This is a genomic window from Pantoea sp. EKM103V, assembly GCF_011800365.1.
Lineage (GTDB): Bacteria > Pseudomonadota > Gammaproteobacteria > Enterobacterales > Enterobacteriaceae > Pantoea > Pantoea anthophila.
This window is the reverse complement of sequence record NZ_JAALFQ010000009.1, coordinates 113,723-199,022: the sequence shown is the minus strand read 5'-3', so window position 1 is coordinate 199,022 and position 85,300 is coordinate 113,723. Positions and strand designations below refer to the sequence as shown.

The window sequence follows — 85,300 nt, the reverse complement described above, 5'->3', positions numbered from 1 at the left end:
GTCGTTAGCTCAGTTGGTAGAGCAGTTGACTTTTAATCAATTGGTCGCAGGTTCGAATCCTGCACGACCCACCAATTCAGAGAAAAGCGCCTTTCAGGCGCTTTTTTCGTTTCAGCCCCCCTTCACTTATTCTGGCTGCCTGAGTACCACGTTTATTTTACTGCGCCAGGCTAAGCCTGAATGACGACTCCCCTCAGAAAGGGGCTTTCAGAAGAAGAATCTGCTTTTTTACTCCCCTGCTCTTTTTGACACTTCAGTTATTCCTGCCTGCGCCGATAACCTTATAGACGAACTACAGGGAGAAAATGATGTCCTCGATAGCCGGAGTTTTAAAAGTTATGCCAGGTGGAGGTGACAGCGGCGGCGGCAGTATCGCCTCGCAGATCGCCGCACTGAATAAACAGATTCAGAGCGTGATGAAAAAAATCAAAGAGCTGGCCGACAACCACGATCTTGACGAAGACCAGAAATCTAAAATAGCGCAGATGTACCAGTCGCAGATCACCATGCTGGAAGCGCAGATTGCTCAGCTGCAAAAGAAGCAGGCTGAGCAGGCCGAAAAGGCGCAGCAGAAAAGCGACAGTGTTAACCCGGTCAGTGAAAGCAAGGCGAACGGGATTAACCGCCCGACTGACAAAAATAATGTCGATGTCTATATCTAAAACGCGGGCGTAATGGCACGCTGTTGCGCCAGCAGCGCCGCCTGCTGGCGCACCTCCTGCCAGATGGCTTCGGCGGCGGGCGTCAGTGAGCGGTTTTTGCGTTTAATGAGGGTCAGACTTCGATTGATCTCGGGATAAAGCCGCCGCACGGTGAGCGCGCGATCCGCCGGCAGGGGTAATGCCAGCGCGGGCAGAATACTGATACCAATCCCTACCTGCACCATCGGAAACAGCGTGGCAGGATGACCAATCTCCTGCACCACCTCTGCCTGAATATTCTGCTGCTGCATGGCTGCATCAATCAGTACCCGGCTGCCGGATGCATAATCCTGCAACACCAGCGTGCGCCCATCCAGCATCGACCATTCCGCCCTGTCCACCCGCGCCAGCGGATCATCATCCCGGCACAACAGTAAGAAAGGCTCATCCAGAATGGCAATCGTGTCAAAATCGCTGTCGCGCAGCGGCCCGATCACGATGCCAAAATCGACTTCGGCGTTTCGCACACTTTGCAGCACCCACTGCTGCGCGCGGTCGTGCAGTATCACTTTAATGTCGGGGAAGTGCTGCTGGCTGGCCGCCAGACACTGAGGCATCAGATGCGCGGAAATCGTCTGGCTGGCTGCCACCCGCACGGTGCCGCTGCGCTGTTCGCCAAAACTGCGGATATCCAGCAGCGTGGTATTAATCTCCTCCAGCAGACGTTCCATGCGGGATGCCAGCTGTTTTCCTGCCTCGGTCAGCATCACCTCGCGCGTGGTGCGATCCAGCAGCCGCACGCCGGTTTCCGCCTCCAGCTCTTTGATGCTGTGACTCACCGCCGACTGGCTCAGGCCTATCGCCTGCCCCGCCTGACTGAATCCACCATAATGTGCCACCGCAATGAAAGTCCGCAATTGCCGCAGGGTATAATTCATCGATTACGCTCATAGATTAATGCAATAAATCAATTTTATTTCTAAAAATGATTCCCGCACAATCGGCCTATTGAAAAATTTACCGGATTTTAACAATGGGATTTTTAAAACTTGATCCGATGATGGTTAAGCTCATCATCACCGTGCTGCTGGCCACCTTCCTGCCTGCCAGAGGAATCTACGTCGATATCTTCAGCTACCTCGCCACCGCGGCTATCGCACTGCTGTTCTTTATGCACGGTGCCAAGCTGTCGCGGGAGAAGATCATTGCGGGAAGCAGTCACTGGCAGCTGCATCTCTGGATCATGTTCAGCACCTTTGTGCTCTTTCCGGCGCTGGGCATGCTGCTGGTCTGGTGGCATCCGGTTGATGTCGGTCCGGAAATTTATACCGGCTTTATCTATCTCTGTATCCTGCCTGCCACCGTGCAGTCCGCCATCGCATTTACCTCGATGGCTGGCGGTAACGTCGCGGCCGCCGTGTGCAGCGCCTCGGCATCCAGCCTGCTGGGAGTCTTCATCTCCCCGTTGCTGGTAAATGTGGTGATGGATATCCACAGCAGCGCGCCGACTGACGGTCTGGAGCAGATCGGTAAGATTATGCTGCAACTGATGGTGCCGTTCATACTGGGCCATCTTTCACGCCGCTGGATCGGCGGCTGGGTTGAAAAGCACCGCAGCCTGATTGGCAAAACTGACCAGACCTCGATTCTGCTGGTGGTCTACAGTGCCTTCAGTGAGGCGGTGGTGAACGGCATCTGGCATCGCGTGGGCGTGATTACCCTGCTCTGGATTGTGGCAGGCTCCATTCTGCTGCTGGCCACCGTGCTGATTATCAACCTGCTGGCTTCGCGCCTGTTCCGCTTCAAACGCGCCGATGAGATTGTGGTGCTGTTTTGTGGATCGAAGAAGAGTCTGGCAAATGGGGTACCGATGGCAAATATCCTGTTCCCGGCCAGTACCGTGGGGATTATCGTGCTGCCGCTGATGATCTTCCATCAGGTTCAGCTGATGGTCTGTTCGTTCATCGCCGGACGCTACAAGAAGAGCGGTGAGAAAAAGCAGGCTTTAGAGGTGAAAACCTCCGTGATGGAGTCGCAGAAATAGTCTGCATGGCCCGCCTGTGCGGGCCACGTTATTTCCGGGTCTGAAGCGGCTTCACCAGCCCCTCCAGACCTTCGATTTTTATTGTCAGCGTGAGCTGCATCAGGTCACCCAGTTGGCCGGAAGGGAAGTCGCCACTGCGGGCAAACCACAGCAGGTAGGGTTCAGGCAGATCGATCAGCATCCGCCCTTTATATTTCCCAAACGGCATCGCCGTGTTCGCTATCGCCACCAGCTGATGCTTATCCATCTCAGGCACCCAGCAGACGGATCATTTCAGCTTCATCGATCACCTCGATGCCCAGCTCCTGCGCTTTCGCCAGCTTGGAACCCGCCGCTTCACCGGCAATCAGCAGATCCGTTTTCTTCGACACGCTGCCGCTGACTTTAGCTCCCAGCGCGATCAGCTGCGCTTTAGCATCGTCGCGGTTCATCTGCGACAGCGAACCGGTCAGCACCACGGTTTTCCCGGCAAACGGACTGTCAATCTCTTCGGCTTTCACCACCACAACAGCTGGCCAGTGAACACCAATATCGTCCGTCAGCTGGCGGATGACCTCGCGGTTGCTCTCCTCTTCCATAAAGTTGCGAACGTGCGCGGCGACGACCTTACCCACATCCGGCACGGCAATCAGCGCCTCCAGATCGGCATCCATCACCTTCTGCAGCTCACCAAAGTGGTTTGCCAGATTGGCGGCGGTGGCTTCGCCCACTTCACGGATCCCCAGCGCATAGAGGAAACGCGCCAGCGTCGTCGACTTCGCTTTTTCCAGCGCATCCACCACGTTCTGCGCCGATTTTGGCCCCATGCGATCCAGCCCGGTCAGCTTACCCGCCGTGAGACGGAAGAGATCGGCGGGGGTCGAGACATACTCTTTCTCCACCAGCTGGTCGATAATCTTATCGCCCATGCCGTCAACATCGAGCGCACGGCGCGAGACAAAATGCTTCAGCGCCTCTTTTCGCTGCGCGCCGCAAATCAGACCGCCGGTGCAGCGCGTGACCGATTCACCTTCGACCCGTTCCACCTCAGAACCACAGACCGGGCAGTGAGCGGGAAACACCACTTCACGCGTCTCTTCAGGACGTTCAGCGGTGACCACATTCACGACCTGCGGGATCACATCGCCTGCACGGCGAATCACGACCCGGTCCCCGATGCGCAGTCCCAGCCGCGCGATTTCATCGGCGTTGTGCAGCGTGGCGTTGCTGACAATCACACCCGCTACCTGCACCGGCTCCAGGCGGGCGACAGGAGTGATTGCCCCGGTCCGGCCAACCTGGAACTCGACATCCCGCACCCAGGTCAGCTGCTCCTGCGCCGGGAATTTAAAGGCTATCGCCCAGCGCGGCGCACGCGCCACAAAGCCCAGCTGTTCCTGCTGCGCCTGTGAATCGACTTTGATGACCACGCCATCGATATCAAATCCGAGATTGGGGCGCTGTTGCTCAACGTCGTGATAAAAAGCCAGTGCCTCTTCCGCATTATGCACCAGCTTAATGCGGTCGCTGACCGGCAGCCCCCAGGCTTTGAACTGCTGCAGGCGTGCCATGTGACTGTGCGGCATCTCGCCGCCTTCCAGCAGGCCGAAACCGTAGCAGAAGAAGGTCAGCGGACGTTTTGCGGTGATGCGCGGATCAAGCTGACGCAGCGAACCTGCCGCTGCGTTGCGCGGGTTAGCAAAGACTTTGCCGTCCGTGCGGCGCGCTTCCTCATTCAGCTTTTCGAAGCCGCGCTGCGTCATAAAGACTTCGCCACGCACTTCCAGCCGCGCCGGAATGTTGTCACCTTTAAGACGCAGCGGAATAGCGCGAATGGTGCGCACGTTGGCGGTAATATTCTCGCCGGTGGTGCCGTCTCCCCGCGTTGCGGCCTGAACCAGCAGCCCGTTTTCATACATCAGGCTGACCGCTAAGCCATCGAGTTTAAGTTCACAGCAGTAGGTAATCTCTTCACTGCTTTTCAGCCGATCGCGCACCCGCTTGTTGAAGGCCATAAAGGTCGCTTCATCGAAGGCGTTATCCAGCGACAGCATCGGGACTTCATGGCGAACCTGTTCAAACACCGTTAGCGGCGCAGCGCCGACGCGCTGGGTTGGTGAGTCCGGCGTAATCAGATCGGGATGATCAGCTTCCAGCTGGCGCAGCTCACGCATCAGGCGATCATATTCGGCATCCGGCACTTCCGGTGCATCCATGACGTGATAGAGGTATTCGTGATGACGCAACGTAGTGCGCAGTTCGGTGATGTGATCCTGGACGGATTTCATAAAGCCCCATCAGATAAAAAACCCCCGACATGCGGGGGTTTGTTTTAACAGTTCAGATAGCGGTTTGCGCCGTGGTCAGACACCGACCACATCGCGAATACGCGCCTTGTAAGTTTCCAGCTTCTGCGGCGTCATCATGCGACGTTCATCATCCAGCACTACGCCGCCAACATCATCAGCGATGCGCTGTGCCGACTGCAGCATCAGCTTGAAGTTCTGATTCGCATCGCCATAGGAAGGCACCATCATAAAGATAGAGATACCCGGCGTGCTGAAATCTGTCATCAGGTCAGGGTTAAACGAGCCAGGCTTGACCATATTGGCCAGACTGAACAGGACCGGACCACTGCCTGCCGGACTGAGATGGCGATGAAAGATGTTCATCTCACCAAACTGGAAGCCCGCCTGCAGAATCCCCTGGAGGAGAGCCTCACCATTGAGTTCGCCACCCGAGTGTGCGGCAACATGCAGAACCAACACGGCTTCTTTCGGCTTCTCTGCCGGTGCGGCAGGTGCAGACGGCGGAACGGGAGTCGGTTCCGGCGCCTGAGTGACTTCAGGCTGCCGCTCGGGTTCAGCCTGGTACTGCGGTGCGGGCTGCACCGATTCCAGCGGATCCAGGTCCAGCAGCGGATCGGCCTGCACAGGCGGCGCGACAAAGGCAGGCGCAGGCTGTTGCTGCTGACGAGCCGGTTCCGGACGCGGCTGAGGAGCAGGCTGCGGTGCGGGGCTGAAAAGCGGATCGCTTTCCGCTTCGGCTTGCGGAGCAGGTCGTGGCGCAGGCTGACGTACAGGCTCAGCTGGCGCGGGCTTACGCGGCGCAACCGGCTGGGATTCGCGAATATCATCGAAACGCGGTTCCTGATGGTTACTGCTGCTGCGCTCAGCGCGAACACGAACCTCGCCGACGCCATCATCTTCGTCGTCGATCAGGTCCGGCTCATCATGTTCATCACGTTGTTTCAGACGTTTGTGCGGGCGATCGCGGAACACTGACGAACGCTCTTTACGGCTGGTCCACAGTCCGTGAAGAAGGAGCGCTATTATGGCGATCGCGCCAACAACGATTAATATCAGACGCAAATCCTGCATCATTGTATTCTCTGTTGTTCCAATACCTTGCCACCGCGGCAAACTTTATCCTCTAACTGTATTTGCCCTGCTACACAAGTGCAAGTCTGTGCACTATTTTCTAACAAATAAGATAGGCAACCCACGCTTTTTCGCTGTTTTTTTACCCAAACGGCACCTGGCCTGGGGAAAAAGCCAGGTTATAGTGGGCCCGCCCTATTACCTTCAGGAGAATTGCCTATATGGCCCTTGAGAAGTCCGTCTCAGATTTTAACGGCATACACTACTTCAGCCAGGGCTGGAAACTGATGCGTTTGCCTGGCATTCGTCGCTTTGTGGTCATGCCGCTGCTGATCAACATTCTGATGCTGGGTGGCGCATTCATCTGGCTTTTCTACCGTCTGGGTGACTGGATCCCGCGGCTGATGGCCACGATTCCGGACTGGCTGCAGTGGCTCAGCTATCTGTTATGGCCACTGTCGGTGATTGCGATTGTGCTGGTCTTCAGCTACTTCTTTTCCACCCTCGCTAACCTTATCGCCGCACCGTTTTGCGGTTTGCTGGCCGAGCAGCTTGAGGGACGCCTGACCGATAAACCGCTGCCTGACAGCGGCTGGGCGGGTCTGATCAAAGATGTGCCGCGCATCATGAAGCGCGAGCTGCAAAAGCTGGGCTACTACCTGCCACGTGCGGTAGGACTGCTGCTGCTCTACTTTATCCCGGGTTTCGGCCAGACGGTTGCGCCCGTACTGTGGTTCCTGTTCAGCGCCTGGATGCTCGCGATCCAGTATTGCGACTACCCCTTCGATAATCACAAAGTGCCTTTTCAGCAGATGCGTAACGCCCTGCGTCGGCATAAAACCGCCAATATGCAGTTTGGTGCGCTTACCAGTCTGTTTACCATGATCCCGGTGCTAAACTTGGTCATCATGCCGGTAGCCGTCTGTGGGGCCACAGCGATGTGGGTCGATCGCTACCGGCAGCAACTGGCTAGGCAGGAAGTGCGCTGAACATATCAGCGCGCCTTATGCTCTTTTTAACAAGGCTTATTGCCGGGTGACATATAGATATGCGATTTCTTTCCTTCCGCCCCCAGGCAGAACAGGTATGCTCATAGGGTTCCCAATAATTCATACAGTTAAGGACAGGCTATGAGTAAGATCTACGAAGACAACTCTTTGACAATTGGTCATACGCCATTGGTTCGACTGAACCGCATCGGTAACGGCCGCATCCTTGCGAAAGTTGAATCCCGTAACCCGAGCTTCAGCGTAAAATGCCGTATCGGTGCCAATATGATTTGGGACGCAGAGAAACGCGGTATTCTGAAACCGGGTATTGAACTGGTTGAACCAACCAGCGGCAATACCGGGATTGCCCTCGCCTATGTGGCCGCCGCGCGCGGTTATAAACTGACCCTGACCATGCCTGAGACGATGTCTGTTGAGCGTCGTAAACTGCTGAAAGCGCTGGGCGCGAATCTGGTCCTGACTGAAGGTGCCAAAGGCATGAAAGGGGCTATCGGCAAGGCTGAAGAGATTGTTGCAAGCGACCCGGATAAATATGTCCTGCTGCAGCAGTTCAGCAACCCGGCTAACCCGGAGATCCATGAAAAGACCACCGGCCCGGAAATCTGGGAAGATACCGACGGCGAAGTGGATGTCTTTATTGCTGGTGTCGGCACCGGCGGTACGCTGACCGGCGTGAGCCGCTACATCAAGAATACCAAAGGTAAAAAAGATCTGATCACCGTCGCGGTGGAGCCAACCGATTCGCCGGTCATTGCTCAGGCCCTGGCAGGAGCGGAGATCAAGCCTGGCCCTCACAAAATCCAGGGTATCGGCGCAGGCTTTATTCCGGGCAACCTTGAGCTGAATCTGGTTGATCGGGTTGTGGCCATCACGAATGAGGAAGCGATCAGCACTGCGCGTCTGCTGATGGAGCAGGAAGGCATTCTGGCCGGTATCTCCTCCGGTGCTGCGGTCGCCGCCGCACTGAAGTTGCAGGAAGAGGAAACCTTCGCCAACAAGAATATCGTGGTGATTCTCCCCTCCTCAGGTGAACGCTATCTGAGTACCGCTTTGTTCGCCGATCTCTTTACAGAAAAAGAGCTGCAGTAGTCGGGGCAGAAAGTCTGAAAATGCCACAAAAAGCACCCGACCGGGTGCTTTTTTGTGGCGCAGATCTCACTTTCACCACCCGGCAGATTGATTTCAGTGACGCCGCTCTGGTATTTAGACTGCCAATTATTTCGATGCCTGAAATTAATCCGCGTTTGAAGTGGATCAAGCTGAATCGATTTACGGATTCAGTGAAACGGCGAATCACGGCATAATTAACCGGTGACGTGTAGAATCGGTTTTACGACGCAACGGAATGTCGATTTGACGCATGCGCGTCCTGGGTCAGCATGAAGCTATACCCGCGCACCGACACAGGCTAAAGTGAAGGCTCCAGGCTAGACTTTAGATCCATAACACTCATTCTGATAACGTTGGGGAAATAGAATGTTCCAGCAAGAAGTTACCATTACTGCACCAAACGGTCTGCATACTCGCCCAGCAGCGCAATTCGTTAAAGAAGCCAAAGCTTTCCAGTCAGAAATCACTGTGACCTCTAACGGTAAATCTGCCAGCGCCAAGAGCCTGTTCAAGCTGCAGACACTGGGTTTAACGCAGGGAACCGTTGTGACCCTGTCAGCAGAAGGCGAAGACGAACAGAAAGCAGTTGAGCATCTGGTCAAACTGATGGCTGAACTGGAGTAATCTCCGCTCAGCTCTCCAGCCAATCGACTCCTCTGCGCCATTGAGTGCAAACATCTTGATCGCGGACAATCTGTCCGCGTTATTGCTTTCGTAGAGTACGTGTCCCGCGACAATGGCACCGCAAAGAGTCCCATCAGCCATCGTGATTAAAAGGTAGCGTTATGATTTCAGGCATTTTAGCATCACCAGGTATCGCTTTCGGCAAAGCACTGCTGCTGAAAGAAGACGAGATCGTCATCAACCGTAAGAAAATTTCTGATGACCAGGTTGAGCAGGAAGTTCAGCGCTTCCTCGATGGTCGCGGTAAAGCGGCACAGCAACTGGAAGCGATTCGCGTCAAAGCGGGTGAAACCCTCGGTGAAGAGAAAGCTGCGATCTTCGAAGGCCACATTATGTTGCTGGAAGATGAAGAGCTGGAGCAGGAAATCATCGACCTGATCAAAAAAGATCACGCCTCTGCCGATGCTGCTGTCGACTCGGTTATCGATGGTCAGGCGAAAGCGCTGGAAGAGTTAGATGATGAGTATCTGAAAGAGCGTGCGGCTGACGTGCGCGACATCGGTAAACGTCTGCTGCAAAACATCCTCGGTCTGCATATCGTTGACCTGAGCGCCATTCCGGATGAATCCATTCTGGTAGCAAAAGATTTAACGCCGTCAGAAACCGCACAGCTGAACCTGAAAAAGGTGCTGGGCTTTATTACCGATCTGGGTGGCCGTACCTCCCATACCTCAATCATGGCGCGCTCGCTGGAGATCCCAGCCATTGTCGGCACCGGCAATGTCACCGTCACGGTTAAAAACGGCGACTTCCTGATCCTGGATGGTGTGAACAATGCGATTCACGTCAATCCTTCTGACGCCGTTCAGGAAGAGCTGAAAGCCGTACAGAACCAGTATCTGTCGGAAAAACACGAATTAGCCAAGCTGAAAGACCTGCCTGCGGTCACGCTGGATGGTCATCAGGTTGAAGTCTGCGCCAACATCGGCACCGTGCGCGACGTCGCCGGCGCAGAGCGCAACGGCGCAGAAGGCGTGGGACTTTACCGCACCGAGTTCCTGTTCATGGACCGTGATGCGCTGCCGACCGAAGAAGAGCAGTTCCAGGCGTATAAAGCCGTCGCTGAAGCCATGGGTTCACAGGCCGTTATCGTCCGTACCATGGATATCGGCGGTGACAAAGATCTGCCTTACATGAACCTGCCGAAAGAGGAAAACCCTTTCCTCGGCTGGCGCGCTATCCGTATCGCCATGGACCGCAAAGAGATTCTGCATGCGCAGCTGCGTGCTATCCTGCGCGCCTCCTCCTTCGGCAAACTGCGCATTATGTTCCCGATGATCATTTCCGTTGAAGAAGTGCGTTCGCTGAAAGCGGAACTGGAACTGCTGAAAGCGCAGCTGCGTGAAGAAGGCAAAGCGTTCGACGAGTCCATCGAAGTCGGTATTATGGTGGAAACCCCGGCGTCAGCGGTGATTGCACGTCATCTGGCGAAAGAAGTCGACTTCTTCAGTATTGGGACAAACGACCTGACGCAGTATACTCTGGCGGTCGATCGTGGTAACGATTTGATTTCGCACCTGTACAATCCAATGACGCCGTCTGTGCTTAACTTAATTAAGCAAGTCATTGATGCATCTCACGCTGAAGGTAAATGGACCGGCATGTGTGGTGAGCTGGCAGGTGATGAACGTGCTACACTACTGTTACTGGGAATGGGGCTGGACGAGTTCAGCATGAGTGCCATTTCTATCCCTGGCATCAAGAAAATCATTCGTAATACTAATTTTGAAGATGCGAAGGCATTGGCAGAGCAGGCACTGGCTCAACCGACAGCGGAAGATTTAATGAACCTGGTGAACAAGTTCATTAAAGAAAAAACGCTCTGCTAATCTGCATGATGCTGGCCCCAAATTACTGCTTAGGAGAAGATCATGGGTTTGTTTTCTAAACTTTTTGGCGAAAAAACGGATAGCGCTGGGACAATCGATATCGTAGCGCCTCTGTCAGGCGAAATTGTGAATATTGAAGACGTACCAGATGTGGTGTTTGCAGAAAAAATCGTGGGCGACGGTATCGCGATCAAACCGACTGGCAACAAAATGGTTGCGCCGGTGGATGGCACTATCGGTAAGATTTTTGAAACCAACCATGCTTTTTCAATCGAATCGGACAACGGCATTGAGCTGTTCGTGCATTTCGGTATCGATACGGTTGAACTGAAAGGTGAAGGTTTCAAACGCATCGCTGAAGAAGGCCAGAAGGTCAAAAAAGGCGACGTCGTTATCGAGTTCGATCTGCCATTGCTGGAAGAGAAAGCGAAATCAACCCTGACTCCGGTTGTTATCTCCAACATGGATGAAATCAAGGAACTGATTAAGCTCTCTGGCCAGGTCACCGTCGGCGAAACGCCGGTGATTCGCATCAGAAAATAAGGCTTTGTTCCTGCTATGACGGCACCTTCGGGTGCCGTTTTCGTTTCTGCTCTCTGCGCTTTTCAGGAGGGCCAGTGCGGCAGCCGCAGCGTCAGTTCCAGCCCTCCTTCCGGCCGGTTCCGTGCCTCGACTTCACCCTGATGCGCCAGCACCACTTTGCGGACGATCGCCAGCCCGAGGCCATAGCCCTTTCCCATCAGCGGTGAGTTGACCCGCACAAACGGGTCAAAGATGCTGGAGAGTTTCTCTTCATCGACACCCGGCCCCTGATCGCGCACCTGAATTTCCAGCCACTGCTGCGCGGTGCGCAGTTCAACCTCGATCCGCTGGCCTGGCAGGGAAAAGCGCAGCGCGTTGCGTAACACATTCTCGGTGGCGCGCCGTATCAGTTCGGCATTGCCACGCACGGTGTAATCGGCCCGATCGTCCACCTGAAACGCCACCTGCACGCCGGGGAGCTGCGCTTCATAGCGGACATCGGTGATCACCGCCTCCAGCAGGCCGGTGAGGTCAAAGTACTGCTCATCCGGAATACTTTCATGCTCAGCCCGCGACAGCGTCAGCAGTTCACCGATCATCTTATCCAGCCGGCGCGCCTCTTCGTCGATACGATCGAGCGAACTGTGCACATTTTCTGGCGTCTGCCTGGCCAGCCCGGTCGCCAGCTGCAGGCGCGCAAGCGGTGAACGCAGCTCGTGTGAGATATCGTGCAGCAGCTCTTCGCGCGCGTGGACCAGGGTCTCCAGCCGCTCAGCCATGGTATCGAAGGCCCGGGCGACATCAGAAATCTCATCATGCCGTTTACGCATCACCGGAAAAAGCCGCACGCTTAAATCGCCCTCTGCGACCCGGGAGAACCCTTCGCGCAGCTGACGCATGGGTCGCGTCAGATTCCAGGCAAGCAGCAGGCTGAAGAGTAATCCTACCGAACCGGCGAAGACAAACATCGGCTCAGGGATATTGAGGAATCTGCGCGGCATACTGTTCATCATGCTCTCTTTTCGCATGCCATCAATGTCATAGCGCAGCTGATACCCTTTTCCATCGGCGCCGCGCACCCAGCGCTCACTTTCGGCGGGCCGATGCGCCTCCCCATCCGGGTTAGCCTGCGCAGGCGACGGTTGCGCCTGTGGCAGGATGTGGAAAAACTGCCGGTCACGTTCGTCCCAGCCCGACAGCATCGCGTTCAGCGCCTCAGGCCCGTTCTGCGCCAGCACCGTCGCCGCCGAGGTGAGTTGCAGATCGGCCACGCGACGGACCGCCACCAGTTCAGGCGGCTCGTGTCGTCTACCGGAGAGCGAAAAGCCGAGCCAGATAAGCTGACTGATGATGACAAAGACGATCCAGAAGCCGATAAAGATCTTCCAGAAGAGGCGTCCACGGTAGTGCCTCATCGAATGCGATAACCGATACTGCGAACGGTTTCGATCGTGATGCTGTCAGCGGTTAAGGCACTGAGCTTCTGACGGATGTTGCTGATATGCACATCGACGCTGCGATCATACGCCTCGCGCGGGCGACCAAGTCCCTTCTCCGACAGCTCATCTTTTGATACCACCCTGTCCGGGGCGCGCATCAGCAGTTCCAGCAGATTAAATTCCGAGGCGGTGAGATCGAAGGCTTTCTCCTGCCATTCACTGATACGGGTGGCGGGATTGAGGGTCAGCCCCCCCCAGCGCAGCGGCTCCTGGCTATCCGGCTGCGGAGCCTGCTCTTCGAAACGCCGCAGCACCGCCCGCAGACGCGCCACCAGCTCGCGCGGATAGCAGGGCTTGGGCATATAGTCATCGGCCCCCATCTCCAGACCGATTACGCGGTCAATGTTATCGCCTTTGGCGGTCAGCATAATCACCGGTATGCGGCTGTTCTGACGCACCTGGCGCAGAACGTCAATTCCACTCATGTCGGGCAGCATGATGTCCAGGATCATCGCGGTGAACTGGCCGGAGAGCGCGCCCTGAATCCCGGCGCTGCCGGTCAGCACCAGCTGAGCATCGAAGCCTTCCGCAATCAGGTACTGGCTTAACATCGTGCCCAGCTCTACATCATCATCTACAAGCAGAATTTTCATGGTCATTTCTCCGGAGAACGGGCGCTATTTTCACCTGTGCGGCCGATCGGCGCAGCCTGATTTACGTGATCCTTACAGATTCACACTCGCTGGCACAGTAAACCGGGCAAAAAAAAGGCCTGTGGGCAGCAGACGCTTCACAGGCCAGGTTTCGCATCCACAGCGGTTACGCGTGATAGAGACCGGTCGAGAGATAACGATCGCCGCGATCGCAGGCGATCGCCACCACCACGCTTCCCGGATTTGCCTCGGCGATGCGCAGTGCACCCGCCACCGCGCCGCCTGAACTGACGCCACAGAAGATGCCCTCACGGCGTGCCAGCGCCCGCATGGTCTCCTCCGCTTCCTTCTGCGTCATATCGATGACGTCATCCACCAGATTGGGACGGTAGATCCCCGGCAGATAGGCCAGTGGCCAGCGACGGATGCCCGGAATGCTGCTGCCCTCGCTGGGCTGTAAGCCAATGACCTGCACGCCGGTGTTGTGCTCTTTCAGGTAGCGTCCCACGCCGGTGATCGTGCCGGTGGTGCCCATACTGGAGACAAAATGGGTCATACGCTGATTCGACTGCTGCCACAGCTCCGGGCCGGTGGTCTGATAGTGGCCCAGCGGATTATCGGGATTGTTGAACTGATCCAGCACCCGGCCCTCGCCGCGTGCCGCCATCGCCTGCGCCAGATCGCGCGCCCCTTCCATTCCCTGCTCGCGCGGCACCAGTATCAGCTCTGCCCCATAGGCACGCATCGCATCCTGCCGCTCCTGACTCATGTTGTCCGGCATCAGCAGGCGCATACGGTAGCCTTTCATCGCGGCGATCATCGCCAGCGCAATGCCGGTGTTGCCACTGGTGGCTTCGATCAGCTGATCGCCGGGGGTGATATCCCCGCGCAGCTCCGCCTGATTGATCATCGACCAGGCCGCACGATCCTTGACCGAACCCGCCGGATTGTTGCCTTCCAGCTTAAGCCAGACCTCACTGCCGTTAGCGGGTGTCAGGCGCTGTAACCTGACCAGCGGGGTATTGCCGATGGTATTTTCGAGAGTCGTCACGGTGCGGTTCCTGGCTTAATGCAAACAGAAGGCAAAAAAAAGGCGGGAGTCACACTCCCGCCCGGTGTTGATCAGAAAATATCAGGCGCTCTGGGCAAAGGCAACAGCGCGCAGCGGGGTATCACCCTTATAGAGACGCGCCTGCTGCAGGCCAACAAACAGGCGTTCGCCACGAATTGGGGCGGTCTGTTCACCTTCAAATACCAGCGAAAACGGCTCGCTCTGCCAGCCAGCGGGCTGCACCACCAGCTGCCAGAAGTGTCCACGCGGACTCACTTCCAGCACCTGCACCGGCAGCGGGGTTTCCAGGCTGCTGTGGCGGGACACATCGATTTCCCACGGACGCAGGAACAACTCAACCGGGCCCTGATGTGCTGAGGTATACCCCAGCGGCCAGTGATGCGCGCCGACATGGAACTGCGACCCGTGGATCTCACCATCAAAGCGATTCACTTCACCCAGGAACTCCAGCACAAAGCGGGTTGCCGGATCGCGCCACACGTCATCTGGCGTGCCGACCTGCTCGATATTACCCTGGCTCATCACCACCACGCGGTCTGCCACTTCCATCGCCTCTTCCTGGTCGTGGGTCACAAACACGCTGGTAAATTTCAGCTCTTCATGCAGCTGACGCAGCCAGCGACGCAGCTCTTTACGCACCTGCGCATCGAGCGCGCCAAAAGGTTCATCCAGCAGCAGGATTTGCGGTTCTACCGCTAACGCACGCGCCAGCGCCACACGCTGTTTCTGCCCGCCCGACAGCTGAGCCGGGAAGCGGTTCGCCAGATGGGCCAGCTGCACCATCTCCAGCAGACGGGTAACACGCTGTTTGATCTCGGTCGCAGAAGGACGTTCCCGACGCGGCAGCACCGTCAGGCCAAAGGCGATGTTGTCGAACACCGTCATATGGCGGAACAGCGCATAGTGCTGGAAAACAAATCCAACCTGACGATCGCGCGCATGCAGACGGCTCACATCGTTGCCATGAAAACGGATCTGGCCGCTGTTCTGATGCTCCAGCCCGGCAATAATGCGCAGCAGCGTGGTTTTACCGGAGCCGGATGGGCCAAGCAGCGCCACCATTTCACCCGAGGCAATATCCAGAGAGATATCGTTCAGCACCGAGGTGCGACCAAAGGATTTGTTGATCTTGTTAATCTCAATGCTCATGATTTCCCTCCTGTTGCAGGTGCTTGTGCTGTTGCTCCAGACGCCACTGCACAATACTTTTCAGAAACAACGTTACAATGGCCATCAGGGTCAGCAGCGCGGCAGCGGTGAAGGCGCCGACCGTATTGTAATCCTGATGCAATAATTCAACCTGAAGCGGCAGCGTATAGGTCTCACCGCGAATCGATCCCGACACCACCGAGACTGCACCAAACTCACCAATCGCACGGGCGTTGGTCAGCACGATGCCATACAGCAGCGCCCAGCGAATGTTCGGCAATGTCACACGACGGAACATCTGCCAGCCTGAAGCGCCCAGCAGCACCGCCGCTTCATCTTCGTGACTGCCCTGGCTCAGCATCACCGGCACCAGTTCGCGCACCACAAACGGACAGGTCACAAACACGGTCGCCAGCACCATGCCCGGCCAGGCGAACATAACCTGGATGTTATGCGCATCCAGCCAGCCGCCCGCCGGACCGTTGACGCCCCAGAACAGCAGATACATCAGACCGGCCACCACCGGCGACACGGCAAACGGAATATCAAACAGGGTCAGCAGCAGCTGACGCCCCGGAAAGGTAAAGCGGGTCACCAGCCAGGCGAGCAGCGTGCCGAACACCAGGTTAACCGGAACGGTGATCAGCGCCACCATCACCGTCAGCCAGATGGCGTGCAGCATATCGGGGTCAGCCAGGTTGCTCAGGGAGACCAGCAGCCCCTGATTCAGCGCCTCCCAGAAGATGGAGACCATCGGCACCAGCAGCAGCAGAATCGAGAGCAGCGCGCCGATACCAATCAGCAGCCATTTGCCCCAGTTCACCGGCTGGCGATCCGCATGATTCAGTTGTGAGACCTCAGCCATTAGTGACCTCCCAGTCGACGGCCAAAGCGGCTCTGTAAGGTGTTAATCGCAAATAACAGGATAAGCGAGGCGGCCAGGATCACCGAGGCGATGGCGCTGGCGGCCGGATAGTCAAACTCCTGCAACCGGACAAAAATCATCAGCGAGGTCACTTCCGTTTTCCAGGCGATGTTACCGGCAATAAAGATCACCGCACCAAACTCACCCAGGCTGCGGGTAAAGGAGAGCGCCGTGCCCGCCAGCAGCGCCGGGGCGACTTCCGGTAACACAACCCGACGGAAGCTCTGCCACGGTGTGGCACCCAGCGTTTCAGCGGCTTCTTCATACTCCGGGCCTAACTCCTCCAGCACCGGCTGTACCGTGCGCACCACAAACGGGATGCTGGTGAAGGCCATGGCGATGGCGATGCCGATCCAGGTGTAGGAGATTTTGATATCGAAATGGGCAAACCACTGTCCATACCAGCCGTTGACCGAAAAGAGTCCGGCCAGTGTCAGGCCCGCGACGGCGGTCGGCAGCGCAAACGGCAGATCCATCAGGCCATCCAGCAGCGTGCGGCCCGGGAAGCGGTAGCGGGTCAGGATCCACGCCATCAGCATGCCGAACACCGCATTAAACAGCGAGGCGACACCGGCGGAGAGCAGCGTAACCTTGTAGGCCGCAACCAGCTGCGGGTTGGTCACCACATCCCAGTACTGCTGAAGGGTCATCTGTGACAGCTGCATGATCACGGCGCTGATGGGCAGCAGCAGAATCAGGCAGGTAAAAAGCAGGCTGGTACCCAGGCTCAGTCCAAAGCCGGGCAACACGCGTTTATGACTTGCTGCAAACATTATCCACGCCCCGCCGCTAACAATTTATCCAGCTCACCGCCGCTGGCGAAATGCGTTTTCATCACGTTGTCCCAGCCGCCAAAGGCCTCTTCAACCCGGAACAGGCTGGTCTGCGGGAAGCGATCCTTCTGCTCTGCCATCAGCTGCGGATTGTTCACGCGATAGTAGTAGTGCGTAATAATCGTCTGCGCTTCCGGTGTGTAGAGGTAGCGGAGATAGGCACTGGCCGCATCCGCGGTATGGTTAGCGGCAACGTTTTTATCTACCCACGCCACCGGGAACTCCGCCAGAATGTTGGTTTTCGGCACGATCACCTCATACTCATCTTTGCCGTACTGGTTGCGGATATTGTTTACTTCCGACTCAAAGCTAATCAGCACGTCGCCCAGACCACGCTCAGCGAAGGTCGTGGTCGCACCACGGCCCCCGGTATCGAAGACTTCAACGTTTTTCAGAAACTGCGTCATAAAGGTACGGGTTTTAGCCTGATCGTTACCGTCCGCTTTATCAGCAGCCCCCCAGGCGGCCAGATAGGTATAGCGACCATTGCCGGACGTTTTCGGGTTGGGGAAAATCAGCTTCACATCGTTACGGGTCAAATCTGACCAGTCATGAATCTGCTTTGGGTTTCCTTTGCGCACCAGAAACGCCATGGTGGAATAGAACGGTGAACTGTTATTCGGCAGACGGCTTTTCCAGTCTGCGGCAATCAGGTTGCCTTTATCATGCAGGACCTGCACATCCGTCACCTGGTTGTAAGTGACAACATCGGCGCGCAGTCCCTGCAGGATAGCCAGCGCCTGTTTAGATGAACCGGCATGGGACATTTTGATGGTCAGCGGGTCGGCAGGATGGCTGGCATCCCACTGTTTAACGAAAGGGGCATTCAGGGCAACAAACAGCTCCCGGGACACATCGTAAGAGCTGTTAAGAAGTTCAGTGGCATTGGCTGCGCCAGCAAGGCTCAGCGACAACGCGATACCGCTCACGACTTTTTTCATCGCTTGTAATGTCATTTGGCACCCTGAAAAAATTTGATGCGGATCTCACCCGCCGAAACATCAGTTTATTTATAACTCAGGGAAAACCAGTAACGGTTTTATATATCGTTTGATGATTTCAAAGTCGAAAAAAGCATAAGACAGCGGCAGAGTTTATGCAGAAATCAGCAAAAGCCGCAGAGAGGATAACCCCCGCTGAGCACCAGCCTGCGGGGGTAACCAGGCGCGTCAGCGCATGGCGTTTAGCAGGCAGTGTTAACGCTGCCAGACGATTTTGCTGAGTTTCCAGGTTTTCAGCGTGTCATCGGAAGGCATCAGCCCTTCCGGTCCATGCCAGTCGCCATGGTAGAGATAGGTGAGATGCTGACTGCCGGGGGCCCGGCATGCTACGTCTCGCGCATCCGTTCCGCTGGCCAGGGTGCAGTTGCTGAAGGCTTTGGTGAACTTATTGCTGAAGGCATCGCCGACTTTACTGCCGTCGCTGCTGGCAATCTGGCTGTCCATCACCTCAATGCGTTCAACCTGCGACTGCCCGTAAATCACCAGCTTCACCTTGTCGTCATCCAGCGCCTGCCAGAACGCAACCACCTGACCGTTTTCGCCACGCATGCCCTGACGCAGGGTGTAATCCCCATTCAGGCCGGCTTTGATCGCCTCCTCTTTCATGGCCGTCGAGGCGGTCAGTCCGCCTACGCCCTGCTCCGTCGCGGTGAGCGATGAACCGAACCAGTTCCACGGCAGCGCCGAGGACCAGTGATACGTCAGCGGATTCCACCAGCTGGCCTGCTGGCTGCTGTCAGTGCCGGAACCCGAACTGGCACAGCCGCTCAGTGCAACGGCGGCGATCAGTAGCGTGGAACGAACAGCTTTCATGAGAACTCCTGTAAATACGATGCCGGAAGGCGGAACTGATTGGAGTCGCAAAGCGCCAAAAAGTTTATTTAAGATGATGTTCAGGCAGAAAGCAGTCGCGGCAGCGACGGTCAGTCTGCAGCCAGATGAGTGCCAGCAGGTCAAACAGCGTCAGCAACAAGGGCAGCGGCGAACTGAGCAGATCACCCTGCACAAACTGCAGCCCCTGCCAGATAAGATTCACTAAAAATGACAGCGACAGCACGCTGCGCCAGTGCTGCCAGAGTCGCGGCAGCCGTAGCCGGTAACCGGTCAGCAGCAGACCTGCCAGCGCCGGTAATCCCAGGGCAAGACCGATCCAGAACGCCTGGCGATCCGGATAGAAGAGCGCCAGCAGATCGTTACCCTGCTGCCGTGACGCCCCGGCCATAACCAGCAGTAGCCAGGTGCGCGCCTGCAGTAACAGGATCAGCCAAAAAAGAAACGGCAGCCGCAGCTGCCCTCTGGCGTCATAGTGGTCCGGCTGATAGTCAGGGGACGGTTTAGTATTCACGATCTTCGATCAGACGTTTGCCAAACAGCAGTGCATCGACCGGCTCATAATCGAGCTTCTCGTAAAAGGCCACCACCTGATCGTTCTCTTCGCGGATCATCAGATGCAGCTTCGGACAGCCGCGAGCGATGAGCTTCTTCTCCAGACGATTCATCAGCGCATTCGCAAAACCGCGTCCCTGATAGTCAGGATGCACCGCCAGATAATAGGCCGCACCGCGATGACCATCGTAGCCCCCCATCAGGGTGCCGACGACCACGCCGCCGACTTCAGCGACCAGAAAGAGATCGGGGTCGTGATGCATTTTGCGTTCGATATCCAGCTCCGGATCGTTCCATGGCCGTAACAAATCGCAACGTTCCCATAAGGTGATCACTTCTTCAAAATCTTCCTGGCGGAAGGCGCGGATTTCCATCTTCTTCACCTGCAATTAAGCACAATTTGCTGATTATCACGCATTCTCTGCCGCACGCAACCCTCGGCTGAACGGCGGCAAATAAAAAAGCGCAAATTTTCTGTTCGCGGCCTGCAATACAAAGTAATGCCCTGAAATGGTTATGTGATCGCAGACAACAGAGCCTTAGGCTATAACACCGGCAGGATTTCTGTTACCGGACCCGCACATGCACCTGCTTAAACGTTTGATTCATCGCCGTCAGTTACTCCTTTCCGGTCTGGCTCTGGCCGTTTTATCGCCGCGCGCGGTTCAGGCCAGAGAGCCTTCCGCGCTTACAGGAACAGGCCGCCATGCACGCCCTGCTCCGCCAGCCAGTAACGGAAAGCGCATTGTGATGATTGATCCCGGCCACGGGGGCATCGACTCCGGCGCGGTCGGCGAGGAGGGTTCAGAAGAGAAACACATCGTGCTGGAGATTGCCGGTAACGTGAAACGGCAACTGCAGAGCCATCCGCGCATCGAAGTGCGTCTGACCCGCGACAGCGACCATTTTATTCCGCTCTACCAGCGGGTGGAGATTGCTCATCAGCATGGCGCGCATCTGTTTATGTCGATCCATGCCGACGGCTTTACCAGCCCCGATGCCAGCGGCGCCTCGGTATTTGCGCTCTCCAATCGCGGTGCCAGTAGTTCAATGGCGCGTTATCTTTCTCAGCGTGAGAACGATGCGGACAAACTGGGCGGCGTGAAGGCGCAGCAGCAGGATCACTATCTGCAGCAGATCCTGTTCGATCTGGTTCAGACCGACACCATCAAAAACAGCCTGACGCTGGGCAAACATGTGCTGGATCAGATTCGACCGGTTCATCATCTGCATAGCCAGCACACGGAACAGGCTGCTTTCGCGGTCCTGAAGTCGCCCTCCATCCCTTCGGTGCTGGTTGAAACCTCCTTTATTACCAATCCGCACGAAGAGCAGTTGCTCGGCACCACGGCGTTTCGTCAGAAAATTGCCGCCGCCATTGCCAGCGGTATCGTCAACTACTTTGATGAGTTCGATCGCCGTAATGCCTGATGCGTAAAGTTCCTGTATCGCGCCGCACTCATGCAAGCAGCCCGATTTTGCGTATAATCGCCCCAGACTTAAACCGACGATAAGCGAAAAGATGGCTGATATTTCCCGCGTAAAAGCATTCCTGCTCGCTCTGCAGGATGAGATTTGTAACCAGCTGGCGGCTGAAGATGGCGGCGCAGCGTTCGCAGAAGATAGCTGGCAGCGTCCTGGCGGCGGCGGCGGTCAAAGCCGCGTACTGCGAAACGGTGCGGTGTTTGAACAGGCAGGCGTAAACTTTTCGCACGTGCATGGCGATAAGATGCCGGCCTCGGCTACGGCGCACCGTCCGGAACTGGCGGGCCGCAGCTTTGAAGCGATGGGCGTGTCGCTGGTGATCCACCCGAACAATCCCTATGTGCCCACCAGCCACGCCAACGTGCGCTTTTTTATCGCGGAGAAACCCGGTGCCGATCCGGTGTGGTGGTTTGGCGGCGGGTTTGATCTCACGCCGTTCTACGGCTTCGAAGAAGATGCACTGCACTGGCATCAGACTGCCGCCGACCTCTGTCAGCCTTTTGGCGACGACGTTTATCCGCGATATAAAAAGTGGTGTGACGACTATTTCTATCTCAAACACCGCGATGAGCAGCGCGGCATTGGCGGCCTGTTTTTTGACGATCTCAACACGCCCGATTTTGAGCAGAGCTTCAGCTTTATGCAGGCGGTGGGACGCGGCTTTATTGATGCCTACCGGCCGATTGTGGCACGCCGCAAAGATCATCCGTGGGGCGATCGCGAGCGCCAGTTCCAGCTCTACCGCCGCGGGCGTTATGTGGAGTTCAATCTGGTGTGGGACCGTGGCACCCTGTTTGGCCTGCAGACCGGCGGCCGCACGGAATCGATCCTGATGTCGATGCCGCCGCTGGTGCGCTGGGAATATGATTATCAGCCTGAACCAGACTCGCCTGAAGCGGCCCTCTATCGCGATTTCCTGCCGGTGAAGAACTGGCTCAATCTGCCGTCATAATCCCCCGGACCGCAACGTAGCTGCCTGCCTGCGTTGCGGTTCATTACGCTGTCTCAACCGCCTGAAACCGTTCATTTTCCTGCCGCTCCCACCCGACCTGATAACCGATAAAAAGGGTTCAGTTCCGTTTGTTTCTCATTCATTAGTGCCCTGAATTTCATTGATACACTAGGCCATATTCAGGATAAGGACACCAATGATGGCTTCATTCACAGACCCCGATAAAAACCTTGAAAAACTGAGTTTTGCGGAGATAGCGGAACGGCTCAACATCGAAATATACAGTGGTTTCAAACCCGACCTTTCTCCCTGGCTGGGCAGAAATATTATCTTCGACGACATCATCGCAAAGAGAGCGGCGACTGAAGGTCACTACGAAGATCAATGCTCCGGGAAATATTACTTTGATATTTTCAATACCATTAAGTCGGCACTGGGTGAAGTCAGCAGAATCGTTGAAGTGGGCGTCTTTATGGGAGGCAGCACCTCTGTTCTGGCTGGCTGTGCACACTATCTGGGTATTGAACTCGATTTGATCGACATCAGCCCGGACCATTTACAGTTCGCCAGAGAGCGCGCAAGAAGAGCCTATCCGGAGACCGTCGAAAGCCGGGTCAGGATGTACCATGGCACCCTTCCGGAGTATGTCAGGGATGTGCTGATGAAAGAAGAAGGCGGAAACGTCATCATTCATCATGATGGCGCGCACGATTTCGAACAGGTGATCTGTGACCTCGGCAGCCTCTTTTATATCAAAGATAAACTGCACAGCTTACTCATTCAGGATACCCATCTGCGTGGCGTTCCGGAATCTTTCAATTTTGTCGATGCCGCCGTCTATTCTATTTTCGGTCGGGATGTCACTTATGCGCCGCTGGGCACCGTCTATAACGACGGGCCGGTTTGTGAACCGAACCGCTGGCAGGGCAACTATTTTATGCCGGGTGAACCCGAAGGGATGTATATCCCGCTGACGCATAATAAATTTTACTACCCGCACCCCAAAATAACGCTGGCGCAATTTTTTGAGAGGCAATAGCGCAGCGCGGAATTCGGGCCGCCTGTACTCTCATCGTGGCCTGTTTTAAAACGCCTCTCCCGGGGAGGCTCAGACATCCCCCCTGTTTAGCATTCAGCCTGTCCCGCCACATTTCACTGTGGCAGCGCTTTTACCGTCCCCGCGTTTTTACTTTCCGATTCACCGCACCGTTATCTGCTCCCGGCGTATGACGAGAGTGAGTGTCGTCACGCCGCTTTGATGCGGAGAGGGCACGGATTGCTACAGTGTTGCCTGCGTCATTTTCCCCGACTGCTATGCTTAAGGGTGGAATATGGCGCACCCCTCGGGTTACACCGCATGACGGCTCCTTCGCACCGCCTCGCAGCGCAACAATCAGAGAAACCGCATTTTCATCAGAAAGTGTCTGTTGCAATGTTATGGGTTCGCGTTCCCGCTAGCAGCACATGCCACAGACCGGCTGCGAGGCCTGAGGTGATCCCTGTTCGCTTTCATTTTTCTTTTCAAGGAGTTTAGAGATGAACCAGCTAGAAGCCCTAAAACAGTTCACCACCGTGGTGGCGGACAGTGGCGATATCGAATCGATTCGTCATTACCACCCGGAAGACGCCACCACCAACCCTTCACTCATTCTGAAAGCATCCGGTCTCGAAGGGTACAAGCACCTGATGGATGACGCGATTGAGTACGCTAAAAAACAGGGCGGTAGCAAAGAGACCCAGATCATCAACGCCAGCGACAAAGTGGCAATCAATCTCGGTATGGAAATCCTGAAAAGCATACCGGGCCGTGTTTCGACCGAAGTGGATGCGCGCCTCTCCTTCGATCGTGGCATGTGTGTAACCAAAGCAGAAAAACTGATTCGGATGTACGAAGAGCAGGGTATCGACCGCTCGCGCGTGCTGATAAAGCTGGCTTCAACCTGGGAAGGTATCCGCGCTGCGGAAGAGCTGGAGAAGAATGGTATCCACTGCAACCTGACCCTGCTCTTCTCCTTCGCGCAGGCACGTGCCTGCGCGGAAGCGGGCGTGTTCCTGATCTCCCCGTTCGTGGGTCGCATCTACGACTGGTATAACTCACGCAAGCCGATGGAACCCTACGTGGCAGATGAAGATCCGGGCGTGAAATCCGTGCGTCGCATCTACGACTACTACAAAAAGCACCGCTACAGCACCATCATCATGGGTGCCAGCTTCCGTAAAGTGGAGCAGATTGTGGCGCTGGCGGGCTGCGATCGCCTGACGCTCTCCCCTAACCTGCTGGAAGAGCTGCAGAACAGCGACGCGCCGCTGGAGCGCAAGCTGGAGCCGTCTACCGAAGGCTTCCATCAGCCATCACCGCTCTCTGAGGCGGAGTTCCGCTGGGAGCATAATCAGGATCCGATGGCGGTTGAGAAACTGTCTGATGGTATCCGCCAGTTCGCTGTTGACCAGCAGAAGCTGGAAGATGTACTGGCCGCACGTCTGTAGTCCTCATTTTAGTCGGGCGGGACTTTCCCGCCCTGATGCATAACAAGGGAGAACTTTATGTCCTCACGCAGAGAGTTGGCAAACGCGATTCGTGCACTGAGCATGGATGCGGTTCAGAAGGCAAATTCCGGCCACCCCGGTGCGCCCATGGGAATGGCCGATATCGCCGAAGTGTTGTGGCGCGACTTCCTTCAGCACAATCCGACCAATCCCGCCTGGCTTGATCGCGACCGCTTTATCCTCTCCAACGGCCACGGCTCAATGCTGCTCTACAGCCTGCTGCACCTGAGTGGTTACGACCTGCCGATTGAAGAGCTGAAAAACTTCCGTCAGCTGCACTCCAAAACGCCGGGCCACCCGGAAATCGGCTACACGCCGGGCGTGGAAACGACGACCGGCCCGCTGGGTCAGGGTCTGGCGAACGCCGTTGGTCTGGCGATTGCAGAGCGCACGCTGGCCGCGCAGTTTAACCGTCCGGATCATGAGATTGTTGACCACCATACCTATGTCTTCATGGGCGATGGCTGTCTGATGGAAGGGATTTCGCACGAAGTCTGCTCCCTGGCGGGCACCCTGGGTCTCGGCAAACTGATCGGCTTCTATGACCATAACGGTATCTCGATCGATGGTGAAACCGAAGGCTGGTTTACCGACGACACCCATAAGCGCTTCGAGTCTTACAACTGGCACGTCATCGGCGACATCGACGGCCATGACGCGGACGCCATTCGCGAGGCGATCAAAGAGGCGCAGAGCGTTACCGATAAGCCTTCGCTGATTATCTGCCGCACCATAATCGGTTTCGGTTCCCCGAACAAAGCCGGTAAAGAGGAGTCGCACGGCGCAGCGCTGGGTGAGGAAGAAGTCGCCCTGACCCGCAAGCAACTCGGCTGGAACTATCCGGCGTTTGAGATCCCGTCTGAAATCTATCAGCAGTGGGATGCCAAAGCCGCCGGTGCGGAACGGGAAAAAGCCTGGGATGCAAAATTTGCGGCCTATAAAGAGGCACATCCTGAGCTGGCGAAAGAGTACGAACGCCGTATGAATGGCGAGATGCCGTCAACGTGGGAAAGCGAAGCCACCCGTTTCATTCAGGAGCTGCAGGCTAACCCGCAGAAAATTGCCAGCCGTAAAGCCTCACAAAACTCGCTGGAAGCCTACGGCAAATTACTGCCGGAGTTCCTCGGCGGTTCTGCAGACCTCGCGCCCAGTAACCTGACCATCTGGTCTGGCTCCAAATCGATCAAAGAAGATCCGGCCGGTAACTACATTCACTACGGCGTGCGTGAGTTCGGGATGACGGCGATTGGTAACGGTATTGCGCACCATGGCGGTTTCGTCCCCTACACGGCCACCTTCCTGATGTTTGTCGAATATGCGCGTAACGCAGCACGCATGGCGGCGCTAATGAAGGCGCGACAGATTCTGGTCTACACCCATGACTCCATCGGTCTGGGCGAAGATGGCCCGACTCACCAGCCGGTTGAGCAGATCGCCAGCCTGCGTCTGACGCCCAACATGAGCGTATGGCGTCCGTGCGATCAGGTGGAAACGGCTGTGGCGTGGAAAGCGGCTATCGAACGCCATCATGGCCCGACTGCGCTGATCCTCTCCCGTCAGAATCTGCTGCAGCCGGAACGTACCCCGGAGCAGATCGAGAACATCAAACGCGGCGGCTATGTGCTGAAAGATTGCGACGGCACCCCCGAAGTGATCCTGATTGCCACCGGTTCAGAAATTGAGATCACCCTGGGTGCAGCCGATAAGCTCACTTCAGGCGGTCACAAAGTGCGGGTGGTTTCACTGCCTTCAACTGACCTGTTTGATGCGCAGGATGCCGCCTACCGCGAATCCGTTCTGCCTGTCGGCGTGAAGGCGCGCGTGGCGGTGGAAGCCGGAATCGCCGACTACTGGTTCAAGTATGTGGGTCTGGAAGGCGCGATTGTCGGTATGACCACCTTTGGTGAATCAGCGCCAGCCGGCAAGCTGTTCCCGGAGTTTGGCTTCACGGTAGAGAATATCGTCAGTCACGCTGAAGCATTACTCAAGCCGGTGTAATGCTTTTGCCCTTCTCGGCACACCGGGAAGGGCCATTTCATCACATAGCCCGAAACAGAAAAAAATCTCCTCTCCCCTCTTCACGCCCCGCACAAACTGATTACTATAGAGCCGTCATAGTTAATGCTGCCTGCGCCCTGGCTGCCCGCCTGTTCCTGCTGCTCTTCTGCCGGAATAACGCGATGTGCTGCCCGCGTCTGTCCGATGCGTGAAGGCAGATCTCCTCCGATCTCTATAGCGAAGCCATTTCCGTTGAACATGCGCACACCCTATTTACTGGCCCTGATGGTTTCACTGCTTCCATTAAAAAGCATGGCGCAGGTCGCGCCCGATCCGCTGCTCGCCTCTCAGATTGTTGACCGCTATGCGGAGCATATCTTTTATGGCAGCGGTGCAACCGGTATGGCACTGGTCGCGATTGATGGCAATCAGCGGGTCTTCGCCAGCTTTGGTGAAACCCGGCCAGGCAACAATGTGCGCCCGCAAAAAGATTCGCTGATTCGTATCGCCTCGCTGAGTAAGCTGATGACCAGTGAAGTGATGGTCAAGCTGGCGGAGCGCGGACAGATTCGCCTCGACGATCCGCTGAGTAAATATGCGCCGCCGGGCACCCGCGTGCCTGCTTATAACGGACAGCCCATTCGTCTGATCAACCTCTCCACCCACACCAGCGGACTGCCGCGTGAACAGCCTGGCGGCAAGGCGCAGCGGCCGGTGTTTGTCTGGCCGACGCGCAGTGAACGCTGGACGTGGCTGTCACGGGCGAACCTTAAAGCCGCACCGGGCAGCAGTGCCGCCTACTCCAACCTGGGTTACGATCTGCTGGGCGATGCGCTGTCGCGCGCGGCGGGCACGCCCTACCCGGCCCTGTTTCAGCAGTTGATCACCCGTCCGCTGGGTATGAAAGACACCACCTTTACGCCTTCGCCTGAGCAGTGTGGTCGCCTGATGGTGGCTGAGAAAGGGGCCAGCCCCTGTAACAACACCCTGGCGGCGATTGGCAGCGGCGGCGTTTACTCCACGCCGGATGATATGGGCCGCTGGATGCAGCAGTTCCTTAACTCGTCGGTTAACCATCGCACCCCGCAGATCGATCGGCTGCAAACGCTGATCTATCGCCGCGATCAGCTGACCCGCGTGGAAGGCATGGATGTGCCAGGGAAAGCGGATGCGCTGGGGATGGGCTGGGTCTACATGGGACCAAAGAATGGTCGTCCCGGGATTATTCAGAAAACCGGCGGTGGCGGGGGTTTCATTACCTATATGGCGATGGTGCCGCAGCATAACGTGGGCGTGTTTGTCGTGGTGACGCGCTCGCCGCTGACCCGCTTTACGCCAATGAGCGACGGCGTAAACAACATGCTGGCTGAGCTGGTCGGCAACCAGACCGGCTCTCCGATGATGGTGCAGGTCATCCGCTAACGCTGCTGGACGCCACCGTCTGACTGGCTGACCCACAGGGTTGGCCAGTCATCACTGCTGTGCCAGGCATCGCAGGTCGACTCCTCCGCATATTCCGCCAGCACAAAGCGGGTGCCATCAAACTGCCAGCGTGTGGCATTGCCGCAGTCACCGAGTCCCCGCCCCTTGCCAAACGTATAAAGCTGGCCGCTGGCCGCATCATACTCAGCGTTAATCAGCTCAAGCTGGCGGTCACTCGCTCTCGGCGGAGTAAAGGGCAGCGTCAGCGTCATACCCCGGGCCACGTAGGGCGGGCTGCGCGTCACTTCAAACGCCAGATCGATGACGTTATATGCCCCCATTTCACAACTGACCAGCAACAGCGCATGCTGATCGGTGAGAGGCGCAACGCTGACCTCACGCCGCAGCGGGTCGAGTGAGCAGGAGTCGGTATTGATGCGCCAGGTGCCGTAATCGATTAATCCGCTGGTCTCTTCGCGCGTCAGGGGCGCAGGCGGCCTCACGGGGGGAGGCAGCTGTGGCAATGCTGGCGGCGGCGGAACCTCCCAGCTGGCGCGCTCGCCACGTTTAATCCACGCGCTCATGCTGTTCACCCGCCCCTGCCTGTCATCCATCAGCAGCAGTGCAGCTTTCATACCGCGCAGGGAGATCGTGGCACTGGCATCGTAGGTGAGTTGCAGAGTTTTGGCTTCCATCACCAGATCAAGAAATTCATCAATGGCGATAGCATTGCTGGTGGCGAGATGGTGCGGTTCAGCCGTCCAGTGTTTGAGGTCCGGTTTCAGACGCCGCTGGTCGAGCAGCAGATTATCCTGCAGCGGGCCGCCAGGCAGCGCGCCGGTATAGGCACTGCCGTAGTCGATGCGGAGTAAGGGGCGATCGTTAACGCCCGCATGGCGCGAAATCGTCATCACCAGCCCTTTATCGCCGGGGATATTGCGGGCCACGCAGAAGGCTTCGTTGTTGCAGGTGATTTGCCAGTCGTTGAATGACTTTTGCAACGGTTCCGCCTGAACACAGGTCACCCACAGAGACGTCGACAGCCACAGCGATTTCATCCAGTACGACATTAAGAAAATCGATCCCCAAAAACCCAGAGTGGAGAGGATAGCGCATCAATGGGCCAGACAGGGTTCGCATTCTGTGAACCCGTGCAAAAAGCGCAGTTAACTGTTTAAAAAGCGTGCATAACCTGGAGACAGTGTCCGCATTACATGCCGGGCTGTCGCGCGGCGGGCCGTTCAGGGCACGTTTATGGCGTCAGCCAGCCTGCGATGCGGGCATGCTGCAGCAGCATAATGGTTTTACCGTCGCGAATGCGGCCATCGGCGACCATCGCCAGCGCATCCGGGAAGCGCAGCTCCAGTACATCAATCGACTCATCATCAACGCCCCCGCCCGCATTGTCACGCAGCGCGTCGTGATATTCCGCCGCGAAAAAGTGAATCAGCTCGGTCACGCCGCCTGGTGACATGTAGCAGCTATAGAGTTTTTCCACCTCACCCACGGCGTAGCCGGTCTCTTCGATGGCCTCTTTGCGGATGCAATCTTCCGGCGTGTCATCATCCAGCAAACCCGCGCAGGCTTCGATCAGCATGCCGCTGTCGTTACCGTTGACGTAGGTGGCGATGCGAAACTGGCGCGTCAGCACCACACTGTTTTTTTCACGGTTATAGAGCAGGATGGTCGCCCCGTTGCCGCGGTCGTAGACTTCACGCTTGTGGCGGATCACCTCACCCTGACGGTCGGTTATCTCATAGGTGTAGTTACGCAGCACAAACCAGTTTTCAGACAGGAGTTTATCTTTGATGATGTTGATCTTAAACGACATGCAGACTCCGCTACCGCATAAAGGGAGCCTTTCATCATAGGGGCAAGGAGGCGGGAAAACTATCCTAATTCGTGGCGCCGGTTTGCGCCCAAAAAAAAGCCAGCCCGGAGGCTGGCCTGATGATGGCAATGGCGATCAGCGGGAGGATTCATCCGCCAGCTGGGTCGGCTTTGCCTCCTCTTCATGATGATCATGCTCGGTTTCGGCGATAGCGTTAACGCGCTTACGCACGCCAAACCATCCCAGCACCAGCACCACGGCAATCAGTGGAATAGAGGCGATGGTATAGGTGCCGTTCGGGTAGTCGAACGCCATCAGCACCAGCACGCTGAACAGGAACAGCAGGGTCAGCCAGGACGTAAACGGCGCGCCCGGCAGCTTGAAGCTCACATCGTCCGCCTTGCCCTCTTTGATCGCCTTACGCAGACGCAGCTGGCAGACTACGATAAAGGCCCAGGAGGAGATAATACCCAGTGAGGCGACGTTCAGGACGATCTCAAACACCTGCGACGGCACGTAGTAGTTAAGCACTACGCCAATGACATAAACGCCGATGGTGACCAGAATCCCGGCATAAGGCACCTGCTGACCGTTCATCTTAGACATGAACTTCGGTGCAGAACCGCCCATCGACATGGAACGCAGAATACGTCCGGTCGAATAGAGGCCGGAGTTCAGGCTGGAGAGCGCCGCGCTCAGCACCACGATGTTCATGATGCTGCCGATGTAAGGTACGCCCAGCTTTGAGAAGAAGGTCACGAACGGACTCTGACCGGCCTGATAGGCGTTCCACGGCAGCAGCAGCACCAGCAGGACCACCGAACCGACGTAGAACAGACCGATACGCCAGATCACGCTGTTAATGGCTTTCGGCAGCATGGTCTGCGGATCTTTACATTCGCCCGCCGCCGTTCCGACGAGTTCGATCGAGGCAAAGGCGAACACTACCCCCTGAATCAGCACCAGCGCAGGCAGTAAGCCGTGCGGGAAGATACCGCCGTTGTCGGTAATCAGATGCAAGCCGGTGCTGTTGCCATCCAGCGGTTTGCCGGTGCCAAGGAACACCACGCCCACCACGAGGAAGACCACGATGGCCAGCACTTTCACCAGCGCGAACCAGAACTCCATTTCGGCAAACCACTTCACGCCGATCATGTTCATGGTGCCAACAATCGCCAGCGCACCCAGGGCAAAGACCCACTGCGGCACATCACCAAACGCGCCCCAGTAGTGCATGTAGAGCGCGACGGCGGTGATATCCACGATACCGGTCATGGCCCAGTTGACGAAATACATCCAGCCCGCCACGTAGGAGGCTTTCTCGCCGAGGAACTCACGGGCGTAAGAGACAAAGCTGCCGCTGCTGGGACGGTGTAACACCAGCTCACCCAGCGCACGCAGAATAAAGAAGGAGAAAATGCCACACACCAGATAGATGATGGCTAAGGCGGGGCCCGCAGCCTGCAAACGGCCACCTGCGCCCAGGAACAAACCGGTGCCGATGGCACCACCGATTGCGATCATCTGTACGTGCCGGTTACCCATAGCCTTCTGGTAGCCCGCGTCATGAGAATTGAGCCAGCGTCGTTTCGCAGCGCGCAACTCGCCTGGGGTTTTCTTTTTAGATTTCATAGCTTTCCTGTTTGTCCTGACCATCAGTCGTCGCTTCCCCCATGCAGGTGTCATGCCCTGAGTTATGGGGTATTTTCCTCTGTGCGCTTGCCTGTGAGTGAGTGCCAGGCAAGGCGGGAATTTACGGCGATGAATCCTACCCGTTATGCAGGAACGAAGCAAAATATACCGGGCGGATGCACAGGCTGATTTGTAAGAATCCGTCATGATGCACAAAAATAAAAAAACCGGCCATTTTCAGGCCGGTAAGAGCTACAGGGATGGAAACAGGAGGGTATAGCTAGCGATAAATCTCTGCGGTGCCGCTCCACAGGCTGGAGTCGCCTGGGTTATCGACGCCGATAACACGGTAGTGGCTGGCGCCCATCTCTTCCGCTTTTTGCGACAGATGGCGGCTGGCATCATCCAGCGAGCCTCGCACGCCGGAGACCGAGACGCTGCCAATGCTCTGCAGGTTCTGCGCCTGGGCCTGATCGACCGGTGCAGCAGCGAAAGTGGCAAATGAGGCGGTAGTCAGTAAGGCGCCCGCCAGAACAGCATTCAGTTTTTTCATGGGATGCTCCTTAATCTGTAATCGGGGGTAAGTCAGTGACTGGAAGAATTATTAGCGCTGCAATGAAAAGCAACATCGGGGCGGTGTAAAGCTGTTTGTTTTTTGACCACAGAACCGTCGTCGATCCTGGGAACTGTCAGTTGCGGTCATTTTTTGTTCTGTCCGACACGACGGAGGCGATAAACCGCAGCAGGATCATTTGCGTCAGGGGATTGCTCTTTTATAATCCCGCACTCACCACAGGGCCATTCATGTGATTGTTAAACGTTCCGTAACTCAAAGCATCGCGCAGGCGCTCAGTGCAATTGTCCTGCTGTCGCTGCTCACAACAGGTCTGGCCCTGGTCACGCTGCTCAGCAGTCAGCGCGACGCAGAGGCGATCAATCTGGCCGGTTCACTGCGTATGCAGAGTTACCGCATGGCCTGGGATGCCAGCCGTCAGCCACAGAATCTACCGCAACATCTGGCGCTCTATCAGCAGACGCTCGACTCCCCGGTGTTTCAGAAGCTGGATCGCCCCTGGGTTCCGCGTGAAGTCAGCACTCGCTATCAACGTCTGCGCGCCGCCTGGCCCGACCTGCAACAGCAGCTGCTGCAGGGCGATACCGTCACCTGGCAGCATCAGATCCCGGTTTACGTCGCCGAGATCGACCGCTTTGTGCTGGGCTTACAGCGTTACACCGAACTGAAAATGCATCTGGTGGCGGGCAGCAGCCTGGTGGGGGTGATTGCGATTGTGGCACTGGCGCTGATGACGATTCGCTTTACCCGCCTGCAGGTGGTACGGCCTCTCAATGCGCTGGTCACCGCCAGTCGCTACGTTGAGAGCGGCAATTTTGCTTTTCCGCCGCTGCAGGTCGAACAGCAGAATGAGCTGCGGGTACTGTCTCACGCCTTTAGCGGCATGGCGGCACGCCTGCACTCGCACTATAAGCTGCTGGAAAGTACGGTGCGTGAAAAGACCGAAGATTTAACCCAAGCGAACCGCACCCTGTCTCTGCTCTATGACAGCTCACAGATGCTGACGGCCAGCCCGCTGCATCCGGCCCTGTTTGAAGCCGTCCTGAGCCGCGTGCTGACGCGTGAAAAACTGACGGCTATCCGGCTCGACAGCGATCAGTTTCAGTTCTGCGCCGGTGATGAAGAGGCCGGGGGTCAGTGGCAGCGGCTGCCGGTCCGGCAGGCCGATCAGCCAATGGGCGAGCTGCGCTGGCAGACAGCCGGGGCCTCTCCCCCGGATGAGCTGATGCGCAGCCTCGCGGCGATGCTCGGACGCGCTATCTGGATCTGGCAGGCGCAGCAGCAGTATCAGCAGATGCTGCTGATCGAAGAGCGCACCACCATCGCCCGAGAACTGCATGATTCGCTGGCGCAGTCGCTCTCCTTTTTACGCATTCAGCTGACCCTGCTGCGCCGCACCGTCGATAAAGAGGATAGCGCAGCGCACACTATCATTGCCGACTTCGATCGGGCGCTGGCTGATGCCTACCGGCAGCTGCGTGAATTGCTGACCACCTTCCGCCTGACCATTGAGCAGGCAGATCTGGTCGCGGCGATGCAGGCGATGATCGCCTCGCTGCAGGAGAAGAGTGGCGCAGAGATACAGTTTCACTATCAGACCGGGCTGCTGAGTCTGGAAGCGCAGCAACAGGTGCATGTATTGCAGATCGCCCGTGAGGCGCTGCTGAACGCGATACGTCACGCCAGCGCAGAGGTCATCCGGGTGGAGTATCAGCACAGTGAAAAAGGTGAGCACTTACTGACGATTACAGACGACGGTGTGGGCATGAACAGCACCGACGAACCCCCCGGCCACTATGGCCTGACCATTATGGCGGAACGCGCTCAGCGCCTGGGCGGCAACCTGACCATCCACGCGCAACCGCGGGGCACCCGGGTCGAACTGCGCTTTCCGCCGCAGCCTGCCCGCCCGCTGGAGTAACGGGCCGCCGCCTGGTTTACTCGCCAGAACAGACTGTCGGTTTCACTGCACCGATAAACGGAGAGACTATGCAACAACCCGCATTAACCCTGATGATTGTGGATGACCACCCGCTGATGCGTCGCGGTATTCGTCAGCTGCTGGCGCTGGAGCCGCAACTGACGGTGGTCGCCGAAGCGAATAACGGCACAGAGGCGCTGGCCGAGGCGCGCCGTCAGGAGCCCGACATCATTCTGCTCGACCTGAATATGAAAGGCATGTCCGGACTGGACACGCTGAAGGCGCTGCGCCATGAAGGGATCAGCGCCCGCATTCTGGTGCTGACCGTTTCTGATGCCCGCAGTGACATTTTTGCGATGGTGGATGCCGGTGCCGATGGCTATCTGCTCAAAGACAGCGAACCGGAGATCCTGCTGGCGCATATTCTGCAGGCATCGCGTGGCGAAAAGGTTTTCAGCGAAGGCGTCGCCAGCTATCTGACCAATCGTCAGCACAGCGCCGATCCGCTGCGTCAGCTCACCGATCGCGAGCGGGACGTGCTGCAGGAGGTTGCGCGCGGCCTGTCGAATAAGGAGATTGCCGCTATTCTGCACATCTCGGAAGAGACGGTAAAAGTGCACATCCGCAATCTGCTGCGCAAGCTGGATGTGCGTTCGCGCGTCGCCGCCACGGTGATGTGGCTGGAAAGCCGCAAATAGCCAACGAATTTACACTTTCTCCTCAATTTCTCCACGATTTCCCCCGCTGCCGCACGTAGAGTGAATGGCGGCGGCGAATCGTGGCAAAGCACATCCGATTTGTCTGTCAGTACGCCCGTAGCGGGCAGGCCTGGTCGATTTTAACTGTCGTGAGGAGTGTCGGTTTAATGTCGAATTTCTTTATCGACCGCCCCATCTTTGCCTGGGTGCTGGCGATTCTGCTGTGCCTGTGCGGCACGCTGTCGATCAGGTCACTGCCCATTGAGCAGTACCCCGACCTGGCCCCGCCCAATGTCCGCATTACCGCTAACTATCCAGGCGCATCGGCCCAGACGCTGGAAAATACGGTCACCCAGGTGATCGAGCAGAACATGACCGGCATCGATAACCTGATGTACATGTCCTCCAACAGCAGCAACACCGGCCAGGCGCAAATCACCCTCACCTTTACCGCCGGAACCGATCCTGATGAAGCGCGTCAGCAGGTGCAGAACCAGTTGCAGTCTGCGCTGCGCAAATTGCCACAGGCGGTGCAGTCACAGGGCGTCACGGTGAATAAAACCGGTGACAGTAACATTCTGATGGTGGCTTTCGTCTCCACCGACGGCAGCATGGATAAGCAGGATATTGCAGACTATGTCGCCAGCAACATTCAGGACCCCCTGAGCCGCATTGATGGCGTCGGCCAGGTGGACGCCTACGGCTCGCAATATGCGATGCGCATCTGGCTCGATCCCAACAAGCTGATCGCCTATGCCCTGACCACCGGGGATGTGGTCAGCGCTATTCAGTCGCAGAACACACAGGTTGCCGTGGGTCAGGTCGGAGGCCTGCCCTCGGTGGAGAAGCAGGCGCTGAACGCTACGGTCAATGCGCAGTCGATGCTGCAGACCCCGGAGCAGTTCCGGGCCATCACCCTGAAGAACAATCCTGACGGTTCCGTGGTGACGCTGGGCGATGTCGCCAGCGTGGCGCTGGGGGCGGAGAAATATGATTATCTGAGCCGCTACAATGGTCAGCCCGCCTCGGGGCTGGGGGTAAAGCTCGCCTCCGGCGCCAACGAGATGAACACCGATAAGCTGGTGCGGGCACGCATTGAGGAGCTGTCGCACTACTTCCCGCACGGGCTGGAAGCAAAAGTGGCCTATGAAACTTCGCCATTCGTTAAAGCGTCAATTACCGATGTGGTGAAGACGCTGCTGGAGGCGATCGTGCTGGTGTTTGGCGTGATGTATCTGTTCATGCAGAATTTTCGCGCCACCCTCATTCCGACCATTGCGGTGCCGGTGGTGCTGTTTGGCACCTTCAGCGTGCTCTACGCCTGCGGATTCAGCATCAACACCCTGACCATGTTTGCCATGGTGCTGGCGATCGGGTTACTGGTGGATGATGCCATCGTGGTGGTGGAAAACGTGGAACGTATCATGCGCGAAGAGGGACTCTCGCCGCGGGCCGCCACCCGGAAATCGATGGGCCAGATTCAGGGCGCGCTGGTCGGTATCGCGCTGGTGCTGTCAGCCGTGTTTGTGCCGATGGCATTTTTTGGCGGAACCGTCGGCGCGATTTACCGTCAGTTCTCCATCACCATCGTGTCGGCGATGGTGCTGTCGGTGCTGGTGGCGATGATCCTGACTCCGGCACTCTGCGCCACGCTGCTCAGGCCGGTGGCACAGGGCGAACAGCATGCGGCGCGCGGCTTTTTTGGCTGGTTCAATCGTCACTTCAACCGCAATGCTGAGCGCTATGAGCGCGGGGTCGCGGCGATTCTGCGCCGCGGCGGTCGCTGGCTGCTGCTCTATCTCGGCCTTATCGGCCTGATGGCCTTTCTGTTTCTGCGCCTGCCCACCTCGTTTCTGCCGCTGGAAGATCGCGGCGTATTCCTGACGCAGGTACAGCTGCCGGCGGGCTCGACGCTGGAACAGACCGCTCGCGTGGTCGCCAGGGTGGAGCACTACTATCTGACTCAGGAGAAAGCGAACGTACTGTCGGTCTTCTCCACCATCGGTGCAGGCCCGGGCGGCAACGGACAGAACGTCGCGCGTCTGTTTGTGCGGCTGAAAAACTGGGAGGAGCGGCCCGGTGACGATCGCACCTCCTTTGCGATTATCGAGCGCGCGACCAAAGCTTTTCAGCAGATCAAAGAGGGCCGGGTGATAGCCAGCAGTCCCCCCGCGATTACCGGTATGGGCAGCAGTTCCGGCTTTGACCTGCAGCTGCAGGATCACGGAGGTATCGGTCATACCCAGCTGATGGCGATGCGCGACAGGCTGCTGGAGATGGCGGGCAACGATAAGGCGCTGTCGCGGGTGCGGCACAATGGCCTGGATGACAGCCCGCAGTTGCAGATCGATGTGGATGCGCGCAAAGCGCAGGCGCTGGGCGTGTCACTGGATACCATCAACGACACCCTGACCACCGCGTGGGGCTCCAGCTATGTCAACGATTTTCTGGATCGCGGCCGGGTGAAAAAGGTCTATGTGCAGGCCGCCGCTCCGTTCCGCATGCTGCCGGACGACATTGACAAATGGTATGTCCGCAACAGCAGCGGCAAAATGGTGCCCTTCTCCGCCTTTGCCACCAGCCGCTGGGAGACCGGTTCGCCACGCCTTGAGCGTTATAACGGCTACTCATCGCTGGAGATCGTGGGCGAAGCCGCCAGTGGCGTGAGCAGCGGCGCGGCCATGGATGAGATGGAGAAGCTGGTTAACGCCCTGCCGCTGGGTGTCGGCTTCCAGTGGAGTGGCGCCTCTTATCAGGAGCGCCTCTCCGGCTCACAGGCCCCGGCGCTCTATGCCATTTCGCTGCTGGTGGTCTTTCTCTGCCTGGCCGCGCTCTATGAGAGCTGGTCGATTCCTTTCTCGGTGATGCTGGTGGTGCCGCTCGGCGTCGTCGGGGCGCTGATCGCCACCTGGCTGCGCGGGCTGGAAAATGATGTCTATTTTCAGGTGGGCCTGCTGACGGTGATCGGCCTGTCGGCGAAAAACGCCATCCTGATTGTCGAGTTTGCCAGTGAGATGAACAGCAAAGGGCGTGAGCTGGTGGAGTCTACGCTGGAGGCGTCGCGTCAGCGCCTGCGGCCCATCATCATGACGTCACTGGCCTTTATCTTTGGCGTGCTGCCTATGGCGATCAGCAGCGGAGCAGGCTCCGGCAGCCAGCATGCCGTGGGAACCGGCGTGATGGGCGGCATGACCTCCGCGACGCTGCTGGCGATCTATTTCGTGCCGCTGTTCTTTGTGCTGGTACGCCGTCGCTTCCCGCTGAAAGAGAAGCCGCATGACTGAATGCGGAGCCAATAAAAAGCGGCCCCTGAGATCAGCGGCCGCCTTATTTCTGTGTGTGGTAAGAATGTCAGCAAGCGGGAATGTCCTGCTTTAATCTCCACGTGTTACTTGTTGCGTAACATCGCTTCGATGAATTCTTTCCAGGTTCCCATTTCAGTGTCAATCATAATGCCCTCTCTTATTGTGCTGGCAATATTACGCGTTTTTTTTCGCCAGGTGAATACGTTTACACCTGTTATCACTATCGGCAGCAGCGATGAAAACATGAATATTGCGGATTTTGTAAGCTGACGCACATTTCAGCAACCTCCTAATTACGCAGGAAATATTTCGCGATTAACCCAGCGGTAGACGATTTTTTCAACATGGCGAAATTCTTAATCGCGAAATGATGAGCAGGGTAATGATTGCCCGCTGAATTGATAGCGTTTACCCGGGGGGAAATGATCGTCTGCCTGAGGCTCGCTTTACGCACGATCAGCCGTCGGGGCAGATGCCGCAACGGATCACACTATGCTAAACTCGCGCTTTGGCTGCTTTTTCAGCTTAACGCGCTTCATAACAATAAGGATCAGGCGATGTGCACGCAGTGGGTGATGTTCGGGATAAAAAATTGCGACACCATAAAAAAAGCCCGGCGCTTTTTAACAGATGCAGGCGTTGATTATCACTTTCACGATTACCGGGCCGACGGCCTGAGCGATGCACTGCTGCAGGAATTTATCGATGCGCTGGGCTACGAAGCCCTGCTCAATACCCGCGGCACTACCTGGCGTAAACTGCCCGAGGCTGACCGCGACGCGGTGACCGATGCTCACAGCGCCAAAGCGCTGATGCTGGCGCATCCCGCCATGATTAAGCGTCCGCTGTTGCGCGCCCCGGATGGCAGCCTGCTCGCCGGTTTCAGCGAAGCCACCTATCAGAATGCTATTCAGGAGAAGCCATAATATGTTTTGCCCGGTCATTGAGCTGACGCAGCAGCTTATTCGTCGTCCCTCTCTCAGCCCCGATGATGCCGGATGTCAGGCTTTGCTGATCGCCCGTCTTGAAGCCATTGGCTTTCAGATTGAGACGATGAACATCGACGATACCCTGAACTTCTGGGCCACCCGTGGCGAAGGGGAAACGCTGGCGTTTGCCGGTCACACCGATGTGGTGCCGCCGGGCGATGCCAGCCGCTGGATTAACCCGCCGTTTGAACCCACCATCCGCGACGGCATGCTGTTTGGTCGCGGTGCGGCCGACATGAAAGGATCGCTGGCGGCCATGGTCGTCGCGGCCGAGCGTTTTGTGGCAGCCCGTCCCCATCACAGAGGGCGACTCGCCTTTCTGATCACCTCTGACGAAGAGGCCAGCGGTGCCAACGGCACGGTGAAAGTGGTGGAACGGCTGATGGCGCGCCGGGAACGCCTCGACTACTGCCTGGTCGGTGAGCCTTCCAGCACCGAAGTGGTGGGTGACGTGGTAAAAAATGGCCGACGCGGCTCGATCACCGCCAACCTGATGGTACATGGCGTGCAGGGTCACGTTGCCTATCCGCATCTGGCTGACAACCCGGTTCACCGCGCGATGCCTGCCCTGAATGAGCTGGTGGCGACGGAGTGGGATCAGGGTAATGAGTTCTTCCCGGCCACCAGTATGCAGATTGCCAACGTCCAGGCGGGCACCGGCAGCAACAATGTGATCCCCGGCGAGCTGTTTGTGCAGTTCAACTTCCGCTTCAGCACCGAACTCACCGATGAGATGATCCGCCAGCGGGTCGCAGAACTGCTGGATCGTCACCAGCTGCGTTACACCATTGAGTGGAAACTTTCAGGTCAGCCCTTCCTGACCTCACGCGGAAAGCTGGTTGATGCCGTCGTGAAAGCGGTAGCGCACTATAATGAAATTAAGCCGCAGCTGCTGACGACGGGCGGCACCTCCGATGGCCGGTTTATCGCCCGGATGGGGGCGCAGGTGGTGGAACTGGGGCCGGTGAATGCCACCATTCATAAAATCAATGAGTGTGTGAAAGCTTCCGACCTGCAGATGCTAAGCCGGATGTACCAACGCATCATGGAACAACTGATCGCCTGATGGCGATGTTAAGGAGCAGCAAATGGAATTTATCAAAGATTACTGGTGGATCCTGGTGATCCTGCTGATGGTTGGCGTGCTGATGAATGTCTATAAAGATCTGAAACGGATCGACCATAAAAAATTCATGGATAACAAACCTGACCTGCCGCCCCACCGTGACTTTAACGATAAGTGGGATGACGAAGACGACTGGCCGAAGAAGAAGTAACGAAAATGCCCCTGCTCTGCAGGGGCATTTTTACATCATCGCAATGACATCATCGTCACCGGGTTTTGCCCCGCTTAACGCTTCATCGAAGTAGCGTTTTGGCACCGTGTAGCGCAGATGATTCAGCGCCAGCGTCATGCTGCGGTCATCAATAGCGTGCGCCAGATCGTCGACGATATCGAGCGTGACGTCGCCTCCGCTGGCGGTGAGTCGCTGCTCCGCCTGCTGCGCATGAAACACCGGAATCTGCTCATCATAATCACCGTGGATCAGGTGAACCGTGGTACGGGTGCTGGCTTTCTCCGGCAGGGTAATAAACCGGCCGTTGAACACTACCGCGCGGCCGGCCAGATCGGAATGGGCTTTCACCCCTTCCAGCACCATACTGCCGCCCTGGGAAAAACCGATTAACGCCGTCGCTTCCGGGCGCACACCGCTTTTTTTCTGCCAGTGACGCACGGATTCCACAAACTGTGGCATCGCCGCGTTAACCCGCTGCTGTAGCGTCATATCGTGCAGTTCAGCCTCGCTGAACCACTGACGGCCCGCAGCCGGCGAGCCAACAGAAACCACCAGCGCCTCAGGAAATGTCCGGGCAAACCAGCTGCCAATCTCACCCATCGAATCCGGGTTATCGCCTACGCCATGGTAGAGCAGAAACAGCTGAGCCGTGGTGGCAGGCTGTTGAACGATTACATATTTCAGTGTCATAGTGACCTCCGTTATTCACTCTACGCCAGCTGGCAAAGAATGATATGAGGATTATTTGAACCCGCTGGTCGAATTATTTCAACGACGGGTGCAGCGCATCCTGCCGAATGCCCAGACTTTCCAGGGCGGCTGCCGCCTGCTGACGCAGTACCGAAATCAGCGCCTTGCGTCCGCTTATGCCCGCCTGGTGTGCCAGCCCGCTTAACGCATCCGGTGTGCTTACCGCTGCGGCCAGCAGTGAGTCTGGGGCCGCACTGGCCGCCACCAGACGCTGCAACACCGGCAGGCTCGCTTCCAGTGGGCGCTGCGCCCAGGCAAAACCCGCGGCCAGCGGGATGTCCTGCACACGCCATCCATCATCACACCTCGCCTCAAACTGCAGATCCAGCGCGATGTGCTGGCGCAACAGCGGCCAGTCACGCGCCAGCTGGTCTGCCGCGCGACGCTGCAATGCCTCGCCGGCTGCAGAACAGGGCAGGATGGCCATCGCCGCATAACAGCCGCTGCTGGCCTCACGCTGACTGCCAATCCGTACCAGCGTAAAACCACAGGCGCGCCAGAATGACCAGAGAGATTCAGTGTAGCCGAAGCTGACCGAGAGGTAGTCGCGATCGGCGGCGGCGCGGGCGGCAGCGGCCACGAGCTGCTGCCCCATTCCCCGACGGCGGCTCTCCGCCGCCACGGCAATCCGGCTGATGCGCAGCGAGCGCAGGATTGCCGCCTCAGCCAGACCCGCGTGTGCGGCCAGCGACTGCGCCACCAGATTGCCGCGCGGTCGCCGGGTGCCTGCCCAGACCGCCTGCGCCAGGGCGGGCTCCAGCCCGCCCTCCTCCACCAGCCAGAGCGCCCCCTGCAGACCCGGCGGCTCCCCTGCCCGCCAGAGCTGCATACCCGGTGCATCCAGCAGGCGGCGCAGATCGAGCGGCGAGGTGCGGTAGTGCGCGCTGGTCAGCAGACGATAGGCGGCCTCCAGCATGGGGAAATCGTGACGCGGGACCGGGTGTGGCGTCACGGCAGAAGCGGGCGTGGTGGCAGCGGCATCCTCAAACAGCAGCGCCGCATTCAGCCACTGCTCCAGCGGATCGTGACGCGACCAGCGCAGCGGCTCATCCAGCGTGAAGTAGCGTGCCTGCGGCAGCCCGGCACAGAATTTAAGGATAAACCCGCGCCCGCTCCCCTCGTAGCCCTGCACGGTGGTAGTCAGCAGGACGCGGGGATAGCGGCTGACCAGCGCCTGCAGCAGTGGAGCCGGGATGGCCGCCGCTTCATCCACAATTAGCCACGACGCCGCTGGCACGGGATCCGACGCCAGCAGGGCATCCGGGGCCATAAAATGGAAAGCCTCAGCAGCAAAGGTCGCCAGCACATCCGTGGAGGCTCTGGCCGGGGCAGTCACCAGACACTGCCCGTTCTGCCGGGCCAGCATGCCCGCCAGCGCCGATTTGCCCCGTCCGCGAGCGGCCGTCAGGACCGCGACGCCGGAAGGCATCGTCGCCAGTTGATCGAGTATCGCCTGCTGCTGTTGCGGTGCCTGACAGTGCCAGAGCGGCCAGTCCGGTGGAGGCGGAAAACGGTCAGGCTGATGCTGACGCACCAGCAGCACCTGCTCATCGCCGATTATCAGCTGTTGCAGGTGGCGAACAAAACCGGGCGTCGCGATCGGTTCCGCAACATCTGCCCAGCGCAGGCTATCGGCGTCAGGCTGCTGCGACCATTGCCCCCAGGGCGGCACCAGCAGTAACAGCCAGCTACCGGCGCTGAGCGTCCCCGCCAGCGCAGCGAAAGCCTCGGCATGAAATCCCTGTCGGGCGTCAAAAATGGCGTGATGAAACTCGCGGCCAAGCAGCGTTCGCAGCGCTGCGGGCGGTTTATGCGGTTCGGGAGCCTCAGAGGGCCCCGTAAACAGCGGTTCAGGACTCACCTGCAGCCAGTCGCCCGGGAGCATTTCACGCCACTCTACAGCCCGCATCACACACCAGGCCGGGTCGCCGCTGATCACCGCCAGACGACGGACACCGGCCTGCTGCATAAGCTGCGTCTGCTGTGGCAGAGACATCAGTTGCTGGCGAAGGTGTTGCACTGTCCTGGATCGCCACCATCAAATCCGCGCTTGAACCAGGTGTAGCGCTGCTCAGAGGTGCCGTGGGTAAAGCTGTCCGGCACCACGCGCCCCTGACCTTTCTGCTGCAGACGATCATCACCAATCGCCTCGGCAGCATTCAGCGCCTCCTGCAGATCGCCCGCTTCCAGAATGTTTTCCTTCTGCATGTAGTGTCCCCAGACACCGGCAAAACAGTCCGCCTGCAGTTCCATTTTGACGGAGAGCTGATTGACCTGTGTCTGGCTGGCGCCCTGCTGCATTTCACGCACTTTTGGCTCAATGCCCAGCAGCTTCTGCACGTGGTGACCCACTTCATGGGCGACCACATACCCCTGAGCAAAGTCTCCGCCCGCGCCCAGTTTCGTCTTCATCTCGTCGTAGAAGGAGAGGTCAATGTAGACGGTCTGGTCAGCAGGACAGTAAAACGGTCCCATCACTGACTGGCCTGTGCCACAGCCGGTCCGGGTTGCGCCGCGATACATCACCAGCTTCGGAGCCACATACTGCTTGTTCATCTGCTGGAACAGTTTGCCCCAGGTATCCTCAGTGGTAGCCAGAATCACCTTCGTGAATTTCGCCGCCTCATCATCATTGGCGCTGACGCTGCGCTGCTGCTGACTGGTCGGTGCCACGTCGCCGCCGGTCAGCAGTCCGGTGAGGTCGTAACCGTAATAGCCTGCTACCGCCACCACAATCAGCAGCACGATGCCGCCTTTACCACGTGGCAGACGAATCTGGCGTCCGCCGCCGCCAAAACCGGATGACTGATCGCGACGGTCCTCTACATTGTCGCTCTCGCGACGCCCTTGCCAGCGCATGCTCTACTCCCTTTGATAATCTTCAGATGGCATGATTTTAGTTGTGCGACGAAGCAATCACCAGCTTTACGCCAAAATGAAAAAAGGAGAGCCGGGGCTCTCCTTTTTATGTTCTGCACGGTCGTCAGACTCAGTCGAGTTTAACGCCCAGTCGCTGTGCCACCGCCTCATAGGCTTCCACTACACCCCCCAGGCTCTGGCGGAAACGGTCTTTGTCCATTTTATCCAGCGTCTCTTTGTCCCACAGGCGCGCACCGTCCGGGGAAAACTCATCGCCCAGCGTCACTTCACCGTTGAACAGACCAAACTCCAGTTTGAAGTCGACCAGAATCAGACCCGCCTCGTCGAACAGCTTGCTCAGCACCTCGTTAGCTTTAAAGGTCAGCTCCTGCATCCGCGCCAGGTTCTGTTTACTGACCCAGCCAAAGGTTTCGCAGTAGGATTCGTTGACCATCGGGTCATGCTTTGCATCATCTTTCAGGAAAAGATCAAACAGCGGCGGATTAAGCACCATGCCCTCTTCCACGCCCAGACGTTTTACCAGCGATCCTGCGGCGCGGTTACGCACCACACACTCTACCGGTACCATCTCCAGCTTCTTGACCAGCGCCTCATTATCGGACAGCAGCGCTTCCATCTGGGTCGGGATACCCGCTTCCTGCAATTTGGTCATGATGAAGTGGTTAAACTTATTGTTAACCATTCCCTTACGATCAAACTGCTCGATTCGGGCGCCATCACCTGCTGACGTATCGTTGCGGAATTCGAGTATCAGCAGATCCGGGTTATCGGTGCTGTATACGGTTTTCGCTTTACCGCGATACAACTCAGCTCGCTTTTGCATCTTGTTCACTCCAGACTTGAAATAACGGGTGTTCAGCGGCCAGCGCCGCTGCGGCGATTGCCTTGACGCAATCGTTTACTTCGCCGCGCGCTATTATGCCAAAAACAAAAAAAAAAGGCCGGAGAATCTCCGGCCTGAGGCAACTTTATTTGTTCAGCGCCGCCTGGAACACGGCCACCAGCGCATCGTTCTGCGACTGGGTCAGCACATGCCCTTTCGGGTCGATGAATTGCAGACTGGTGCGGTTGTCGAGATCGCCGACCTGCACTTTGTAATCGCCGTTCGGCAATTCCGGATCTTTCGCGCCCAAGGAATCCCAGTCGCTGCTGCTCAGTGACTTGTAGGTCACCTTCATGCTGCCGGTAGAGCGGGTGGTGTCAGTCACCTCCATGCCAACGCGTTTCATTGCGTCTGGCAGACGCTGCCAGGCCACGTTGTAAGGCGTTCGCAGGATCAGCATAGGCAGACCGGTATCATCGGCACCGCTCTGCACATCGATCGCGCCATTCACCCGGCCGGATGCCGCGTTTTCACTGGCGGTATCGATCTTGTCCATGCCGGTGCTGATGTCATTCAGCATCTGCGCGGTGTAACGCTGGATCTGGGCAGGTGAAGTGATGGTTTTCCCATCCTGCTGCAGCTCCAGCAGACGCACGGTCAGCAGCTGCTGATAGCTCTGCGACTGCACGCTGATCTGATAGCGACCGCGGTACTGCTGATCTTCATCCGCACGGTTCCACTGAACCCAGTCGGTCGTCAGCTGCTGACCGGCATCATTGCGGGAGGCGATCGGGAATTTGTAGGACTGCACCACATTGACGACCTGCGACCAGACCGAGCCACGGCTGTTATCAATGATCAGCGCGCCGGTATTGTTACTGAACTGCGCGCGGGTGCCGTTCATCAGTGCCAGCGGCTGTGCTGGCGGACGGATGTCCAGCTGCTTGCCGGTAGGGCCCTGACTGGCGGTGCGGGGCACATCATAGTCGCCACGCTGCACCGGCAGGATCATTCCGGCAGGCGCTTTCAGCTCATGCAGTTCACTGGCCTGAAGATAGGATTCGTCGCCGCTGACCTGGCGCTTATAACGCTGATCGGTTGAACAGGCCGACAACAGCATCAGGGTAGAAAGCCCCACCACTGTGGCAATTGTTGACCGCTTTACTGAGTAATTCATTCAAACTCCCTAAATTATCGCAAACCCGCTTTCACCAGCGCCTGTTCCACTTTCGGCTGGCTGGCTGCTGTCAGTGGCGTCATTGGCAGACGCAGCGTGTCGTTAGCGATTAATCCCAGCTGCTTCGCTGCCCATTTCACCGGGATAGGATTGGGTTCACAGAAAAGCGTCTGGTGCAGGTGCATCAGACGCTGATTCAGGCGGCGTGCCTCGACGAAATTGCCCTGCTGTGCGAGCTGGCAGACTTCCGCCATTTCGCGCGCAGCCACGTTCGCGGTCACCGAGATGACGCCTTTGCCGCCCAGTTGCATAAAGTCCAGTGCCGTCGCGTCATCGCCACTCACCAGAATGAAATCTTCATTAACCAGCTCTTGGATCTGACTAACCCGCGATAAGTTCCCGGTTGCCTCTTTGATTCCGATAATATTTTTGATTTCGGCCAGGCGGGCAACGGTTTCCGGCAGCATGTCACAACCGGTACGTGAGGGAACGTTATAGAGCATCTGTGGCAGGCTGGTGCTGTCAGCAATCGCTTTAAAGTGCTGGAACAGCCCTTCCTGCGTCGGGCGGTTATAGTAAGGGGTGACGGTCAGGCAACCCACCACGCCGGAATGTTCAAAACGCTTCGTCAGGGAGATGCCTTCAGCGGTGGCATTAGCCCCGGTTCCGGCAATCACCGGAATACGGCCATCGGCCAGTTCCAGGGTCAGCATCACCACATCGCCATGCTCTTCATGACTCAGGGTGGCAGACTCGCCTGTGGTGCCGACGGAAACGATCGCCGCGGTGCCGCTGGCGACGTGATAATCAATCAGTTTTTTCAGACTCGACCGGCAGACATTACCGCTGTCATCCATTGGCGTAACGAGTGCAACAATACTTCCCGTAAACATTGGCGATCCCCTCGACAAACAAGTGCTTCATGGTACGTTTTACGCTTAGGGAAAAGCAAGCAAGCCACGCCATTCCCGCGCTTGTCAGCAGTTTTTTTTATGTTTACCTTATGGTTATTAGCGAAAGCAGAGGAAAAGCCATTTTGTCGCAATCTCAGCCCCATCATCTGGTGATCACCGCCCTCGGTGTTGACCGTCCGGGTATCGTCAACACCATTACCCGACACGTCAGCAGCTGTGGTTGCAATATTGAAGACAGCCGTCTTGCCATGCTCGGGGATGAATTCACGTTTATCATGCTGCTGTCCGGCAGCTGGAATGCGATCACGCTGATTGAATCGACGCTGCCGCTGAAAGGGGCAGAGCTGGAGCTGCTGATCGTCATGAAGCGTACCAACGCGCGGTTACGCCCGCCGATGCCTGATACCGCCTTTATCCAGGTTGAGGTCGCCGATTCACCGCACATCATCGAGCGCTTTACCGATCTCATTGATAAGCATCAGATGAACGTGGCGGAACTGGTGTCGCGCATCACCCCCGCGCAACAGAGTTTGCCGCCGACACTCTATATTCAGATGACGGCACACAGTCCGACACGCACCAGCGGCACCACCTTTGAGCAGGCGTTCAATGCGCTGTGTCAGGAGCTGAATGCCCAGGGCACGCTGCGCCTCTATAGTGTGTCAGATGCCGACAGCAGCGAATCTGTCAGCGCGGTGCGCTAAACTTTGCAAATAAACCGGAGTTATTTCTCCACATTACTGCCACTGAAACGTGACCGGCTATGTGGTGAAATACCCCCTGATGGTAACGTTCCCTCTGGTTGTTTTTCGCTGGATGGTGTATTACCCACAGCCTGAATAAAAAAATGGAGAGATGTGATGAATCCACTGAAAGCCGGTGACACCGCACCCGCATTTAGCCTGCCCGATCAGGACGGCGAACAAGTGAATCTGACCGACTTCCAGGGACAGCGCGTTCTGGTCTACTTCTACCCGAAAGCGATGACGCCAGGCTGCACCGTGCAGGCGTGCGGTCTGCGTGACAACATGGATGAGTTGAAAAAAGCGGGTGTGGAAGTGCTGGGTATCAGCACCGACAAACCGGAAAAACTGTCACGTTTTGCGGAAAAAGAGCTGCTGAACTTTACCCTGCTCTCAGATGAAAACCATGAAGTCTGCCAGGCGTTTGGCGTCTGGGGTGAAAAAACGTTTATGGGTAAAACCTATGACGGCATTCATCGCATCAGCTTCCTGGTGGATGCAGAGGGCAAGGTTGAGAAAGTGTTTGATAACTTCAAGACCTCGAATCACCACGACATGGTGCTGGATTACGTTAAGTCCGCCTGATCGTAAGGGCGCGGTAGCCTGGGTGCCGCGCCCTTCTTCTTTCTCTTTCCCCGCCCTCCCCGCTTCCCGAACCGTTAAGATCGGACAACGATGACGCAGTTGCGCCCGGCATTCTTTGCCTCATAAAGCGCGGCATCCGCCTGTTTCAGGCTCACTTCCAGCCCGGCATCCTGCGTTCCTTTCCAGGCCGCGACACCGATAGAGAGGGTAATCCGCCCCACATCCCTGAGCCAGGCTTCTGCAATGCCCTGCCGCACCCGCTCTGCGATGACCTGCGCTTCATCCAGCGACGTTCCTGGCAGCAGCATCAGAAACTCTTCTCCGCCGTTGCGGCATACGACATCCGAGTGACGGGCGCTGGCACGCAGCGTGCTGGCCACCTGCTGAATCACCCGATCACCGACGTCATGGCCCCAGCTGTCGTTAACGTTTTTGAAATGGTCGATATCCAGTGCCAGCACCGCGAAAGGCTGGCGCAGCGTGCGATAATACTCCAGGACCGCGTTCAGCCCGCGGCGATTCAGTAGCTGGGTGAGCGGGTCGGTCTGCGCTTCTGAGCTGAGACGGCCGATTTTGTCCTGCACCAGGCCGATACCGGTGAGCAGCGCGCGCTTCACCTGTGCGGCCTCAAAGTACCAGGCGCTGATACCGCCAATCTCCTTAGAGACGCCCTGCGCATCCATCCGGCTGGCTTTGCGTGCCAGCTGAAACAGCGGCCGGGCGATCAGTCGCGCCAGCACCACAGCCACCAGCAGGGTCAGCAGCGCAAACGGCACCGAGTTTTTCAGCACTTTCATTAACAGCCCGGAAAGCGGATCGAGCGTGGCATTGATGGGCTTCAGGGCCACCACCGTCCAGCCGGTGGTCGGAACGACGGCATAGCCGGCCAGCTGCGTGGATTCTCCCGCACCGGTCATCATCAGCGAGCCGTTGGTCTCCTCACCGTTGGGACTGACGATGGCAGGCAGGGTTTTGCCCACCAGCTGACGATTCTGGTGATACAGCACCTCATTATTACTGTCGAGCACATAGACCGTGGTGCCATCACGATAGAACTGTTCACCCAGCAGCGCATTCAGAATACTTTTCTTTTTCAGATAGATGGTGCCGCCGACGTAGCCCAGATAGTCGCCCTGTTCGCTCCAGATCGGCCACGAGACAAACACCAGCAGATTATTAGCCGGTGACAGCGTCGGTTTGCTGATTGCCGGCTGCCGCAGCGTCAGCGCTTCGCGCGAGGCATCACTGGTGAGATGCATGCCTTTCAGGGTCAGGGACTCAGGCGAGATCGCTTTGACCACGCCCTGCCCATCCACCACCACCACCGAGTTAAAACTGGTGGTCTGCTCACGCAGGCGGTTGACCTCACTGCTCAGCAACGCATCATTATTGAAGTCACGGCTGAGCTGATTGGCGCTGAAGTGCAGCTGTGACTGCGCCAGCTGGAAGAAGATTTCGCTGGTAGAGGCGAGCTTGGCGGCATAGGCGCGGTTAGCTTCAAGCGTGGAATCGATCAGCACCTGACGCTGCACCCGCCAGGTGGCGTAAAGTGTGTTGGCGAGCGTAATGACAATACTGACAATGACCAGCAGGGCGATGAGATTGCGTAAATCGGCTTTAGGCCGAAACAGCTTTAGCATGGCGTTGCCGCCCCGAAGAAGGAAGTCATGTCATGAATGCCTGATTATTTTTTTAATGAAAGCCAGCTGATAATCCGGGCTTAAGTCTACACCCTGCTGGCCTTTTTGAGCAGCATTAAGACAAATTACAGCCGACTAAATACAAATTATCCTGGCACTGATTTAATGATCAGGGCTTCTCTGCTGACAGGGAAAAAGCACGATAGATAGTGGTCCCGAACCCCGGTAAACATGACGTTTTATCGTAGGAGCCGCGGCAATTAAGGCCAGCCTGAAGCGACAGGGCGCATCCGGTGAGAAGAAAGGAGTAAGGCCGGTCCGCCTTACAGGAAAAGCAAAGCACAGCAGATGACAGCGGCGATGACGCCGCTGTCAGGAGGATCAGAGCATCAGAAAGGCGTAACCGCTGTTTTCCAGGGTGGCGACTGTGGTGCCGCTGGAGATCGTGTGGGTGACCATCGGGTCGATCCAGTCACGCTCCAGCTGATGAAACGCCACTGACTGGTCACAGATAGTGACCTGCACACCCGCTTTTTTCAGTTCGCTGATTAATTTCAGGTTCGGGTTATCGACACCGTAGGCTTTGCTGAACTGCGCATTATTCAGGGCAGATGAAACCGCGTCGCCGTTAATGGATACCACAAATTTCAGTTGGTCGAGCGGCACACCCGCCGCATAATAGAGGTTGGTTACACGCGCGACGCGCTCCAGACCGAGATTCGGTTTACGAATATCGCCTTCACTGCGGTTGATCTGAAAGACGATTTTATTACTCAGGCCTGTCGTTGTGCCGGGTTTAAAGGCTGGCGTATCGACATAATGTATTTTGCCATACCCCTCAATTGCCGGTGTACTCCAGAAGTCGGCAGGCTCGGTTTTATTCTCCGCCAGTTTATCGCTGGCCTTACCAAATAAAGCGGGCAGCTGTAAAACATTGCCGCCAATAAATCCCGCGACGGCTGCCACCACCACTAAAGTTGCTGGACGCATCAGATATTCTCCCGATAAAATAAAACGTTAATTACATTGCCAGCCACGCATACCCCTGATTTTGCAGCGTTGAGACCGTGGTTGGACTGGAAAGCGCATGCACAACGGATTTATCAATCCAGTTGTTGGGATAGTGGTGGAAGGCCACCGACTGATCGCACACGGAGACTTTGACGCCCGCCTGATTCAGCTCGTTAATCAGCTTCAGGTTGGGATTGTCGATGCCATAAAACTGTTTGAAATGGGCGTTATCCAGCATGGCGGGGGTCGCGTCACCGGTAACCGAAACCACAAACTTCAGCTGATCGGCCGGAACGCCAGAGGCGATATAAAGATTCACTACCCGCGCGACGCGCTCCAGTCCCAGATTGGGTGCGGTCATCGCGCCATCGCTGCGGGTGATCTGGAAAACGATTTTATTGCTCAGACCCGGCACCGGCTTAAAGGCGGCATCAGGCTCATAATGAATTTTGCCGTAGCCTTCAATCGCCGGTGTACTCCAGAATCCGGCGGGTTCCTGAGGCTCTGAGGCAAAATGGCGTGTGACTTTGTCATAAATAGTGCCACTCTGTGTAACAGCCGCACCCACTACGCCACCGATAATGGCGATTAACGCGTACGAAATAGCTGAACGCATAACACTTCTCTCCGGCAAATAATCTCTGGCCTATTCAGGACTGAATCAGGTCGGCTATCTATATCACAGCGCGGACGTGATTCTCTCCTGAAGGAAAGGCGGGCAGGCACGCTGCTGATGACAGCAGAAATGATTCACCGCCTGAATTAATCGAAAAATTTCATTAGCGACTAAAAACCATCTTCTTATCACTGGCCCGCGATAAGGGCCGCCTTATTTATGGCGACAGGGGAAAGATTTAAAAAATAACAGCCAGCGTTAAATAGAAAAAAACAGATATGGCCGGAATAACGATTGAATTTATCAATGTAAAAACGGAATTAAACCCATGCGTTTCGCTGTTTTTTTCAGATTTGACCTGGAAAAAATCATGCCATATTCAGTTTTTTTGAGTGAATTTACATAACTTTAAAAAGGAAAGCGGATTAACGTCAGAAGACCGACAGAAGATTCTGCTTTATTCATGCCGGACTCAATCAGCAGGGTAAATAAGCCGTTGTATAATTGCGCGCCGGCGCGGGCAATCCCCTGCCCCGACTTATCCGTTTAACTACGGTTTAGGTTTCAGGAATGTTCAATTTTTTTCGTCATATTCGCTGATCTTGCACAAACCGCGCCGCCGGCTGGCCCCGAAAACAGCATTTCTTTCTTTTCGGGCACTGGTTAAGATAGGCGCAAACCGTCGTTATCTGCGGAAAAGGGAACCTACCCGCTGCGCACCTGTCTCTTTTCAGAGCCTCTCTACAGGATTAAGGCATGTTGAACCGGTTAAAAAAAACGCTGATCGCCGCGCTTCTGCCGACGCTCATTCTGTCCACGCTGTCACCGGCTTACGCTGATGTCAGTGATTCTCTTCCCGATATTGGCACCACGGCCGGTTCGACGCTGTCGATTAATCAGGAGCTGCAGATGGGCGACTTCTATGTCCGCCAGCTTCGCGCCAGCGCACCGCTGATCAACGATCCGCTTCTCAATCAGTACATCAATCAACTCGGCCAGCGCCTGGTTGCGCACGCTGACTCGGTGAAAACGCCGTTCCACTTCTTTCTGATACAGAACGATGAGCTGAACGCCTTTGCCTTCTTTGGCGGCAATGTGGTGCTGCACTCCGCGCTGTTCCGCTTTACCGAGAATGAAAGCCAGCTGGCGTCGGTAATGGCGCATGAGATTTCTCACGTTACCCAGCGCCATCTGGCGCGCGCGATGGAAGATCAGAAGCGCAATGCGCCGCTGACCTGGGTCGGTGCGCTGGGCTCCATTCTGCTGGCGATGGCGAGTCCGCAGGCGGGCATGGCCGCACTGACCGGTACGCTGGCGGGCACCCAGCAGGGGATCATCAGCTTTACCCAGGGAAATGAGCAGGAGGCAGATCGCATCGGGATTCAGGTGCTGCAGCGCGCCGGATTCGATCCGCAGGCGATGCCGAACTTTTTGCAGAAGCTGGCCGATCAGAGCCGCTTCTCGTCAAAGCCACCGGAAATTCTGCTGACACACCCCCTGCCCGACAGCCGTCTGGCGGATGCCCGAAACCGCGCCAACCAGATGCGGCCAGTAGTCGTGCAGTCGACGGAAGATTTTTATCTGGCGAAGGTCCGGGCGCTGGGCATGTACTCCACCGGGCGCAATCAGCTTACTGACGAACTGCTTAGCCAGTATGCCAGCGGCAATTCGCGTGAGCAGCTGGCCTCACAATATGGCAAAGCGATACAGTTTTTGCAGGCGAAGAGTTTTGCCGACGCGAAGCGGATTATGACCCCACTGCTGGCGAAGCAGCCCGGTAATGTCTGGTTCCTCGACATCATGTCCGATATCGATATCGGCCTGAACCAGCCGCAGCAGGCGATTGCCCTGCTCACCGCGGCTACCGGGGCGAAAAACAGCCCGGTGGTGCAGCTCAACCTGGCGAATGCCTATGTAGAAGCGAAACAGTATGCCAGCGCCAGCCGCATTCTGAATCGCTACACCTGGGCAAACAAGGATGACCCCAACGGCTGGGATTTACTGGCGCAGGCTTCTGCTCAGCAGGGGCTGAATGATGAGGAGCTCTCGGCGCGGGCCGAGAGTCTGGCACTGAATGGTCAGCTCGATCAGGCGATTAGCGCACTGAGCAGCGCCAGCGCCCAGGTGCCGCTCGGCAGCCTGAAGCAGGCGCGCTACGATGCCCGTATCGATCAGCTGCGTCAGTTGCAGCAGCGTTTCAAACAATATCAGAAAGGCTGAGCATAACAGCCAAAAAGGGAGAGCCTGACATGGTGACGATTTACCACAACCCGCGCTGCAGCAAGAGCCGCGAAACTCTGGCCCTGCTGAACGCCCGCGGCCTGACACCGGAAGTGGTGCTCTATCTGCATACGCCGCCTGACCGCGAGACGCTGCAGAGTCTGCTGCAGAAGCTGGGGATGCAGAGCGCACGCCAGCTGATGCGCACGAAAGAAGCGCTCTACAGTGAACTGGCGTTGAGTGATAAAGAGGAAAGTGCGCTGCTGGACGCGCTCACCGCCCATCCGAAACTGCTTGAAAGGCCGATTGTGATCAAGGGCGATCGGGCGCGAATCGGACGTCCGCCGGAAGCGGTGCTCGACATTCTTTAAAGGCCGAGCGTCTCTTTAACGAAGGGAATGGTAAGTTTGCGCTGGGCGCTGATCGAGGCACGATCCAGCCGATCCAGCGTCTCAAACAGGGTGCGCATTTCACGGTCCAGTCGCTTCAGCAGGAAACGTCCCACATCCTCCGGCAGCTCAAAACCGCGTAAGCCGGCGCGCAGTTGCAGCGCCTGCAGTTTATCTTCATCGGAGAGCGGCTGCAGGCGATAGATCTGCCCCCAGTCCAGGCGCGAGGCGAGATCGGGCAGCTGCAGATTCAGCTGGCGCGGTGGACGATCGCCGGTGATGAACAGCCGCGTGTTGCCGGTTTCCAGAATGCGGTTGTAGAGATCGAAGATCGCCATCTCCCACTCCGGCTCACCGGCAATGCACTCAATGTTATCGATGCAGACCAGTGACAGCTGCTCCATCCCCTCCAGCACTTCCGGTACAAACCAGGTGCGTTTGTCCAGCGGCACATACCCGACCGCTTCACTGCGTGCGGACATTTCGGCGCACGCGGCGTGCAGCAGATGACTCCGCCCGCCGCCTTCGCGTGACCAGAAGTAGAGATAGCTGCCATGTTGTTGGCTGAGAGCGCCTTTCAGCGCGGCAATCAGCGACGGGTTCTCCCCCGGCCAGAAGCTGGCGAAGGTTTCATCGTCAGGTAAATAGAGTGGCAATGACAATTGTGCCGGCGTGTTCAGAAGCACCTCAGCAAGAGAACAAGCAAAAAATCGGGGGAAGTCTATCACAGTTTTCAGAAAGAGATGAATGGGGCGTCCCTGCCCCGATCCTGTCCGTCACGATGCGATCAGGGCTCGCGGGATTCTTCGGCGTCCAGCACCACTTCTTCCGGACGCAGCAGCGAGATCACCCTGAAGATCAATGAGAGTCCGACGCCCACGATTGTCGCTAACGCCATGCCCTTCAGCTCTGCCGCGCCGATGTGCACCTTCGCGCCGCTGACGCCAATGATCAGGATCACCGAGGTCAGGATCAGGTTTTGCGCTTTGTTGTAATCGACTTTCGATTCGATCAGGACGCGGATACCCGAAGCGCCGATCACGCCATACAGCAGCAGCGACACGCCGCCCATAACCGGCACCGGGATCGCCTGGATCACCGCCGCCAGTTTGCCGACGCAGGAGAGCAGGATCGCCAGAATCGCCGCACCGCCAATCACCCAGGTACTGTAGACACGGGTAATCGCCATGACGCCGATGTTTTCGCCGTAGGTGGTGTTCGGGGTGGAGCCAAAGAAGCCGGAGATCACCGTCGACAAGCCGTTGGCGAACATTGAGCGATGCAGGCCAGGGTCGCGGATGAGATCTTTCTTCACGATGTTAGCCGTGACCACCAGATGCCCGATATGTTCGGCAATCACCACCAGCGCGGCGGGGAGAATTGTCAGCATCGCCACCCACTCAAAGCGCGGCGTATAGAAGGTCGGCAAAGCAAACCAGGGGGCACTGACCACGCCGCGCCAGTCCACGATGCCCATAAATGCGGAGAGCAGATAACCCGCCACCACGCCGACCAGGATAGGGATGATCGCCAGGAAGCCGCGGAACAGCACCGAACCAAATACCGTGACGGCCAGGGTCACCAGCGAAATCAGCACCGTTTTACTGTCGGGTGCACTGCCTTCTGCCGGCAGCAGGCCCGCCATATTGGCTGCTACGCCCGCCAGCTCCAGACCGATTACGGCGACAATCGCGCCCATCGCCGCTGGCGGAAACATCACGTCCAGCCAGCCGGTTCCCGCGCGTTTAACAATCAGCGCCACGAGGCAAAAGAGCACCCCGCAGAGGATAAATCCTCCCAGCGCCACCTCATAGCCCAGCGGCAGTAACAGCAGTACCGGCGAGATAAAGGCGAAACTGGAACCGAGATAGGCGGGGATTTTGCCCTTACAGATAAAGAGGTAGATCAGCGTGCCGACGCCGTTAAACAGCAAAACCGTCGCCGGGTTGATGTGAAACAGAATCGGCACCAGCACTGTGGCACCAAACATGGCGAACAGGTGTTGCAGGCTGAGTGGAATGGTTTGCAGTAACGGCGGTCGTTCAGTGACGCCAATGGCGCGACGAGTCATCATTTATCCCCTTATGTTATTTTCCCCACGGGTGCGCGCTTCAGGCACAGCCTCAGGCACGCGGGTCAGCCCTGCGGCAAACCCGCCCCGGTCGGAGAGCTTTTTTTTGCAAAAAAAAGCCGACTCTCTGGTCGGCTATGCGATTTATTTGGTTCCGAAAATCTTGTCCCCGGCATCGCCGAGTCCGGGAATGATGTAACCCTTCTCATTCAGTCCCTGATCCACGGACGCCGTGTAGAGCTCAACGTCAGGGTGTGCCTTCTCCAGTGCAGCGATCCCTTCCGGGGCGGCAACCAGTACCAGCACTTTAATGCTGGTGCAGCCCGCTTTTTTCAGCAGGTCGATGGTGGCGATCATTGAGCCCCCGGTCGCCAGCATCGGGTCTACCACCAGCGCCAGGCGCTCTTCGATGTTAGAAACCAGCTTCTGGAAATAGGGAACCGGCTCCAGCGTCTCTTCATCACGGTAAACCCCAACCACGCTGATACGGGCGCTGGGAACGTGCTCCAGAACCCCTTCCATCATGCCAAGACCGGCACGCAGAATCGGCACTACCGTGATCTTTTTGCCTTTGATCTGATCGATTTCAACCGGGCCGTTCCAGCCCTCAATGGTGACGCGCTCCGTTTCCAGATCGGCGGTCGCTTCGTAGGTCAGCAGGCTGCCCACTTCAGACGCCAGCTCACGAAAGCGCTTTGTACTGATATCATGCTCACGCATCAGGCCCAGTTTATGTTTGACCAGCGGGTGTCTGACTTCCACGATCTTCATTGGTGTTCTCCCGGAATGAGTTGAGCTAAAAAAAAATCGCGGGATTATACCGCCTTTTCCGCTCTGCGCCACCTGTCCTTGCGCAAAGCCGCGAGTCTGGCCGGGATAAACAAGGATTAATGAAAATTGTCCGATGCGCAATCCCGGACTCGCAAACGTTTGCCTGCACTGTTAGAATTGCCGCGCTTTATTTTAACCACCAACCGCAACTCGCGTGGGGACCTCGCAGTGACCGACAAAACCTCTCTCAGTTACAAAGACGCCGGTGTTGATATTGATGCTGGTAATGCCCTGGTTGACCGTATTAAAGGCGTAGTGAAAAAGACGCGTCGCCCGGAAGTGATGGGTGGACTGGGCGGTTTTGGTGCGCTTTGCGCGCTGCCGCAGAAATACCGTGAACCCGTGCTGGTCTCCGGCACCGATGGCGTTGGTACCAAGCTGCGTCTGGCGATGGATCTCAAACGTCACGACGCCATTGGTGTTGACCTGGTGGCGATGTGCGTTAACGACCTGGTGGTACAGGGTGCTGAGCCGCTCTTCTTCCTGGATTACTACGCGACCGGCAAACTGGACGTGGACACTGCCTCCGCGGTGATCACCGGCATCGCCGAAGGGTGTCTGCAGTCAGGGTGTGCGCTGGTCGGCGGTGAAACGGCCGAGATGCCAGGCATGTATCACGGCGAAGATTACGACGTGGCCGGTTTCTGCGTGGGCGTGGTGGAAAAATCAGAAATCATTGATGGCAGCAAGGTGCAGGATGGCGACGTGCTGATCGCTCTCGGCTCCAGCGGCCCGCACTCCAACGGCTATTCGCTGGTGCGCAAGATTCTGGAAGTCAGCAACACCGATCCGCTGACCGAACAGCTTGAAGGCAAACCGCTGGCTGATCATCTGCTGGAACCGACCCGCATCTACGTGAAAAATATCCTGAGCCTGATTGAACAGGTCGATGTGCATGCTATCGCACACCTGACCGGCGGCGGCTTCTGGGAAAATATTCCTCGCGTGCTGCCCGACAACACCCAGGCGGTGATTGATGAGAAGAGCTGGCAGTGGCCGGCCGTCTTCAGCTGGCTGCAGCAGGCCGGTAACGTCAGCCGTTTCGAGATGTACCGTACCTTTAACTGCGGCGTCGGGATGGTCATCGCCCTGAGCCCGGCCGACGCGGATAAAGCGATCGCGCTGATGGAAGCGGCCGGTGAGAAAGCCTGGAAGCTCGGCGTGATCAAAGCGTCAGAGGCGGAAGAGCGTGTGGTCATCAACGGATGAAAAAGCTGGTTGTACTGATCTCCGGCAACGGAAGCAATCTTCAGTCCATCCTTGACGCCTGCGCCAGCGGGCGCATTCACGGCAGCGTGGCTGCCGTGTTCAGCAACCGCGCCGCTGCCTTTGGCTTAACGCGGGCGCGTGAGGCGGGCATCCCGGCTCACGCGCTGGCCGCCAGCGATTTCACCGACCGTGACGCCTTTGATCGCCAGCTGATCGCTGAGATTGAAGCGTACTCGCCCGATCTTGTCGTCCTGGCGGGGTATATGCGTATTCTCAGCAGCGCATTCGTGGCCCATTTTCACGATCGCCTGCTGAATATTCACCCTTCCCTGCTGCCGAAATATCCGGGCCTGCATACGCACCGTCAGGCGCTGGAGAACGGTGACAGCGAGCATGGCACGTCAGTGCATTTTGTCACTGACGAGCTGGATGGCGGGCCGGTGATCCTGCAGGCAAAAGTACCGATTTTTGCCGACGACACGGAGGCGGAGATCACGGAGCGGGTGCAGCATCAGGAGCACGCCATCTATCCGCTGGTCATCGACTGGTTTGTTGAGGGACGGCTGGCGATGCGTGACGGTAAGGCCTGGCTGGATGGCGAACCGCTGCCGCCGCAGGGCTATGCTAACGACTGATACACCGGAAGTCACACAGACAGCGGATAAACCTGAAGCGATGGGGGCCTGTGTCCGGAGTAAAGCATAGCGGGCCATGGAGGGCCCGCGCTGAGCCCGCCATGGAAAGCGTCTTTTGCGTCTTTACGCAGGACACAGGCCCCCTGAGCCGGTGACAGAGCGCCCCTTTCCCGTTGCGGACTCAGCCGTAACGCCCCGTAATATAATCTTCGGTCCGGCGCTGTTTCGGCGCGGTGAAGATACGGTCGGTCTCATCAAACTCCACCAGCACGCCCTGATGCATAAACGCGGTGTAATCTGACACGCGAGAGGCCTGCTGCATGTTGTGTGTCACCAGCACCAGCGTGAAATGCTGCTTCAGCGTGGTCATCAGCTCTTCAATCACCAGCGTCGAAATAGGGTCCAGCGCAGAGGTCGGTTCATCCAGCAGCAGAACCTCCGGTTCAATCGCAATAGCGCGGGCAATCACCAGCCGCTGCTGCTGTCCGGTCGAGAGCGCCAGCGCATTCTGAGACAGCTGATCTTTCACCTCGCCCCAGAGCGCCGCCGCACGCAGCGCACGCTCACAGGCTTCGTTCAGCACCCGCCGGTCGCGAACCCCCTGCAGGCGCAGCCCGTAAACCACATTCTCATAGATCGACTTGGGAAACGGATTCGGCCGCTGAAACACCATCCCGACCCGACGCCGCAGCGCGGAGAGATCCTGCTCCGGTCGCAGTATCGGCAGCGAGCCCAGCAGCACCTCTCCCTCAACCCGGCAGTGATCGATCACATCATTCATGCGGTTAAAGCAGCGCAGCAGCGTCGATTTACCACAGCCTGAGGGACCAATCAGCGCGGTGATCCTGTTTTTCGGCACCTGCAGCGAAATATCCTGCAGCGCCTGGCGCTCGCCATACCACAGCGACAGATGGTTAACGGTAAGCGCCATATCCGTGTCGGACGTCATAGTCATAGCCTGTTATTGAGTCATAAGGCGATAGCGTTCACGCAGACGGTGACGCAGGGCCATCGCCAGCAGATTAAGCGACAGAATAATCAGCACCAGCAGCAGCGCGGTGGCAAACACCAGCGGCCGGTCAGCTTCAATATTCGGGCTCTGAAACGCCAGATCGTAAATCTGGAAGCCCAGATGCATAAACTTGCGATCCAGATGCAGATAAGGAAACACCGCGTCTACCGGCAGCTCCGGCACCATTTTTACTACCCCCACCAGCATCAGCGGTGCGGTTTCCCCGGCCGCCCGCGCCACCGCCAGGATCAGGCCGGTCAGCATCGCGGGCACCGCCATAGGCAGCACCACATTCCACAGGGTTTCCGCCTGCGTTGCGCCCAGCGCCAGCGAACCCTGTCGCAGACTGTTGGGAATACGGGACAGCCCCTCTTCGGTCGCGACAATGACCACCGGCAGCGTCAGTAACGCCAGCGTCAGTGAGGCCCACAGCAGCCCTGGCGTGCCAAACGTCGGATTGGGCAGCGCGCTGGCGAAGAAGAGCTGGTCGATCGTGCCGCCCACCAGCCAGACGAAAAAGCCCAGGCCAAAGACGCCATAGACAATCGAGGGGACGCCCGCCAGATTGACCACCGCAATACGCACCAGCCGGGTCAGCGCATGACGTCCGGCATATTCATGCAGCCAGATTGCCGCGATCACACCCAGCGGCATCACCACCACCGACATCAGCAGCACCATCAGCACGGTGCCGAAAATGGCCGGAAACGCGCCCGATTCACTCTCGCCCTCCGCAGGGGAGTCGCTGACGAAGCGCCACAGCTGATGCAGGAAATGCAGCATTTTGCCGCCTGGCGTCATCGCATTGGGCTTCCAGCTGTCCACAATGTCGGTCAGCGGAATCGCATGTTCGGTGCCGTGCACATCCCGCAGGATCAGCAGATCGCGCTGACTCTGCTGCTGCAGAGAGGCCAGCGTCTCACTCAGCTGATTGAAACGGCGCTGCAGGGCGGCCTGATTGGCCTGAAATTCCGACTCAGTCTGCAAATCAAAGCGTCCGGCGGCCCGTCGTGCCTCCGCCTGCTCGTCTAACTGCTCCCGCTGGCTGTTGAGACGCGCCATATCGACCCGGCGGATCTGGCTGGCCTGGCGCACCAGGGTCTGCACCTGCCCGAGCCGTTGATGCAGCAGCGCATCCGGGTCTCTGGCGGTTAACTCTTCATTGTCTTCACGCAGCCCGACAAACCAGCCATAGGCCTGACCGTGGCCGCGCCGCTGCAGCACCATGACATCGGCGGGCTGAGTGACCTGCGCCGCCTGACGGCTGTAAACCACGCGGAAATCGGGCGCATCCCACTCCCGGTTACCGGTCTTAATCAGATAGCGATGAACCTTCTCACCCTGGTTGCCCTGCTCATCGGCCGGGGCGGGAAAGTGCCGCTGATGCTCCAGCGTTTCACCCAGCAGGCGCGTCTCGCCGCCGTCCGGCTGGGTGAAGCTGTAAAGGTCAACGCGCTGCGGCCAGAAGGCACGCACCCCCTGCCAGGCCAGCAAACCAATCAGCAGCGTAAAGGCGAGCAGGCAGACGGCTACCGCGCCAGCGGTTAACCACCGCCAGCGATCGTTCTGGCGCATCATCTTCATGCTTGCTCCTCCTGCTGACTGTATCGCTGACGCAGCCGCTGACGGATCAGCTCTGCAATGGTGTTGATAACCAGCGTAAACAGCAGCAGCAGCAGAGCGCTGAGAAACAGCACCCGGTAGTGGGCACTGCCCGCCGCCGCTTCCGGCATCTCGATAGCGATATTGGCGGACAGCGCGCGCAGGCCGCTGAACAGGCCCCCTTCACTTTGCGGCGTGTTACCGGTCGCCATCAGCAGAATCATGGTTTCTCCCACGGCGCGCCCCAGACCGACCATTAGCGCGGCAAAAATACCGGCAGAGGCACCGGGCAGCACCACGCGGGTCAGCGTCTGCCACGGCGTCGCGCCCAGCGCCAGCGAGCCCTGTCCCAGCGCCGCGGGGACGCTGAAGAGCGCATCTTCCGAGAGGGTAAAGATCAGCGGCACCAGCGCAAAGCCCATCGCCAGCGCGGCCACCAGCAGATTTCGCTGTTCATAATGCGGCAGCCAGTCGCCGGCATCCGGCATAAATCGAGCGGGCAGCCACAGCGTCAGCAGCGTCACTGACAGCAGCAGCGGCAGCAGAATCAGCACTTCGCGACCGGGCTGACGCCAGCGCGGCGGTAAGCGGGCGCTGAATACCCCGCACAGCAGCAGCGCGCCCGCCAGGGTGAGCGGCAGCAGCAGCACCCCCAGCAGGGCCTGCCCGATGTGCGGTGCCAGCCAGAGTCCGGCAATCAGCCCGACCACCACACTCGGCAGCGCCCCCATCATCTCAATCGCCGGTTTCACCCAGCGTCGCAGGCCGGGGGCCATAAACCACGCGGTGTACATGGCGGCGGCCAGCGCCAGTGGCGTGGCAAACAGCAGCGCTAACCCGGCCGCTTTCAGCGTGCCCGTCACCATCGGCACCAGACTGAACTTTGCCTGATAGCCGTCGCCCGCGGCGGTCGACTGCCAGACCCAGTCCGGCGCGGGATAGTTCTCATACCAGATTTTCTGCCAGAAATTACGCCACGTGACGTCGGGCCACGGGTTATCGAGCCGCAGCATCTGCCAGTGTCCGGGCCGCTCAATCAGCAGGCTGTCGCCGCGGGGTGAAAACTGCGCCTGTACGATGCCGGGCGCCAGCTGACGCTCCAGTATCGGGCCGCTCTGCTTGCTGGCGAACAGCCGCAGCAGGCCCTGCCTGCTGAGTGTGGCGAACACGCGACGGTGCGGCTCCGTCACCAGAAGCGTCTCACCGTCGCTTTCCGCGAAGGTCTTTATGCGCTGCAGGCGCGGCCCCTGCTCGCCGGCCACAGCAAACCACTGTGTCACGCCGCTGCGATCCTGAATCAGCAGGCTTGCACCGCCCACCAGCAGGTGCAGGCTTTGCGGCGGCTGCGGCAGGGTGTGCGTTTCGCGTAATGACGCCTGTGCATCACCCAGCTGCCAGACGCGCAGCAGATTGCCTTCCGTGGTGTAGAGCAGATCGCCTGTCGGTGAAAGCGCCAGCAGATCAAGCTGATGCTGAGGCAGCGAGAGAATAGCAGCCTGACGATCGGTGCCGATCGTCAGCACCTGAAGTCCGGCCTGGGTGAGCGCCGCGATACGCCATTGATCGGCATGGCGGGTTGCCAGCGCCATCTTCGTCACCGCGCCAGCGGGTAGATGAAAGGGTTTGTCGCCCAGCGGAAAGCGCCACTGCTGGTCGGCTGTGGGCTGCAGCAGCGTCAGCGCTCCCTCAATATTGAGCAGCAGCGTCTGCCCGTCGGCACTCTGCACAATCGCACCCGGTGGTGGCGTCAGCGCCAGTGCCGGTTCTGCGGGCTGCCCATCCAGCGGAATAAAACGCGCCGCGCCGCGATCGCTGATACGCCAGCCGACCTTGCCCTGATTGCCCATCGCTAATGCAGGCGCACGATCCCAGAGTTGCTGGCTGGAGGCGATTTGCAGACCCGGCGCCGTAAACAGCGGCAGTACCACTCCAATCAGCCAGCAGAACAGCAGCAGCATCAGCAGCAGGATCGCCACGCCGCAGCAGGTAACCAGCCGCCGCGTCAGGCGGTCAATGGCACGACGCTTACGATCGCTGAATTGGACAGGAATGTGGTTTACGCTCATGCGGTTCCGGCAGCAGGCTGAAATAAGCCGCTATGTTGCCCGTAGCGGGTTGATAAGACAACTCCTGGCGTTGGACAACGCTGCCATACTCTCGCCATAATGTTCAGGGACACTGGATCTTCAGTCCTGCAACCGCTAAATGGAGTGAGAATGGGTCAGGTAAAGCTTTATATTGAAAAAGAATTGAGCTGGTTATCCTTTAATGAACGGGTTTTGCAGGAAGCGGCAGATAAAAGCAATCCACTGATTGAGCGGATGCGCTTTCTGGGTATCTACTCCAACAACCTCGATGAATTCTATAAAGTGCGTTTTGCCGACCTGAAACGCCGTATTCTGATTGGTGAAGAGCAGGGTTCCGCCAGTACGCCACGTCATCTGTTTAAGAAAATTCAGCAGCGGGTGATGAAGTCCGATCAGGAGTTCGATGCCCTCTATAACGAACTGCTGCTGGAGATGGCGCGCAACCAGATCTTCCTGATCAACGAACGTCAGCTGTCGCCCAATCAGCAGGCGTGGCTGCGTCACTACTTTAAGCATGAGCTGCGTCAGCACATCTCGCCGATTCTGATCACCCATGAAACCGACCTGACCGAATTTCTTAAAGATGACTACACCTACCTGGCGGTCGAGATTATCCGGGGTGACGACATCCGCTATGCGCTGCTGGAGATCCCGTCCGACAAGGTGCCGCGCTTTATCAATCTTCCGGCTGAGCCACCGCGTCGCCGTAAGCCGATGATCCTGCTCGACAACATTTTACGTTACTGCCTGGATGATATTTTCAAAGGCTTTTACGACTACGACGCGCTCAACGCCTATTCCATGAAAATGACGCGTGACGCCGAGTACGATCTGGTGACGGAGATGGAGTCGAGCCTGCTGGAGCTGATGTCCTCCAGCCTGAAGCAGCGACTGACGGCAGAGCCGGTGCGTTTCGTCTATCAGCGCGATATGCCGGAGGCGATGGTTGAACTGCTGTGCCACAAGCTCTCTATCTCTAACTTCGATTCGATTCTGCCCGGTGGTCGCTATCACAACTTTAAAGATTTCATCGGCTTCCCGAACGTCGGCAAAAACAACCTGATAAATCGTCCGCTGCCGCAGATCCGCCACATCGGCTTCGACGGCTACCGCAACGGCTTTGATGCGATCCGCGACCGCGACGTGCTGCTCTATTATCCTTATCACACCTTTGAGCATGTGCTGGAGCTGCTGCGTCAGGCGTCGTTTGACCCGAGCGTGCTGGCGATCAAAATCAATATTTACCGCGTCGCCAAACACTCGCGCATCATGGATGCGATGATCCACGCCGCGTATAACGGTAAGAAGGTCACGGTGGTGGTTGAGCTGCAGGCGCGCTTCGATGAAGAAGCCAACATCTACTGGGCTAAACGCCTGACCGAAGCCGGTGTGCATGTGATTTTCTCCGCCCCTGGCCTGAAAATCCACGCCAAGCTATTCCTGATTTCACGCCGTGAAGGGGAAGAGATTGTGCGCTATGCCCATATCGGCACCGGCAACTTTAACGAGAAGACCGCCCGGCTCTACACGGACTACTCCCTGCTGACCGCCGATGCGCGTATCACCAACGAAGTGCGTCGGGTGTTCAACTTTATTGAGAACCCCTACCGGCCCGTGACGTTTGATCACCTGATGGTGTCTCCGCAGAACTCACGCCGGATGCTGTATGAACTGATCGACACCGAAATCGCCAATGCCCAGCAGCAGAAGCCCTCCGGCATTACTCTGAAAATAAACAATCTGGTGGACAAAGGGCTGGTTGATCGGCTTTATACAGCCTCCAGCGTAGGGGTAAGAGTCAATCTGCTGGTGCGTGGCATGTGCTCACTGATCCCGGCTCTGCCGGGGATCAGCGAGAACATTCGCGTCATCAGTATTGTTGACCGCTATCTGGAACACGATCGCGTCTATATTTTTGAGAATGGCGGCGATAAGAAGGTGTTCCTCTCCTCCGCTGACTGGATGACGCGTAATATTGATTACCGTATCGAGGTGGCGGTGGCGATTCTCGATCCACGCATCCGGCAGCGCATACTCGACATTATTGCCATTCAGTTGAGTGATACGGTGAAAGCCCGCATCGTCGACAAAGAGCTGAGTAACCATTACGTCCAGCGAGGCAATCGCCGTAAAGTGCGCTCGCAGCTGGCCATCTATGATTACATCAAGAAACTGGAACAACCTGACTAAATCCTATGCCAATTTCTCATAAAAGTACGCCTAAACCCCAGGAGTTTGCGGCGATTGACCTGGGCTCGAACAGTTTCCATATGGTGATTGCGCGAGTCGTCGACGGTGCGATGCAGGTGCTGGGTCGCCTGAAGCAGCGCGTCCATCTGGCTGACGGGCTGGATGCTCAGCACAAACTCAGCGAAGAGGCGATGGAGCGCGGCTTAGCCTGTCTGGCGCTGTTCGCCGAGCGCCTGCAGGGGTTCAGCCCGAGCAACGTGACGATTGTCGGCACCCATACGCTGCGTGAGGCGGTAAACGCCGAAACCTTCCTGCAGCGGGCGGCTGAGGTGATCCCCTACCCGATCGAGGTGATTTCAGGTCATGAAGAAGCGCGTCTGATCTTTATGGGCGTGGAGCATACGCAGCCGGAAAAAGGCCGCAAGCTGGTGATCGACATCGGCGGCGGCTCGACCGAGCTGGTGATTGGCGAGGATTTTGAACCGCAGCTGGTTGAGAGCCGCCGTATGGGCTGCGTCAGTTTCGCCCAGCTCTATTTCCCTAAGGGGGAAATCAGCCGTGAAAACTTCCGTCGTGCCCGTTTAGCGGCCGCGCAGAAGCTGGAAACGCTGGCGTGGCAGTATCGTCTGCATGGCTGGAAATATGCGCTGGGGGCGTCCGGAACCATCAAAGCCGCCTGTGAAGTGCTGCAGGCGATGGATGAGAAAGAGAAGCTGATCACCCCTGAGCGTCTCGACAAGCTCTATGACGAGGTAATGAAGCATAAATCCTTTGCGGCACTGAGCCTGCCGGGCCTCTCTGAAGAGCGCAAAAACGTCTTCGTGCCGGGACTGGCGATTCTCTGTGGCGTATTTGATGCGCTGGCGATCCGCGAGCTGCGCCTCTCTGACGGTGCGCTGCGTGAAGGTGTGCTCTATGAGATGGAAGGCCGCTTCCGCCATCAGGATATTCGCAGCCGGACCGCACAGAGTCTGGCGAATCACTACGCCATCGACAGCGATCAGGCGCGACGCGTGCTTGACACCACCGAGCAGCTTTATGTGCAGTGGAGCGAGCAGAATCCAAAGCTGGCCAATCCGCAACTGGCCGCGCTGCTGAAGTGGGCGGCGATGCTGCATGAAGTGGGCCTGACCATTAACCATAGCGCGCTGCAGCGCCATTCCGCCTACATCCTGCAAAACACCAACCTGCCCGGTTTCAATCAGGATCAGCAGATGCTGCTGGCTGCGCTGGTCAGATTCCATCGCAAAGCGATTAAACTTGATGAGTTGCCGCGCGTCACGCTGTTCAAGAAAAAGCAGTTTATCCCGCTGATTTTCCTGCTGCGCCTGGGTACGCTGCTCAATAATCAGCGCCAGGCCACGACGCGCCCGGATGCGTTAAGCCTGAAGTGTGATGACGGCCACTGGACGCTGACCTTCCCGGCAGGCTATTTCAGTCAGAACAACCTGGTTCAGCTCGATCTCGAACGTGAGCAGGTTTACTGGAATGACGTGACGGGATGGAAACTGATCCTTAAAGAAGAAGCCTGACCTTACGGGCGCCTGGCGCCCTTTTAACTGAACTGATGACTATGACACAACCAACCACACTGCTTTCAGGCGCAAACTACTTCGCCGAAACCTATGGCCTGACTCCGCCTCACTCTGAAGTGGTTGCGGCGCTGCCCCAGCTCACCGTCGGCAAGGCGCTGGATCTTGGCTGTGGCGTGGGCCGTAACACGCTGTTTCTGAATCAGCAGGGATTTGACGTGACGGCGTGGGATCACAATCCACAAAGTCTGGCGCGCCTGCAGGAGATTGTGACGCAGGAAAACCTCAGCGGTATCCACACCGCGCAGCATGACCTGAACACGACGCGCTTCAATGGCGGCTATGACTTTGTGCTGTCGACCGTGGTGATGATGTTTCTGCAGCCGCAGACCATTCCACAGCTGATTGCGGATATGCAGGCCTGCACGGTGAAATATGGCTTTAACCTGATTGTGGCGGCGATGAACACGGACGATATGCCCTGCCCGGCTGATTTCTCTTTTGCGTTTAAATCGGGTGAACTCAGTCACTACTATCGCAACTGGCACATCGTGAAGTACAACGAGCATCCCGGCCAGCTGCACCGTAAAGATGAAAACGGCCAGCGCATCACCTGCCGCTTTGCCACGCTGCTGGCGCAGAAAGCGAGTTACTGATCATTATCTGCTGTTTTTTTCAACAGCGATTGATTTCATCGGGCGACTGTGACTAAATATTGCAATCGCCCCGATGAGGGTCACTACAGGAACCACCCCGCGTGAACAGCGCTATTTCTCCCCGAAGACGTCAGAAAACCGGCACCATGACCCGCATCGTGTTGCTGATCAGTTTTATCATTCTCTTTAGTCGCCTTATTTTCATCCTGCCTGCTGCCTTCGAACATCATCAGCAACAGAAAGCGACGCCTGGACCGGTTACAGTGACATCAGGCGATACCCGCTAACGCACAGTCCCCTTCTGAACTGAATTTAAAACGTTATCCGACCGATCGGACGCTTTTTTGCATCCCTTTTTCAGGCGAAACGCTACACTTCGTGCTGGTGCTTTCAGACTAAAGGGATCCAATGTGTCTGCCTCTCACTCTCAACATTTAAGTGAAACCCGTCATCGCATTCTGACGCTGCTGCTCAATGAACACGATCTGGTTGATGCCCTGCTGGAGAAATCCGGCGATCGCCCGCCTGAACAGCAACGTGAAAATGCGGCCCAGCGTGAAGCGCTGGAACAGGATATTCTTCAGCTGCATGCCGCTGACCTTGCCGATATTCTCGAAGCCCTGCCGGAAGAGGAGCGCCAGGCGCTGTGGCGGCTGGTGCCAAACGAGCGGCGCGGTCACGTGCTGGTCGAAGCGTCAGAAACGGTCTGGGCCAGCCTCACGGAGGAGATGAGCGACCGCGATATCCTGCGCGCCATCCAGCCGCTGGATATCGACGATCAGGTCTGGCTGGCGCGCTATCTGCCGCGTGACCTGACCGGACGCCTGCTGGCCACTGTGGAACCTGGCCTGCGCGCCCGGATGCTCAGCATGGTGCAGTTTGACCGCGACCGCGTCGCCAGGGTGATGGATTTCAACATCCTGACGGTGCGTGAAGATGTCACGCTGGCGACGGTGCAGCGTTTCCTGCGCAAGCGCAAAAGTATGCCGGGCGGCACCGATAAGCTCTTCATCACGAATAAAGATAATCAGCTGCTGGGTGAACTGCTGCTGACCGATATCCTGCTGAATAAGCCCAAAACGCTGGTGAGCGAGGTGATGAACGCACGCCCCACCACCTTCCAGCTTAATGACAAGGCTGAAGACGCCGCCAGCGCCTTTGAGCGTTATAACCTCATCTCTGCCGCCGTTACCGATGCAAAAGGAAAACTGATTGGCCGTGTGAGCATTGAAGATATCATCGACCTGGTTAACGCCGAAAACGAAAGCAATATCCGTAAGATGGGTGGTATCAGTCAGGAAGAGGATGTCTTTGCCCCGGTGCATAAGTCAGTCCGTAAACGCTGGGCCTGGCTGGCGATCAACCTCTGCACCGCCTTTGTTGCCTCACGCGTTATCGGGCTGTTTGAAGGGACCATTTCGCAAATCGTCGCCCTCGCGACACTGATGCCGATTGTGGCCGGGATCGGGGGCAATACCGGTAACCAGACGATCACCATGATTGTGCGCGCGCTGGCGCTGCATCAGGTGGAGCCGGGGAACTTCTCGTTTCTGATCGTCCGTGAACTGGGCGTGGCGCTGATCAACGGCCTCTTCTGGGGCGGCATCATGGGCGGCATCACCTGGCTGATGTATGACAATATGGCGCTGGGCGGCGTCATGATGCTGGCCATGGCGCTTAATCTGCTGCTGGCGGCGCTGATGGGCGTGCTGGTACCGCTGGTGATGACCAGACTGAAGCGCGATCCGGCCGTCGGCTCCAGCGTTCTGATTACCGCCATCACCGACACCGGCGGATTCTTTATCTTCCTGGGACTGGCGACGCTGTTTCTGACCACGCACTGACCCTCAGCCGTGGAGACCGTAGCGTTGCAGTGACCCGCTGAGATTACGCTGACGCGTCACCTGCGCCAGTTCCCGGATCGCCACCGGCAGCACATAGTTACCGCGCTGGTTCAGCCACTCCAGCACATCCGCCAGGTGCCAGATGGCGGTTTTGCCGTCATGCACCGGCAGCGGAAATGGCGGGCGGTGGCTGAGCATCAGCTTGCGCATGTTCTGGCGCGACATACCGATCAGCTCGGCTACATCAGTCAGTCCCACAAAGTCAGGCGCCGCTTCCACCAGCGTGGCACCCGGTATCGCGTGCAGGACCGCCGCTTCTGCCTCTGCCAGTGCCTCCGTCGCGGAGCCTGAGTCCCGGGTAAACTCCAGTGCGATTCGCCCCGGCATCCCCAGACCGATCAGCGCATCGTCACAGCCGGCTGAGGCCAGCACTTCCATCATCTCATCTGCCGGCGTATGCCCTTCCGGCAGGCTGAACCGTAATGTAAAACAATATTCCATATGCCTCTCCTTACGCACGTCCTCCCTATCCTCCCGCCGGACTAATAAGTTGTCAACTGACAACCGATAAAAATATTCTTTTACGGCTGAGCATGCGCAGACTTTTTCACACAGTAAAACGGTCAGGATCTACACTGGAAAACGTTACGCAAAAAATGTCAGCGCGATGCTGGCAGCAATCACGACTCACGACGGAGAAACTATGTTTAAAGCAGAGGATTTTGTTCAGTCGAAAACCGGTGGCCCTAAAATGCAGGTATTGCGCGTTGAAGGTGACACCCTGTATTGCGCACGGGTGGATGATGCGACCAAAAAAGAGATTGAAGTGAAGGCAGAGAGCGTTAACCTCTATCACGAAGAGGGCGATTTTGGCGTGTGCTGAAACAAACCGGCCCCGTTAGCGGGGCCAGACGATCAGGGCTTATCCTGCTGCAGGTTGTCGTTACCCAGCCCGCCAATAAACGGCAACCGCAGGCGGAACGGGGTAAAGTCGAGGCCCATGTTCAGACCCAGCAGATTCACTTCGAACCCCTCTTCCGCTCCCAGCGTGACGCCCGCCACACCCAGAACCGATACCTGCAGCCCTCGCCCGGATGGCGGCAGCCCGACCGGACGCCACAGTGGCCGGTAATCTTTGCCCAGGGCATTCGCAGGCAAATCGAGTTTTAAGGCCGGGACTTCGCGACCAATGTGCGCCAGGAAAGTATTGCTGTTGGGCCCCGGCCACGCGTGATAGGTCGTCGGCCAGGGATAGGATTGAATAGCCGCTTCAATCTGCGGGATCATCGCTTCTGCCTCGGGTCCGCGATGGTTCACCAGCAGCCGCGGTTTTGCACCATACCAGTAGCCATCAGGAAGATTGGTATTGTGACGCACTTTATCGCCACTGCCCCAGCTGATCACTTCATAGCGATTGTAGTGCGTTTCACCGGCACGTTTGAAGATGATCCAGGGATGCACCGCGACCCGCCCTTTCCAGCCATAGGTGGGCGCGGCATAGACCTGCACGATAGCCAGATTAGCGAAGGCGCGTGGGTCGGGCGCAATACCGGCTGAATCGCGTCGCGCCGACCACCAGCCGCCCCGCTCTGCGGTTTCGCTGTGACGGGTCGCCTGGGCGATACTGGCTCCCAGAGAGAGCAGCAATACGACAACAAAAAACAGGCTGAACACTTTGAGTGAGAGCATGACAACATTCCTGGTGGCGTCAGAATCAGGAAACGCCTGCGGTGCGGGCAGTTTCCGTAAGCGGCGGCTTTGAGATATGGACAATCGGTAAAAGCGGCGAGTCAAAAGCGGGCGTCAGACAGGAAACCCGACGTGCGTTTGCTGACCAGCAGAATAGCGCAATTTGCGGCAAAGTGAACAGAAAATCGCCAGGCTCGGGTGCGGATGTGCTGAAAGGTTAAAACGGCGGATCGGCGCGCAGCCAGGGCAAAAAAAAGCCCGCTGAGAAGCGGGCTTAAACATCGTCAGGGTAAACCGGCTACAGGCCGATTATTCCCACTCAATCGTCGCCGGTGGCTTACCGCTGATGTCATACACCACGCGGGAGATCCCGTTGATTTCATTGATGATACGGTTAGAGACGCGGCCCAGGAAATCATACGGCAGATGCGCCCAGTGAGCGGTCATAAAGTCGATGGTTTCCACCGCGCGCAGTGAAACCACCCAGTCATATTTACGGCCATCGCCCATCACACCGACCGAGCGAACCGGCAGGAAGACGGTGAACGCCTGACTGACTTTGTTGTAGAGATCCGCTTTGTGCAGCTCTTCGATGAAGATAGCATCGGCACGACGCAGCAGATCGCAATACTCTTTCTTCACTTCGCCCAGCACGCGCACGCCCAGACCCGGGCCCGGGAAAGGATGGCGGAACAGCATGTCGTACGGCAGGCCCAGCTCCAGACCAATCTTACGCACTTCGTCTTTGAACAGCTCTTTCAGCGGCTCAACCAGGCCCATCTTCATCTCTTTCGGCAGGCCGCCAACGTTGTGGTGCGACTTGATGACGTGCGCTTTACCGGTGGCTGACGCCGCCGATTCAATCACGTCCGGATAGATGGTGCCCTGCGCCAGCCACTTAACGTCTTCCAGCTTCAGCGCTTCTTCGTCAAACACTTCCACAAAGACGCGACCAATGGTTTTACGCTTGGCTTCAGGTTCATCAATACCCGCCAGTGCGTCCAGGAAACGCTGCTCAGCCGGGACATGGACGATGTTGAGACCAAAGTGATCGCCAAACATATCCATCACCTGCTGCGCTTCGTTCAGGCGCAGCAGACCGTTATCCACAAACACGCAGGTCAGACGGTCGCCAATGGCACGGTGCAGCAGCATCGCCGTTACCGATGAATCCACACCGCCAGACAGACCGAGGATAACTTTGTCATTTCCTACCTGCTCACGCAGACGTTCTACCGCATCTTCGATGATTTTAGCTGGCGTCCACAGGGCTTCACATTCACAAATGTCGATGATGAAGCGCTCAAGCATCCGCAGGCCCTGACGGGTATGGGTCACTTCCGGGTGGAACTGCACGCCGTAGAAACGCTTCTCTTCGTTCGCCATGATAGCAAACGGACAGGTTTCGGTGCTGGCAACGGTTACGAAGTCAGCCGGGATAGCGGTGACTTTATCGCCATGGCTCATCCAGACATCCAGCAGCGGTTTACCGGCCGCGCTGATCGCATCTTCGATGTCGCGAACCAGAGCGCTTGGCGTGGTCACTTCAACCTGCGCATAACCGAACTCGCGTTCGTTTGAACCGGCAACGGCGCCGCCCAGCTGCATCGCCATGGTCTGCATACCGTAGCAGACGCCCAGGACCGGCACGCCAGCATTAAAGACATATTCCGGCGCTCGCGGGCTGTTCAGTTCGGTGGTGCTCTCCGGGCCACCGGAAAGGATGATGCCGCTTGGGTTGAACTGGCGAATCTGCTCTTCGCTCACATCCCATGCCCAGAGTTCACAGTAAACGCCAAGCTCGCGCACGCGGCGTGCCACCAGCTGAGTATATTGCGAGCCGAAATCGAGAATCAGAATGCGATGCTTATGGATATTTTCCGTCGTCATTGAGGGGGTTCCAGAACGGTGACTTAATAAATAAAAGCGCCCGGCTGAAGCCGGGCGGGAAATCGGAATTACGAGCCCATACGGTAGTTCGGTGACTCTTTAGTGATGGTCACATCATGTACGTGACTCTCATTGATGCCAGCGCCGCTGATGCGGACAAACTCCGCTTTAGTGCGCAGGTCATCAATGGTCGGGCAACCGGTCAGGCCCATGCAAGAACGCAGTCCACCCATCTGCTGATGGACGATCTCTTTCAGACGGCCTTTATAGGCCACGCGGCCTTCGATGCCTTCCGGCACCAGCTTGTCAGCGGCGTTATCGGTCTGGAAGTAACGGTCTGAAGAGCCTTTGGACATCGCGCCCAGTGAACCCATGCCGCGATAGGATTTAAATGCACGACCCTGGTAGAGTTCGATCTCGCCCGGAGACTCTTCGGTGCCCGCCAGCATTGAACCCACCATGACACAGGAGGCTCCCGCCGCGATCGCTTTGGCGATATCACCGGAGAAACGGATACCGCCATCGGCGATGACCGGAATACCGGTGCCTTCCAGTGCAGTCACGGCGTCAGAGACGGCGGTGATCTGCGGAACACCGACACCGGTGACGATACGGGTGGTACAGATAGAGCCAGGGCCGATACCGACTTTGACCGCGCTGACGCCGGCCTCAACCAGTGCCAGTGCGCCGGCACCGGTAGCGACGTTACCGCCGACAATTTCGAGGTCCGGATATTTAGCACGGGTTTCACGGATACGGGAGAGCACGCCTTCAGAGTGACCGTGAGAAGAGTCAATCAGCAGCACGTCAACACCCGCAGCAACCAGCGCATCGATACGCTCTTCGTTGCCTGCACCGGCACCGACAGCGGCACCCACACGCAGACGGCCCTGCGCATCTTTACAGGCGTTAGGCTTACGTTCGGCTTTCTGGAAGTCTTTAACGGTGATCATGCCCAGCAGATGGAAGCTGTCATCCACGACCAGCGCTTTCTCTACACGTTTTTCATGCATTTTGTGCAGCACGACATCACGCGCTTCACCCTCTTTCACCGTCACCAGACGGTCTTTCGGGGTCATAACCGCAGAAACAGGCTGGGAGAGATCGGTCACAAAGCGCACGTCACGACCGGTGATGATACCAACCAGTTCATTGTCGCGGTTAACTACCGGATAGCCTGCAAAGCCGTTGCGCTCGGTCAGCGCTTTGACGTCAGCCAGTGGGGTGGTCGGCAGTACGGTCTGCGGTTCAGTCACGACGCCGCTCTCATGTTTCTTCACCTTGCGCACTTCGTCCGCCTGGCGTTCAATCGACATATTTTTATGGATGAAGCCAAGGCCGCCTTCCTGTGCCAGCGCAATTGCCAGACCCGCTTCGGTCACGGTGTCCATGGCAGCGGAAAGCATAGGAATGTTTAAACGGATGTTTTTGGTCAGCTGTGTGCTGAGATCGGCCGTATTAGGCAGGACGGTGGAGTGAGCAGGAACGAGCAGAACGTCGTCAAAAGTGAGTGCTTCTTTAGCGATTCTTAACATGGCAATACTCCACCTCGGGTGATTGAGATTAGATAAAATATTGCCGCGGCATTATACAGGCCGTAATCGATTGCCTCCACTATTATTTACGAAAAACTCTTGATCCGCACTGGCAGCCCTGTAGTATCGGTGAATTAACCTGCTGATTTGGAATTTGATCTTCGTCACATGTCGCTGCCATCCAACGCCAATATTTTTACCGTCAGCCGTCTCAATACGACAGTGCGTCAGCTGCTGGAGAAAGAGATGAGCCTGGTCTGGATCAGCGCCGAGATCTCCAATTTCACTCAGCCGGCTTCCGGTCACTGGTACTTCACGCTGAAAGATGATGGCGCGCAGGTGCGCTGCGCCATGTTCCGCAACAGCAATCGTCGCGTCACTTTTCGTCCGCAGCACGGACAGCAGGTGCTGGTACGCGCCAGCATCACCCTTTACGAGCCTCGTGGCGACTATCAGCTGATTGCCGAGAGTATGCATCCGGCGGGCGAAGGGCTGTTGCAGCAGCAGTTTGAACTGCTGAAGGCAAAGCTGTCGTCCGAAGGATTGTTCGACCCGCAGCATAAGCAGCCGCTGCCGGAACCAGCGCGTCAGGTCGGGGTGATCACCTCGGCGACCGGCGCCGCCCTGCACGATGTGTTACGCGTGCTGCATCGCCGCGATCCCTCCCTGCCTGTGGTCATCTATCCTACTGTCGTGCAGGGTGTCGATGCGCCTGCGGCTATCGTCCGGGCGATTGAAGTCGCTAACCTGCGCAATGAATGCGACGTGTTAATTGTCGGGCGCGGCGGCGGTTCGCTGGAAGATTTGTGGAGCTTTAACGACGAACGGGTAGCGCGCGCAATTTTTGCCAGCCGCATTCCCATCGTCAGCGCAGTCGGACACGAAACCGACGTCACCATTGCCGACTTCGTCGCAGATTTACGCGCGCCCACACCGTCGGCCGCAGCAGAAATTGTCAGCCGCAATCAGCTTGAATTGCTGCGTCAGCTGCAGTCACAGCAGCAGCGGCTGGAGATGGCGATGGATTACTATCTGGCGCGCCAGCAGCGGCTTTACAGCCGCCTGGAGCATCGCCTGCAGCAGCAGCATCCGCAGCTGCGTCTGGCCCGCCAGCAGACTGCCCTCTTCCGCCTGCAGCAGCGTCTGGGGGATGCGATGGAAACCCGTCTGCGTCACGCTACCCGTCAGCAGGATCGCCTGCAGCACCGGCTCAGTGCCCAACAGCCGCAGCAGCGCCTGTTCGAAGCGCAGAAGCAGCTGCAAAGCTGGCACTACCGCCTGCAGCAGAGTATGACCACTCAGCTGAGCAGCGGAAAACAGCAGTTTGGTCAGCTGGTAGCGCAACTTGAGGGCGTCAGTCCCCTGGCCACGCTGGCACGCGGATTCAGCGTCACGACCGACACCACCGGACAGGTGGTGAAAAAAACGGCGCAGCTGCAGAGCGGCGACCTGCTGCGCACCCGTCTGGATGATGGCTGGGTCGAAAGCCAGGTCACACAGTTACTGCCTGAGAAAAAGCGTCGCCGCAAAACCGCCTCCTGACCCGCTCCGCTCTTATCGCCCTTCTTTCCAGTTATGGCTGGTCTCATTTACCGCGTGCATTCGCCGTGACCGGTCTATACTTTCTGGTACATCTCTGCTGCCAGAGCGTTTCAGATGGCCTGTCAACGTGGTCTGTCTGACGGGTCTGTACTCTCCGGTACATCTCTGCTGCCAGGGAGTTTCAGATGGCCTGTCAAAGTTGTCTGCCTGACGGGTCTATACTCTCCGGTACCTCTTTCTCAGCTGCCAAGGAGTTTCAGATGGCTTACTGCGTTATTCCTCCCTATATCCTTCGTAAGATCATTGCTCACGGTTCAGGTCACCAGCAGGCGCAGGCGCGTCGCACCCTCACCCACGTTCAGCACCTGATGGCAGAACACTGGCAAAAGCCCGCCGTGGCTAAAACGGCTGCGGGCGGCCATGTGGACCGGGAAATTTATGATGCCCAGGGCAGAGAAACCCTGCCCGGTAAGCTGATTCGACAGGAGGGCCAGCCCGCCAGCGATGATGTGGCGGCTGAAGAAGCCTGGGACTACCTCGGCGTGACCTATGACTTTTTCTGGCAGGCTTATCAGCGTAACTCGCTGGATAATCAGGGGCTGAAGCTGCTTGGTACCGTCCATTACGGGGAAAAATATCAGAACGCCTTCTGGAACGGACAGCAGATGGTATTTGGTGACGGTGACGGCGAAATTTTTAATCGCTTTACCATTGCGATTGATGTGGTGGCACATGAACTCGCGCATGGCGTCACGGAAAATGAAGCCGGATTGATCTACTTTGAGCAGGCTGGCGCACTGAATGAGTCCCTGTCTGACGTCTTTGGCTCCCTGGTCAAACAGTACAGCAAGAAACAGCGCGCCGAAGAGGCGGACTGGATTATCGGTGAAGGCCTGCTGGCAAGCGGCATCAATGGGCGCGGGTTACGTTCAATGTCAGAACCCGGCACCGCCTACGATGACCCGATGCTGGGTAAAGATCCGCAACCGGCGCACATGGATGACTATGTGAAAACCCGTGAAGATAATGGCGGAGTTCACATCAACTCCGGTATTCCTAACCGGGCATTTTATCTGGCGGCCACCGCGCTGGGCGGCTTTGCCTGGGAGCAGGCAGGCTACGCCTGGTATGACACCCTGTGTGACGACGAGCTGCCTCAGGATGCGGACTTTAAGACCTTTGCCCGCTTCACCGTTCAGCATGGTGAAAAGCGCTTTAATTCGTCGGTCGGCCGTGCCATTGAACAGGCGTGGAAGGAGGTTGGCGTGCTATGAGTGAACTGCCCGAACTCACCGATGACGCTACGGTCATCGTCGCGCGTGAAGGCGGCATGGCCTTTATTCCGGGGCTGCGCGCCGAGCGTCGCTTTATGCTGGGCGATCTGCCACCGCCTGAAAAACAGCGCGTCTGCCATGCGCTGGAACAGGCGATGCCGCTGGGCGAACCCGAGGAGAAAGCCGCGCAGGTGGGCAGTGGCGATCAGCGCTATTTTCGCATTCAGATCCAGTATGCGACCCGCCGTGAGGTCGGCACCATTGTGCTGCTGATCCCGGAACAGGTCGCCCCTCCCGAATTGCAGGCGCTGTGGCGCGACGGCAAATAAGCAAAAAAAGGGCCGACAATGTCGGCCCTTTTCCTTATGCATGGTTACTTGCTGTCTGGCAGCGCGTAAGCAATCACGTAATCACCGCGGTCCGGTGACTGACGTGCGCCACCTGCCGAGATGAGGATGTACTGCTTACCATCTTTCGGTGAGACGTAGCTCATCGGGCCACCCTGACTGCCGACCGGCAGGCGCGCTTTCCACACCTCTTTACCGGTTGAAGAATCAAAGGCGCGCAGATAGTAATCCTGGGTACCGGCGATGAAGACCAGGCCACCCTGCGTTGCCAGCGTTCCGCCCAGCGTCGGCATACCAATCGGCATTTTCACGCCCATTTTGATACCAAACGGTCCGGTGTCCTGCACGGTACCAACCGGTACCTGCCAGACGATTTTCTGGGTTTTCATGTCAATCGCCGACAGCGTACCAAATGGCGGCTTCTGGCAAGGGATGCCCAGCGGAGACATGAAGCGATTTTTGTTTACGGCGTACGGCGTGCCTTTCAGCGGTACTGCACCCATACCGGTGTTGATCGCTTCGCCACCGTTGCTGCCACGTGAAATGCTATTGGTGTCAGCAGGGATCATCTGCACCCACAGGCCGAGACGCATATCGTTAACGAACAGCAGATGATTGTTAGGGTCAGTCGACATGCTGCCCCAGTTCATTCCACCCAGCGAGCCCGGGAAGCTCAGCGACTTGTCGGTGTCCGGCACGGTGAACAGGCCGTTATAACGCATCGATTTAAAGGCAACACGGCAGGCCAGCTGATCAAACGGCGTTGCCCCCCACATGTCAGACTCTTTCAGCGTCTGGTTGCCAATCTGCGGCATGCCGGTCGAGTGTGGCTGAGTTTTGGTGTACTGCTCGTTCGGGATATGGCCCTGCGGCATCGGCAGCTCTTCGACTTTGGTCAAAGGCTTACCGGTCATCCGGTCGAGCACAAAGATCATGCCGGTTTTACCACCGATCACCACCGCTGGCGTGGTGCTGCCATCTTTCTGCGGGAAGTCGATCAGGCTTGGCTGCATCGGCAGGTCAAAGTCCCACAGATCGTTATGCACGGTCTGATAGACCCACTTCTCTTTACCGGTGGTGGCATCCAGCGCCAGCACGGATGCGCCATATTTGTGATCCAGTGGAGTACGGTTCGCGCCCCAGAGGTCAACAGAGGAGCTGCCCATCGGAATGAACACGGTGTTCATGGTCGGATCGTATGACATCGGTGCCCAGGAGTTTGGCGTACTGCGGGTGTACTCCTTGCCCGGCATCAGGATCGCATTCGGGTCAACGTTGCCCGGGTCAAACGCCCAGCGCATCTTGCCGGTGATAACGTCGAATCCACGCAGCACGCCGCCCGGCATATCGGTCTGTACGTTATCCGCCACGCGTCCGCCAACCACGACAGTGGTGCCTGCCAGCGTAGGGGCTGAGGTCAGCTGATACTGCGGGTCTGGCGCCTTACCGATGCCGGCTTTCAGATCGACAATGCCGTGATCGCCAAAGTCTTCACAGAACTCACCGTTGTCGGCGTTGATGGCAATCAGACGCGCGTCGATGGTGTTCATCAGAATACGACGCTGACAGGTGTCACCGGCAGGCAGGGTAACGGCCGTTACCGGAACTGACCCCGACTTGTCCGGCTGTTGCAGCGGTTTCGTCGCGTCAAAGTAAGCCAGACCACGGCAGCGCGGCCAGACTTCAGCCTGCGCATTGATTTCGCGTTTCCAGATCTGCTTACCGCTGTTCGCTTCCACCGCAATCACATTATTGTGTGGGGTGCAGAGATAGAGCGTGTTGCCAATCTGCAAAGGCGTCTGCTGATCTTCTGCGCCGTTACCGGTCGGGCTGACCGGGGTGTCACCGGTGCGGAAGGTCCAGGCAACTTTCAGATCCTTCACGTTGTCGCGGGTAATCTGGTCCAGCGCCACAAAGCGACTGCCCTGCGGCGTATTGCCGTAGTTATCCCAGTCTTTCTGCTGTTTGGTTTTATCGACCGGGATCAGCGGCAGCTCTTCACCGTTACCAGCCACGGTAGGATGCGGCTGGAACATCTGCACCAGCATGACCACCATGCCTGCGGCCAGCAGTGCGGAGAAGGTATAGGAAGGTTTTGCCAGTGAGGGCTTACCTTCATGCTTACGCAGTGAAGGCCAGATCAGGAAGGCCAGCAGTGTCAGTCCGGCTGGCACCATCAGGCGTGAGACCAGCGGCCAGAAATCCAGGCCGGCATCAAAAAGCGACCAGATCAGCGTGCCGATGAAGACCAGCAGGAAAAGAACCGCTGCCGACGATTTGCGGCGGAAGAACTGAATTGCGGAAAGTACGATGACGATCCCTGCAATCAAAAAGTACCAGCTGCCGCCAAGCGCAACCAGTTTGCCGCCACCGATTGCAAAGAACAGACCGGTAGCAAGCAGCACCAGTCCGAGCAGCACGGATGCGATTCCCAACCCCCTGGCGGAGCGGGAGGATGTTTCAGCCATAAACTATCTCTCCTGAATAAACAGAACGTCCGGACAGGTGCCGTCCGGACTCCGCGCCTTAAACGTTCTGCGCAGAGCCCCGTTCTGTTTCAAATCAATTATAAACAGACCCGCGTCCGTAAGAATCTGAGGGCCGGAAGCATACAGATGTGGCTGGCCCCTCCCACGACGCGGCAGGATTGTACCACCTGGTACATAACCGAGTGAACATATACAACTCATTTGTTACGACGTAATAGCATTTTTGCTACAAAACGGCGGGCGGGCCGGGTTCACCGGTGCGTTTAATCATAGCCAAATCTTACGGTGCAGACGGCTGAAACTGCACCCGCCTGCGCGAGATCAATCCGTGGCCATGTTGACAAAAATAGTCGACCGCACCGCAGGCTTTCAGTACCGTCAGTGGCTGGTGACAGTCCGGACAGACGGGCTGCGCCGGATAGTGCGCACTGCAGCGGTCACAGATAAATTCGCCGTCGCTGAGCCGCAGTGGCTGCTGACATTTTTCGCAGTGAATAGTCACCTTTCTCCTCCTGAGTGGCGTGTTCAGCACAAAAAAAAGAGGGCCTCATGGCCCTCTTCTCGTTAACGCTTATTCTTTTTCATATGCGCCATCAGACGCTTACGTTTACGCTGCTGAGTCGGCGTCAGCAGGTTACGCTTGCCTTCATAAGGGTTCTCACCCTCTTTGAACTGAATACGGATTGGCGTTCCCATCACATTCAGGGATTTGCGGAAATAGTTCATCAGGTAACGCTTGTAAGAATCTGGCAGATCTTTCACCTGATTCCCGTGGATGACCACGATGGGCGGGTTGTAACCACCGGCATGGGCATACTTAAGCTTAACGCGACGGCCGCGCACCAGGGGTGGCTGGTGATCGTCTGACGCCATGTTCATGATGCGCGTCAGCAGCGAGGTGTTTACGCGCCGGGTCGAACAGTCATAGGCTTCAGTGATCGATTCAAACAGATTACCCACGCCGCTGCCGTGCAGCGCAGAGATAAAGTGGATGCGGGCGAAATCGATAAAGCCCAGACGGAAGTCCAGCGTCTCTTTCACTTCGTCACGCACTTCCTGCGACAGGCCATCCCATTTGTTAACCACGATTACCAGCGAGCGGCCACTGTTGAGAATAAAGCCCAGCAGGGAGAGATCCTGATCCGAGATACCGGCGTGGGCGTCGATGACCAGCATCACCACGTTGGCATCTTCAATCGCCTGCAGCGTCTTGATCACCGAGAATTTCTCTACGGTGTCAGAGATTTTGGCGCGCTTACGCACCCCGGCGGTGTCGATCAGTACGTAATCACGTCCGTCACGCTCCATCGGAATATAGATACTGTCGCGAGTGGTGCCGGGCATATCGTAGACCACTACGCGGTCTTCACCGAGGATACGGTTAGTAAGCGTTGACTTACCTACGTTAGGACGCCCCACGATGGCCAGCTTGATAGGTAAACCTGTCGGGTCGAAGTTTTCTTCTTCCTCGGCGGCTTCCTGCTCAGCGATCTCCTCGGCGTCCAGCGCCGCCCAGTAAGCCTGGTTCTCTTCTTCTTCGGTCAGTTCGACCGGCTCAACCGTCTCCATCCACGGCAGCAGCGCCGTTTCAATCAGGCTGGTGACACCGCGACCGTGCGACGCTGCAATGGCGTGGATCTCGCCCAGGCCGAGTGAATAGAAGTCGATAACCGCCTGATCCGGATCGAGCCCGTCAGTTTTGTTCGCCACCAGGAAAGTGGCTTTCTGGCGGGAACGCAGGTGTTTAGCGATTTGCTGATCGGCGGCCATCATGCCCGCACGTGCGTCGACCATAAACAGTACGACATCCGCTTCTTCAATCGCCAGCAGTGACTGCTCAGCCATCCGCGTTTCAACACCCTCTTCGGTGCCGTCGATACCACCGGTATCAATAACAATAAATTCGCGCCCTTCCACTTCGGCGCGACCATATTTGCGATCGCGAGTCAGTCCGGGAAAATCCGCTACCAGCGCATCACGAGTGCGGGTTAAGCGGTTAAATAGCGTAGATTTTCCCACATTGGGACGCCCAACCAGCGCGACCACAGGTACCATAACAAAATGCCTCAATAAAAAATGAATCGCCCGAATGGCGTGATTATAACGGCTCTGGCCGTTAAGTTCAGGCTTAAGGCGCAAAGAATACCATGCCTGACTAAAAACGAAACGGCCCCTGATTAAATCAGGAGCCGTCGGAACGGAGGATTTCACCTGCCGGACGTTTACCCGTTAACGGGTAATCGCATAAACCTCACCATCTTTCGACTGGATCAGCAGCTTATCGCTGGCGACCACGGGCTCGGTCTGGAAACCGGAACTGTCCAGCTTCTGCTGCGCGACAAAACGACCGTCGGTGGTGTTCAGCCAGTGCAGATACCCTTCGCTGTCGCCAACCACCAGATAGCCGTTGTAGAGCACCGGTGAAGTCAGGTTGCGATGCAGCAGATCGCTCTGACGCCAGATAGCGACGCCACCGTCCGCGTTCAGGGCAATCACACGGTCATCCTGATCGACCAGATAGATGCGGCCGGCATCAACAATCAGATCTTTCACACCGCCGATTTCGCGTTTCCACAGAATCTGGCCGGAGCGCAGATCCAGCGCCGTCAGGTCACCGTTGTACGCCAGCGCGTAAACCACGCCGTTGACGATAACCGGGGTCGTATCGACATCGTTCAGACGATCGATTTCGGTTGCGCCGCTGACCTGAGAAATACGCTGCTGCCAGATCAGTTGCCCCTGGTTCAGCACGACGGCACTGACGCGGCCGTTGTCACCACCGACAATGGCCCCGCCAAACGCAACAGCCGGAGCCGATTCACCGCGCAGTGATAGCGCAGGCATATCCAGGTTAACGCTCCACTTCACCGCCCCGCTGCTCTGGTCCAGACCCTGCAACATGCCGTTGCTGGTATGGATCAGCACCAGGCCATCGCTGACCACCGGACGTGACAGCGCTTCACCGGCGACTTTCGTCTGCCAGGCCAGGCTGCCATCGCTGCTGTTCAGGGCATAAACCTGACCGCGCTCGCTGCCGACATAGATCCGATCGCCATCCGCCGTCAGGCCGCCCGATAACAGGGCTGAGCGATTTTTCGAGAAGAAGCCGGTTTTCTCAGAGAGATCGACTTTCCATTTTTCTTTACCGTCTGCGGCATCCAGCGCTTTCACGATACCAAAGCGGTCGGCTGCGAAGACCGTATTGTCCTGCCAGGCAGGATGCAGATTGGAGTAGAAATCACCCACGCCATCGCCGACCGAGGTGCTCCACACTTTCTCTGGCGTAAACTGATTTTCCACCTTCGGCAGCGGGGCCATTTTCACTACATCTTCTTCGCCGCTAAACAGCGAACAACCGCTGAGCAAAGTGACTGAAATCAGTCCCGGCAGCAGGTATTTACGTAATTCCATGCGCTCTCTCTTGACTGGCTTAGCTTAAGTTATTCATCTTCATCTGCATCATTTGCTTCAATGCCGGAGAGGCGTCAGATTCCACCCCTTTACTCCAGGCATCGCGCGCGCCCTGCTTGTCGCCTTTGGCCAGCAGCGCTTCGCCGCGAATATCGGCCACAATGGCTGTCCAGCCATCACCCTTCACACCGTCAAGGGTTTTAAGCGCCGCATCCGCTTGATTCTGTTGCAGTTGAATGCGAGCCAGACGCAGGTTAATCACCGCCTGCAGATTGGCATCTTTGGTATCTTTCAGTCCGTTTTGCAGCAGTGCTGCGGCTTTATCAAGCTGACCGGCATCCACATACTGCTTCGCCAGATCCATCGCCGCCAGCGCACCATAAGTGTTGCTGTTTTCGCTGGCAAACCGGTTGACCGCTTCCAGCGTCTCAGGTTTGCCCGCCTGCATGGCGGTGGTCAGCTGCTGATATTGGGCCGATACCGTTTTCGCAGTATCGTCCTGATGACTGCTCCAGTAACGCCAGCCACCCAGCGCAGCAATGCCGATGACTACGCCAATGGCTAACGCCTTACCATTGCTGGTAAAAAAGTTGCGCAGCGCTTCGGTCTGCTCGTTCTCATTGCTATACACTTCCACGCAATCCTTCTCCTTTCTATGGTTGGTGCTGTGTTACGCCTGTAACAGCGTGCGCAATACAGCAGCAGCCTCTGCCTGATCCAGCGTTTGCTGCTCGCCACGGCGCAGATCTTTCACCACGACCTGACCGGCTTTGACTTCATCCTCGCCCAGCACCAGCGCGACGCGAGCGCCCCACTTGTCAGCGCGGGCAAACTGCTTCCTGAAGTTGCCGCCGCCAAAGTTAGTCATCAGCCTCAGCTCTGGCGCTTCATCGCGCAATTTCTCAGCCAGCTGCATCGCAGCGGACTGCACGCCCTGACCGGAAGCGATAACATAGACATCCACATTGCTCGTCGGTTCAAATTCCGGATTCACCGCCTGAACCAGCAGCACCAGACGCTCCATGCCCATCGCGAAGCCCACCGCAGGGGTGGCACGTCCACCGAGCTGCTCTACCAGACCGTCATAGCGACCGCCGCCGCACACGGTACCCTGTGAACCCAGGCTGTCGGTGACCCACTCAATCACGGTGCGATTGTAGTAATCCAGGCCGCGCACCAGACGCTGATTAACGGTGTAGCGGATGCCCGCGTCATCCAGCAGGGCACACAGGCCGCTGAAATGGTCGCGTGATTCGTCATCAAGATAGTCGCCGAGCTGCGGCGCATCATTCAGCAGCTGCTGAATATCGGGATTTTTACTGTCGAGAACGCGCATCGGGTTGCTGTACATGCGGCGTTTGCAATCCTCATCCAGCACCTCTTTGTGCTGTTCAAGG

At 57.4% G+C, this 85,300-nt stretch carries 79 protein-coding genes (1 of these 79 only partly in view); 35 read left to right on the top strand and 44 right to left on the bottom strand.

What is annotated here, in order from left to right:
* The first annotated feature begins 308 nt into the window (after positions 1 to 308).
* Positions 309 to 662 (top strand): FlxA-like family protein, encoded by a 354-nt coding sequence (locus HFD97_RS17425; RefSeq protein ID WP_150028985.1) that lies wholly within the window; start codon positions 309 to 311, stop codon positions 660 to 662.
* Here HFD97_RS17425 and HFD97_RS17420 read toward each other — a convergent pair.
* On the bottom strand, positions 659 to 1,579 hold the full coding sequence (locus HFD97_RS17420; RefSeq protein WP_058957427.1) for a LysR family transcriptional regulator: 921 nt from the start codon (positions 1,577 to 1,579) through the stop codon (positions 659 to 661). The genes HFD97_RS17425 and HFD97_RS17420 overlap by 4 nt on opposite strands.
* A 95-nt stretch (positions 1,580 to 1,674) precedes the next feature.
* Between HFD97_RS17420 and HFD97_RS17415 the strand changes: the two genes are divergently transcribed.
* On the top strand, positions 1,675 to 2,685 hold the full coding sequence (locus tag HFD97_RS17415; RefSeq protein ID WP_111208557.1) for a bile acid:sodium symporter family protein: 1,011 nt from the start codon (positions 1,675 to 1,677) through the stop codon (positions 2,683 to 2,685).
* A gap of 28 nt (positions 2,686 to 2,713) precedes the next feature.
* On the opposite strand, the gene HFD97_RS17410 is transcribed toward HFD97_RS17415, so the two are convergent.
* From HFD97_RS17410 to zipA, 3 genes are all read right to left on the bottom strand, one after another.
* Positions 2,714 to 2,932: a DUF3820 family protein gene (locus HFD97_RS17410; protein ID WP_009088854.1), complete on the bottom strand. Its 219-nt coding sequence runs from the start codon at positions 2,930 to 2,932 to the stop codon at positions 2,714 to 2,716.
* A 1-nt stretch (position 2,933) separates the two neighbouring features.
* On the bottom strand, positions 2,934 to 4,952 hold the full coding sequence (ligA, locus tag HFD97_RS17405) for an NAD-dependent DNA ligase LigA (RefSeq protein ID WP_167431301.1): 2,019 nt from the start codon (positions 4,950 to 4,952) through the stop codon (positions 2,934 to 2,936).
* A 75-nt stretch (positions 4,953 to 5,027) separates the two neighbouring features.
* Positions 5,028 to 6,047, bottom strand: coding sequence for a cell division protein ZipA (gene zipA, locus HFD97_RS17400; RefSeq protein WP_167431300.1), 1,020 nt, complete (start codon positions 6,045 to 6,047; stop codon positions 5,028 to 5,030).
* A gap of 218 nt (positions 6,048 to 6,265) precedes the next feature.
* On the opposite strand from zipA, the gene cysZ reads away from it, so the two are divergent.
* The 6 genes from cysZ to crr all read left to right on the top strand — a co-directional run bounded on the left by cysZ (position 6,266) and on the right by crr (position 11,220).
* The gene (gene cysZ / locus HFD97_RS17395) at positions 6,266 to 7,033 is read left to right on the top strand and encodes a sulfate transporter CysZ (protein WP_167431299.1); all 768 of its coding nucleotides are present in this window, start codon (positions 6,266 to 6,268) and stop codon (positions 7,031 to 7,033) included.
* Between the two features lie 141 nt (positions 7,034 to 7,174).
* The gene (gene cysK / locus HFD97_RS17390) at positions 7,175 to 8,143 is read left to right on the top strand and encodes a cysteine synthase A (RefSeq protein WP_009088849.1); all 969 of its coding nucleotides are present in this window, start codon (positions 7,175 to 7,177) and stop codon (positions 8,141 to 8,143) included.
* 20 nt (positions 8,144 to 8,163) lie between these two features.
* Positions 8,164 to 8,358, top strand: coding sequence for a hypothetical protein (locus HFD97_RS17385; RefSeq protein ID WP_058957424.1), 195 nt, complete (start codon positions 8,164 to 8,166; stop codon positions 8,356 to 8,358).
* Positions 8,359 to 8,530: 172 nt separating this feature from the next.
* Positions 8,531 to 8,788, top strand: coding sequence for a phosphocarrier protein Hpr (gene ptsH / locus HFD97_RS17380; RefSeq protein WP_003848868.1), 258 nt, complete (start codon positions 8,531 to 8,533; stop codon positions 8,786 to 8,788).
* A 161-nt stretch (positions 8,789 to 8,949) separates the two neighbouring features.
* Entirely contained in the window at positions 8,950 to 10,677 is a 1,728-nt protein-coding gene (gene ptsI, locus HFD97_RS17375; protein WP_009088845.1) for a phosphoenolpyruvate-protein phosphotransferase PtsI, read from the top strand.
* 42 nt (positions 10,678 to 10,719) lie between these two features.
* Positions 10,720 to 11,220: a PTS glucose transporter subunit IIA gene (gene crr, locus HFD97_RS17370; RefSeq protein ID WP_009088842.1), complete on the top strand. Its 501-nt coding sequence runs from the start codon at positions 10,720 to 10,722 to the stop codon at positions 11,218 to 11,220.
* 62 nt (positions 11,221 to 11,282) lie between these two features.
* Here the strand turns inward: crr and HFD97_RS17365 are convergent, their stop codons facing one another.
* The 10 genes from HFD97_RS17365 to HFD97_RS17320 form a co-directional block, all read right to left on the bottom strand.
* A complete protein-coding gene (locus tag HFD97_RS17365; RefSeq protein ID WP_167431298.1) occupies positions 11,283 to 12,614 on the bottom strand; it encodes an ATP-binding protein in 1,332 nt (443 codons plus the stop codon).
* Complete coding sequence (locus HFD97_RS17360; RefSeq protein ID WP_150028924.1) at positions 12,611 to 13,291, bottom strand: response regulator transcription factor; 681 nt, start codon at positions 13,289 to 13,291, stop codon at positions 12,611 to 12,613. The genes HFD97_RS17365 and HFD97_RS17360 overlap by 4 nt, the downstream gene beginning before the upstream one ends.
* 166 nt (positions 13,292 to 13,457) lie before the next feature.
* Positions 13,458 to 14,342, bottom strand: coding sequence for a cysteine synthase CysM (cysM, locus tag HFD97_RS17355; protein WP_009088839.1), 885 nt, complete (start codon positions 14,340 to 14,342; stop codon positions 13,458 to 13,460).
* Between the two features lie 81 nt (positions 14,343 to 14,423).
* On the bottom strand, positions 14,424 to 15,512 hold the full coding sequence (gene cysA / locus HFD97_RS17350) for a sulfate/thiosulfate ABC transporter ATP-binding protein CysA (protein ID WP_111207811.1): 1,089 nt from the start codon (positions 15,510 to 15,512) through the stop codon (positions 14,424 to 14,426).
* Complete coding sequence (gene cysW / locus HFD97_RS17345; RefSeq protein ID WP_046102340.1) at positions 15,502 to 16,377, bottom strand: sulfate/thiosulfate ABC transporter permease CysW; 876 nt, start codon at positions 16,375 to 16,377, stop codon at positions 15,502 to 15,504. Before cysW ends, cysA begins: the two co-directional genes overlap by 11 nt.
* The gene (cysT, locus tag HFD97_RS17340; RefSeq protein ID WP_009088836.1) at positions 16,377 to 17,210 is read right to left on the bottom strand and encodes a sulfate/thiosulfate ABC transporter permease CysT; all 834 of its coding nucleotides are present in this window, start codon (positions 17,208 to 17,210) and stop codon (positions 16,377 to 16,379) included. Before cysT ends, cysW begins: the two co-directional genes overlap by 1 nt.
* Positions 17,210 to 18,226 carry a sulfate ABC transporter substrate-binding protein gene (locus tag HFD97_RS17335; RefSeq protein WP_167431297.1) on the bottom strand — a complete coding sequence of 339 codons (1,017 nt, stop codon included), beginning with the start codon at positions 18,224 to 18,226 and terminating at the stop codon, positions 17,210 to 17,212. The genes cysT and HFD97_RS17335 overlap by 1 nt, the downstream gene beginning before the upstream one ends.
* Before the next feature lie 240 nt (positions 18,227 to 18,466).
* Positions 18,467 to 19,084, bottom strand: coding sequence for an RpoE-regulated lipoprotein (locus HFD97_RS17330; RefSeq protein ID WP_009088834.1), 618 nt, complete (start codon positions 19,082 to 19,084; stop codon positions 18,467 to 18,469).
* Between the two features lie 64 nt (positions 19,085 to 19,148).
* Complete coding sequence (locus HFD97_RS17325; protein WP_009088833.1) at positions 19,149 to 19,616, bottom strand: DUF2919 domain-containing protein; 468 nt, start codon at positions 19,614 to 19,616, stop codon at positions 19,149 to 19,151.
* Complete coding sequence (locus HFD97_RS17320) at positions 19,606 to 20,031, bottom strand: GNAT family acetyltransferase (protein WP_046102342.1); 426 nt, start codon at positions 20,029 to 20,031, stop codon at positions 19,606 to 19,608. Before HFD97_RS17320 ends, HFD97_RS17325 begins: the two co-directional genes overlap by 11 nt.
* 208 nt (positions 20,032 to 20,239) lie before the next feature.
* Here HFD97_RS17320 and amiA point away from each other — a divergent pair, with 208 nt between their 5' ends.
* From amiA to tkt, 5 genes are all read left to right on the top strand, one after another.
* The gene (amiA, locus tag HFD97_RS17315) at positions 20,240 to 21,088 is read left to right on the top strand and encodes an N-acetylmuramoyl-L-alanine amidase AmiA (RefSeq protein ID WP_009088831.1); all 849 of its coding nucleotides are present in this window, start codon (positions 20,240 to 20,242) and stop codon (positions 21,086 to 21,088) included.
* Positions 21,089 to 21,179: 91 nt separating this feature from the next.
* The gene (gene hemF, locus HFD97_RS17310) at positions 21,180 to 22,094 is read left to right on the top strand and encodes an oxygen-dependent coproporphyrinogen oxidase (RefSeq protein ID WP_009088828.1); all 915 of its coding nucleotides are present in this window, start codon (positions 21,180 to 21,182) and stop codon (positions 22,092 to 22,094) included.
* Between the two features lie 199 nt (positions 22,095 to 22,293).
* A complete protein-coding gene (locus tag HFD97_RS17305) occupies positions 22,294 to 23,133 on the top strand; it encodes a class I SAM-dependent methyltransferase (protein WP_167431296.1) in 840 nt (279 codons plus the stop codon).
* 497 nt (positions 23,134 to 23,630) lie between these two features.
* Positions 23,631 to 24,581 (top strand): transaldolase, encoded by a 951-nt coding sequence (tal, locus tag HFD97_RS17300; RefSeq protein ID WP_009088826.1) that lies wholly within the window; start codon positions 23,631 to 23,633, stop codon positions 24,579 to 24,581.
* 57 nt (positions 24,582 to 24,638) lie between these two features.
* Complete coding sequence (tkt, locus tag HFD97_RS17295; RefSeq protein WP_167431295.1) at positions 24,639 to 26,639, top strand: transketolase; 2,001 nt, start codon at positions 24,639 to 24,641, stop codon at positions 26,637 to 26,639.
* A gap of 80 nt (positions 26,640 to 26,719) precedes the next feature.
* Here tkt and HFD97_RS17290 read toward each other — a convergent pair whose 3' ends face one another.
* Positions 26,720 to 26,899 carry a hypothetical protein gene (locus HFD97_RS17290; protein ID WP_033736151.1) on the bottom strand — a complete coding sequence of 60 codons (180 nt, stop codon included), beginning with the start codon at positions 26,897 to 26,899 and terminating at the stop codon, positions 26,720 to 26,722.
* Between HFD97_RS17290 and ampH the strand changes: the two genes are divergently transcribed.
* On the top strand, positions 26,898 to 28,061 hold the full coding sequence (gene ampH, locus HFD97_RS17285) for a D-alanyl-D-alanine-carboxypeptidase/endopeptidase AmpH (RefSeq protein ID WP_046102347.1): 1,164 nt from the start codon (positions 26,898 to 26,900) through the stop codon (positions 28,059 to 28,061). The genes HFD97_RS17290 and ampH overlap by 2 nt on opposite strands.
* Here ampH and HFD97_RS17280 read toward each other — a convergent pair.
* The 4 genes from HFD97_RS17280 to HFD97_RS17265 form a co-directional block, all read right to left on the bottom strand.
* Entirely contained in the window at positions 28,058 to 29,131 is a 1,074-nt protein-coding gene (locus HFD97_RS17280; protein ID WP_167431294.1) for a DUF1176 domain-containing protein, read from the bottom strand. The genes ampH and HFD97_RS17280 overlap by 4 nt on opposite strands.
* 182 nt (positions 29,132 to 29,313) lie before the next feature.
* A complete protein-coding gene (gene nudK, locus HFD97_RS17275; RefSeq protein WP_046102349.1) occupies positions 29,314 to 29,892 on the bottom strand; it encodes a GDP-mannose pyrophosphatase NudK in 579 nt (192 codons plus the stop codon).
* A 135-nt stretch (positions 29,893 to 30,027) separates the two neighbouring features.
* Positions 30,028 to 31,524, bottom strand: coding sequence for an L-asparagine permease (gene ansP / locus HFD97_RS17270; protein ID WP_167431293.1), 1,497 nt, complete (start codon positions 31,522 to 31,524; stop codon positions 30,028 to 30,030).
* A 280-nt stretch (positions 31,525 to 31,804) separates the two neighbouring features.
* Positions 31,805 to 32,077 carry a YdgH/BhsA/McbA-like domain containing protein gene (locus HFD97_RS17265; RefSeq protein WP_009088813.1) on the bottom strand — a complete coding sequence of 91 codons (273 nt, stop codon included), beginning with the start codon at positions 32,075 to 32,077 and terminating at the stop codon, positions 31,805 to 31,807.
* A 253-nt stretch (positions 32,078 to 32,330) separates the two neighbouring features.
* Between HFD97_RS17265 and narQ the strand changes: the two genes are divergently transcribed.
* The 6 genes from narQ to HFD97_RS17235 all read left to right on the top strand — a co-directional run bounded on the left by narQ (position 32,331) and on the right by HFD97_RS17235 (position 40,288).
* A complete protein-coding gene (narQ, locus tag HFD97_RS17260; RefSeq protein ID WP_009088812.1) occupies positions 32,331 to 34,019 on the top strand; it encodes a nitrate/nitrite two-component system sensor histidine kinase NarQ in 1,689 nt (562 codons plus the stop codon).
* Positions 34,020 to 34,087: 68 nt separating this feature from the next.
* Positions 34,088 to 34,717 carry a response regulator gene (locus tag HFD97_RS17255; RefSeq protein WP_058957420.1) on the top strand — a complete coding sequence of 210 codons (630 nt, stop codon included), beginning with the start codon at positions 34,088 to 34,090 and terminating at the stop codon, positions 34,715 to 34,717.
* A 167-nt stretch (positions 34,718 to 34,884) separates the two neighbouring features.
* Positions 34,885 to 38,001, top strand: coding sequence for a multidrug efflux RND transporter permease AcrD (gene acrD, locus HFD97_RS17250; protein ID WP_167431292.1), 3,117 nt, complete (start codon positions 34,885 to 34,887; stop codon positions 37,999 to 38,001).
* A gap of 578 nt (positions 38,002 to 38,579) precedes the next feature.
* Positions 38,580 to 38,948: an ArsC family reductase gene (locus HFD97_RS17245; RefSeq protein ID WP_167431291.1), complete on the top strand. Its 369-nt coding sequence runs from the start codon at positions 38,580 to 38,582 to the stop codon at positions 38,946 to 38,948.
* A 1-nt stretch (position 38,949) separates the two neighbouring features.
* On the top strand, positions 38,950 to 40,077 hold the full coding sequence (dapE, locus tag HFD97_RS17240; protein WP_009088806.1) for a succinyl-diaminopimelate desuccinylase: 1,128 nt from the start codon (positions 38,950 to 38,952) through the stop codon (positions 40,075 to 40,077).
* Positions 40,078 to 40,099: 22 nt separating this feature from the next.
* Positions 40,100 to 40,288, top strand: coding sequence for a YpfN family protein (locus tag HFD97_RS17235; RefSeq protein WP_009088805.1), 189 nt, complete (start codon positions 40,100 to 40,102; stop codon positions 40,286 to 40,288).
* A gap of 30 nt (positions 40,289 to 40,318) precedes the next feature.
* Here the strand turns inward: HFD97_RS17235 and ypfH are convergent, their stop codons facing one another.
* The 6 genes from ypfH to dapA all read right to left on the bottom strand — a co-directional run bounded on the left by ypfH (position 40,319) and on the right by dapA (position 46,832).
* Positions 40,319 to 40,999 (bottom strand): esterase, encoded by a 681-nt coding sequence (gene ypfH / locus HFD97_RS17230; protein WP_009088803.1) that lies wholly within the window; start codon positions 40,997 to 40,999, stop codon positions 40,319 to 40,321.
* A gap of 73 nt (positions 41,000 to 41,072) precedes the next feature.
* Positions 41,073 to 43,055, bottom strand: coding sequence for a tRNA(Met) cytidine acetyltransferase TmcA (locus HFD97_RS17225; protein ID WP_167431534.1), 1,983 nt, complete (start codon positions 43,053 to 43,055; stop codon positions 41,073 to 41,075).
* Positions 43,055 to 43,918 carry a neutral zinc metallopeptidase gene (locus HFD97_RS17220; RefSeq protein ID WP_009088799.1) on the bottom strand — a complete coding sequence of 288 codons (864 nt, stop codon included), beginning with the start codon at positions 43,916 to 43,918 and terminating at the stop codon, positions 43,055 to 43,057. The genes HFD97_RS17225 and HFD97_RS17220 overlap by 1 nt, the downstream gene beginning before the upstream one ends.
* A gap of 130 nt (positions 43,919 to 44,048) precedes the next feature.
* Positions 44,049 to 44,762 (bottom strand): phosphoribosylaminoimidazolesuccinocarboxamide synthase, encoded by a 714-nt coding sequence (gene purC, locus HFD97_RS17215; protein ID WP_009088797.1) that lies wholly within the window; start codon positions 44,760 to 44,762, stop codon positions 44,049 to 44,051.
* Positions 44,763 to 44,907: 145 nt separating this feature from the next.
* Positions 44,908 to 45,939, bottom strand: coding sequence for an outer membrane protein assembly factor BamC (bamC, locus tag HFD97_RS17210; RefSeq protein WP_150028937.1), 1,032 nt, complete (start codon positions 45,937 to 45,939; stop codon positions 44,908 to 44,910).
* 14 nt (positions 45,940 to 45,953) lie between these two features.
* Positions 45,954 to 46,832, bottom strand: coding sequence for a 4-hydroxy-tetrahydrodipicolinate synthase (gene dapA, locus HFD97_RS17205; protein WP_009088794.1), 879 nt, complete (start codon positions 46,830 to 46,832; stop codon positions 45,954 to 45,956).
* Positions 46,833 to 46,975: 143 nt separating this feature from the next.
* Between dapA and HFD97_RS17200 the strand changes: the two genes are divergently transcribed.
* Positions 46,976 to 47,557, top strand: a complete 582-nt coding sequence (locus tag HFD97_RS17200; RefSeq protein WP_009088792.1) for a glycine cleavage system transcriptional repressor — start codon at positions 46,976 to 46,978, stop codon at positions 47,555 to 47,557.
* Positions 47,558 to 47,713: 156 nt separating this feature from the next.
* Positions 47,714 to 48,181: a thioredoxin-dependent thiol peroxidase gene (bcp, locus tag HFD97_RS17195; RefSeq protein ID WP_009088790.1), complete on the top strand. Its 468-nt coding sequence runs from the start codon at positions 47,714 to 47,716 to the stop codon at positions 48,179 to 48,181.
* A gap of 74 nt (positions 48,182 to 48,255) precedes the next feature.
* On the opposite strand, the gene HFD97_RS17190 is transcribed toward bcp, so the two are convergent.
* The 3 genes from HFD97_RS17190 to HFD97_RS17180 all read right to left on the bottom strand — a co-directional run bounded on the left by HFD97_RS17190 (position 48,256) and on the right by HFD97_RS17180 (position 51,448).
* Entirely contained in the window at positions 48,256 to 49,821 is a 1,566-nt protein-coding gene (locus HFD97_RS17190; protein ID WP_009088788.1) for a sensor domain-containing diguanylate cyclase, read from the bottom strand.
* A 381-nt stretch (positions 49,822 to 50,202) separates the two neighbouring features.
* Positions 50,203 to 50,811 (bottom strand): DsrE family protein, encoded by a 609-nt coding sequence (locus HFD97_RS17185; RefSeq protein WP_167431290.1) that lies wholly within the window; start codon positions 50,809 to 50,811, stop codon positions 50,203 to 50,205.
* A 31-nt stretch (positions 50,812 to 50,842) separates the two neighbouring features.
* Positions 50,843 to 51,448: a DsrE family protein gene (locus HFD97_RS17180; RefSeq protein WP_009088784.1), complete on the bottom strand. Its 606-nt coding sequence runs from the start codon at positions 51,446 to 51,448 to the stop codon at positions 50,843 to 50,845.
* Positions 51,449 to 52,204: 756 nt separating this feature from the next.
* On the opposite strand from HFD97_RS17180, the gene HFD97_RS17175 reads away from it, so the two are divergent.
* Together HFD97_RS17175 and arsC are read left to right on the top strand one after the other, a co-directional pair.
* Complete coding sequence (locus tag HFD97_RS17175; protein WP_009088781.1) at positions 52,205 to 53,668, top strand: M48 family metallopeptidase; 1,464 nt, start codon at positions 52,205 to 52,207, stop codon at positions 53,666 to 53,668.
* A 29-nt stretch (positions 53,669 to 53,697) separates the two neighbouring features.
* Positions 53,698 to 54,039 (top strand): arsenate reductase (glutaredoxin), encoded by a 342-nt coding sequence (arsC, locus tag HFD97_RS17170; RefSeq protein WP_167431289.1) that lies wholly within the window; start codon positions 53,698 to 53,700, stop codon positions 54,037 to 54,039.
* Here arsC and hda read toward each other — a convergent pair.
* The 3 genes from hda to upp all read right to left on the bottom strand — a co-directional run bounded on the left by hda (position 54,036) and on the right by upp (position 56,899).
* The gene (gene hda / locus HFD97_RS17165; RefSeq protein WP_219854829.1) at positions 54,036 to 54,737 is read right to left on the bottom strand and encodes a DnaA inactivator Hda; all 702 of its coding nucleotides are present in this window, start codon (positions 54,735 to 54,737) and stop codon (positions 54,036 to 54,038) included. The two genes, arsC and hda, sit on opposite strands and share 4 nt — an antisense overlap.
* 107 nt (positions 54,738 to 54,844) lie before the next feature.
* On the bottom strand, positions 54,845 to 56,128 hold the full coding sequence (uraA, locus tag HFD97_RS17160; RefSeq protein ID WP_046102358.1) for a uracil permease: 1,284 nt from the start codon (positions 56,126 to 56,128) through the stop codon (positions 54,845 to 54,847).
* Between the two features lie 144 nt (positions 56,129 to 56,272).
* The gene (gene upp / locus HFD97_RS17155) at positions 56,273 to 56,899 is read right to left on the bottom strand and encodes a uracil phosphoribosyltransferase (RefSeq protein ID WP_009088774.1); all 627 of its coding nucleotides are present in this window, start codon (positions 56,897 to 56,899) and stop codon (positions 56,273 to 56,275) included.
* 228 nt (positions 56,900 to 57,127) lie between these two features.
* Between upp and purM the strand changes: the two genes are divergently transcribed.
* Both purM and purN read left to right on the top strand, forming a co-directional pair.
* Positions 57,128 to 58,168: a phosphoribosylformylglycinamidine cyclo-ligase gene (gene purM, locus HFD97_RS17150; protein WP_009088773.1), complete on the top strand. Its 1,041-nt coding sequence runs from the start codon at positions 57,128 to 57,130 to the stop codon at positions 58,166 to 58,168.
* Complete coding sequence (gene purN / locus HFD97_RS17145) at positions 58,165 to 58,803, top strand: phosphoribosylglycinamide formyltransferase (RefSeq protein WP_058957413.1); 639 nt, start codon at positions 58,165 to 58,167, stop codon at positions 58,801 to 58,803. The genes purM and purN overlap by 4 nt, the downstream gene beginning before the upstream one ends.
* Before the next feature lie 181 nt (positions 58,804 to 58,984).
* Here the strand turns inward: purN and pstB are convergent, their stop codons facing one another.
* From pstB to HFD97_RS17130, 3 genes are read right to left on the bottom strand one after another with little or no spacing between them, the layout of a single operon-like run.
* On the bottom strand, positions 58,985 to 59,752 hold the full coding sequence (gene pstB / locus HFD97_RS17140; protein ID WP_150028941.1) for a phosphate ABC transporter ATP-binding protein PstB: 768 nt from the start codon (positions 59,750 to 59,752) through the stop codon (positions 58,985 to 58,987).
* Between the two features lie 12 nt (positions 59,753 to 59,764).
* On the bottom strand, positions 59,765 to 61,399 hold the full coding sequence (gene pstA, locus HFD97_RS17135; protein ID WP_150028942.1) for a phosphate ABC transporter permease PstA: 1,635 nt from the start codon (positions 61,397 to 61,399) through the stop codon (positions 59,765 to 59,767).
* Positions 61,396 to 63,483: an ABC transporter permease subunit gene (locus HFD97_RS17130; protein WP_150028943.1), complete on the bottom strand. Its 2,088-nt coding sequence runs from the start codon at positions 63,481 to 63,483 to the stop codon at positions 61,396 to 61,398. Before HFD97_RS17130 ends, pstA begins: the two co-directional genes overlap by 4 nt.
* A gap of 150 nt (positions 63,484 to 63,633) precedes the next feature.
* Between HFD97_RS17130 and ppk1 the strand changes: the two genes are divergently transcribed.
* From ppk1 to mgtE, 5 genes are all read left to right on the top strand, one after another.
* Complete coding sequence (gene ppk1 / locus HFD97_RS17125; RefSeq protein ID WP_167431288.1) at positions 63,634 to 65,694, top strand: polyphosphate kinase 1; 2,061 nt, start codon at positions 63,634 to 63,636, stop codon at positions 65,692 to 65,694.
* Between the two features lie 5 nt (positions 65,695 to 65,699).
* Positions 65,700 to 67,226, top strand: a complete 1,527-nt coding sequence (gene ppx / locus HFD97_RS17120; RefSeq protein ID WP_009088767.1) for an exopolyphosphatase — start codon at positions 65,700 to 65,702, stop codon at positions 67,224 to 67,226.
* A 41-nt stretch (positions 67,227 to 67,267) separates the two neighbouring features.
* A complete protein-coding gene (tehB, locus tag HFD97_RS17115) occupies positions 67,268 to 67,882 on the top strand; it encodes a tellurite resistance methyltransferase TehB (RefSeq protein WP_009088764.1) in 615 nt (204 codons plus the stop codon).
* 101 nt (positions 67,883 to 67,983) lie between these two features.
* Complete coding sequence (locus HFD97_RS17110; protein WP_033736145.1) at positions 67,984 to 68,169, top strand: YfgG family protein; 186 nt, start codon at positions 67,984 to 67,986, stop codon at positions 68,167 to 68,169.
* Positions 68,170 to 68,292: 123 nt separating this feature from the next.
* Positions 68,293 to 69,726, top strand: coding sequence for a magnesium transporter (mgtE, locus tag HFD97_RS17105; protein ID WP_140923072.1), 1,434 nt, complete (start codon positions 68,293 to 68,295; stop codon positions 69,724 to 69,726).
* 3 nt (positions 69,727 to 69,729) lie between these two features.
* Here mgtE and HFD97_RS17100 read toward each other — a convergent pair whose 3' ends face one another.
* Positions 69,730 to 70,227 carry an AlpA family transcriptional regulator gene (locus HFD97_RS17100; RefSeq protein WP_167431287.1) on the bottom strand — a complete coding sequence of 166 codons (498 nt, stop codon included), beginning with the start codon at positions 70,225 to 70,227 and terminating at the stop codon, positions 69,730 to 69,732.
* Between the two features lie 202 nt (positions 70,228 to 70,429).
* Here HFD97_RS17100 and HFD97_RS17095 point away from each other — a divergent pair, with 202 nt between their 5' ends.
* A complete protein-coding gene (locus HFD97_RS17095; protein ID WP_009088756.1) occupies positions 70,430 to 70,609 on the top strand; it encodes a hypothetical protein in 180 nt (59 codons plus the stop codon).
* Between the two features lie 32 nt (positions 70,610 to 70,641).
* Here the strand turns inward: HFD97_RS17095 and HFD97_RS17090 are convergent, their stop codons facing one another.
* From HFD97_RS17090 to guaB, 3 genes are all read right to left on the bottom strand, one after another.
* On the bottom strand, positions 70,642 to 71,415 hold the full coding sequence (locus tag HFD97_RS17090; protein WP_150028945.1) for a DUF3750 domain-containing protein: 774 nt from the start codon (positions 71,413 to 71,415) through the stop codon (positions 70,642 to 70,644).
* A 309-nt stretch (positions 71,416 to 71,724) separates the two neighbouring features.
* Complete coding sequence (gene guaA, locus HFD97_RS17085) at positions 71,725 to 73,305, bottom strand: glutamine-hydrolyzing GMP synthase (protein ID WP_009088749.1); 1,581 nt, start codon at positions 73,303 to 73,305, stop codon at positions 71,725 to 71,727.
* A 68-nt stretch (positions 73,306 to 73,373) separates the two neighbouring features.
* Complete coding sequence (gene guaB, locus HFD97_RS17080) at positions 73,374 to 74,840, bottom strand: IMP dehydrogenase (RefSeq protein WP_009088747.1); 1,467 nt, start codon at positions 74,838 to 74,840, stop codon at positions 73,374 to 73,376.
* Positions 74,841 to 75,008: 168 nt separating this feature from the next.
* Between guaB and xseA the strand changes: the two genes are divergently transcribed.
* The 3 genes from xseA (at position 75,009) to HFD97_RS17065 (ending at position 77,985) form a co-directional block, all read left to right on the top strand.
* Positions 75,009 to 76,382, top strand: coding sequence for an exodeoxyribonuclease VII large subunit (xseA, locus tag HFD97_RS17075; protein ID WP_167431286.1), 1,374 nt, complete (start codon positions 75,009 to 75,011; stop codon positions 76,380 to 76,382).
* 260 nt (positions 76,383 to 76,642) lie between these two features.
* Positions 76,643 to 77,656, top strand: coding sequence for a M4 family metallopeptidase (locus HFD97_RS17070; protein WP_009088742.1), 1,014 nt, complete (start codon positions 76,643 to 76,645; stop codon positions 77,654 to 77,656).
* On the top strand, positions 77,653 to 77,985 hold the full coding sequence (locus tag HFD97_RS17065; RefSeq protein WP_009088741.1) for a protealysin inhibitor emfourin: 333 nt from the start codon (positions 77,653 to 77,655) through the stop codon (positions 77,983 to 77,985). Before HFD97_RS17070 ends, HFD97_RS17065 begins: the two co-directional genes overlap by 4 nt.
* Before the next feature lie 44 nt (positions 77,986 to 78,029).
* Here HFD97_RS17065 and HFD97_RS17060 read toward each other — a convergent pair whose 3' ends face one another.
* From HFD97_RS17060 to hisS, 6 genes are all read right to left on the bottom strand, one after another.
* On the bottom strand, positions 78,030 to 80,471 hold the full coding sequence (locus tag HFD97_RS17060) for a glucose/quinate/shikimate family membrane-bound PQQ-dependent dehydrogenase (protein ID WP_167431285.1): 2,442 nt from the start codon (positions 80,469 to 80,471) through the stop codon (positions 78,030 to 78,032).
* 301 nt (positions 80,472 to 80,772) lie between these two features.
* A complete protein-coding gene (locus HFD97_RS17055) occupies positions 80,773 to 80,994 on the bottom strand; it encodes a zinc ribbon domain-containing protein (RefSeq protein WP_140029707.1) in 222 nt (73 codons plus the stop codon).
* Between the two features lie 62 nt (positions 80,995 to 81,056).
* Positions 81,057 to 82,547 carry a ribosome biogenesis GTPase Der gene (gene der / locus HFD97_RS17050; protein WP_167431284.1) on the bottom strand — a complete coding sequence of 497 codons (1,491 nt, stop codon included), beginning with the start codon at positions 82,545 to 82,547 and terminating at the stop codon, positions 81,057 to 81,059.
* Between the two features lie 174 nt (positions 82,548 to 82,721).
* Positions 82,722 to 83,903 carry an outer membrane protein assembly factor BamB gene (gene bamB, locus HFD97_RS17045; RefSeq protein WP_046102367.1) on the bottom strand — a complete coding sequence of 394 codons (1,182 nt, stop codon included), beginning with the start codon at positions 83,901 to 83,903 and terminating at the stop codon, positions 82,722 to 82,724.
* Between the two features lie 19 nt (positions 83,904 to 83,922).
* Positions 83,923 to 84,540 (bottom strand): YfgM family protein, encoded by a 618-nt coding sequence (locus tag HFD97_RS17040; protein WP_009088731.1) that lies wholly within the window; start codon positions 84,538 to 84,540, stop codon positions 83,923 to 83,925.
* A 33-nt stretch (positions 84,541 to 84,573) separates the two neighbouring features.
* Positions 84,574 to 85,300, bottom strand: partial view of a histidine--tRNA ligase gene (gene hisS / locus HFD97_RS17035; RefSeq protein ID WP_046102368.1) — the 3' portion only. The gene runs 551 nt beyond the window's last position; the window shows 727 of its 1,278 coding nt (coding positions 552–1,278); the start codon falls outside the window, past its right edge — the gene reads right to left on this strand; the stop codon is at positions 84,574 to 84,576.

What these genes read in the sequence shown, in the direction of transcription:
- purC (WP_009088797.1), bottom strand. Translation starts at nt 44,762, where the DNA reads ATGCAAAAGCGAGCTGAGTTGTATCGCGGTAAAGCGAAAACCGTATAC.
- HFD97_RS17425 (WP_150028985.1), top strand. Translation starts at nt 309, where the DNA reads ATGTCCTCGATAGCCGGAGTTTTAAAAGTTATGCCAGGTGGAGGTGAC.
- HFD97_RS17185 (WP_167431290.1), bottom strand. Translation starts at nt 50,811, where the DNA reads ATGCGTCCAGCAACTTTAGTGGTGGTGGCAGCCGTCGCGGGATTTATT.
- HFD97_RS17320 (WP_046102342.1), bottom strand. Translation starts at nt 20,031, where the DNA reads ATGGAAATCCGCGCCTTCCGCCAGGAAGATTTTGAAGAAGTGATCACC.
- HFD97_RS17070 (WP_009088742.1), top strand. Translation starts at nt 76,643, where the DNA reads ATGGCTTACTGCGTTATTCCTCCCTATATCCTTCGTAAGATCATTGCT.
- cysT (WP_009088836.1), bottom strand. Translation starts at nt 17,210, where the DNA reads ATGTTTGCAGCAAGTCATAAACGCGTGTTGCCCGGCTTTGGACTGAGC.
- ansP (WP_167431293.1), bottom strand. Translation starts at nt 31,524, where the DNA reads ATGAAATCTAAAAAGAAAACCCCAGGCGAGTTGCGCGCTGCGAAACGA.
- bamC (WP_150028937.1), bottom strand. Translation starts at nt 45,939, where the DNA reads ATGAATTACTCAGTAAAGCGGTCAACAATTGCCACAGTGGTGGGGCTT.
- HFD97_RS17415 (WP_111208557.1), top strand. Translation starts at nt 1,675, where the DNA reads ATGGGATTTTTAAAACTTGATCCGATGATGGTTAAGCTCATCATCACC.
- cysA (WP_111207811.1), bottom strand. Translation starts at nt 15,512, where the DNA reads ATGAGCATTGAGATTAACAAGATCAACAAATCCTTTGGTCGCACCTCG.
- HFD97_RS17235 (WP_009088805.1), top strand. Translation starts at nt 40,100, where the DNA reads ATGGAATTTATCAAAGATTACTGGTGGATCCTGGTGATCCTGCTGATG.
- bcp (WP_009088790.1), top strand. Translation starts at nt 47,714, where the DNA reads ATGAATCCACTGAAAGCCGGTGACACCGCACCCGCATTTAGCCTGCCC.
- pstB (WP_150028941.1), bottom strand. Translation starts at nt 59,752, where the DNA reads ATGACGTCCGACACGGATATGGCGCTTACCGTTAACCATCTGTCGCTG.
- tehB (WP_009088764.1), top strand. Translation starts at nt 67,268, where the DNA reads ATGACACAACCAACCACACTGCTTTCAGGCGCAAACTACTTCGCCGAA.
- HFD97_RS17265 (WP_009088813.1), bottom strand. Translation starts at nt 32,077, where the DNA reads ATGAAAAAACTGAATGCTGTTCTGGCGGGCGCCTTACTGACTACCGCC.
- tal (WP_009088826.1), top strand. Translation starts at nt 23,631, where the DNA reads ATGAACCAGCTAGAAGCCCTAAAACAGTTCACCACCGTGGTGGCGGAC.
- crr (WP_009088842.1), top strand. Translation starts at nt 10,720, where the DNA reads ATGGGTTTGTTTTCTAAACTTTTTGGCGAAAAAACGGATAGCGCTGGG.
- HFD97_RS17130 (WP_150028943.1), bottom strand. Translation starts at nt 63,483, where the DNA reads ATGAGCGTAAACCACATTCCTGTCCAATTCAGCGATCGTAAGCGTCGT.
- HFD97_RS17065 (WP_009088741.1), top strand. Translation starts at nt 77,653, where the DNA reads ATGAGTGAACTGCCCGAACTCACCGATGACGCTACGGTCATCGTCGCG.
- ptsI (WP_009088845.1), top strand. Translation starts at nt 8,950, where the DNA reads ATGATTTCAGGCATTTTAGCATCACCAGGTATCGCTTTCGGCAAAGCA.
- HFD97_RS17095 (WP_009088756.1), top strand. Translation starts at nt 70,430, where the DNA reads ATGTTTAAAGCAGAGGATTTTGTTCAGTCGAAAACCGGTGGCCCTAAA.
- HFD97_RS17385 (WP_058957424.1), top strand. Translation starts at nt 8,164, where the DNA reads ATGCCACAAAAAGCACCCGACCGGGTGCTTTTTTGTGGCGCAGATCTC.
- purN (WP_058957413.1), top strand. Translation starts at nt 58,165, where the DNA reads ATGAAAAAGCTGGTTGTACTGATCTCCGGCAACGGAAGCAATCTTCAG.
- HFD97_RS17290 (WP_033736151.1), bottom strand. Translation starts at nt 26,899, where the DNA reads ATGTTCAACGGAAATGGCTTCGCTATAGAGATCGGAGGAGATCTGCCT.
- HFD97_RS17175 (WP_009088781.1), top strand. Translation starts at nt 52,205, where the DNA reads ATGTTGAACCGGTTAAAAAAAACGCTGATCGCCGCGCTTCTGCCGACG.
- cysZ (WP_167431299.1), top strand. Translation starts at nt 6,266, where the DNA reads ATGGCCCTTGAGAAGTCCGTCTCAGATTTTAACGGCATACACTACTTC.
- HFD97_RS17335 (WP_167431297.1), bottom strand. Translation starts at nt 18,226, where the DNA reads ATGACATTACAAGCGATGAAAAAAGTCGTGAGCGGTATCGCGTTGTCG.
- HFD97_RS17255 (WP_058957420.1), top strand. Translation starts at nt 34,088, where the DNA reads ATGCAACAACCCGCATTAACCCTGATGATTGTGGATGACCACCCGCTG.
- HFD97_RS17090 (WP_150028945.1), bottom strand. Translation starts at nt 71,415, where the DNA reads ATGCTCTCACTCAAAGTGTTCAGCCTGTTTTTTGTTGTCGTATTGCTG.
- HFD97_RS17180 (WP_009088784.1), bottom strand. Translation starts at nt 51,448, where the DNA reads ATGCGTTCAGCTATTTCGTACGCGTTAATCGCCATTATCGGTGGCGTA.
- tkt (WP_167431295.1), top strand. Translation starts at nt 24,639, where the DNA reads ATGTCCTCACGCAGAGAGTTGGCAAACGCGATTCGTGCACTGAGCATG.
- ppx (WP_009088767.1), top strand. Translation starts at nt 65,700, where the DNA reads ATGCCAATTTCTCATAAAAGTACGCCTAAACCCCAGGAGTTTGCGGCG.
- cysK (WP_009088849.1), top strand. Translation starts at nt 7,175, where the DNA reads ATGAGTAAGATCTACGAAGACAACTCTTTGACAATTGGTCATACGCCA.
- ptsH (WP_003848868.1), top strand. Translation starts at nt 8,531, where the DNA reads ATGTTCCAGCAAGAAGTTACCATTACTGCACCAAACGGTCTGCATACT.
- HFD97_RS17225 (WP_167431534.1), bottom strand. Translation starts at nt 43,055, where the DNA reads ATGTCTCTGCCACAGCAGACGCAGCTTATGCAGCAGGCCGGTGTCCGT.
- HFD97_RS17100 (WP_167431287.1), bottom strand. Translation starts at nt 70,227, where the DNA reads ATGGAATATTGTTTTACATTACGGTTCAGCCTGCCGGAAGGGCATACG.
- HFD97_RS17305 (WP_167431296.1), top strand. Translation starts at nt 22,294, where the DNA reads ATGGCTTCATTCACAGACCCCGATAAAAACCTTGAAAAACTGAGTTTT.
- nudK (WP_046102349.1), bottom strand. Translation starts at nt 29,892, where the DNA reads ATGTCGTTTAAGATCAACATCATCAAAGATAAACTCCTGTCTGAAAAC.
- der (WP_167431284.1), bottom strand. Translation starts at nt 82,547, where the DNA reads ATGGTACCTGTGGTCGCGCTGGTTGGGCGTCCCAATGTGGGAAAATCT.
- HFD97_RS17280 (WP_167431294.1), bottom strand. Translation starts at nt 29,131, where the DNA reads ATGTCGTACTGGATGAAATCGCTGTGGCTGTCGACGTCTCTGTGGGTG.
- HFD97_RS17420 (WP_058957427.1), bottom strand. Translation starts at nt 1,579, where the DNA reads ATGAATTATACCCTGCGGCAATTGCGGACTTTCATTGCGGTGGCACAT.
- xseA (WP_167431286.1), top strand. Translation starts at nt 75,009, where the DNA reads ATGTCGCTGCCATCCAACGCCAATATTTTTACCGTCAGCCGTCTCAAT.
- ppk1 (WP_167431288.1), top strand. Translation starts at nt 63,634, where the DNA reads ATGGGTCAGGTAAAGCTTTATATTGAAAAAGAATTGAGCTGGTTATCC.
- uraA (WP_046102358.1), bottom strand. Translation starts at nt 56,128, where the DNA reads ATGACTCGTCGCGCCATTGGCGTCACTGAACGACCGCCGTTACTGCAA.
- guaA (WP_009088749.1), bottom strand. Translation starts at nt 73,305, where the DNA reads ATGACGACGGAAAATATCCATAAGCATCGCATTCTGATTCTCGATTTC.
- HFD97_RS17330 (WP_009088834.1), bottom strand. Translation starts at nt 19,084, where the DNA reads ATGAAAGCTGTTCGTTCCACGCTACTGATCGCCGCCGTTGCACTGAGC.
- bamB (WP_046102367.1), bottom strand. Translation starts at nt 83,903, where the DNA reads ATGGAATTACGTAAATACCTGCTGCCGGGACTGATTTCAGTCACTTTG.
- upp (WP_009088774.1), bottom strand. Translation starts at nt 56,899, where the DNA reads ATGAAGATCGTGGAAGTCAGACACCCGCTGGTCAAACATAAACTGGGC.
- HFD97_RS17245 (WP_167431291.1), top strand. Translation starts at nt 38,580, where the DNA reads ATGTGCACGCAGTGGGTGATGTTCGGGATAAAAAATTGCGACACCATA.
- cysW (WP_046102340.1), bottom strand. Translation starts at nt 16,377, where the DNA reads ATGGCTGAGGTCTCACAACTGAATCATGCGGATCGCCAGCCGGTGAAC.
- arsC (WP_167431289.1), top strand. Translation starts at nt 53,698, where the DNA reads ATGGTGACGATTTACCACAACCCGCGCTGCAGCAAGAGCCGCGAAACT.
- ypfH (WP_009088803.1), bottom strand. Translation starts at nt 40,999, where the DNA reads ATGACACTGAAATATGTAATCGTTCAACAGCCTGCCACCACGGCTCAG.
- HFD97_RS17220 (WP_009088799.1), bottom strand. Translation starts at nt 43,918, where the DNA reads ATGCGCTGGCAAGGGCGTCGCGAGAGCGACAATGTAGAGGACCGTCGC.
- HFD97_RS17360 (WP_150028924.1), bottom strand. Translation starts at nt 13,291, where the DNA reads ATGAAAATTCTGCTTGTAGATGATGATGTAGAGCTGGGCACGATGTTA.
- HFD97_RS17190 (WP_009088788.1), bottom strand. Translation starts at nt 49,821, where the DNA reads ATGCTAAAGCTGTTTCGGCCTAAAGCCGATTTACGCAATCTCATCGCC.
- guaB (WP_009088747.1), bottom strand. Translation starts at nt 74,840, where the DNA reads ATGTTAAGAATCGCTAAAGAAGCACTCACTTTTGACGACGTTCTGCTC.
- dapA (WP_009088794.1), bottom strand. Translation starts at nt 46,832, where the DNA reads ATGTTTACGGGAAGTATTGTTGCACTCGTTACGCCAATGGATGACAGC.
- HFD97_RS17060 (WP_167431285.1), bottom strand. Translation starts at nt 80,471, where the DNA reads ATGGCTGAAACATCCTCCCGCTCCGCCAGGGGGTTGGGAATCGCATCC.
- HFD97_RS17410 (WP_009088854.1), bottom strand. Translation starts at nt 2,932, where the DNA reads ATGGATAAGCATCAGCTGGTGGCGATAGCGAACACGGCGATGCCGTTT.
- acrD (WP_167431292.1), top strand. Translation starts at nt 34,885, where the DNA reads ATGTCGAATTTCTTTATCGACCGCCCCATCTTTGCCTGGGTGCTGGCG.
- zipA (WP_167431300.1), bottom strand. Translation starts at nt 6,047, where the DNA reads ATGATGCAGGATTTGCGTCTGATATTAATCGTTGTTGGCGCGATCGCC.
- amiA (WP_009088831.1), top strand. Translation starts at nt 20,240, where the DNA reads ATGCACCTGCTTAAACGTTTGATTCATCGCCGTCAGTTACTCCTTTCC.
- ampH (WP_046102347.1), top strand. Translation starts at nt 26,898, where the DNA reads ATGCGCACACCCTATTTACTGGCCCTGATGGTTTCACTGCTTCCATTA.
- HFD97_RS17365 (WP_167431298.1), bottom strand. Translation starts at nt 12,614, where the DNA reads ATGAGGCACTACCGTGGACGCCTCTTCTGGAAGATCTTTATCGGCTTC.
- dapE (WP_009088806.1), top strand. Translation starts at nt 38,950, where the DNA reads ATGTTTTGCCCGGTCATTGAGCTGACGCAGCAGCTTATTCGTCGTCCC.
- pstA (WP_150028942.1), bottom strand. Translation starts at nt 61,399, where the DNA reads ATGAAGATGATGCGCCAGAACGATCGCTGGCGGTGGTTAACCGCTGGC.
- ligA (WP_167431301.1), bottom strand. Translation starts at nt 4,952, where the DNA reads ATGAAATCCGTCCAGGATCACATCACCGAACTGCGCACTACGTTGCGT.
- hemF (WP_009088828.1), top strand. Translation starts at nt 21,180, where the DNA reads ATGGCTGATATTTCCCGCGTAAAAGCATTCCTGCTCGCTCTGCAGGAT.